Origin of the sequence: Paenibacillus sp. (genome assembly GCF_031177825.1) — a bacterium.
Lineage (GTDB): Bacteria > Bacillota > Bacilli > Paenibacillales > YIM-B00363 > Paenibacillus_AE.
The window spans coordinates 284,866-400,208 of sequence record NZ_JAPSKE010000002.1 but is presented as its reverse complement, the minus strand read 5'-3'; the positions used below and the strand labels follow the sequence as shown (position 1 = coordinate 400,208).

Sequence of the window (115,343 nt, the reverse complement as noted above, 5' to 3'; positions counted from 1 at the left end):
AGAGGGCTTGCCTTCGGCTGCCGCGTACCGCAGAACGGCGTCGAGCGCGCCGGCCAGATGCGGAACGAAACGCGTGCGGCGCAGCGTGGCGAGCCCGTCGTCGATGCGTTCGAGGCCGGCCTCGGGCCGTTCGCGATACAGCGCAAGGCCCGAAAGCACCGCGAATCGACCTTCTTCCCGCTGGAACGGGTATTTCCGCATCAATTGCTCGATCCGTTCGATCTCGCGCTCCGCTTCGTCCCAACGCTTGCGAAAGATACACGACTCCAACCGAAGGTTCGCGAGATACGGCACCAAATTTCCATACTCTCCGTCCAGCGCCTCCGGCCACAGCTTCTCGAGCTTCGCCGCCGCGGCGTCCGTCTCGCCCCAGTCCATGAGCATAAAGATGATATTGTACAGCTCCACTTCAGTATGCCAGATGTCCGGCATGACGCGTTGCCGCAGCGCCGCTTCGACATAGGGCCTGCTTTCCCGAGGTTTCATGAGGTGGAACAAGTGCAGCAGGAAGAAGACGCGGTCTCCGAACGGCATGCGGTCTTCGACGAATTCGCGGAACCGCCCTTCCAGGAACGGAACGAACGACCGCAGCGGCGCGTCGAGCTCGAAGCCGAACACGTCGGGGCGAGTCGCCAGCGCCAGCAGCGCGTCTCCGTTCCCGTAGAGCAAGTTCGTATCGAGCAGCTCGCGCATCCGCTCGGCATGGACCGGGTCCGCGAGCAGCGGGTTCGCGCGGCGTTCGGCGGGCGCCGCCTTCGCCTCTAACCGGTATCCGGCGCCGCGGACCGTGCGGATTGCGTACGCATCCCGCCAAGCCGCGAGCTTCCTGCGCAGCCGATAGACGTGATCGTCCACCGTCCGGTCGATCGGCGATTCGAGCGCCCATACCGCGTCGAGCAGCTGCTCCCGCGACAGCGTCTTGCCGACGTGACGATGAAGCGTCTCCAGCAATTGAAATTCTTTCGGCAGCAGTCGTACGGCTTCTCCCAGGCAGGTCGCCGTCCAGGTGCCGCGATCGAGCTCGATCGGGTGCATCGTGATTGTCCTCTCCGTCTCATCCAAGGCATGCGATGTCGATATTATATCAGGCGGAGGGACATGTTCGCATGCTTTTCCGATTCGTGAATACAATGAAGTATTCTGGAACGGAGAGGTGCGCATGGCACAGCAATCATTCATACGCGGAACGTTCGTCTTGTCGGCCGCCGCTTTCGTCAATCGGATTCTCGGATTCGTCAGCGGCATGTTTCTCGCGCGAATTCTGGGGGCGGAAGGGATCGGGCTGCTCATGATGGCGCATCCGCTCGTGCCGCTCGTCATCACGGTCACGGAGCTCGGGCTGCCGGTGGCGATTTCCAAATTCGTCGCGGAGGCGGACGTGAAAGGCGATCGGACGAAAATCAAGCGAATTTTGTTCATATCGGTGCTCGTCACGGGGACGCTCAGCGTCATCTTGACGGGCGTCTCCTTGCTCGGCGCGGAGTGGATCGCGTCGCTCCTGCTGACCGATCAGCGAGCCTACTACGCGATGCTCGCGATCACGCCGATCGCGCCGATCGTCGCCGTCTCCGCCGTGCTGAAGGGGTATTTCCGCGGGAAACAGCGGATGACCACGATCGCCTTCTCCGACATCTTGGACAACACGGTGCAGCTTGCCTGCGTCTTGGCGCTCGTCCATATTTTGATGCCGTACGGCATCGCTTACGCGGCGGCCGGCGCGATGCTGGCTTCGGTCGCGGGCGAAGCGACGCAGCTGCTCTTCCTGTCCGCGAGCTACAAGGCGTTCCGGGAGAAGGGAGTCGTCAGGGAATCGTTCGCGGATCGTCTCCGGCACGGCAAGAGCACGCTGCGCGAGCTGCTGCAGATGGGGCTGCCGACGACCGGTCACGGCGTCATTCATTCCATCTACGGCGCGTTCCAGCCGATGCTCATCACCAAGAGCCTTGCGCTCGCCGGCATCGGCACCGCGCTCGCGACCCAGCAGTTCGGGATGCTGGCGGGGTATGCGTTCCCGCTGCTGTTCTTGCCGAGCTTCGTGACGCATTCGCTGTCGACGGCGCTCATCCCGGCGATCAGCGAGGCGAACGCGAACAAGAACGGACTGCTCATGCACGAGAGGATGGATCAGGCGATGCGGCTCGCTCTCTTGATCGGAGCGCCGAGCACGGTCATCTTGTTCGAGTGGGCGACGCCGCTCACCACGTTGATTTACAACTCTCCGGAAGCGGGGCCGCTGTTGAAAATTCTTGCGCCGATGTTCTTCCTGCATTATTTCGACGCGCCGCTGCACGCGATCTTGCTCGGTCTCGGCAAGGCGAACGCGTCTATGTGGAATTACATCGTGGCCACGGCGTTCAAGGCGCTGGCGTTGTTCGTGCTCGGCAGCGAGTTCGGCATCGTCGGCATCGCGTACGGTCTCGGCATCGGCATGATTATTTTGACGGGGTTGAACTTCATGTCGATTTCGAGCGTGATCGGATTTTACATGGACATTCGCAAATACGTGAAGGTCGGCATCTGCATGGTGCTGATGGGGATTACCGGCCAGCTGCTGTATGCGAGCTTGATCGAGTCGGGTTTTACGATGCTATGGGCGATGGTCGGCTCGATGGCTGCGGCGCTCGCCGTTTACTTCGGTGCGCTGGCGCTCAGCGACACCATCGGACCCCGGCAAATTCGCAACTTGGCGCTGACGATCGGCGCGCGGATGCGGTAACGTTCATGAAACGGACGAAGAAAAGGCATCCTAACTGTAAATTTACAGTATAGGATGCCTTTGCGTTGCAGGAATTGGCGATTACGCGCCGCGCGACGGGAGCTGCGCGCGCCGCTGCACGAGACGCAGCCGGATCGCGAAGCCGACCGCCGCGAAGGTGAGGCCGGCGGTGATGCCGATCCAAAAGCCGTACGGGCCGAGCGCTGTCCAAGACAAGGCGTAGCCGGCCGGAATGCCGATGATCCAATAGGCGATCAAGGCGGTGACGAACGGCACGGTGACGTCCTTGTACCCGCGGAGCGCTCCTTGCAGCGACGCTTGGGACGCGTCGGACAGCTGGAAGAAAATCGCGTAGATGAGGAAATGCTTAGTCATCGCGGCGACTTCGGGCGCTTCCGTAAACCAGGAGGCAATGAAGCCCCGGTTGAAATACACGACGACCGCCATGGCGGCGACGACGCTGACGGCGGCGGCTACGCCGATGATGCTGTACTGCCTCGCGTCGGCGGTCCGGCCGGCGCCGATCTCGTAGCCGACCATGATGGTGAGCGCCATTGAGATGCTGAGCGGCATCATGAACAAGAGGGCCGAGAAGCTGATCGCCGCCTGATGCGAAGCGATCGTCACCGTATCGAACGACGTGCCCATGAGCAGGGTCACGACCGAGAAGATGCTCGCCTCGAAGAAGATGGACAATCCGATCGGAACGCCGATCGCAAGCAGTTCCTTGAAGGCGCGCAGGGAAGGCTTCGGCCAGCGGCGGAACAATCCTTGCGCCCGAGGCGCTTCCAAGCGGAAGCATAGCGCGCCGCTGATCAGGAAGATGAGCCAATACGTCGCGGCGGTGGCATAGCCGGCGCCGACGCCGCCCATCGCGGGAAAGCCGAGCTTGCCGAAGATGAGCACGTAATTCAGTACGATATTGCACGGCACGGCGAACAGCACGATCGCCATCGTGATGCGCGTATACCCTTGCGCGTCGAAGTAATTCCGGATGACGCCCGACAGGAACAACGGCAGTATGCCGTAGGACAAGGCGACCAAATACCGCTTCGCGATGTCGTGCACGTCGGCGTCGAGCTTCATGATCGATAGGATCGGGTCGAGGGCGAGCGCGCCGGCGACGTAGACGAACGCGGCGATGATGGCCGACATGTAGAACGCCTGCGTCACCGACGGCGCGATGCGCTCGATTCGGCCTGCGCCGACGAGCTGGGAGACGGTCGGGGTGACCGCGATCAGCACGCCCGTTAGAGCGACGTACGCGGGCATCCAAAGGCTCGAGCCGATGGCGACGCCCGCCAGGTCGGCGGTGCCGGCGCGGCCGGACATGATCGTATCGAATAAGGTCATAGCGTTGTAGCCGACCTGCGTGACGAGGATCGGCCACATGATCGTTAGGAATAAGCGCAGTTTGTCTTTGGCGGATTTCGCGTGATACATGAGATTCCGTTCCCTTCGATTGATATGGACAGGCGAATCCTGCGGACGTACCGCTTTCCCGCCGGACCTGACCGAACGCGAAGGACCGGCAGTCGCGGAAGCGCCTGCCGGTCTTCGTGTTCGAACCTATATCATACAACAGGTTTACTTCAATTTCCATGCCATGTCGCTGAGGCGCAGCTCAGCGTCCTCATGTTTGGAAAAAGTTATTAATGAAGCGCCGCGTTGCGGATCGCCTTCAGCCGCTTCATGACGTCGTTCGCGCCGCGGCCGAAATAGTCGTGCAAGGCGTTGTATTCTTGGTACAGCTTCTCGTAGACGGCGACGTTCTCCGGGATCGGCTGGAACGTCTCCTCGCGCACGCGGGCCATTCTCTTCGCGGCGTCGACGATATTGTCGTAGCCGCCGTTCGCGGCGCCCGCCGCCACGGCGCCGAACATCGCAGCGCCGAGCGCCGGCGTTTGCTTCGAATCCGCGATTTTGATTTCGCGGTTCGTCACGTCGGCGTAGATTTGCATCAACAGCCGGTTTTTCTGCGGCAGACCCCCGCACGCGTACAGTTCGTCGACCGGGACGCCGTTCGAATGGAATGCCTCGACGATCTTCCGCGTACCGAACGCGGTCGCTTCGAGCAAAGCGCGATACATCTCTTCGGGCTTCGTCGAGAGCGTCATGCCGAGGAACAGGCCGCTCAGTTCGGTATCGACGAGCACCGATCGGTTGCCGTTCCACCAGTCGAGGGCGACGAGGCCCGTCTCGCCGGGCTTGTATGCGGAAGCCTTCCGCTCGAGATAGGCGTGAATGTTTTCGCCTTCCGCCTTCGCGGCTTCGTACGCATATGCCGGAACGCTACTGTCGACGAACCAGGCGAAGATGTCGCCGACGGCGGATTGTCCGGCCTCGTAACCCAGGTAGCCCGGAATGATGCCGTCTTCGACGACGCCGCACATGCCTTCGACCTCGCGTTCTTCGGTGCCGAGCAGCATATGGCAGATCGACGTGCCCATCGCCATGACGAGCTTGCCCGGCGCGACGACGCCGACGCCCGGAACGGCCGCGTGCGCGTCCACGTTGCCGACGGCGACGGCGATGCCGGCCGGAAGGCCCATCGCCGCGGCCATGCTTTCCGTCAGCTCGCCGGCCTTCGTGCCGAGCGGCACGACGTCGCCGCGCAGCTTCGTCTCGGCGATGGATTCGAGGCGGGGATCGAGCGCTTTGAAAAATTCCTTGCTCGGGTATCCTTCCTTCTTATGCCAGATCGCCTTGTAGCCGGCCGTGCAGCTATTGCGCGCGAAGCTGCCGGTCATTTGGTTGACGACCCAGTCGGCGGCTTCCATGAATCGGTCGGCGCGGTCGTAAATGTCCGGCGCCTCGTCGAGAATTTGCCAAGCTTTCGCGATCATCCATTCGGACGAAATTTTGCCGCCGTAGCGCGGCAGGAACGCTTCGCCTCGCTGCGCGGCGATCGCGTTGATTTTGTTGGCTTCGTCCTGCGCGGCGTGATGCTTCCATAGCTTGACCCAGCTGTGTGGATCCGCTTTCAACTCCGGCTTGAAGCAGAGCGGCTCGCCGGAAGCGTCCACCGGCAGCATCGTGCATGCCGTGAAGTCGATGCCGAGGCCGATGACGTCGGTAGGGTCGACGCCGGAAGCCTGCACGACGGCCGGCACCGAGCGCTTCAACACATCAAGGTAGTCGTTCGGATGCTGCAGCGCCCATTCGCGGCCGAGGCGGACGCCGGATTCCGGCAGCGCCTCGTCGATGACGCCGTACGGGTATGGCGTCACGTGGTCGGCGATCTCCGCGCCGTCGCTCAAGTCGACCAATACGGCACGCCCGGATTCGGTGCCGTAGTCGACGCCGATCGCATACTTTTTGGAACTCATCTGTGGTTAACCCCTTTCGGCGGTGGATTGTCCATAATAGGCGTTCGCCCCGTGTTTCCGAAGGAAATGCTTATCGAGCAGCGCTTGATCCATCGGCTGCGCCGCCGGGTTGAGGGCGTACGTGTGAAGCGCCATCTTCGCGCATTCCTCCAGCACGACCGCATTGTGAACCGCGTCGTGCGGATCGTTGAACGGCGCCTGGTTGTAGACGAGCACGCCGGGAATATGCATCGGGTCGGTGTCGCGGAACGTCTCGACGATGACGTTGCCCGTCTCGCGTTCGTATCCGTTCCGAATTTCCGCTTCGGTCATCGGGCGGGTGCAAGGGATCGCGCCGTACTAATAGTCGGCATGCGTCGTGCTGAGCGGCGGTAAGCGACCTTCGGCCTGCGCCCAACTCGTCGCCCAAGGCGCGTGCGGATGCACGATGCCCCCGATGCGAGTGAACGCTTGGTACAACACGAGGTGAGTGACACGACTGGCGACACTCCTTCCGGTACATTCGCATAAGGTTTGCTACAGCTTGCCACCTGTACGTACAATGTGACTATAAATTGTTTACCGACGACCGTTCGATGAGCACCGGTTCGTACAATTTGCCAGCATCCACTGCGATCGGGCCACCGCCTTCGCCCCTCTTGGCGATCATGCGCAGCAGCGCGTTCGCCGCGTCGGACCCGAGCTGCGCCTTCGGATGCGCGATCGTCGTCAGTTTCACCTCGGTGGCCGTCGCGAGCGGCGAATCGTCGAAGCCGACGATCGAGACGTCGTCCGGTACGCGCAGCCCGGCTTGCCGAATCGTCTCGAGCAGCGCGATCGCAAGCTCGTCGTTATAGCAGACGAACGCCTGCTCGAGAGCACGAGGCGGAAGCCGTTGCCGCGCAGCGTCGACTCGATCCCTCGCACGATGTGAGGGAAGATGTAGTCCGAGATATACGTCGTGACGACGCCGACCGTCGGCACGTCGTCCTCTCCCGCGGGGGGCAATCGGTCGGCGACGAACGTGCCCTTGCCCTGCACCCGGTAGATGCGGCCTTCGCGCTCGAGCTCGCCTACCGTCTGCCGAATCGTCTGCCGGCTGACCCCGAATCGCTCGGCGAGTTCATGCTCCGACGGGAGCCGTTCGCCGGGGGCGAACGCTCCGGCTTCGAGCCCCTGCAGAAGCTCCCGCTTGACTTGGACGTACTTCGGGACGTTCTTGTCGTTCATGCGTCAATCCACTCTTTTGGCGTAATGTAGTAGTTGGCACCAGTATAGCATTGTTTTGAGTTGTATGTACAACAATGTCGAGGCGAGAGCTGTTCCGGTTATGTCCGCGCTCGCCGAAGCCGCGATGAGCCGGAATGATAGGAGGAAGCGAAAAGGGTCAAACGTAATGAATACTGGGACTTTAACCGTGCTTCGGAAGGCCCCTTCGGTTCGACGGCGCCGTCCCGCGGGCTTCCTCGATCGATCGTCATCGACGGCCGCGTCCTGGAAGACAAACTGCAAGAGTTCTTGAAGGATCGGGAATGGCTCGAGCGGGAGCTCCGGAAGGCGGGCGTTGCGAGCGCCCGCGACGTCAGTTTCATGCAAACCGATGAACGAGGGAACGTCTATATCGATGTCCGGAACGATGTGCTACAGTAGGGGAAACGGGTAGAAACCAAGACGGGATGGCACAATGGTTTATTTATACGCATTCGCATATCATGAGGACGAACGGGACTTGTTCGAGATGGAGCGAAGGGCTTTATTCGGCGCAGGCGACGGCGTCCCGGCGGGGATGGCGGCTTTCCGATCCGAGCGGGAAATCGATCCGCGCCGCAGTCCGTTTCTGAAAAGTCGACTCGATGTTCGATTCGAGGGGGACTCGCCGGTCGAGCTGGCGGAGCGGATTCGGGAGGCAGGGGTGGCCGCTCCGTCGTTCAAAGTCGTGTACGGAAAGACGGGGGAGTCGGAGCTGTCTTACGAAGACCGGCGCGCCGTCGAACGAATCGTCGGCGCCGCCGTGCGCGGGACGGCCGACATGCGGACGCCGGCCGAGAAGTTCGGCGTCGCGGCTTACGGAGGGCGCTGGGCGTTCGGCCCGCTGAGGGAAAGCGGAGACGCGTGGCAGAAACATGCCCGGAAGCCGAGGCAGTACTCGACGGCGCTCGGCGCCCGTCTCGCGCGGGCGGTCGCGAATATCGCAGTGCCGGAACCTTCCGGCATCCGCGCGATCGACCCGTGCTGCGGCATCGGTACGGTGCTGCTCGAGGCGTTGTCCATGGGCGTCGACATCGTCGGTTCGGACGTCAATCCGCTGGCGGTGCTGGGCGCTCGGGAAAACGTATCGCACTACGGCTATCCGGACGTCGTCCGAGTCGCGGACGCGAGGGACGTTGCCGGCGCGTACGATGTCGCCATCGTCGACCTCCCGTACAATCTGTGCTCCGTGCTGCCGGAGCGGGAGCTCGACGAGCTGCTCGCCGCGGTTCGCCGCATGGCGATCCGGGCGGTGCTCATCGCAACGACGCCGATCGACGACGCCGTAAGCCGCGCGGGCTTTGCCGTTCGCGACCGGTGCGAGGCGCGTAAGGGATCGTTCCGACGGGAGGTTGTTGCTGTCGAGAGGGACGCAACGGTGACGAAGTTTTGAAATTTCTTTAATCCCCATCGAAACAGTAGGAATTATTTTCGATCCGTTGTATACTGTTGCTTGAGCGTTTCTTCCTGCGCTATAATTTTTTCCAATCCCATTCCTCACGACAAAGGAGTACATAATGGACAAGAAACTTATTTTCGGTCACAAGAACCCGGACACGGACACGATTTGCTCGGCGATCGCTTATGCGGACCTGAAGACGCAGCTCGGCGAGAACGTCGAAGCCGTTCGCCTCGGCGCCGTCAGCGGCGAAACGCAATTCGCGCTCGACAAGTTCGGCTTCGACGCGCCGCGCCTCGTCGAAACCGTCGCGAACGAAGTCAAAGGCGTTATCCTCGTCGATCATAACGAGCGACAGCAGAGCGTTTCGGACATCGAGCAGGTGCAAGTGCTCGAGGTCATCGACCATCACCGCATCGCCAACTTCGAGACGAGCGGACCGTTGTACTACCGCGCGGAGCCGGTCGGCTGCACGGCGACGATCCTCTTGAAGCTGTACAAGGAGAACGGCAAGTCGGTACCGAAGAACGTCGCAGGCCTCATGCTGTCCGCCATCGTCTCCGATTCGCTGCTGTTCAAGTCGCCGACGTGCACGGCGCAAGACGTGGCCGCGGCGAAGGAGCTCGCGGAGATCGCCGGCGTGGACGCCGAGTCCTACGGCCTCGACATGCTGAAGGCGGGCGCGGACCTGTCCGACAAGACGATCGCGCAGCTCATCTCGCTCGATTCCAAGGAGTTCACGATGGGCGGCTCCAAGGTCGAGATCGCGCAAGTGAACGCGGTCGACGTGAACGACGTGCTCTCGCGTCAAGCGGAAGTCGAAGCGGCGCTGTCGCAAATCATTACCGACAAGGGCTTGGATCTGTTCTTGTTCGTCGTGACGGACATTCTCAACAACGACTCCGTCGGCCTCGCGCTCGGCAAGAAGGCGAACGCGGTGGAGAAGGCGTACAACGTAACGTTGTCGAACAATACAGCCGTGCTGAAGGGCGTCGTGTCCCGCAAGTCGCAAATCGTGCCGGTGCTCACGGATACGTTCAACCAGATGTAATCTCGAAATCCATGGAAAAAGGGCAGAGGGTCGATTCATCGACCTTCTGCCCTTTTTTCATTTTGCCCGGCCATTGTCACAAATACTTGTAATTCTCGCCAAAAGGGACGAAAGCGTACAATACCTGCAAAAAGCAGTACATCTGGCGTAGGGGGCGGGTCCGCATATCGCCGTTCGAACCCGCCTTCGTCACCGCCAGAGCGGCACAGTCTCCGGCAGCGGCAGCAGCTCGGACACGCGGACGAACGCCGCTTCGTCCCGCAGCCGGTCTATCGCGCTTCGCAGGGCGGAGGCCGTAATGCGCCCCGGCGGCCCGACATGGCCGATCGCGATCGTATCGGATTGCTCGTCGACCAACCGAAGCAGCTTGCGCAGCTGCTTATGGACATGCGACGCCGTATAGATGTCGTCCAGGAACAGATCGTTCGCGACGAGCGGCACCCCGACGTCGTTCGCCGTCGTCTCTGCCTTGCTCTTGCCCGTCGTACGGCTGTCGAGGAAGTACAACCCCCGCTCCCGGCACACCTCCATGACGAGCCGCATGACGCGCGGGTCGGCCGTCGCTTTGGAGCCCATATGATTGTTCATGCCCCGGGCATGCGGCACGTCGTCGATCGCGGCGGCGACGCGGTTCTTGATTTCCCGGTCGGACAAGTCGGTCGTAATCGCGCCGGGACCGAGCCAGCTCCGCTTGCCTCGCACCGGCTCCATCGGCAGATGCACGATGACCTCGTGCCCGCGGCGGTGCGCTTCCTCCGCGTCGCGCTTCGTCGTCGGAAGGAACGGCATGACGGCGACCGTAATCGGCGCCGGGAGCGCGAACATCTCCTCGGTGCCGTCCATAGCGTTGCCGAAGTCGTCGATGACGATCGCGACGCGGCGCGGCTCCGCGCGCTCGGGAGCGGGCGCCGCGCCGGCGTCGGCCGTGAAGGAGAACGCGATCAGTACGGTCAAGAGCATTGAAAGCGCCGGACGTCGAAGCATAGAACCCACGTCCTTCCATATAGAATAGGGGTAACCTTTACCTTCCCACGCGAAGAGCCGCTTTATGCGAGAGGATTTCGCGCCGGAGGGAGGGATATTCTGGAATACGTCGAATTGGGACTAACAACCAATCCCGTGATCCCGAAAGGAGCCGTTATGAACGATCGTTCGAGCATGTCCGCCCGCATCTGGAAATACCGGTTGCATTATGTCATCGTGCTGCCGGCGCTGCTGCTGCTGTTTCTCTTCAAGGGGATCCCGTTTCTGATCGGGATATACCTCCCGTTCGTAGACTTTAACGTATTCAAGGGGATATTCGGCAGTCCGTGGACGGGGATGGGCAACTTCCGGACGCTGTTTCAGCTTCCGGAATTTCGCCAAGTATTGACGAATACAATCGCGCTCAATCTCGGCTACGTCGTCGTTTCGGGCGCGGCGGGCTTGCTCGCGGCGCTCGCGATGGCCGCGATACGTTGGGAACGGCTGCGGACCGTCTTCTCGACGTTGTTCTTGCTGCCCTATTTCGTCCCGTCCGTCGCGTTCGCATACGCGTTCGCGGTTATGATGTCGCCCGACCGGTCGCCTCTGTTCGCTTGGGACGCATTCTTCCTCGGCGATGCCGGACGGTTTCGTCTCGCGGCGATCGCCGCGGAGACGTTGAAGACCGTCGGCATTCCCGCGCTGATCGCGCTGACGGCGATCGCATCCAGGCACGAGGCCGCGTCCGGCGCCGGCTTCCCGCGGGGAGGGTACTTGCGCGACACCGTGATCCCGGCGGCGAGAGCCGTCTTCGCCTTCGCGCTGCTGCGGATGACGATGCCGCTGACGTCCGACTTCGATCTGATGAACTCGCTGGTCAACCCTTTGGTGTTTCAAACCGGGGACACCCTAGCCACGTTCGGCTTTCGCGTCGGCTTCGTTCAGGCGCAGTACAGCTTGGCTTCCGCCGCATGGCTGTTCCAATTCGCCATGCAGCTGCTCTTCGCATGCGCGGCGTACGCGCTTCTTCGAGGCGCCTTCGCGAACGACCTGTTCGGCCGCTTCGAGCGCCCTCGGATTCGGGCGGGGAGCGCGGCAGCCAACGGGATCGGCCTCGCCGCTTCGCTCGCGTTCGGGATCGCGGCCCTGCTCCCGCTCTACGTCTTGTTCGTCGTGCCGCTGACGACTCGAAGCGAGGCCGCGGTATCGGCGCGGGACCTCCTGTCCGTTCCGAACGCGCTCGCCTACGGTCTCTTGTTCTTGGCCGCGACCGTCGTTCATATGCTGATGACCGTCACGCTCGCCTTTCCCCTGACCGCGAAGCGGCTCCCGGGACGGCAGCTGTATAAGCTTCTTCTGATCTTCGTCGCGCTCATCGGTTCCGGCACGATCCACGAATATTTGTTTTTCCGCAATCTCGGTCTCGTCGACACCCGATTCGCGGCGCCGCTCGCGGGCATCGTCTCCGTCGTCCCGGCGTTCGTGCTCAAGAGCGTCTTCAACGCGAAATACGGGCGGCTGAAGGAGCAAGCGGAGGAGGAGGGCAAGGGGGAGCTTCATGCGTTCGCGACCCTATTCCTTCCGAACGTCTGGAAGCCGTGGATCGCGCTCGGCGTATTGCAGCTCGTCGCGCTCGCAAGCGCCTATCAGCCGTCCTTGCTGTATGTGGCGAATCCGGGAGCATTCCCGCCCGTCGTGCAATTCATGAACCTGTCGATGGGAATGTCGCCGGAACAGGTACCGCCGGGCGATCCGCTTCTGCTGGCCCTGGGCGCGATCATTAGCCTGCCGGGCGTCGCGCTGCTGCTGTTGTTCCGGCCGTGGCTCACCTCGGAGGTGCTCGTCAGCCAGGTCCGCAGAGGGTAGGCAGGGGAGAGCCGTCATGATAAGATGTGGAAAAAAGGTTACCGATAACTCTTCGCAGGAGGTTCGTATGGTGAGAATCGATTCGCATCAACATTTCTGGGTGTACGATTCGGAAGAATTCGGCTGGACGGGCGGGCCGGACAGCCCGATCAGCAAGAGCTTCGCGCCGGAGCAGCTCTCGCCGCTGCTCGCGGCGAACGGCTTCGGAGGCGCGGTGGCGGTGCAGGCTAGATCGTCGCTCGCCGAGAACGACTACTTGCTCGATCTCGCGGACGCGCATGATTTCATTCGAGCCGTCGTCGGTTGGGTCGACTTGACGTCGCCCGACGTCTCTGAGCAGCTGGCGAAGTACGCCCGGCATCCGAAGTTCAAGGGCGTACGCCATATCGCGCAGGCGGAGCCGGACGACGCGTTCTTGGCGAGGGAAGATGTCGCGGGGGGCGTCGCCGCGTTGGGCGAATTCGGCCTTACCTACGATATTCTCGTCTATCACCGGCAGCTGCCGGCCGCGATCGAGCTCGTGCGCCGCTTCCCGGAGCAGAAGTTCGTGCTCGATCATATCGCCAAGCCGGACATCCGAGGCGGACGTCTTGAGCCGTGGAAGAAGCGGATCGAAGAAATCGCTTCGTTCGATAACGTGATGTGCAAGGTGTCGGGGATGGTGACGGAAGCGGACGTCGCCGCGTGGAAGGACTCCGATTTCGCGCCGTACCTCGAGACGGTGTTCGAAGCGTTCGGTCCGAATCGGCTCATGTACGGCTCGGATTGGCCGGTTTGTCTGCTCGGCGCCGACTACGCCGGCGCGCTCGGCATCGTGGAACGCGCGGTGCAAGGGTGGAGCGAAGCGGATCGAGAGCGGTTGTTCGGCGGCAACTGCGCGGCGTTCTACGGAATCGAGTAGGGGAAGGGGCTCCTCGTGATGAAGCAGAACAAATACGACGATCCCGACTTTTTCGCGAAGTATAGTCGGATGCCTCGTTCCGTCGAAGGGTTGGGCGCCGCCGGAGAGTGGACCGCCTTCCGCGCGCTGCTCCCGGAGCTTCGCGGCAAGCGGGTGCTGGATCTCGGCTGCGGCTTCGGCTGGCATTGCCGGTACGCTCGCGAGCGAGGGGCGCGTTCGGTCGTAGGGATCGACCTCTCGGCCAAGATGCTGGAGCGCGCCCGAGCGGCGACCAATGACCCCGGAATCGAATATCGGCGCAGCGCCATCGAGGACGCCGACTTCGCCGAAGGGGAATTCGACGTCGCGCTCAGCTCGCTGGCGCTCCATTACGTCGATCGGTTCGATCTCGCATGCCGGAACGTGCACCGCTGGCTCGCCCCCGGCGGGAGCTTCGTCCTGTCGGTCGAACACCCGATCTACACGGCGCGCGCGGCGCAGGATTGGCACTACGGAGCGAACGGGGAGAAGCTGCATTGGCCGGTCGACGACTACCATCGCGAGGGACCCCGAACGGCGAGGTTTCTGGACGACGACGTCGTCAAGTACCACCGAACCGTCGCTACCTACCTGAATGCGGTGCTGGCGGCCGGCTTCGGAATCGACGATGTGTCGGAGCTGACCCCGACTTCCGAGATGCTGGAGGCAAATCCCGCATGGCAGGAGGAGATGCGCCGACCGATGTTCCTCTTGATCGGCTGCTCCAAGCTTCCGAAATAACGAGTCGTCAGACGACACCCGGAGGAGCGGCCGACGACTGCCGGACGACGAGCTCGGACGGCAATACGATCTTACGGGGCGCGGCGCCGGCCGCGCCCTGAATGCGTTCGATGAGCAGCTGCATGCCGAGCGAGCCGAATTCGTAGGCGGGCTGTCGGGCGACGGTGAGGAACGGATCCAGCGCGATCGATTCGCCGAAGTCGTCGAAGCAGACGACCGACAAGTCGTCCGGCACGCGCACGTCGCGTACGCGCAAGGCCCGGATGACCGCGAGCGCGAGAAAGTTGTTCGCGGCGAAGACGGCGGTCGGCGGCGCTTCTGCCGACAAGAGGTCGTCGACGAACGCCATGCCTTCCACGGCCGTATACCCGACGTCGTGCACGAGCGCAGGGTCGAACGGAATGTCGGCCAGCTTCAGCGCCTCGAGGTATCCGGCGTAGCGAAGCCGCGCGGTGGAGACGTCCTGTCGCCCGCCCACCATGGCGATTCGCGTATGACCGAGGTCGAGCAGATGCTCCACCAGACGGCGGGCGCCTTCCCGGCTGTCCCCGAGCACATGGTCGGCTTCGATACCGGGCACCTCCCGATCGAGGATGACGAACGGCACGTTACGCCGCTGCAGCATTCGCAGATGCTCCGCCGAGCCGTCGCCCGCCGGAGCGAACAGCACCCCGTCGGCGCGCGTAGACAGTACCATGTCCACGTAATCGCGCTCCTTCGCATAGTCCTCGTCGCTGTTGCCGAACAGCAGCTTATACCCGTTGCGCATGGCCGTATCCTCGGCGCCGCGCGCCAGCGTCGTATAGAACGGGTTCGTGATATCCGTAATGAGCAGCGACAGCATCTTCGTCTCTTGCTTGACGAGGCTGCGCGCCATCGAATTCGGGACGTAGTTCAGCTCCTCCATCACCTGTTTGACGCGGGCGCGCGTCGACTCGCTGATCCGTCCCGTGTTATTGATAACTCTCGAGACGGTCATCGCAGAGACGTTGGCCAGCTTTGCAATATCGTAGATCGTAACGATGAGGGCTCACCCTTTTCCATATATGGCTTGGCTTTATTGTAATGGAATAATTGGATTGACAGCAAGGTGAAACCTTGGTAGTTTAGGGTTATCGGTAACATATTTTTTCGAAAACGAGGCGATTTGACGGATGGCTGGACAAGTGCAAGCCGGAGCGGACGCGATTCGCATGCACGCGGACGATCATGTAGCGACCGCGCTCAGGGATTTGAAGGCGGGCGAGACGATTTCGTTCACGTTCGCGGGAGAACGCTTTCAAGTAGCGATGTCGGAGGATGTGGCGTTCGGGCATAAGGTCGCGATCGTCGACATTCCGGAAGGGGCGCATGTGAAGAAATACGGAGAGACGATCGGCCGCGCGACGACGGACATCGCCGCGGGGCGGCACGTGCACGTGCACAACATCGAAGGCATTCGCGGCCGCGGCGACCAAGCGGGGAAGGGAGCAAGCGCATGACAACCAGCACTGCTACGATCATGGGTTACGAGCGAGCGAACGGCGATATCGGCATCCGCAATCATCTGTTGATCATTCCGACCGTCATCTGCTCGAACCAGGTATGCAGCCGCATCGCGCAGCTCGTGCCGGACGCGGTGGCGATTCCGCATCAGCACGGCTGCAGCCAGATCGGCTCCGATAAAGACCGGACGTTCGACGTACTCGCCGGCACCGGCAAAAATCCGAACGTCGGCGCCGTCCTCATCATCAGCCTCGGCTGCGAGGTCGTCGATCCGGTCGCGCTCGCGGAAGAAATCAAGAAGACGGGCAAGCCGGTCGAGTGGTTCGACATTCAATCCGCCGGCGGCTCGGTGAAGGCGATCCAGCATGGCGCCGACATCGCGCGGAGGCTCAAAGCGCAGCTCGACGCGGAGAAGAAGGTGCCGGTGCCGCTCTCGAAGCTGAAGGTCGGCGTGAAGTGCGGCGGCTCCGACGCGACGAGCGGCCTCGCCTCGAACCCGGCGCTCGGCGGCGCGGCGGACGCGCTCATCGCGCACGGCGGCGGCATCGTCATCGGCGAGACGACGGAGATCATCGGCGCGGAGCATGTGCTCGCCGAGCGCTGCGAGACGCCGGAGACGAAGGAGAAGCTGTACGAGATCGTGGACCGGTTCGAAAAGGAAGTCGAGCGCATGGGCGCCGACATGCGCGGCGGCAACCCGAGTCCCGGCAACATCGCGGGCGGGCTGTCGACGATCGAGGAGAAGTCGCTCGGCTGCATCAGCAAGTGCGGCACGGCGCCGATCCGCGGCGTCATCGAATACGCCGAAGACATTCCGGAAGGCGGCCTGTACTTCATGGATTCGCCGGGCAACGACATCGAATGCGTCTCCGGCATGGCGGCGGGCGGCGCGCACATCGTCTGCTTTACGACGGGGCGCGGCACGCCGACGGGCTCCGCGGTCGTGCCGGTCATTAAGATCACCGGCAACCGCCGCATGTTCGAGCGGATGAGCGACAACATGGACGTCGACGTCAGCGGCATGCTGACGGGCGAGATGAGTCTCGAGGAAGCCGGCGACGCGATCTGGAAGGAAATCGTCGAGGTGGCGGGCGGGAAGCTGACGAAAGCGGAAATTCTCGGCCACCAAGAGTTCAGCATCAACCGCATCGGACCTAGCTTGTAAGAAAAAAATTCGATCGAAGCACATACAAAGATGAGCGACCGCGGATTCGCGGAAGTTTTTCGGGAGGAACATACTCATGACAACGAAGAGATTGCAAGACCGCGTAGCGCTCGTCACGGGCGGCAGCCGCGGCATCGGAGAAGCGATCGTGTACCGGCTCGCCGAGGAGGGCGCTCACGTCGCGGTCAATTTCGCGTCGCCGTCCTCGAAGCCGCTCACGGAAGAAGTCGTCCGCAAAGTCGAGGCGATGGGCCGCAAGGCGATCGCCGTTCAAGCGGACGTCGGCAGCAAGGCGCAGGTCGCCGCCATGTTCGAGCAGGTGGAGCGCGCGCTCGGCGACGTCGAAATTTTGGTCAACAACGCCGGCATCGCGCCGTTCGAATCGTTCCTGAAAGTTACGGAAGAAACGTGGGACCGCACGTATAATACGAATGTGAAGTCGATCTTCTTAGCCTCCCAGCTCGCGGCCGGGAAGATGATCGCGAAGGGCTACGGCAAAATCGTCAACGTCCTGTCGACGGCGAGCCTCGTCGTTACGAGCCCGGTCATCCCGCACTACCAGTCGTCGAAGGCGGCGGCGCACATGCTGACGAAGGGGATGGCGATCGAGCTCGGCAAATACGGCATCAACGTGAACGCGGTCGGCCCGAGCACGGTCGATACGGACATGTGCACGGATTACTTGGCCGATCCGGCCATCCGTCAGAAGGAAATCGAGGCGAATCCGATGAAGCGTCTCGGCACCGCGCGGCAGATCGGCGACGCCGTCGTGTTCCTCGCTTCGGAAGAAGCGATGCAAGTGAACGGTCACCTGCTGATGGTGGACGGCGGCCTTACCGTGAAGGCGGCGCAGCCGGACGACCATCTCGATCGCTAAGGAGGCCTGACCGATGGCGGCATCGCGCTGGGAATACATCCGTGCGAACGCGTTCGAGGAGCTCGCGGCGCTCGGCGAAGAAGGCTGGGAGCTCGTGAGCGTCGCGGCGAACGGGAACGGCGGAGAGACGTTTTACTTGAAGCGGCCTTGCCCTTCGATTCGGGAGGAGCTGACGAGGTCGCAGCGCGAGCAAGCGCTGCGTACGTCCGGAAGCGGCCATGCGAAGGGGGAGGCGCCATGAAGCGGGGCGGCATTTTGCACCCGACGTTGAACCGGATTTTGTCGGAGACGGGACACACCGATTTACTGACGATCTGCGATCGCGGCTTCCCGGTGCCTCCCGGGCCGGAGCGGCTCGACCTTGCGCTCGTGGACGACCTGCCGACCGTCATGGACGTGCTCGCCGCCGTCAGCGGCGAGTTCGTCATCGACTGCATCATCGTCACCGAGGAGATGGCGGCGGCGAGCCCGGAGCGATACGCTCAACTGCGTTCGACGTACCCGGAGCTCGCGTTCCGGGTCGTGCCGCACGAGCGGTTCAAGGCGATCTGCCCCGAGTCGCGGGCGGTCGTCCGCACCGGGGACGCGACGCCGTACGCCAACATTATCATCGTCTCCGGATAAACCTACGAGGGAGTGTAAATATGAGACTTGCGGACAAAGTTACTCTGATTACGGGCTCCGGCTCCGGCATCGGCAAATCGAGCGCGCTGCTGTTCGCTCGCGAAGGCGCGACGGTCGTCGTGAACGATTTGAACGCGGAGCAAGGACAGGCGACGGTCGACGAAATCGTATCCAGCGGCGGGAAGGCGGCGTTCTATCAAGCGGACGTCACGAATCCGGAGCAGGTCAAAACGATGATCGATCGTATCGTCGAAGACTTCGGCCGCATCGACGTATTGTTCAACAACGCGGGCATCAGCGGCGTCGGCCGCTTGCACGAAGTCGAGCCGGAGGCGTGGGACCGCGTCATGACGGTCAACATCCGCGGCGTATTCCTGCCGTCGAAGTACGTACTGCCGCACATGATGGAACGGATGAGCGGCTCGATCATCAACATGTCGTCCTGCATCGCGGAGATCGGTCTCGCGAAGCGCGCATCCTATTCCGCGACCAAAGGCGCGGTGTTGGCATTGACGAAGTCGATGCAGGTGGATTATGCTCCTTACAATATCCGCGTGAACGCGCTGCTGCCGGGAACGATCCTGACTCCGTTCGTAGAGGACTACCTGCGCAAGTCGTACGACGATCAGGAAGCGGCGTACGCCTCGCTGAAGACTAGACAGCTGAGCGGCGACTTGGGCCGTCCCGAGGACGTGGCGCAAGCCGCGCTGTTCCTCGCTTCGGACGAGTCGAAGTTCATGATGGGTTCGCCGCTGTATATCGACGGCGGCGTCGTGTTCGGAAAAAACGCATAGGAGAGGCTGGGGAGCATGAAGCTGCTAACGTTTGTTGAAAATGGGGAATTCCGTCTAGGCGTCGTAACGCCGGCGGGCGTCGTCGACGTCGCCGCGGCCGCGGCGCTGCTGCCGAACGTCGGCGACGCGCCGACGGGCGTGCATGCGGTCATCGAAGGCGGGAACGACGCGGTAGGCGCGCTAGCGAAGCTGGTCGAAGCGGCGACGGCGGACGCGTCCGTCGCTTCTCGCGTCACGCGCGTCGAGGACGAGCTGACGTTGGGACCGTGCGTCACGCATCCGAACAAGATCATCTGCGTGGGTCTCAACTACCGCAAGCATGCGGAAGAGACGAACGCGCCGATCCCGAAATATCCGATCTTGTTCAACAAGTTCAACAACACGCTTACCGGCAAGGGTCATGACGTGCCGCTGCCGCGCGTCTCGAACGAAGTCGACTACGAGGCGGAGCTCGTCATCGTCATCGGCAAGGAAGCGAAATACGTCGACAAGGCGGAGGCGCTCGACTACGTCTTCGGGTATTGCAACGTGAACGACTTGTCCGCCCGCGACCTGCAGATGCGCACGGCGCAGTGGCTGCTCGGCAAGTCGTGCGACAAGTTTTCGCCGCTCGGCCCGTATCTCGTGACGGCCGACGAAGTGGGCGATCCGAACGCGCTCGACATTCGCTGCATCGTGAACGGCGAAGTGCGCCAGAGCTCGAATACGTCGGACATGATTTTCCATTGCGACGAAATCGTCAGCTACATCTCGCAGCATATGACGCTCGTCCCGGGCGACATTATCTTGACGGGTACGCCGGAAGGCGTCGTGCTCGGCTTGCCGCCGGAGCAGCGCGTCTACCTGCAGCCGGGAGACGTCGTTACGATCGAGATCGAGAAGCTCGGTTCCCTCACGAACCGTATGGTCGCCGAATAATTCGGAACGCGGAACAAGCCCTTCGGATCGCCGAAGGGCTTGTTCTCGTCGGATAGGGCGTCTTCAACCGGTCCGGATCCGAATCGGCATCGTTCGATGATATCTCCTTAGTTGCTTATGTCTCTTCTCTATACGATACTGACGCCGATGCGCGCGCCGCGGTTGCAGACGGTGCGCTGCCAATGTTTTCCGCATCTTCGATGGCATAGGCGTCCGCCGCGACCTGCCGCAGGAACGGAGACAGCGGGCCGGCCGCGTACAATCGCAGCCGGTGCATCGCCCGGGTGCAGGCGGTATAAAACAGTTTGCGCTCCCGTTCTTGGCCGTATGCCCGCTCGGAAGCGTCCGCGATAAGCACGGCGTCGAATTCTACGCCCTTCGCCAAGTAGGAGGGGACGACGCACGGACCCTTCGGGAAGCGGGACGTCTCCCTCGTAACGAGCGCGAGCTCGCCGACGAACGGCTGCAGCCGTTCGAACGCGGCGGCGCTGTCCGCGGCGGTCTTCGCGACGACGGCGATCGATCCGTAGCCTTCCTCTTGAAGGCGGCGAATGTCTCTCGCGACGGCGACGTAGACGGCGTCTTGATCGTCCGCGCGGACGAGGACGGGGCGCTCGCCGGGCCGGTCGAACGGCACGATGTCGGGGCCGCCGTCCGCGAGCAGCCGCTTGGCGAAGCCGACGATCTCCCGCGTCGACCGGTAACAGCGCGCGAACGGCACGAAGGCGGTGTCCGCTTCGCCGTACAGCCGCAGCATGGCGTCGTTCTCGTGAAGCGCGGCGGCGAACGGGAAGATGGCCTGCCGGAAGTCGCCGACGATCGTCATGCGCGCGACCGGGAACAGCCGTTTAATATATTCCAGCTGGAGCGGGGAGTAATCCTGCGCTTCGTCGATGAGGACATGTCTTACGTCGCGCCGCTCGCGGCCCCCTTCCAACGCGTCGAGCAGGTGGAGGTACAGCGCCGCGTCGTCGTATGGCATCCGCTTCGCCTCGAGCGCTTCGGCGGTTCGCTCCGTCGCGGCCGCCCAGACGAGATCGTCGCCGGAACGCCTTGAACGAAGGAAAGCGACGTACAATTCCGGCACGTCTACGAAGCGAAGCCGTTTGACGCGGCGGCGCAGCGTCTCGAACCGTTCCTTCACGATCAATTCGCGAAGGATGCTCTCTTCGAGCGTGTTTTCGTTGAAGACGGCGTCTCGGCTTCTTTGCCGCTTCCGCACTTCCTTGTACGCCCGCCGCAGCAGGTCCGCATCGACCGTCTCCAGCTCCGAGCTCACCCAATCCGCATCGCGCTCGGCGACTTCGCGCTCGGAAAGCTTGCGAAGCAGCAGCTTCTTCGCGGCGAACAGCCGATCGGGAAGCTTCAGGCGTTCGTCCGTCGACGCGAAGACGGACTTGACGACGCTGCGGGAGACGAGCGTCTTGCCGTTCAGACGAAGGCCGCGGAACGGAATCGTCTCCGCCCCGAGCCGCTTGACGAAGTCGTCGAGCTCGGCGAGCAGCGAGGGATCCGACTTCGCGCGCACGGTTCGTTCGATTCGCTCCGCCGCTTCCTCGTCCGTCTCGCCGAGCAGCGTCTCCAGCGCGTCGAACGGATGCTCGACCTCGAATTCGCGGCCGAATCGATATTCTAAATACGCAAGGAACGTCGTCTGGCCGATCGGCTCCTCGCCGAGCTCCGGCAGGACGGTGTCGACGTAGCTCATGAACATCGGATTCGGAGAGAAGAGCAGCATCTGCTCGGACTTCAGCGTGTCGCGATGTTTATACAAGAGATAGGCGACCCGCTGCAGCGCGGCGGACGTCTTGCCGCTGCCGGCCGGCCCGTGCACGACGAGCAGCCGCTTGTCGTCGTTGCGGATGGCGGCGTTCTGCTCCTTCTGGATCGTCGAGACGATCGTCTTCATGCGCGCGTCGGAGTTCGTCGCGAGCATGCGGCCGAGAAGCGCGTCTCCGATCGTGACGCCGCTGTCGAACGCGCCGACCCAGTTCCCCCGCTCCGTCAGGAACTGGAGCTTGCGCGTCATCTCGCCGCGAACGAGCCCTTCGGGCGATTCGTAGCTCGCTTCGCCGGGCTGGTAATCGTAGTAGAGCGACGCGATCGGCGCCCGCCAGTCGGTGACGAACAGCGTCTCGCCGTCGTCGCCGAGCAGGGTGGAGGAGCCGATGTAGACGGAGTGTTCCGCGGCGGGCGAACCGCCTTCTTCGCGGAAGGCGACGAAGCCGAAGTAAGGCGTTTCGCGCAGCCGCTTCAGACCGGCGATTTGACGAACGAGCGCGCGGTGGGCGCGTTCGCGTTCGCCCACCAGTCTCGCCTGCTGGGTGACGTTGGCGGCCGTCTCCAGCGCTTCGTCGTACGAGCCGAAGTTCAAGGTGACGTCGTCCCAGAACTGCTTGCGCAGATCGACGACGCGATCGCGCTCTTCGACGATGAGGGGCTCGAGCCGTTCGAGCCGCTCGACGATGAGGCGCCGCACGTCCTCGAATCGGCTTCGTTCCGCTGCCCAGGGGTCGGATGGATGCAAAAAAACCACTCCTTGAAGAGGATGTTGACATTCGTGCGAGTAACTGATACAATATAATTGAGAAGATTATAAGTATCGGCTGATGTCGCACGACATGCATTTCTATAGTGTACATTATGAAACCCTTACGTTCAAGATGAGGTCGCCTTATTGGCGACTTTTTTGTTGTTCCTATTCCGCGTTTCGCGCCCCGCGCATCGAACGAACCGCCGCAGACTCGCCATGCACCTGACGCTTCGCATCTCCCATGCCGTTCGATCTCTCGCATTTCGCGGCACCCGTCGTTACCTTGCCGATTGCCCGTCGAGCCTGAACCTCCGCGAACGGATTAGCGGGAAACGTTCCATGGAATTCAAGGGGGATATCACGCAGACCCAAGACAATCGCCCAAATTTCTGTAAGCGGTAACATTTTTGTTGAAGGATGTTTTCTTTACGTCTAGAATAGGTATATATATATTGTCAGAATATCACTAAAATTCAGACACCTTGTCCGAGGTTATGTACCATTTTTCACAAACGAAAGGATGATCGCTCGTTGCTGCACATCGTCGTATGCGTAAAGCAAGTGCCCGACAGCCGCGAAATCCGCATCGATCCGAAGGACAATACGCTGATCCGCCAAGGCGTGCCCAGCATCGTCAACTTCTACGACCTGCACGGTCTCGAAGAGGCGCTGCGCATCAAAGACGAGCTCGGCGCGCGCGTCACGGTCGTGACGATGGGGCCGCCTCCGGCGGAGAAGGGGCTTAAGGAATGCATCTCGCTCGGCGCCGACGAAGCGGTGCTCGTCACCGACCGCGGCTTCGCCGGCGCGGATACGCTGGCGACGTCGTACGTCGTCGCGAAGACGATCCGCAAGGTCGAGGAAACTTGGGGGCCGGTCGACCTTATCTTCTGCGGCAAGCAGACGCTCGACGGCGACACGGGACAGGTCGGACCGGGCGTCGCCTGCCGGCTCGACACCGAGCAGCTGACGTACGTCTCCAAGGTCGTCGAGGTCGACGAACCGTCCCGTACGATTACGGTTCACCGCCATCTCGAAGACGGGGTCGAAGTCGTGCAAACCCGGATGCCGGCGCTCGTCACCGCGCTCAAGGAGCTCAATAAGGTGCGCCGCGCGACGCTGCCGGGCATGCTCCGAGCCGCCCGGTATAAGCCAGTCGTCTGGACGACGGCGGACTTCCCCGACATCGAGCGGTCGAAGATCGGACTGAAGGGATCGCCGACGATCGTCTCCAAGACGTGGGTGCCGGAAGCGCGCAAGGCGAATACGACGATGCTTCCGGCGGATACGCCGCAGCAAGCGGCGGAAGCGCTGGCCGACAAGCTGTGGGCGAGCGGGCTGCCCGAGCGGCTCGGCTGGATGTAACGGAGAAGGAGGGACGATCACGAATGAGCGAGAGGGATAAGGATACCGCCATGCCCGATTGGTCGGCCTATCGAGGCGTCTTGATTTTCGTCGAGCAGCGCGGCGGGCGGGCGAAGAGCGTCTCCTGGCAGCTGCTCGGCGAAGGGAAGAAGCTGGCCGACAAGCTGGAGGTGCCGCTGAAAGCCGTCGTCATCGGGCACGGCGTCGAGCGGCTGGCGCAGGAAGCGGTCTGCTACGGGGCGGACACCGTCTACCTATGCGACGCTCCGGAGCTGAAGGAGTACCGGACGCGTCCGTACAGCCGGGTGATGCTTCGCCTCATCGAAGACGCGAAGCCCGAGATCGTCCTGTTCGGCGCGACGGCGACGGGGCGCGACCTTGCGGGCGCGATCGCGACGCATCTGCCGACGGGGCTGACCGCGGACACGACGGAGCTGGACGTGGAGCCGCATCCGTCGCGGCTGCTGCTGGCGAGCCGGCCGGCGTTTTCCGAGAAGATGATGGCAACGATTCTATGCAAGCAGTACCGGCCTCAGATGGCGACGGCGCGGGCCGGCGTGTTCCAGGCGCTGCCGCGCGACGCGTCGAGGCAAGGCGAGATCGTGCGGATCGAATGCCCGCTGAAGGAGGAGGACATCGCGACGCAGGTGCTGGATTTCCTCGAGGAAACCGGCGGCGTCAACCTCGAGGAGGCGGAAATCATCGTAGCGGGAGGCAGAGGGCTCGGCGGGCCCGAAGCGTTCCGCATGCTGGAAGCGCTTGCGGACGCGCTGGGCGGCGTCGTCGGCGCCTCCCGGGCGGCGGTCGACGCCGGGTGGATCAAACACGAGCACCAGGTCGGCCAGACCGGGCAGACGGTGCGCCCGAAGCTATATTTCGCGATCGGCATCTCCGGCGCGGTGCAGCATACGGTCGGCATGTCGAACGCCGAGACGATCGTCGCGATCAATCGGGACGAGAACGCGCCGATCTTCCGCATCGCGCATTACGGCATCGTCGGCGACTTGTTCAAGATCGTGCCGGCGATTACGGAGCGAATTAAGGCGCGGCGAGGCGTCGGCGGCATCGCCCGGGCGAAGGCGTCGGAGACGGCGTAGACGGCGTAGGATCATTTTCCGAGGGGGAAGGGGTTGGGCGTATGGCGGAAAAGTTCGACGCGGTCGTCGTCGGCGCGGGACCGGCGGGCGCGGCGGCGGCCATGACGATGGCGCGGGCCGGATTGTCCGTGGTGCTGATCGAGCGGGGCGAGTTCCCCGGCGCGAAAAACTTGTTCGGAGGCGTGCTGTATCGCAAGCAGATCGAAGAGCTCGTGCCGGAGTTTTGGACGGAGCGGAACGCGCCGATCGAACGGCATATCGTGGAGCAGCGCATCTGGCTCATGGGCAAGGACTCGATGGTGACGCTCGGTCACCGGAACGAGGCGTATAAGGCGCCTTACAACTGCTTCACGGGCCTTCGGGTCAAGTTCGACCAATGGTTCGCGAACAAAGCGGTCGAGGCGGGCGCCATCCCCGTGTACGAGACGGTCGTCACCGACGTCATCCGGGAAGGCGACAAGGTCGTCGGCGTGCGGACCGATCGGGAGGACGGCGACCTGTACGCGAACGTCGTCGTCATCGCCGACGGCGTCAATTCGCTGCTCGGCAAGGCGATGGGCATTCATCGGGAATGGGAGCCCGATCAAGTGTCGCTGGCGGTGAAAGAAGTCATCGCGTTGCCGCGGGAGAAAATCGAGGACCGGTTCAACCTCGAAGGCGACGAAGGCGTCACGATCGAGTTCATGGGCGAGACGTCGCTCGGGATGGCCGGCATGGGATTCCTCTACACGAACAAGGAGACGATCTCGCTCGGCGTCGGCGTCATGGTGAACCACCTGCGCGACAAGAAGGTGAAGCCGTACGCCGTGCTCGACGCGGTGAAGCAGCATCCGATGATAAGGAAGCTCATCCAAGGCGGCGAAACGAAGGAATATTCCGGACATCTCATTCCCGAGGGCGGGTATCATTCGATTCCGCCGCTGTCCGGCGCCGGCTGGGTCGTCTGCGGCGATGCGGCGCAGCTCGTCAATTTCGTGCACCGCGAGGGCACCAATCTGGCGATGACGTCGGGGCGGCTGGCGGGAGAAGCGATCGTACGGGCGCGAGCGGTCGAAAATTATTCCGCACCCTCGCTCTCGTCCTACGACCGTAACATTCGCGAGTCGTTCGTGGCGAAGGACCTTAAGAAATACAAAGGCATGCATCAGCTGCTGAAGGACGAAGATCCGGAGCTGTTATTCGAGAAGCTGCCGCGCGCAGTGAACGAGGCGGCGTACCAGATGTTCCTCGTGGACGGGGAGACGAAGGCGGCGAAGCAGCGGAAGGCGGTCGAGATCATCAAGAAGGCGGCCGGCGGCCCGGTGAACCTGATGAAACTCGGCTATAAGGGATGGAGGGCGATGAATGGATGAACGGAAACAGCGCGGTAACGGATCGGCTGTTCACGATTCGCTACAAGTGCGACGACCAGTCGCACTTGATCATTAAGGAGCGGGATACGTGTCTGAAGTGCACGACGAAGGATTGCAATTATTTCTGCCCGTCGGACGTGTACGAATGGGACGGGAAGCAGAAGATTACGACCGTCGCCTATGAAAATTGCATCGAATGCGGCACCTGCCGCATCGCCTGCCCGTCGCACAACATCCATTGGGTGTATCCGAAAGGAGGGCACGGCATCACGTACAAGTACGGTTGAGCTTCGAGCGGGCCGAGGGGAAGCGGCTTACGTCCGGTATTCCCTCGGCGACATGCCGGTCCAACGGCGAAACTGCTTGCTGAACGTCGCGGGGTCGGCGTAGCCGAGCTTCGCCGCGATCGCCTCGACGGAGAGGAACGGGTCGAGCAGCAGCAGCTTCGCTTCGCGGAGCGTGACGGCGGAACGATACGCGCGCGGCGACATGCCGTACGCTTCCCGAAAGACGCGCGCGCAGTGCGACGGGCTGTAGCCGAGCGAGCGGGCGATTCGCAAGATCGCGTCGTCCTCCGCTTCGCCGTCCGCGCCTTCGGCGACCGATCGTTCGATCCGACTTGCGATCGCTTCCGCGAGACGCGCGGCGGCCCCGGCAGGCTTGCCCTCGTTTCGCCGCTCAGGCTCCGGCTCCTCGGCGAGGGCGGCGAGCAGCGCATAGACGGCGGACAGCGTCCGCATGCGGAGCGCGGCGGATTCCGCGTCGGCCTCGGCGGTGGCGAGCTCGATCAGGCGGGAGATCGCCGGACCGATCCGCCGCTCGACCTCGGAGCCTTGCGGATACAGCCCGCGATCGAGCGCATGCAGGCTTCGCCGCAGCGACGGGTCGTCCGCTTGGAAATGAAGGCAGAAATAAGCCATCGCGTCCCCGTCGTCCGCCGTCGCCGCATGGCGTTCGCCGGGACGGACGATCGCGATGTCCCCGGCGCGCTGCTCGTGCGTCTTCGACTCGATCGAGAACCGCTGTAGGCCTTCGGTCACGACGTTCAGCTCGAACATGGCGTGGGCATGCGGCGGGTAAGACCACGGCGCGTCGACGCGCCGCAGGTGCGCGGCGAACAGTTGGAACGTCGTTCGAACGTCCGGCAGGACGTGAACTTCCTTCGTGCCGTGCAGGCGCATGCGCCCATCTAGGTCCTCCATAGCGTCCCCACTCTCCTTCCGGCTTCCATTATACACGATTCGACGAACCTCGCAGGAGTGACGCATTCGGCAAAATGGTGACGGATTTCGGCGGTTTCCTCAAAAAAAAGGCCTTATTCCTAACGGAATGAGGCTTTCATTCTATCCAATCATTGGCATTTAATGGTATAATGAGGCAAAATTCGACGTCGAGAGGCTTTGAGGACCGATGATTGGGTTTAAGGGACTATGAACAATCTCACATCCATCCTGCTGAATGTCATGCTTACCGCTTTTCCGTTTCTCGTCATTCAGACGTTCTCGCAGCGCTTGCCGTTCCACCGCACCGGTCCCCTCGCGATCGGTTTTTTCATGGGCGTTCCGCTCGTCGGCTGCATGTTTTTCCCCTACACGTACGGTCACGGTCTCACTTACGACCTGAAATTCATTCCGCTCATCGCCGGAACGTTATATGGAGGCTGGCCGGTCGGTCTCGGGCTGTCGCTCGTCTCCGCGGCAGCCGGGTACTATATCGCCGAAGCATACTGGCTCGAAGAGCTGGCTGTCGCTACGCTTACCGCGTCGCTCGTCGCCGCGGCGCGGGCCAAGTTCTTCGCGGCGTCCTGGCTGAAGAAGATTCTGTGGGCGAGCGTCTTCTCCGTCGCGACGGTGGCGATGACGCTCGCCGGCGTCGCGATGTTGGGCGAGACGCTGCCGATCGACGCGGCGCTGCTCTTCGCCGCCGTACAAACCGGGCTGCTGTTGATGACGCTTGCGCTCGGCGAGCATATCCGCGAGACGGATTCGGTCCGCACCGAGATCGCGCGGATGGAGAAGCTGACGGTCAGCGGAAGCCTCGCGGTACTGATCGCGCATGAGCTCCGCAACCCGCTGACGACGGTCAACGGCTTCCTGCAGCTGATCAAACGGCAGCATCCGTCCGAGCAGATTCTCTACTACGTTAATACGGCGATGCAAGAATTGAGCGAAGCGGAGAAGATCATTCATACCTACTTAACGATCACGACGCTGAAGGAGGCGGAGAAGAAACACGTCTCGCTCTCGGCGGGCATCGACGGCGCGCTCCGCGACATCTGGCCCGTCATCGAAGCCAAGAAGATCGACCTCGTGAACGCGGTATCGGACGATATTACGCTGTATTGCAACGAAGAGCAGCTAAGATTATGCCTTATGCATCTGCTGCGCAACGGCGCCAACGCGCTGCACCGCGGAGGTCGGCTGACCGTCTCCTCGTATTGGAAGGGCAAGGAACTCGCGATCGTCGTGTCGGACAACGGCGTCGGCATGACGGAGGAGCAGCTGGAGCAGCTCGGCATGCCGAAGTATAACACGCGCAGCAGCGGGACGGGGACGGGGCTGATGTATTGTTTTCATTTCGTCCATTCGCTGCAAGGCCGGCTCCGCATTCAGAGCCAGCCCGGACGAGGAACGACCGTCACCGTGACGGTTCCGGCGCTTCGGACGACGTAGTCGGAGCGCCGTCTTCGGCATGCAAATACGGATATAAACAGATCAGTCCGGCGAGATACAGAACGACGAGCGCGTACACCGGCAGCAGATGCAGGAAGTCGGTATATCCGATCGCCGCATGAATGCCGAGACCCGCGGCGAAGCCCGGAATTCCGGCGAGAAGCAGCATGCGCCAAATCCACCTTTCCCCTTGCTGCAGGCCCCACAGCGCCGTCATCAGCACGGCCAGCGCGTCCGCGAAGAGCGCGCCGCCGAATCCGGCGCGGTCGTGCGCGATCACCGGCACGAGGCGCGGATTCGCCGCGTCCAGATGAGCGGCGTGCGAGCCCAGGTAGGCGAGATCCGAAGGCACGAACACCTGCGTCACGCCGACGCCCGCGATCGCGAGGCCGCCGACGGCGAGCCCGACGCCGACGCAGACGAAGGCGAGCTGGCCGTACAAGGCCAATCGCCATCTTGCGTCGTTCGCGTCGTTCGGTTTTCGCCGCGACGGTTCGTCCTTCGAATCCCGCATGGCGAAGAGGAACATCGGAAGCAGCGCGGCGGAGACGGCCGCATGCAGCGGGTCGAAATACCCGTACCCCAGGTAAAGGAAAAATCCGGAAAACCCGGCGGCGCCGGACGTCATCGCCGCCATTCGGGCCCAATGGAGCCTGCGGCGCATCCCGTACCCGGCCAGGCCGGCGTACATGATCCCGATCGACATCATCGTGCCCGCGAGCGTCATCCGATCATGCGACATGAACGGGAGCAGATGTTCGTTCCATTGATGGATCGTCTCGCGGTCGACGCCGAGGAAGCGGATGTCGTAGGGGAGCAAGACGGACGTCGCCGCCAACGCCGCAGCGATCGCGCCGCCGACGAGCATCCCGATGCCGAGCAGCAGCATCCAGCCCCATTGCCGCCAAAACGAAGGGGGCTTCGGGGCGGGAGCGTCCCGAAGCGTCTCGTAGAGCAGCGCTTCGTTCGCCCGCTTCGGGAGGCCCGGCCCGGCGAAGACGAGGCCGGCGTTCAGCTCGATCAGGTCGGCGCCGGCCCGGCGCAGGTCGACGGCGTCCTTCGGCTCGACGACGCCGCCGGCGGCGACAAGGACGAACGGCCGCGGGAGTCGGGCGCGCAGCGACGCGACCGTCCGGCGGGCCGCGTCGCGGACGGCGGCGCCGGAGCGCCAGCCGCTTCGCGAGTCGCCCGCGGCGGCGCCGACGACGACGCCGTCCCAGCGCTCGCGCGCCAAGGCGGCCGTCGCCTCGAGCGCTCGCTCCGCCTCGTCGGGCGCGACGTACAGCAGCAGCGGCTTCTCCGGCGCGGCCGCGCGGACCGCTTCGCCGATCCGCCGGAGCGCGGCGCTTCGTAGCGGCTCCGCCCACCGCTCGTCATCCGCGTCGACGACGAACGCCGCCGCGTACGGCGCGAGCCGGGCCGCCAGACGGCCGTACTGGGCGGCCGCCTCTTCCGGCGGCGCCCCGACGTCGTGACGCAGCCGCAGGAAGAGCGGCTTCTCGAATTTGCCGCGCCCGCGGTCGCGGCGGATCGTTCGCTCGAACCGCTCGACGCCGTCGTTCGCGAACCGGTCGGCGACGTGGAGCGATTGCGCGTCCGTCTCGCGTCGAATCGGGGACGGCGCCGTCCCTCGCTCCGAGATCGGTCCGATCTCGAGGTAGCCGAAGCCGAATTGCGACAGGGCGACCCGCGCTTCTCCATGGGGGTCGACTTCGCCGCCGAGCCCGACGGGACAGTCGAAGCGGAGCCCCAACAGATCGACGCTCATCGCTTCCGGCGTCTCCAGATGTCCGAGCGTACGGATGAGGAACGGCCCTCCGGGCAGACGCCCGACGGCGCCGATCGCGGAAAGCGTAAGCTTTCGCGCCCGCTCCGGCGGAAGCGCGAACAGCAGCGGCTTGAATAAAGGATGATAGGACCAGTCCGGCATGGGAGAACCTCCTTCCGGAAGATGTGTGTTCCATTGTAACATAGGGCGGAATGGTCTATACTACTCCACATATTCTAGCAGGAACGAAAGGAACGCCAGGTGCTATGATCCCTTTTTCCCATGCATGGCCGTATGAGACGCTCGGGGAGGACGTGTACGTCTCGGAATGTCCGTTCTGCGGGACGAGCAATGTGATTCTGCCGATGCGCAAGAAGGAACTGAAGGAGATTCGCGAGGGCAAGAAGAAGCTGCTCGTCTTCCCGTGCTGCAAGGGCAGCGTCTATATCGTCGATACCGACGCCGATTATTTGTTAGCCAATCGCCGGCTGCGCAAATAGCCGGCGTTTTTTCTTTTCCCCCGGGCATTCGCCTAATTCCAAGCGGAAAACTCAACTTTATATCAAAATGGTCGAATGATGTCTGGATAAGCAAAAATTATGACTTTAATTTAAAAGCATTTAAGAAAATGAGCAAAAGTTTATGCCAAAATAGAAAAAACTACGGTATAATGAACGTAACAAGCATCATTCGGAAAGGGGGGGATCGCCGTGCTGCGAACCGGGCTGGAGAGCGGTATCGAATTGAACCGCCGCACATGGCTGGAACGCTTCAGAATGCTGCCGTCGATTTTCCTCTGCTTCCTCAAGATCGGTCCGGTCACGTTCGGAGGCGGCTTCGCGATGATTCCCTTGATCGAGAAGGAAGTCGTCGAACGCCGGAAGTGGCTCGCTTCCGAGGACGTCGCCGACGTCTTCGCGGTAGCGCAATCGGTTCCCGGGGCGGTGGCGATCAATTCGGCCACGTTCATCGGTTATCGATTGGCCGGAACGGCCGGCGCCGTCGCCGCGATGGCGGGCGTGCTGCTGCCGACGTTCCTCATCGTGCTCTTGCTGTCCGCTTTCTTCTTGCAGCTGCACGACCATCCGAAGGTGGAAGCGGCGCTGTCCGGCATTCGGGCCGGGGTCGTCGCCTTAATCTGTTATGCGGGATTCAAAATCGCCAAGACGGCCGTCGTCGACAAGACGACGCTCGGCGTCGCGATCGCGACGATGCTGGCGCTGTTCGCGGGGCTGCACCCGTTGTTCGTCATCGTCGGCGGCTTCGTTCTCGGCGTCGGCCTCGTCGCCTGGCGCGCGCGTCTCGGGTTGAAGACGGAAGCGAAGCCGAAGTCGGAATCGGAGGATTGGGGCTACATGATGGGAGATGGCATCTAGATGGATTCGGCGACGGTGTTGTGGGAGCTGTTTGCAACGTTTCTGATGATCGGAGCCGTGTCGTTCGGCGGCGGATACTCGATGATCCCCGTCATCGAACGGGAGGTCGTGCACCGGCACGAATGGATGACCTTGCCGGCGTTCACGGACGCCATCGCGGTCGCCGGCATGTCGCCGGGGCCGATCGCCACGAATTCCGCGATCTTCGTCGGCTTCCGGATCGCCGGCGTTCCCGGCGCGACCGTCGCTACGCTCGGAACGATCCTCCCGTCCTTGATCTTCATCTTGATCGCGGCGTCTTTCTTCTATAGAGTGAAGAGAAGCAAGGTGGTAAAGAACGGCTTTTACGGGCTGCGACCGATCGTCGCGGCGCTGATCTTCTATGCCGCGATCACGTTCGCGGTCGGCAACGGCCTCGTTCCGACGAACCTCGAAGCGTTCGGCTGGGAGACGGTCGTCTTATTCGCGATTTTCGCGGGTTCGCTTCTCGCGCTGTTCAAGTTCAAGACGCATCCGATCGTCGTCATCCTGCTGTGCGGTCTCGTCGGAGCGGCCGTATTCAGTTAATCCAGAGGGGGGAGATCGCAGTGGCTTTTAAAAAAATCGAATCCGTGCCCTCCTGCTGCGCGCCGATGCGCGAAGGGGCGGCGCCGGGCGCGGAGCCGAAGACGGACCTCGGCGCCGGGAACGGCGCAGGAGACCAAGCTCGGGACGGGGGCAAGGGCGGTATGATTCGCCTCCCCGGCGGCGCGTTCCTGATGGGAACCGACGACGAAGAGGGCTTTCCCGCCGACGGGGAAGGACCGATTCGGGAAGTGACGGTCGGCCCGTTCCTCATCGATCCGTACGCGGTGACGAACGACCGATTCGCCGCCTTCGTCGACGAAACCGGCTACAAGACGGAGGCCGAACGGTTCGGCTGGTCGTTCGTCTTTCATTCGCTCGTGCCGGAGGAGGTGGCCAAGTCGGTCACGCAGGTGCCGCGGCAGACGCCGTGGTGGTATACGGTGCATGGCGCGTATTGGGCGCAGCCGGAGGGCCCCGGCACCTCCGTCGAAGGCCGCGGCGACCATCCGGTCGTACATATAAGTTGGAACGACGCGGAGGCGTTCTGCCGATGGGCCGGCAAGCGGCTCCCGACGGAAGCGGAGTGGGAATACGCGGCGCGCGGCGGACTCGTCGGCAAGCGGTACCCGTGGGGGGACTTGCTGAAGCCGGAGGGCAAGCATATGTGCAACATTTTCCAAGGCAAATTCCCCGATAAAAACAACGCCTCCGACGGCTATGCCGGCACGTGCCCGGTCGACGCGTTCGAGCCGAACGGCTTCGGTCTGTACAACGTCTCGGGCAACGTCTGGGAATGGTGCGCGGACTGGTTCCATCCGACGCATCATCGGGAAGCGAATCCGCTGCATCCGAAAGGTCCGCCGGACGGGACGAGCCGGGTCATGCGCGGGGGTTCGTACTTGTGCCATAAATCGTACTGCAATCGGTATCGCGTCGCGGCCCGCAGCTCCAATACGCCCGACAGCTCGACCGGCAACGCCGGGTTCCGCTGCGCCGCGGATGCATAACATTACGCAACGACCGAACCGCCCGCAAGGCGGTTTTTCTTATGGACTTCGAGAAGGCTCGCATGGTTCGCCCCTTCTTGTTACATGCTAGCCAATAGCAGATGTTAACAAAAGGGGATATGCATCATGGGCGGCACACGAACGACGAATGGCGATTTCAAACCGAAGTACGCGTACGACGAGTGGTCGGTCGTCGAAGACGGATGGGACGAAGCGACGAACCTCGTGGACGAGACGATCTTCAGCCTCGGCAACGGGTATCTCGGCATGCGGGGCAATCTCGAGGAAGGGTTCCGCGGAGCGGAAGGGCGTTCGACGCGCGGAACGTACATTAATGCATTTTACGAAACCGAGCCGATCCGATACCCGGAGGACGCGTACGGCTACGCGCGGGTCGGTCAGACGATGCTGAACGTCGCCGACGCGAGGGGCATCGAGCTGTACGTCGACGGCGAACGCGTCGATCTGTTCGCCTGCAAGCTGCTCGACTACAAGCGGACCCTCGATTTTCGCAGAGGGACGCTCGTGCGGACGATGCGGCTCGAGCTGTCGAACGGGAACCAGGTGGACGTCCGCATCGAACGGCTGGTCAGCTTGACCCGCAAGCATGTCGCCGCCATTCGGTACGAGGTGACGACGGTCGACTTTCACGGACTGATCGGTCTCGTCTCGACGATCGACGGCGCGGTGCGCAATCAGGTGTCCAAGGGCGACCCGCGGCTCGGTTCGGCGCTGACGGAGCCGGCCTTAACGACGATCGACCGCGCGGCGGTCGGGACGCTCGCGTTCCTTCACCAACGGACGAAGCGTTCGGGATTTACGGTCATGTGCGCGGCGGAGCATCAGCTCCAGGCGGAGGAGGCCGCCGCGATCCAAGCCGAGACGTCGGCGGACGGCGCTGCGATCCGCTTCTCCTTCGCTTCGCCTCTGGGGGTGCCCGCGACGCTGACGAAGACGATCGCGTACCATACGTCCAAGGAAGACCCCGGGACGCTGGACGAGCGTAAGTTGCGTCTAAAGGCGGAGCAGACGGTCCAGCGGGCGAAGACGGACGGCTTCGACGCGCTGCTCGAAGAGCAGCGGGCGTTCCTCGAGCGGTTCTGGGAGCGGACGGACGTTACGATCGAAGGCGATCCGGCGCTGCAGCAAGGCGTTCGCTTCAACGCGTTCCAGCTGCTCCAATCGGTCGGACGGGACGGGGAGACGAACATAAGCGCGAAAGGGCTGACGGGGGAAGGGTACGAGGGGCATTACTTCTGGGATACCGAGACGTACATTTTGCCGTTCTTCCTCTATACGAACCCGGACATCGCGAAGCAGCTGCTGACGTACCGGTACGGCATCTTGGACAAGGCGCGCGAGCGGGCGCGAACGATGTCGCAGAAGGGCGCCTTGTTCGCTTGGCGGACGATCGGCGGCGAAGAGACGTCGGCGTATTTCCCGGCGGGCACGGCGCAGGTTCATATCAATGCGGATATCGCGTACGCGCTGAAGAAATATATGGCGGCAACGGAAGACGACGAGTTTTTGATCGACAAGGGGGCCGAGCTCCTCTTCGAAACGGCGCGCCTCTGGGCGGACCTGGGGGACTATATTCCGCATAAGGGGTTCTGCATCAACGGCGTCACCGGTCCCGACGAGTATACGGCGCTCGTAAACAATAACGCGTTCACGAACGTGATGGCGAAGGACCATCTGGAGTATGCGGCGGCGACGGCGCGTCGTCTGCGGAGCGAGCGGACGGACGCGTACCGGGACATCGCGAGCCGAATCGCGCTGGACGACGCGGAGGTCGACGCTTGGCAGCGCGCCGCGGAACGGATGTACGTCCCATACGATGCGGGGCTCGGCGTGACGCTGCAGGACGACGCGTTCCTCGATCGGGCGGAGTGGGATTTCGCGAACGCCCCGGCGGACAAATATCCGCTGCTGCTTCACTATCATCCGCTCGTCATTTACCGGCATCGGGTGCTGAAGCAGGCCGACGTCGTCTTGGCGTCGTTCCTGCAGAGCGACCGGTTTTCGCTGGCGCAGAAGCGCCGCGATTACGAGTTTTACGAGCGGCTCACGACGCACGATTCGTCGTTGTCGCCGTGTATCTACAGCATCGTCGCGGCCGAAATCGGGAAAATCGACAGAGCGTACGATTACTTCCTCCGTACGGCGCGCATGGACCTGGACGATCGAAACGGGAACGCGAAGGACGGCCTGCACACCGCGGCGATGGCCGGGACGTGGCTGTCGCTCGCGAACGGGTTCGGCGGCATGCGGGAGCAGGACGGTAAGCTCCGCTTCCGCCCGTCGATCCCGGCGCGCTGGACGGCGTACGCATTCGTCGTCGCGTTCCGCGGGCGGCGGCTGCGCGTTCGCGTTACGCCGGACGACGCGACGTATTCGCTCCTCGAGGGCGACGACCTGACGATCGAGCACGAAGGCCGGGAGCTGCGGCTCGCGTCCGGGCGTCCGGCGGTCGTCTCCATGCGGCGCAAGCTCGAAGCGGTCATCTTCGATCTCGACGGCGTCATCGTCGATACAGCTTCGTTCCATTACGAGTGCTGGAAGCGGATCGCCGACGAGCAGGGCGTTCCGCTCGATCCGTCCGTGAACGAACGGGTGAAGGGCGTCGACCGGCGGACGTCGCTCGACATTGTGTTGGAGCGCGCGAGCCGGCCTTATTCGGAGGAGGAGAAGGCGGCGCTCGCGAACCGAAAGAACGAGCTCTACGTCGAACGGATCGAGCAGCTGACGCCGGAGGCGCTGCTGCCGGGGATCGAGGCGTTCCTCCGCGACGTCAAATCGCGGGGCCTCAAGACGGCGATCGCGTCCGCGAGCCGGAACGCGCGGCTCGTCGTCGAAAGGCTGGGCGTCGGCGCGTACTTCGACGCGATCGTCGACGCCGGGTCGGTGGCGAAGGGCAAGCCCGATCCGGAAATTTTCTTCGCGGCGGCCGAGGCGCTGGGCGTGCCGTACCGAAACTGCGCGGCCATCGAAGACGCGGAAGCGGGCATCGCGGCGATCCGGGCGGCGGGCATGTTCGCCGTAGGCGTAGGGACGGAGGCGCGCATGCGCGGAGCCGACTGGCTGCTCCCCGTCACGGAGATGCTTGCGCTCGACGAGCTGTCGGACCGGTTTTCCGGCAGTCCGCCGGCGCCGAAGCGGGACGACGAGCCGAAACCGGAGCCAGTCGGCGCACAATAATCGGCTATCGACGGTGGAAACCCTTTCCGGTAAGATAAGAACTAAACATTGATTTTACCGGGGGGAACGTACGAATGTTGTTGCGGCACGGGCAGACGTTGGTTATGATCGGAGATTCCATTACGGATTGCGAGCGGGCGCGTCCGCGCGGGGAAGGGCTGTTCGCCGCCATCGGCAAGGGGTATGTCGCGCTCGTCTCCGCGCTGCTGAACGAACGGTATCCCGAGCGGGCGATACGAGTCGTCAATATGGGAACGAGCGGCAACACGGTGCGCGACTTGAAGGCGCGCTGGGAGACGGACGTCGTCGAGCTGAAGCCGGACTGGGTGTCGATCATGATCGGCATTAACGACGTATGGCGCCAATACGACACGCCGACGATCGTCGAGGGGCATGTGCTCATCGAAGAATACGAAGCTACGCTCGACGCATTGATCGAGCGGACGAAGCCGCTGGTGGAAGGACTTGTGTTGATGACCCCGTACTACATCGAACCGAACCGGGACGACGCGATGCGCGCCGACATGGATCGGTTCGGCGCGGTCGTGAAGCGGCTCGCCGAGAAGCATGGCGCGAAATTCGTCGACACGCAGGCGGCGATCGACCGGCTGCTCGAGCACATCTATCCCGCGACTCTCGCCTGGGACCGGGTGCATCCGAACATGACGGGACACGCGGCGCTCGCGCGCGCGTTCTTGAACGCGGTCGAATTCGAGTGGAACTGACGTTGCGCAAGGCCGACGGGGGGGAATCCGTCGGCCTTTTTCACCTTACCTTTCGCATATTTCTGACGCAAGAAGGGGGATGGGCGCGATGTTGGACCATGTGTTTCGCGAATTGCTGTTGAACGTCTTTATCGTGTTGCTCCCGCTGCTGCTCTATCAGTATGCTTACCGCTGGACGAGCTCCGGCTGGCGGCACGGCGCGGCCGTCTTCCTTCTATACGTACTTCCCTTGCTGTTTACCATGACGTACCCGGTCTATATTTTCGGTTCGGCGATCGATTTCCGCTCCGTACCGTTCGTTACCGGCTCCCTTTACGGCGGGCCGATCGCGACGATCTGCCTCCTCGCCGCTTTGCTCGTTTACCGGGACGTTCTGGGCGGGATTACCATGTTGCATTACGTAATCGCCCTCGCTCCGGCGGTCGCGCTCCTCTTCGCCGCGCACCGGCGGTTCGAACGATTCGGGTTTTGGGAGCGGGTCTGGACGGCCGTCGGCATCTGTTTCGTGCTGCGAATCGGGTCCGTCTTCATCTATTTTGGATTGCAGGGCGATTTCGCAAACGCTTACAATAACATGCTCTCGCCTCAATTCCCGCTGATCGTCGCGCAATGCGCGCTAATCGGGTTGAACGTCTACCTCATCGAAGCGATTCGCAAGCACCAACGGATGAAGAGAGACATCTTGGACGCCGAGAAAATGAAACTCGTCAGCGAGCTCGCCGCCTCCGTCGCTCACGAAGTGCGCAATCCGCTGACCGCCGTGCGTGGGTTCATCCAGCTGCTCGGCGACTCGGCGCTAGGCGACGAGAAGCGCGCCTCGTATTCGGCCATCTGCTTGGAAGAGCTCGATCGCGCGCAGCTCATCATCTCGAACTACCTCGCCCTCAGCAAGCCCGAGGCGGAGGAGAAGGAACGGCTGTCCGTGAAGGAAGAGTGCCACTACATCGCTAACATATTGAATTCCTATGCGAATTATCAGAACGTGACGATCGTGAATCGCGTCGACGGCGACGGAGCGGTATACGGCAACCGTTCGAAATTTCGCCAAGCGATGATCAATCTCGGGAAGAACGCGATCGAATCGACGCCGAGCGGAGGGGCCGTAGAATTTTGGTCGCTCGAGAAGGATCAGGGGGTAGAGCTGTACGTCATCGATACGGGGAGCGGGATGACCCCGGAACAGATCGCCCGCTTGGGTACGCCGTATTACTCGACGAAGGAGAAGGGAACGGGGCTCGGCACGCTCGTTACGTTCAACATCGTTCGCCAAATGGGCGGAACGATCGAGGTGAGGAGCCGCATCGGCGAAGGAACGACGTGCAAGGTGACGCTCCCGTATTTCGAAGAAGGGAATAATCGGAAGAAATCGTAGCCGAAACCCGATGGATTTCGTGTACAATGGATGTTACAACCAGAATCTGCGTGAGAGGGGCATTCGAACAAGGGGGCGGAACGGACGTATGGAGAGAGAGCTTGCGTTGGAATTGGTGCGGGTGACGGAATTGGCCGCATTGGCCTCGGCGCCTTGGATGGGACGCGGCGACAAGGACGGGGCCGACGGGGCGGCCACGGAGGCGATGCGCGCGATGTTCGACTCGGTCTCCATTAAGGGGACGGTCGTCATCGGCGAAGGCGAGATGGACGAGGCTCCGATGCTGTACATCGGCGAATCGGTCGGCAACTTGGACGGACCGGAAGTCGACGTGGCGGTCGATCCGCTGGAAGGGACGGAGATCGTCGCCAAGGGGCTGAACAACGCCTTGTCCGTCATCGCGGTCGCGAACAAGGGACAGCTGCTTCATGCCCCGGACATGTACATGGAGAAGCTCGCGGTCGGTCCGAAGCTGAAGGGGAAGCTCAGCATCGAACGGCCGCTCGAGGAGACGCTTCGCGTCGCCGCGAAGGAGCTCGGCAAGTCGATCTCGGATTTGACGGTCATGATTCTCGATCGATCGCGGCACGATACGCAAATCAAGACGCTGCGCCGCGTAGGCGTGCGGATCAAATTTTTGTCCGACGGAGACGTGGCCGGCGCGATCGCGCCCGCCTTCGAAGACGCGGGCATCGACCTGTACGTCGGCTCGGGCGGGGCGCCGGAGGGCGTGCTCGCGGCGGCCGCGCTTCGCTGCCTCGACGGCGAGCTCCAAGGCCGTCTGATGCCGGCGAACGCCGAGGAATTCCAACGCTGCATTCGGATGGGCATCACGGATCCTTATAAGGTGCTGACGATGGACGATATGGTCGGCACGGAGGACGTCATCTTCGCCGCGACCGGCGTTACCCCGGGCGAAATTTTGGGCGGCGTCCGGTATTTCGCCGACCAGCGCGCGGAGACGCAATCCGTCGTGATGCGGGCGCGGACGCGAACGATCCGGTACGTGCGATCGCTTCATTATTTGCCGAATAAGCCGATTCTCGAGAAGCTCAAAGGGAGATAACTTATGTACCTATATGTCGGCAGTTACGAGCAAGCCTCGAAGCCGGGCATTCACCGGTATCGGTACGACGTCGAGAGCGGGGCGTTAACGTACGAAGCCGGATTCGCCGGCTTGGAAAACCCGTCCTTCTTGACGGCGAACCGCGCGGGCACCGCGCTGTACGCCGTCGGCGAGACGTCGGAAGGCGCGGTCGTCGCGTTCGGAATCGGTTCGGAGGGGGAGCTGCGACCGCTCGGTCGACGCGAGACGGGCGGGGCGCACCCGTGCCACCTGACGCTGTCGGCGGACGAGACGCGGCTGTTCGTCTCCAATTATTCCGGCGGGAGCGTCGCCGCCTTCCCCGTGCTGGCGGACGGTTCGCTCGGAGCGCGTTCGAGATTGACCGCGCACGAAGGCAACGGACCGCGAGCGGATCGGCAGGAGGCGCCGCATCCGCACTCGGTCAACCTGTCGCCCGACGGGCGGCATCTGCTCGTGCCGGACCTCGGCATCGATCGGGTGGCGGCTTACGCGATCGAAGGGGACCGCTTCGAACGGGTCGCGTCGATCGCCTTGGCGAACGGCGACGGACCGCGGCATATGGCGTTCCATCCGACGCTTCCGGTCGTTTACGTCGTGAACGAGCTTTCTTGCACCGTCGCTGCGTTCCGAACGGCGGACGGCGACCCGGCCGCATACACGGCGCTGGGGACGGTCTCGACGCTGCCGGCTGGGTTCGACGGGGACAACGCGTGCGCCCACATTCATGTATCGCCGGACGGCCGTTTCGTCTACGCCTCGAACCGCGGGCACGACAGTTTAGCCGTTTATAAAGTGCAAGACGAGGGGCGTCTCGAGCCGGTCGGCTTCGCGCCGACGAACAGCAAGACGCCCCGTCATTTCGCGATCGCGCCGGACGGCCGATTCGTGTTGGTCGCGGCGCAGGATTCCGACGCCATCCGCGTCTTCGCCGCGGACGCGGCGACCGGGCGGCTGGAGGAAGCGCATCGGTACGATTCGATTCGCCGCCCGGTGTGCCTGACGTTCGTCCGTTGACGGGTTCGTTCGTTATACGCGGGACGGACGCGGATTCGTCGGCTCGCCGCGCTCCTGATCGGCGAGCAGCCCGAGCAGCAGCTCTTGTTTGATCAAAGCGTATTCGGGGGGCGCGTACAAATTGCGGCGCTCTCCCGGATCGTTCTTTAGATCGTATAGTTCGCCGAACGGTTCGCCGGTATAGAGGGCGAGCTTCCATTCCGGCGTCACCCAACACTTGAACCGGATACGATCCGGTTCTTCTTTGTATTCGATGCGCACGCCGGTCCGCTTCGGCGGTCCCTCCCCGCGGAGCATCGGAAGCAAGCTGACGCCTTCGCGCCGAATCGAATCGGCGATGCCGGCCGCGTCCGCCAACGTCGGCAGCACGTCGACGAGCGATGCGCACGGCTCTGCCGGAGCTTGGGGCTCGAATCCGTCAGGATACCTCATTAGAAGCGGGATTTTCGTCACGCCTTCGTACACCAGCGGACCCTTCTGCCCGATGCCGTGATCGCCGAGCATCTCGCCGTGATCCGACGTGAACACGACGAACGTATTCCGGGCGAGCCCGAAGGCGTCGAGCGCATCCAGGAGGCGGCCGACTTGTCGGTCGATCAGCTGGACCATCGAATAATAATAAGCCCTCGTCTGCTTCGCGAATTCCTCTCTTTCGAAATAAGGCTCCCAAGCGTATTTGCCGTTGCCCGCCATCTCGAACGTACCGTTGAAGCGGCTCTCGACAAGCGTGCCGTTCCGGAACAGCGGAACGTGCTCCGCCTCGTCCGCCTCCCGATCGGCGCGCGCCGCGGGCGGGGGCACGACCTCCGGATCGACCCGTTCGAGAAAGTCGGACGGTAAGACGTGGGGATGGTGAGGGTCTTGAAACCCTAGATTCAAGAAGAAGGGGCGATCGTCCCCGTCCTCGCGCCGTTCCATCCATCGGATCGCCCGTTCGGCGACCCAGGCCCCATGGTGGTAGCGCTCCGGCAGCGCGGAATCGCCTGTGCCGTTATAGTCTCCCTGCCCCTTAAATAGAAACTCGACGCGGATATCGGCGGGGTCGAGGCCTTGCGCTTCCAACCATGCGCCGTAATGGCCCGAGGTCGCGGCCCAGGGACCGTGGCCTCGGGAAAGCTCGGCGGTATCGAAGCCGGCGAAGTCGCGGCACGGCTCGCGCGAGCGTTCGGGTCCGAGCGTCTCCGGACTCGGCGACTCCCAAGGGTACCAATGCGCTTTCCCGACGTGATGCGTCCGGTAGCCGTTCCGGCGAAGCAGCGAGCTAAGGAAGAGGGATGGATCGGAGACGGCGGTGCCGATATTGTAGGAGCCATGGCGGGACAGGTGCAATCCGGTCATCATGGATACGCGCGACGGCGTACATACGGTGTTGGGACAATACGCCCGGCGGAACGTTACGCCTTCGTTCGCGAGACGGTCCAAATTCGGCGTGCGCAAGAAGGCGCTTCCGTTGGCGGCGATACTATCGTGGCGCTGCTGGTCGGTGGAAATGAGAATAAGATTCGGCCTCGAGGACATAGTATACGTAACCTCCGGTTCAGGGAATTGTGTGGAATTATGGCGCCATTATAGCATGAATGGAAGATTCCCACAGGTAAATGTCACAGAATATAGGAAAACCACATAAAACAACGCTAAATATTGTTGAAAGCGCTAAATTCCTTATTGACAATGCAACATGATGTGTTGATAATAAGGGATGTAGCCAAGAAACAACATTGAAACCGCTTCAAAGTGTTGCCTTGTGTGTGGTCTTGGGGAGTTTCTAATACTTAGGGGGAGTGCCACAGTATGAAGAAGGTAAAGAAATCAATGTTCCTGCTTCTGGCGTCGGTCGTCAGTTTGTCGGCATTGCTGGCCGCTTGTTCCGGAGGCAACAACGCAGAAGAACCTGCCGAGGCGCCGGCTACGGGGTCCGAGACGCCGGCGGAGCAGCCGGCCGTCGACAAGCCGAAAGAGAAGGTCGAACTCGAATTTTGGACGCACTGGGGTTCCACGACGCGCCGCCCGATTATCGAGAAGATCGTATCCGACTTTAACGGTTCGCAAGATTGGATTACCGTAAAGCACGTCTTCCTGCCGTACGGCGAAGGTTGGACGAAGGCGCTCGCGCAAATCGCAGCCGGCAACCCGCCGGACGTCATCATTCACGAAATCGCGAAGGTCGCGCAGCGCGCCGACAAAAACCAAGTGGAAAACTTGTCTCCGTTCCTCGCGAAGGACGATATCAGCGGACGTTTCCACGAGAACCTCTTCGAAGCGATGAAGCACAACGGCGACGTATACGCCCTTCCGTTCAACACGGATACGCGCTTCTTGTTCTACAACAAGAAGATGTTCGCCGAAGCGGGTCTCGACCCGGAGAAGCCGCCGACAACGTGGGCGGAGATGGAAGAGTACGCGAAGAAGCTCGACAAGATCGGCGCGGACGGCAAGATCGAACGCCTTGGCTACCACCCGTTGCTTGCAGGCGGTTTCGAATTGTTCATGTTGAACGCAGGCAAAGGCGAGGCGTGGGTCGGCGTAGACGGCAAAGTCAACGTAGACACTCCGGAACATGTCGACGCTTTGAAATGGGTAATGTCCTGGGATGAGCGCCTCGGCAAGGAAAATGTCGAAACGTTCAAAGCGACGTTCGGATCGAAGACGAGCGAACCGCTCATCGCCGGCAAGCTCGCTATGAAAGCTGACGTAGGTACATTCTGGACGCAAATCCGCGACTTCGCGGCGAACCGCGACGACTTCGGCGTTGCTCCCCTTCCGGAATATAAAGAAGGCGCAGGTCATTGGAGCGTCGGCGGCGGCTTCTCGATCGAAATTCCGAAAGGCGCGAAAAATCCTGAAGCAAGCTGGGAGTTCCTGAAGTTCATGACGGATTACGACGCTCAGAAATATTGGGCGCAATTCAACTTCGACAACGTTGCGAACAAGGAAGTCGCAGGCGATGCGGACTTGATGGCCGATCCGATTTATGCGTTCTCCGTAGAAAACCTTGCCGTAACGAAAATGACGCCGGCTCCGGTTTCCGCGCCGGACTTCGCGACGCTGCTCAATCCGGAAATCGAAGCGGCCATCCAGGGCCAGCAATCGCCGGAAGACGCGCTTGCGAAAGCGCAAAAAGCGATCGAAGATCTCGTCGCGCAAAACCAGTAATTCGAAGGGCTTGAACGAAGGGTGGAGAGGTTCTCGAACCGCTCCGCCCTTTATTTCTTAAAGAAGGAGGGGTAGGGCGTGGAAACGGGTGCTATGCAACCAAAGCCGAAAAACAAAAGAAAACGGCTGTCATTGGATAGACGAGAGGCTGCACAAGGTTACATGTTTGTGGCCCCATGGATTATCGGGTTTCTTTGCTTTACCGGAGGACCGTTGTTATTTTCCCTCTATGCGAGCTTTACCAATTACGACATAACCTCTCGAATGGACTGGGTCGGGTTCCGGAACTATCAAATCATGTTCGATCGGGACCCGCTCTTTTGGATATCGCTTAAAAACACTTTGTATTATGTAGCCATCATGGTGCCGCTCACAACGATCGGCTCCTTGCTCGTTGCGGTGCTGCTGAACGTCAAAGTGCCGGGCATGCGGGTTTTCCGCACGATCTATTACTTGCCGGCCGTTCTGTCCGGGATCGGCGTCTACATGCTGTGGATGATGCTGCTCGAGCCGCAAAGCGGACTCGTGAACACCGTGCTCGGCTTCGTCGGTATCGACGGCCCGAACTGGCTGACAGACCCGGCGTGGACGAAGAATTCCTTGATTCTTATGAGGCTGTGGGCGGTCGGCGGCGGCATGCTCTTGTACTTGGCGGCGCTGCAAGGCGTGTCCGAGCAGTTGTACGAAGCGGCGGAGCTCGACGGCGCGGGCCACTTGCGCAAATTCTGGCACATTACGGTGCCGATGGTGACGCCGGTCATCTTCTTCGACCTTGTAACCAGCTTGATCGGCGGCTTCCAAGTGTTCCAGGAAGGTTATATTATGTCCGCCGACCCGTCGAGTCCGGGTTCGCCGATGAACTCGCTGTTGTTCTTTAATCTGCACATGTTCAACAAAGCGTTCAAGGTGTTCGACATGGGCTATGCGATGGCCATGGCATGGTTCTTGTTCCTGATCGCGATCGCCGTCACGATCTTCAATATGATCGCGTCTAAATATTGGGTGCATTACGAGGGAGGGGACAACCGATGAGCCGAACGACATCGAGCGGACCGTCCTACTTCGAAGGCCGACGCAACCGCGAGCGACTTCGGAAGACGTTGATCTTCATTTTGCTTATCGTCGGCAGCGCCTCGTTCTTAATGCCGCTCTGGTGGATGCTGCAGACGTCGCTCAAGTCGCTGGAAGAAATTATTCAGTACCCGCCGACTTGGTGGCCTGAGAAATTCGTCTGGAGCAACTATACGGAAACGTGGGCGGCGGGCAATTTCACGAGGTTTACTTGGAACACATCGATCATCGCGTTCTTCGTCGTCATCGGGCAAGTACTGTCGAACTCGTTCATCGCCTACGGCTTCGCGAAGATCAAGTTTCCGGGTCGCGGCGCGTTGTTTTTGATCATCCTCGGCACGATGACGATTCCGGGCTTCGTAACGTTGATACCGACCTATTTGTTGTTTTCGAAGATCGGCTGGGTCGGCTCGTACTTGCCGCTGATCGTTCCTTCGTTCTTCGGCGGCGCGTTCCAAATTTTCTTGTTCCGCCAATATTTTATGACGATTCCGAACGATCTGATCGAAGCGGCGAAAATCGACGGCGCGAACCACTTTTACGTGTGGGCGAGACTCATGATTCCGTTGTCGAAGCCGGTCATGGCGACGATCGCGATCATGGCGTTCAACGGCGCATGGAACGACTTCCTCGGACCGCTCATCTATGTCGCGAGCGAGGATATGTACACGCTGCAGATCGGCTTGCAGTCGTTCAAGGTGAGCTCGGGCGTCAATCAGTGGCATTATTTGATGGCCGGCTCGGTCTTGGTCTTACTGCCGGTGCTGATCCTGTTCTTCTTCTTCCAACGATATTTCATCGAAGGGATGAACATTTCCGCAGGGACGAAAGGGTAATGGCGATATGACGAAAAAGAAACTGGCGATCATTCATACGACGCCCGTCACGGTCGAATCGCTCAAGGCGCTCGTCCTGGATGAGATCGGTCCCGATTGCGAAGTGATCAATCTGCTGGACGATTCGATTCTTCCGGAGCTGGCGAAGAACGGGGCGGACGTCGGAGCGGTCGAAGCGCGATGGGTGACGTACGCGAAAATCGCGGAGTCGCTCGGCGCCGACGTCGTGCTCGGCGCCTGCTCGTCGGTCGGCGAGCTGGCGAAGGCGGCCTCTCGCGAGGTCCGCGTTCCGGTGCTGCGCATCGACGAGGCGATGGCCGAAGAGGCCGTCCGGCGCGGGCGCGACATCGGCGTCGCGGCGACGCTCGAGACGACGCTCGGACCGACGACGCGGCTGCTCGAAGAGAAAGCGCGGGAAGCCGGTTCCGATGCGACGTTCCACAAGATGCTTGCGGCGGAAGCCTACAAGCTGCTGATGGCCGGCGACCGGGTCGGCCACGACCGCGTGCTCGGCGAAGCGCTGCTCGAGCTGCAAGGTCGGTGCGACGTCGTCGTGCTGGCGCAGGCGTCGATGGCCCGCGTCGTCGATACGCTGCCGGAGGCCGTCCGCGGCAAGTTCCTGTCCAGTCCCACGCTCGGCGTCCGGCTCGCGAAACAACTGCTAAATAAATAATAATAATCGGACGAAACCATCAGATAGAGGGAGAGATAACGGCCATGACTACCAGAGAACGGCCTAGCAACGTATATACTTTGAAACAGGCGCTTGAGGTCGCGGAGAAACACGGATATGCGATCGGATCGTTTTCCCCGCGGTATACCGCGATGATTACGCCGGTGCTGCGGGCCGCGCAGAAGATGAACTCGCCCGCGATCGTGCAAATCTCGAGCAAGGAGCTCGAGCGCTACGGCATTACGCCGAAGCAATTCGCCGACGAGTTTTACGCGCGCGTCGCTTCCGAAGGCATTACGGTACCGCTCGTGCTGCACCTCGATCATACGAAGGTGATGAGCATTATCGAGCAGGCGGTCGAGGCGGGCTTCACGTCCGTCATGATCGACGCGTCGGAGAGCCCATTGCAAGAAAATATCGAGAGATCGAAGGAAGCCGCCGATTACGCGCACGCGCGCGGCGTCTCCGTGGAAGCGGAGCTCGGCATGATCGGCACGACGGACTTCGTGGAGACGGATAAGGACGAAGAATTGTACACGGATCCGAAGGAGGCTCAAGTTTTTGTACAAGGAACGGGCGTAGACGCCTTGGCGGTCTCCTGCGGAACGGCGCACGGCGTCTATATGGTGAAGCAGCCGAAGATCGATTACGAACGGCTTCAAGCGATTCGCAAGCTGACGCCGGTTCACCTCGTGCTGCACGGCGGCTCCGGCGTCCCGGCGGAAATGATGGCCGCGGCGATCTCGCTTCCGGGCGGAGGCGTCAGCAAGGTCAACATCGCGACGGATCTCGAGCTGTCGCTGCTCGGAGCGCTCGGCCGCACGGAGCGGATGACGAACGACGAGTGCGCGGCGCTCGACGCCGAGTCGCTGGAGCGCGGTCGCGCGGCGGTGGAAGCGACCGTGGCCGACAAGATCGCCAACTTCCTCGGCAGCGCGGGGAAGGCGGATCGGTTCGCGCTCCGATGAGCGGCGCGGCGGCCGCGCCCGTTCGCGGCGTCATCGAGGGATTTTACGGCGTATATTACACGTTTCAAGAGCGGGACGATATGATTCGATATATCGGCTCGCTCGGATTCAACCAATATGTGTACGGGCCGAAGAACGACCGCCAGCATCGCATGCGCTGGCGGGAGCCGTACCCGGAGGACGTCATGGAGTCGTTCTCCCGGACGGTCAAGGTCGCCGAAGAAGCCGGCGTATCGTTCGTCTATTCGATCGGCTCCGGCGTCACGATGAGCTACGCGTCGGAGGAAGATTTCCGACTCGCGCTCGAGAAGTTCGAAGCGTTCTACCGAATCGGCGTGAGAGACTTCAGCATCCTGCTGGACGATATCGCTTCGGAATTCAAGCACCCCGCCGACGGGGAGCGGTACGGTTCCTTCGCGGAAGCGCACGCCGACGTTTGCAACCGTTTGTTCGCGGCGCTGCAAGCCCGCGCCCCGGCTTGCACGCTGAGCATGTGTCCGACGGATTATCACGGCGCGGCCCCGTTTTCGGCGTATTTGCACGAGCTCGGGGAGCGCATGCGCCCGGAGGTAGCGATCTATTACACGGGCGAGGACATCTGCGCGAAAGAAATTCGCCGGAGCGACGCGGAAGCGTTCGGGACGGCGGCGCGGCGAAAGCCCGTGATTTGGGATAATTACCCGGTGAACGACCTCGCGATGCGGCCCGAACTGCATGTAGGGCCGATCCGGGGACGCGAAGCGGGGCTGCTCGAAGCCGTCGACGGTTATGTCGTTAACTTGATGGCGGAAGCGGAGGCGTCGAAGATCGCGCTCGCGACGTTCGCCGATTACTTCCGCGACCCTGTCGGGTACGATCCGGAACGTTCATGGACGGCCGCGGTCGAGCGCGTGGCGGGGGAGAAGAGCGCGGCCGCGTTCCGGCTGTTCGCCGAGCAATCGCTAGAGTCTTGCCTCGGCGAGCCGAATTCCGTTCGACTGAACGAGCTGACGCAGGCCGTCCTCGGCTCGTTCCGTTCCGGTACGCCGGGAGCGGCAGGCAGCGAAGAAGTGCGACGACTGGAAGAACTCCTGACCGCATTCGACGAAGGCTGTTACCATTTGAAAAATCGGATGAGCAACGTCGCGCTTCGAAACAATTCGCTGCTCTGGATCGAAACGCTGGAGCATTGGCTCTGGATGGCGAGACGGGCGCTGCTCGTCCTCGCGGCGATCGAGCGCGGCGAAGGCTTCGAGGGGCCGCTGCGCATGATGAAGGAGTCGCTCGAAGAGATCGACCGGGCGCCGAAGCGCATGACGGACGGCTCGCTGCGCGCCCTTGCGGCGTTCGCGCTCGAACGGGCGGAAGCGGCCGGAACCGGGAAGGAGTCTTCGCGATGAAAGAGCGGTTATGGAAGATCGGAGAGCCGGACGGCTCCTCCGATCAACTGCTAGATAACTATAAAGATCCGTGTAAGCTCGGCGACATCGTATGGGATGCGGACGTCGGGCGAAGCGCGGACGGCGGCGAACGATGGCCGATGTTTCAACCGAGCGAGGCGGACCCGGATTCCGGGTATCGCCTGCATCCGTATACGATTCGTTTCACGATTCGTCGGAACCCGGCGCCGGCGTATTTGCTGCGTCTGCATGTGCTGACGATCGCGCCGAGACTCGGCTATTTAGACCTTGGGGTGAACGGGACGTTCGGCGAAGTGCGGCTTCGAGCCGCGCCGTCGACATCCGGCGACATCGCGCTGCATTCCGGACTCCATACGACGATCTATGCGGACGGCGTCGCCGACGTCGTCATTCCGGGGCGCTTGCTTCGCGAAGGAGGCAACGAGCTGAAGCTGATCGGAAGGGATGCGGGAGAAATCGTCGTCGTCGACCGAGTCGAGGCGGTCAAGCGACTCGACCGAATGGCCAACGCCGCGGGCGTGCTGTACAAGTGCATCGAGCTGTTCGAGGCGGACGAAGCGGACGCGCCCGCGGAGCCGATTCGCCGCGCGGAAGCGGTATCGACGGTCGTCTACCGACAAGACGCGAACGACGAGCTTCGAAACGAGTGTTTCTTATATGTAGAGTTAGGTACGAACGTTCCCGCCGCGGAGCTGACGCTGACGCTCGAAGCGGACGGCGGCTTCTCGCAGACGTTGCCCGTCCGTCTCGACGCCCGCCCCTTCGGTCATCTGGCGTTCCCGTTCGCCATTCCCGACGAAGAAGGGGAAGTCCGTTATTCGTTATCCGGCGACGTCGGCGGCGTTCCGGTGTCCGCAGGCGGTTCGTTCCGTCGGCGACGGAAATGGACGGTGTACGTCACGCCGCACGCCCATACGGACATCGGTTACACGCATCGCCAATGGGAGGTCGCGGAACGGCTGTGCCGCAATCTCGATACGGCGCTGGATTGGCTCGAGTCGGAGGAAGGCGCGGCTGCGGCCTCGTTCGCTTATCACCTCGACGCGGGTTGGACGCTGGAGACGTACTTGCAGACGCGTTCCGAAGCGCGCATCGCACAGCTGTTCCGCGCGATGAAAGCCGGCAAAATCAGCGTCGCCGGCAACTACGTCGATCTGCTTACGCAATATGCGGGACTCGAAGACTTGATTCGCAACGGGGAGTTCTTGTCGGATACGCTGAAGCCGCATGGGCTGAAGCCCGAATTCGTCGCGTTCGTCGACGTCGCTTCGCTTACGGGCTCGCTGCCGGCGCTGTTGGAAGAGAGCGGCATTCCGTACGTCGTCCACGCGGATAATCAGGACCGCGGTCCGTTCCGTCTGAACGGCCAATTGCACAAGGTTTCTCCGTTTTACTGGGAAGGGACGAACGGCGGCAAAGTGTTGTGCTGGCTGGCGAAGATGTACTGCGAGCTGCGCAAGGTGTGCGGCAGCCCGCCGACGGCGTATGCGGCCGCCCGCGGATTGGACATGTGGCTGCAAGAATACGAGCGCGACGATTACGCGCCCGACGTCGTCATGTTGTACGGGCAAGAGGCGGATAATACGGACCTCGATCCGCAGCCGAACGATTTCGTCCGCCGTTGGAACGAGACGTATGCCTATCCCCGGCTCGTCCCGAGCGACGTGCTCTCCTTCTTCCGCGAGGTGGAAGCGAGATTCGGCGACCGGCTCGTCACCGTGCGCGGCGACGGCGGCGCTTATTGGGAGGACGGCGTCGGCTCTTCGATGCGCGAGACGATCGCCGTGCGCGGCGCGCAGGCGTCGCTGCCCGCAGCCGAGCGTCTCGAGACGCTCGCCGTGCTGCATAACGACGGATGGTCTTATCCGCAGGGGCAGTTCGACGCCGCCTGGCGGGACGTCCTGTTATACGACGAGCATACGTGGGGCGCATTCCTGACGGGTCCGGAGCCCGAAGCGCTGCTGGCGCACGACCAGTGGGAGACGAAGCGGCTGATGGCCGACAACGCCGAGCAGTGGGGCAAGCGGCTGCTGCACGTCGCGGCGACGCGCCATTCGCTCTGCTGGAACAACGACGGCCGCGAAGTGGTCGTTTACAATCCGCACAGCTTCCCTGTCGGCGGTCCGGTCGCGGTCGAGATCGCGCCGGGGGAAGCGGCGTTCGAACCCGACACGGGGGCGATCGTGCCGCTGCGGCCGATCCGGACGCTGCCTACCCAAGCGGTGGTGGAGCTGTGGCTCGATCCGGTGCCGGGCTTCGGCTATCGTAGACTCGTCTTGAAGCCGTCGAACGAAGGGACGGCCGCCGCGAGCGGACCGGCCGTATCGCTCGGCGCGAAGCAGCGAACGCCGATCAAACTCGCGAACGAATGGTACGAAGCGACGTTCGATCCGGAGCGAGGCTGCTTAACGTCTTGGATCGACCGCGAGCTCGGCAAGGAGCTGCTGCCGAAGGCGGGCGCTTCGACGTACGGCTTCGGACAGTTCGTCTACGCTGAAGGCGGGGAAGGCACGCGCCTCATGGGCAACCAATCCGACTTGGCCGAAGGCCGCATGATTCCGAGGACCGAATTCAAGCTGGAGGAAGCGACGTTAACGGCGTCCGCCGTCGGCCGCACGCTGCGGCTTGCGGGCCAGGTGCCTTACGGCGAGCTGACGATCGAGTGGACGTTGTATGACAAGGCGAAGCGGCTGGACGTGAAGTATACGTATCGAAAAGCCGAGCGCCGGGAGAAGGAAGCGGTCTACATCGCGTTCCCGACGGCGCTCGAAGACGCCGCGGTCCGGTCCGATTCGCAGCTCGGCTGGGTCCTGTGGGATCGCGATCAGCTGCCGGGCGGCTGCAAGGAGTGGCTGCCGCTGCAGACGGGCATTCTGGTGGAACGTCCGGAAGCGGCGGTGTTCATCGCGTCGCCCGACGTGCCGCTGTTCACGGTCGGCGATATGGTGCAAGGCCGGTGGCCGAAGGAGAAGTCGCTGCGCAGCGGCACCGTATTCTCGTACGTGCTGAATAACTATTGGCATACGAATTACAAAGCTTCGCAGGGCGGGGAGCTTCGGTTCGCCTACACGTTCGTCAGCGGCGGCGCCATTCGCCCGGAGGAGGCGTACCGCGTCGGCTGGTCGGCGCGCAGACCGCTCTACGGGCAGCGCATGAGCTTCCAAGACTTCCGGGAGACGAAAGAGCCGTACCTCGCGGCGGGCGGCGGCGCGTTGGCCGCGTTCGATGCGGACGGACTCGCCGTGACGACGATCAAGCGGGCGCGGGACGGCGACGGGTACATCGTCCGCGTACAAAACATAAGCGGCGCGGAGGAGACGGGGACGCTGTCGTTCCCGAACAAGCGGATCGCGCGCGCCCGACGGACCGATCTTCTCGAGCGAAACATCGAAGCGCTCTCGCCCGGCGAAGACGGATCGCTGCGGATCGGGGCGGCCGCCTACGGACTTACGACCGTGCGCATCGCCTTCGCAGAGGAGGGAGGAACGCAAACATGAGTCACGCGGTAAAGCTGACAGGCAATCTATACGTCGTCGCCGGCGATAAGCTGACGCACGGCTGGGACGCCAGCGCCTATCTCGTGCTCGGCGACGAGCCGGCCTTGATCGACTGCGGCAGCACGGCTGGCTACCCTGCGCTGAAGCGCAACCTAGAAGGGCTCGGGTTGTCGCCGCGAGACATCAAGCGCGTATATGCGACGCACGGCCACTGGGACCACATCTCGGGATACGCCTTACTGAAAGAGGACAACCCCGACGTCGAGCTGCATCTTCACGAAGCGGCTCGCGCCTCGGTCGAGGCCGGCGATTCGGAGCTGACGGCGGCGTTCCTGTACGATCTGCCTTTTCCGAAGATGGCCGTGGACGGCCTGCTGGAGGACGGGGCGACGACGATCGGCGGCAACGAGACGAAGCTCATCCATACGCCGGGCCATACGCCGGCATGCGTCTCGTTCCTGCTGCAAGTCGGGGATAACCGCGTCCTGATCGCCGGGGATACGATGTGGGGCGGATTTCATCCGCGCATCGGATCCGACCTGAACGCCTGGCATCGCTCGCTGGCGAAGCTGGCGGCGGAGGAGTTCGAGTATATGTCGTTCGGCCATCTGCCGCCGACGCTCGTCGTCGACGCGAAGACGAAGGTCGTCGAAGCGCAGAAGCAGCTCGGGGTGTATTTTAACCCGTGGTTCAAGCCTTTCCATACGAAATTCATGTACTAAAAGAGAGCGGGGAGAAACCTTACTTATGGCAACCAAAAATATGAAAGACTACAAGTTCTGGATGATCGGCAACGCCCACCTCGACCCGGTGTGGCTGTGGCAATGGCAAGAAGGCTTCCAAGAAGCGAAGGCGACGGCGCGGTCCGCGCTCGACCGGATGAAGGAATACGACGACTTCGTCTTCACGAACTCGTCGGCGGCGATGTACGAATGGATCGAACGGAACGATCCGGGCATGTTCGAAGAAATCAAGCAGCGCGTCGCCGAAGGACGCTGGCACATCGTCGGCGGCTGGTGGATCCAACCGGATTGCAACATCCCGAGCGGCGAATCGTTCGTTCGTCAAGGCTTGTACGGGCAGCGTTACTTCATGGAGAAGCTGGGCGTGACGGCGAAGGTCGGCTACAACGTCGACTCGTTCGGCCACTTCGGCATGATGCCGCAAATTCTGAAGAAGCAAGGCATGGACTATTACATCATGATGCGCCCGATGCCGAACGAGAAGGGGCTGCCGAACCGTCTGTTCTATTGGGAATCCGACGACGGCTCGCAGGTGCTCACGTACCGTCTGCCGTTCGAATATTGCTCTTGGGGCAAGGATCTCGAGAAGCACATCCGCCGCTGCATGACGGAGCTGAAGGATCCGTTCAACGAGCTGGCGGTGTTCTACGGCGTAGGCAACCACGGCGGCGGTCCGACGAAGGAAAACATCGACAGCTTGAAGCGGATGAACGCCGATCCGGAGTTCCCGACGATCGTACTCGCGAACCCGACGGAATATTTCGAAGAGATGGAGCGCCGCGGCCTCCCGATTCCGGTCGTGCACGACGATCTGCAGCATCACGCCAGCGGCTGTTACGCGGCGCATTCGGGTATCAAGCAGTGGAACCGCCAAGCGGAAAACAAGCTGATGGCCGCCGAGACGTGGTCGGCGATCGCGAAGGCGACGACGGGCCAGCCGTACCCGGCCGACTATCATCGCGCGTGGAAGAACGTGCTGTTCAACCAGTTCCACGACATCCTCGCGGGCACGTCGATCGAGCCGGCGTACGAGGACGCGCGCAACGCGCACGGCGAAGCGATGTCGATCGCCGAGCGCGGGCTGAACTACGCGATCCAATCGCTCTCTTGGAACATCGACATCGAGCAGGAAGAAGGCATGAAGCCGCTCGTCGTGTTCAACCCGCATTCGTGGGGCGGCCCGATGAACATCGAACACGAAGTCGGCGGCATGAAAGAGACGTCCGTCCTGTACGACGACGCCGGCAAGCAAATTCCGTTCCAGCTCGTTCAATCGCAGGCGACGGCGGGCGGCCGATTCCGCATCTCGTTCATCGCCGATCTGCCGCCGATGGGCTACCGCGTGTTCAAGGTGTACCCGCAGCCGCGCAGCGCGACCGAGCCGAAGCTCGTCGCGCCGACGATCAAGGCGTCGGATACGTCGCTCGAGAACGACCGCATTCGCGTCGACTTCGACCCGAAGACGGGGCATATGACGAGCTTGTTCGACAAGAAGGTGAACAGCGAGCTGCTGCGTAAGCCCGGACGCCCGGTCGTCATGGAAGATAAATCCGATACGTGGAGCCATAACGTGTTCCACTTCCAAAACGAGATCGGCGACTTCCAGGCGCGCTCCGTCCGCCGCGTCGAGCACGGCCCGATCAAGTCGGTCGTTCGCGTAACGAGCGAGTACGGCAACTCGAAGCTCGTGCAGGACTTCGCGATGTACAAGGATCTCGACTACATCGACGTCAAGGTGACGGTCGACTGGCGCGAAGAGTTCAAGATGCTGAAGCTCGTCTACCCGATCAATCTGCACTTCACGAAGCAAACGTACGAAATTCCTTACGGCTTCAAGGAGCGCGAGCATAACGGCGAAGAGGAGCCGGGCCAAAACTGGGTCGACTTCAGCGGCATCCTGCCGAACGGCGGCACGGCGTACGGCGTGACCCTCATGAACGACGCCAAGTACAGCTACAGCATCATGAACAAGGAACTCGCGATCACCGTGCTGCGCAGCCCGATCTACGCGCATCACGATCCGCTCGTACCGGATCCGAACGGTCACTACACGTTCATCGACCAAGGCATCCAGACGTTTAACTACCGGATTTACGCGCATGAAGGCAGCTGGGAGACGGCGGGCGTCGTGCAGAAGGCATGGGAGCTGAACCGGAAGCCGACGACGATCATCGAGACGTATCACCAAGGCAAGCTGCCGCAGCGCAATTCGTTCCTGAGCGTCGACGACGACAACGTCATCGTCAGCGTGTTGAAGAAGCATGAAGACAGCGACGACTTGATCGTCCGCGCGTACGAGACGACCAAGTGCGCGACGAAGACCGCGATCCGCTTGCCGCATCTGGATCGCGTCATCGAAGCGTCCTTCGGGCCGTGCGAGATCAAGACGTTCCGCGTGCCGAGCGACGCGTCGAAGCCGGTCGTCGAGGTCGATCTGATCGAGTGGTAAATCGATAAGACGCAACGCATTTTCCAAGCTGTACACGGGGGGATCTCCATGTTCGTCGCGCAACGGCGCCATAAAATCAAGGAGCTACTGATTCAAGAACGCAGCGTCAAGGTTGCGGATCTCGTCAAGACGTTCTCCGTGTCGGAGGAGACGATTCGTCGCGACTTGAGCCAACTGGAGAGCGAGGGCATTCTCCGCAAGGACTACGGGGGCGCGATCCTCGTCGAGGATTTGCAGGACTCGCTCTCGTCCGTCCCTCCGGTGCAGCACCGCGTGCACTACTTCACGGAGGAAAAGGAAGCCATCGCCGAAGCCGCGGCGTCGCTCGTCGGTTCGGGCGACATCGTCGTGATGGACGCGGGCTCCACGACGCTCTGCCTCGCGAAGCATCTCGGCGGCATCGACGGCTTGACCGTGCTGACGAACGGCATGAACGTGGCGGAACAATGCAGCCAGAACGAGAACGCTCATGTGTTCGTCATCGGCGGCAAGCTCATCCGCAAGTCGATGAGTCTCGTCGGCTCGCAAGCCGAGTGGGAGCTGCGCAAGTACAACGCGGACATCGCCTTCCTCGGCGCGTCGGGCGTCTCGACGAACCGCGGCTTCGGCAGCTTCGATCTGTACGAAGCGGAGATGAAGAAGGCGATGGTCGCGGCCGGCCGGAAGGTGGTCATTCTCGCGGACCATAGCAAATTCGAGAAGCAGGCTCTCATTTCGTTCGCGTCGTTCAAGGACGTAGACGCGTTAATTACGAGCGATCTGGTCGATCCGCATTTGCTTCGATCGATCGAGCAGGCGGGGGTCCGCGTGATCGTCTGCTCGGTTCGGGGCGCGCTGCTTCGCGAAGAAGCATAAGCGGAATCGTTTTCCACATCTATGGGGGTGTCTTCGATCCGAACGCATATTTCGTTATCCGACCTCGATTGGCAGGTTCGCGGCTACTGGCCGTGGGTGCCGATCAAAGACCGCAGCATGGAAACCGGGCAGGAGCTGATCGGGGTGACCGATTGGATGCCGGCCCGCGTGCCGGGCGGCGTCCATGTCGACTTGTTCCGAGCCGGCTGGATCGAGGATCCGTACTACGAGACGAACAGCTTGAAATGCGAGTGGATCGAAAATCGATGGTGGGTCTATAAGACGTCCTTCTCTCGTCCGTCCGGGGATTTCTCCCGGGCGGAACTCGTGTTTTTGGGCATCGATTACGAAGCGATGATTTATTTGAACGGCACGCTGCTCGGCGAACACGGGCATATGTACGAGCCCGCGGTTTTCGACGTCACGTCGATGGTTCGCGGGGCCGCTCCGGGGGAAGCGTTCGAGCTGCGCGTCGTCATGAAGGGCGCGCCCGACGAGATGGGGCAGATCGGCAAGACGTCGATGACGCGTACGCAGAAGAGCCGGTTCAATTACAAGTGGGACTTCTCGACGCGCCTCGTCAATATCGGGTTGTGGGACGGCGTCGAGCTGCGCCTGCACGACGAAGCGTCGCTGAGGGACCCCGCCGTCGCCACCGACGCGGACGTCGTCGCGAACGTAGGCACCGTGCGGTTGTACGGTCGGGTGGAGCGGTTCGGATCCGAACCGGGCCCGGGATCGGGATTGACGCTCCGGCTCGCGTGTCTGGACCCGGACGGGGGCGTCGCGGCGGAGCGCGAGCTGCGGCTTTCCGCCGACATCTCCGAATACGATTGCGCGTTGACGGTGGCGGATCCGCGGCTTTGGTGGCCGAACGGATACGGGGAACAGCCGTTGTATACGGTCGCGGCGCGGTTGATGGCGGGGGACCGGCAGCTTGACGAATGGACGTTCCGCGTCGGCATCCGCTCGTTGGCGTACCGCCGGAACGAGGATTCGCCGGCGGACGCATTGCCTTACACGTTCGTGGTGAACGGGCGACCGATCTACGTTCGCGGCGTAAACTTGACGCCGCTCGACCACGTATACGGCGACGTCACGGAAGCGTCCTACGCTTGGCAGGTGTACCTCATGAAGCAAGCCAACGTCAACATGGCGCGGATTTGGGGGGGCGGCATTATCGAGAAGCCGGTCTTCTACGAGCTGTGCGATCGGAACGGGATTCTCGTGTGGCAAGAGTTCATCCAGTCGAGCTCCGGCATCGATAACGTTCCTTCGAAGCTTCCGGCGTTTTTGGATTTGCTGCGCCGGACGGCGGTCTCCGCGCTGCTCGGCCGCCGCAGCCACGTCTCGCTCGCGGCGTGGAGCGGCGGCAACGAGCTCATGAGCGCGCCGAACACGCCGTCGACCGTCGACGACGACGAGAACTTGGCGATGCTTCAACGGTTGGTCTCGGCATACGATCCGCAGCGCTTGTTCCTTCCGACGTCGGCGTCCGGCCCGGTGGAATTCGTTACGACGGAGAAAGGCGTCTCGCACGACGTCCACGGCGGCTGGCAATACCAAGCAAGGCAACCCATATCACTACGAGCTGTACGGCGAATCGGATCATTTGTTTCACAGCGAATTCGGCATGGACGGCGTCGCTTCGGTGCAGACGCTGCGGAAAATTTTGCATCCGAACAACCATGTGGCGACCCCGATGCGCGAACACGTCGTCTGGCGCCACCATGGCGAGTGGTGGGGCACGTACGACCGCGACATGAAGCTGTTCGGTCCGCTGCCGGACATGGAACGCTTCGCCCGGGTCAGCCAAATCGTGCAGGCCGAGGGGCTGCGCTTCATCGTCGAAGCGAACCGGCGCCGGCAGTTCCGACAGAGCGGCTGCATCGTCTGGCAGCTGAACGAGCCATGGCCGAACAGCTCGTGCACGAACCTCGTCGAATATTACGGCGCTCCGAAGATGGCATATTACGCGACGCGATCGGCCTATGCGCCGGTGCACGCGTCGCTGCTTTACCGCCGGATCGACGCCGCCGTCGGCCGCGAATTCCGCGCGGACGTGTTCCTGCACTCCAACGGGGTCGAAGCGGCGGAGCGGCGGGTGCGCGCTACGGTGTACGGGGAGGACGGCCGGGTCGCGTACGCGTTCGACTTCGCCGGAGCTTGCGCCGCCGATCGGACGACGCCGCTCGGGGAGCTACGTTTCCCGGTGGAGGCAACGCTTGGCGGCATGTTCTTCGTCGCGCTCGAGACGGACGAAGGCGGCGAGTTTCGGTCGGACGGCGGCGCGAACTTGTATTTGTTCGGCACGAGCGCCGAGACTCCGTACGCTCCGGTCTTGCGGAACGTCGACGGGCGGCTGGCGGTTTCGGCGATCGACGAATGGGCCGCGGGCGAGCCGTTCGAAGGGTTAGCGTTTTGGACGCGTACGTTCGAGGTGCGGAACGACGGCGCCTCCCCGGCGCTGTTCGTGCATCCGGTCGAGACGACGAACGCCTATTGGATGGAGGCGGACCGCGCCTATCTGACCCTGATGCCGGGCGGTTCGGCGCGGGTGACGGTCCACTGCACGGTCAAGCGCGGCGGCGGCTTCGCGGTCGTCGACCAGCCGGCGCCGGGCGCCGACGTGCCGATGCCGGAGATCGACGTTGAGTTTCTGCACAGTTCATAAGTGCGTAGAGGAGGCGTGCTTTCATGAAACGATATAACGTCTTTAAAATGAGGGGGAACTGACGTGGGGACGAAATTGTCGCTGAACGGCAGCGACTGGGAGTTTAAAGACTTCGTGGGCGAGGACTGGATTTGGCGCAATTCGGAGAAGCCGGACACGAAGGACGTCCGCTGGTGGCGGCGGGGCACGGTGCCGGGCACGGTGCTGCACGATCTGCTCGCCCTCGGCGAAGTGCCGGACCCGTATTACGAGCGCAATTCGCTGCTCGTCGAATGGGTGCCGCAGCGGACGTGGGCGTACCGCAAGCGGTTCGCCGTTCCGGCGTCGTTCCGCGGGCAACGACTGCGATTATGCTTCGACGGCATCGATTACGAAGCGCAAATTTTCCTTAACGGCAAGCGTCTCGGCGAACACCGGGGGATGTTCGTGCCGGCGGAATTCGACGTGACCGAACACATCCGGTTCGACGGCGACAACCACGTCGCGGTCGTCATCGAACGGGCGCCCGACGAGCAGCCGCAAGTAAGCAAGACGCGATACGTGCGCACGCATAAGAGCCGAATGACGTATTGGTGGGATTTCTGCCCTCGCCTCATTCATCTGGGCATCTGGGACCGCGTCTATCTCGAAGCGGCCGGGGACGTCCGCGTCGAGGACGCGTTCGTTCGCCCGGCGCTGACGGACGACTTCGCGGCAGCGGACGTCGCCGTGACGACGACGCTGCAATCGGCGACGGCGGCGACCGTCGAGACGGACATCGTGCTGTCGCTCGCAGGCCGCGAAGTCGCGAGGGCGTCGTCGACGCGCGCGGTCGAACCGGGGCGGTCGACGTTCGCGGAGACGCTGCGCATCGAGCGGCCGGAGCTGTGGTGGCCGAACGGAGCCGGAGCGCAACCGTTGTACGACGCGAAGGTGACGGTGTCGGCGCGCGGACAGGACGGGACGATGACGACGTCGGACGAGCGGACGACGACGTTCGGCATTCGGCGTATCGAATGGGCGCGCAACGAGACGCCGGACGAGACGGCGCTGCCGTACACGCTCGTCGTGAACGGACGCCGCTTATATATGAAAGGCTGGAACTGGGTGCCGATCGACGCGATGTACGGCGTGGAGCGGCCCGAGAAGCTGGAGCGGCTGCTCCGGCTCGCGCAGCGAGCGAACTGCAACTTGCTCCGCGTCTGGGGCGGGGGCCTTATCGAAAAGGAAGCGTTCTACGAAGCCTGCGATCGGCTCGGCTTGCTCGTCTGGCAGGAATTCATCCAATCGAGCTCCGGCATCGCGAACAAGCCGTCCGAGGACGCGGAATTCGTCGAGATGATGGTGCGGGAGGCCGAACGGTTCATCCCGCGCAAGCGCAACCACCCCTCCCTCGCCATCTGGTGCGGAGGCAACGAGCTGCAGCATGACGACGGCCGCCCCTTGGACGATTGCGAACCCGTGCTGGCGGCGCTGAAGGATGCCGTACGCCGTCTCGATCCGGACCGGCTGTGGCTGGCGACGTCGCCGACCGGCCGGCTGTTCAACAACACGCTCGAAAATATCGTAAAAGACCCGACCGGTCTCCACGACGTTCACGGTCCATGGGAGCACCAAGGGCTCGCGGAGCAATACCAGCTGTATAATCGCGGCACGTCGCTGCTTCACAGCGAATTCGGCGTCGAAGGGATGACGAACGCGAAGGCGCTGTTCAAGACGATCGCGCCGGAGCATCGCCTGCCCGCGACGCGCGACAATCCGATTTACTTCCATCGCGGCTCCTGGTGGAACAACGAACCGCTCGTGCAGCGCTCGTTCGGCGGAGGCATCGACGACGTCGAGACGCTCATTCGCGCCAGCCAGCTGCTGCAGGCGGAGGGGCTGCGGTATGCGGTGGAGTCGAACCTGCGCCGTCAATACCAAAGCAGCGGCACGCTGCCGTGGCAGTTCAACGAGCCGTTCCCGAACGCGTTCTGCACGTCCGCGCTCGATTACTATGCCGAGCCGAAGTCCGCGTATTACGCGGTCGCGCGCGCGTATCGGTCGCTGTCCGTAACGGCCGCGTTCGAGGCGCAAGCGTGGGCGGGAAGGGATTCGTTCGAGGCCGAGATTTGGGCGGCGAACGATAAGACGACTTCTCTCGAAAAGGTTTCGCTCACCGCATCGCTCGTCGATGGCTACGGCAACGCGCAGGCGTCGACGACGACCGCCGTCTCGATCGGCGCGAACGGTTCGACGCGGCTCGCTTCATTCGTTTCGTCATTGACGTCGCTTCGAAGCGATTGGTTTTTCCTCGACCTGACGCTGTCGGACGCGGAGGGCCGCAGGCTCGCCGAGAACCGGTACGTCTTCAGCGCGACGGCCGATCTAGCGCCGCTGCTCGCGGCGCCGCCGGCATCGCTGCGGGCGGAGACGGCCGCGGCGGCGGAAGACGCGGACGCGATCGCGGTGCGCGTAACCAACGCGGGCGACGTCGCGGCGATTCGGATGCGGCTCGAGGACGATCGGGAACTAGAGAAGAGGGGGGATGTCTTTTTCGAAGACAACGATTTCGATCTGTTGCCCGGCGAGAGCCGCACGGTGAACGTCTCGTTCTCGGGCGTGCCGAAGCCGGAGCGGCGCATCCTCCTGCGCGGGTGGAATACGGAGCCGATCCGCCTGGGATAACGGGACGTGCGTATGTCGTTCGCGGTCGCGCTCGGCGGGTAGGCGGAGCTGTTCAACGTGCAGAACGTGCGTTCTGGTTGTCGGTATGGTATGATAGGGGAAACGATTCGTTGTTGGAGGAAGTTCCGATGAAGCCGAAAAAAACATCCGACCTCATTGCCGAGACTCCAGTAACCTATGAAACGTATACAAGCCTGCCGGAAGACGGGCATCGATATGAAGTTGCGAACGGACGCTTGGAGCTAATGAGCCCCGCGCCGTCGCCTACGCATCAGTCGCTCAGTAATAATCTTGTTTTCCTTCTGAATTCCGGAGCCGGTTCGATCCGAAAGACTTGATTGCGTCTCGTTCACGATGAACGACTTGACGCGCGATCTCCCGCCGGAATGATTGGAACTATGGAAGGCCGCTCTCGACAGGCGCAACGCGCTTAATGGAGAGCGGCCTTTTTACCTCGGGAGAAGAGTGCCGATGTTAGCGGAACGTTCCGCTTCTAGTCACAGATGTAAGCGTAAAGCGCTGACGCAGCCGTAGAAAGTTCTGTCTACCCCCTGCCGCACCGGCGCTTCCTACAGCGACGCCTCCCCCGCTTTGACGCCGGCGAGGAACCGAGAGATCGCAAGGGAGGCGGCGCCGAGCGCGGCGGAATCGAGCCCGAGCGACGCGAACTCGATGCGGGAGCGGTCGCGGTGGTGGCGGAGCGAGTGGCGTTCGACCGCTTCCCGCAGCGGACGCTCGATCCAAGGCCGCGCCAATGCGAGCCGGTTGCCGATGATCGTCATCTCCGGGTTGAACGCATTGACGATCGTCGCGACGCCGATGCCGAGGTAGCGCCCGATCTCCTCCAGGATGCGGATCGCTTCCGCGTCGCCCGCCTCCGCGAGACGAAGAGCGCCTTCGAGCTCCGCAAGTTCGGGCGAGACGCTCGGGCGCGCCGTTAAGGCGATCTCGGAGGCGTACATCTCCCAGCAGCCCTCGCTGCCGCAGCCGCACGGGAGCCCTCGATCCGCCTGGATCGTCATGTGCCCGAGCTCGCCGGAGAAGCCGGAAGCGCCGCGGTACAGCTTGTGGTCGACGATGAGCCCGGTGCCGATGCCGACTCCGGCGCTGACGTAGATTAAGTCGCCGATGTCCTTCCCAATCCCGAACTGCTTCTCGCCGACGGCGCCGACGTTCGCTTCGTTGTCGATCACGACCGGCATCGAGACGCGCGTCTCGAGCATCTGCGCCAGCGGAGCGTCGCTCCAGCCGAAGTTCGGGGCCGTGAGCACGACGCCGGCGTCGTCGACGATGCCCGGCACGCCGAGCCCGACGCCCACGACGCCGTACGGCGACGCGGGCGCGCCGTCCGCGAGCGAGCGGATCGTCCGCGCCGCGACGTCGGCGACCGCCGCCGGGTCCGACACGCGCAGCCGATGCCGTTCCTTCGCGACGATGGCCCCGGACAAGTCCGTCAGGACGGCCGAAACGGAGTTGACGCCCAGGTCGACCCCGACCGCATACCCCGCGCCGGCGTTATATAACAGCATGACGGGCTTCCGTCCGCCGCTCGATTCGCCGAGACCGGTCTCGAGCACGAGACGTTCCTCCAGCCATTCGGCCACGAGGGAGGAGACGGACGCCTTGTTCAGACCGATCTTCGCCGAGATATCCGCGCGGGAGATGGGCGCATGCTCTCGAATCGTGTCGAGCACGAGCGATTTATTCATTCGTTTGATCAGCGTCTGGTCGCCGGTTAACTTCATGGCGCTTCGTTCGCTCCTATCGGCAGCAAGATTTCACTTATCATAGCACAATTTATGAAAATGATGAAACTTAGTTTGTTGTATCGACAAACGAAGTTGCTCATGGTAGACTGAAATCAGTTGGTCATACTAACGAAGAACTAAATCTTGGGAGGGCTTACAGGGATGAGCGTTTTCAAAGAAATCGGCAACATCCGTTACGAAGGCAAGGATTCGAAGAACCCGCTGGCCTTTAAACATTATAATCCGGACGAAATCGTTCTCGGCAAGCGGATGGAAGAGTATCTTCGATTCGCCTGCGCTTACTGGCATACATTCACCGGCGAAGGCTCCGATCCGTTCGGCGTCGGCACCGCGATCCGCCCTTGGAAGGGCTCCGGCCTTGACCTCGCGAAGGCGCGCGTCGAAGCGTCCTTCGAATTTTACGAGAAGCTCGGTATTCCGTTCTTCTGCTTCCACGACCGCGACATCGCGCCGGAAGGCGCCACGCTGCGCGAGACGAACAAGAATCTCGACGTCATCGTCGGCATGATGAAGGACTACATGAAGACGAGCAAGGTGAAGCTGCTGTGGAATACGGCGAATATGTTCACCAACCCTCGCTTCGTCCACGGCGCGGCGACGACGAGCAACGCGGAAGTGTTCGCGTACGCGGCGGCGCAAGTGAAGAAGGGTCTCGAGACGGGCCTCGAGCTCGGCTCGGAAAATTACGTCTTCTGGGGCGGCCGCGAAGGCTACGAGTCGCTGCTGAACACGAACATGAAGCTTGAGCTCGATAACCTGGCGCGCTTCTTCCATATGGCGATCGCGTACGCGGACGAAATCGGCTACAAGGGCCAATTCCTCATCGAGCCGAAGCCGAAGGAGCCGTCCAAGCATCAGTACGACTTCGATGCGGCGACGACGATCTCGTTCCTGAAGACGTACGGTCTGGAAGACCGCTTCAAACTGAACATCGAAGCGAACCATGCGACGCTGGCGGGCCATACGTTCGAGCACGAGCTGCACGTCTCCCGCATCAACGGCATGCTCGGTTCGATCGACGCCAACCAAGGCGACACGCTGCTCGGATGGGACACCGACGAATTCCCGACGGACCTGTATTCGGTTACGCTCGCAATGTACGAAATCGTGCAAAACGGCGGCATCGGCTCCGGCGGCGTCAACTTCGACGCGAAGGTGCGCCGTCAATCGTTCGAGGCGGACGACTTGTTCTTCGCGCATATCGCGGGCATGGACACGTTCGCGCGCGGTCTGAAAGTCGCGGCGAAACTCGTCGAAGACAAGGTGCTGGAGAACGTGCTGGAAGATCGATACGAATCGTTCCGTTCCGGCATCGGCCTCGATATCGTCAGCGGCAAGGCGGACTTCAAGTCGCTGGAAGCGTACATCATCGACAAGGGCGAGATTACGAACAAGTCCGGCCGTCTCGAGCAAATTCGCGCGACGCTGAACGATTACATTTTCTAAATCCATATTGAAAATGCAACCAAGGAGGGCTTCCGACAGGCGGCCCTCCTTCTTTAGGGAGGAGATTCAAGGATGAAGTACGTTATCGGCATCGACCTCGGCACGAGCGCCGTCAAGGCGCTGCTCGTAGGCCAAGACGGAACGATCAAAGCGGAGGCGTCGCGGGAATACCCGCTCCTTCAGGAGCGGTCAGGCCATAGCGAACAACGGCCGGAGGACTGGGTGCGCGGCACGATTCAGGCGATCCAAGACGTCGTCCGCTCCTCGGGGGCGCCTGCGGAGTCGATCGAGGGCATCAGCTTCTCGGGCCAGATGCACGGCTTGGTGCTGCTCGACGCGGCGCGCCGCCCGGTGCGCAATGCGATTCTGTGGAACGATACGCGCACGACGAAGCAATGCCGCGAGATCGAAGCGGCGCTCGGCGCCGAACTGCTCGACATTACGCGCAACCCGGCGCTGGAAGGCTTCACGCTGCCGAAGCTGCTTTGGGTGAAGGAGAACGAACCTGAGTTGTATGCGCTCGGGGAAGTGTTCGTGCTGCCGAAAGATTATGTACGGTACCGTCTGACGGGCGACATCGCCATGGACTTGTCGGATGCGGCCGGGACGCTTCTGCTCGACGTACGCGCGAAAGCGTGGAGCGACGAGGTCGCGCGGCGCGTCGGCGTGGACCGCTCGCTGTGCCCGCCGCTCGTCGAGTCCGGCGCGCTCGTCGGCACGCTGCTGCCGGAGATCGCCGCCGAGGCGGGGCTCCTGCCTGCGACGAAGGTGTTCGCGGGCGGCGCGGACAATGCGTGCGGCGCGACGGGCGCCGGGATCCTTAGCGAAGACGCGGCGATGTGCAGCATCGGCACGTCCGGCGTCATTCTCGCGTACGAAAACGATAAGAACCGCGACTTCGCCGGCAAGGTGCATTTCTTTAATCACGCCGCGCCGGACGCGTATTACGCCATGGGCGTCACGTTGTCGGCCGGCCACAGCCTCGGTTGGTTCCGCGATACGTTCGCGGCGGGCGTCCCCTTCGGAGAGTTATTGAAGGGCGTCGGCGACGTGCCGGTCGGCTCGAAGGGGCTGCTTTACACGCCGTATCTCGTAGGCGAGCGGACGCCGCACGCGGATGCCGTCATTCGCGGCAGCTTCGTCGGCATGGACGCGTCACATACGCGAACCGACTTCGCGCGGGCCGTCATGGAAGGCATTACGTTCTCGCTGAACGAATCGATCGAGCTGTTCCGCGCCGCGGGCAAATCGGTCGGCCGCATCGTCTCGATCGGCGGCGGCGCGAAAAATCCGGATTGGCTGCAGATTCAAGCCGATGTGTTCCGAGCCGAGGTCGTCGCGATGAAGAACGAACAGGGACCGGGCATGGGCGCGGCGATGTTGGCTGCGGTCGGCTGCGGCTGGTTCGGGTCGCTCGCCGATTGCGCGGAGACGTTCCTCGAATACGGCGCGGCATACGAGCCGAAAGCCGCCAACGTCGAGACCTATGCCGAGCTGTTCCAGGTTTATAAGGACGTATACGCACAGACGCGCGAGCTGAACGAACGGCTGGCGCCGTTCCGGGTGTAAATACGAACGGATAACAAAAAGCCGACGAATCGTCGGCTTTTTTCGCGTGCTCCGTTGTTTAGAGAATCGTGTTCTGGGCCGCGGATTGCGCTTGCTGCACCGCCTGCTGCGCTTGCTGCACCGCTTGCTGCGCTTGCTGGGCTTCCTGCTGCAACTGTTGTTGGGTCTGTTGGAACTGCTGCATCGCTTGCTGAGTTGCGGGCTGCGCCTGCTGCGAAGCGGATTGCGCTTGCTGCATTGTTTGCTGCGAAGCGGCTTGCGCTTGCTGCATCGCTTGCTGCGAAGCGGCCTGCGCTTGTTGCATCGCTTGCTGCAGCATCTGCTGTTCTTGCGCGGTCATTTGGGCGCCGAATTGCGTGCTCGCTTGTTGCAGCTGTTGCTGCGCTTGCTGCAGTTGTTGCTGCGCCTGCTGAATTTGCTGCGGATTCATGGACGCTTGCGCCTGCGTTAACGCTTGCTGCGCTTGCTGCGCGGTTTGGATCGCTTGCTGTACGGTTTGCTGGGCTTGTGCCATCGGTGTCGTCAACCTCTCGTCTCCGGATTTGTTGGATAGAAGAACCATCCGAACTTAACATGCGGCAATTCGGCTCGAATTATTACAGCCCAAGTCCGTGGACGGAGAGGAAACGCCCGACGCGCGTCGAAATGATTGGATTCGCACCGCATTTCAAATATTGGAGTGACTTCAATGAAGATTCGACTGAAACCGTTCGACTTGGACGAGACGGAAGCGCTCGTCTCCTTCTTGACCGGCCAGCCTTGGCCGTACCACGGCAATCCGAATCCGTCCGAAGAGAGCATTCGGGACGGCGTCGCGAACGGAAGATACACGGGAGAGGACACGCTGACGTTATGGATCGTCGAGGGGGACGAGAAGCTCGGATTGATCCGCTTGTTCGACCTCGGCGATCTGACGCCCGTATTCGATATCCGCATCGACGCCGCCCGCCGCGGGCAAGGCGTCGGAACGGCGGCGGTCCGCCTGCTGGCGGATTACGTATTCACGGAATTCCCGGACAAAATTCGGTTCGAGGGCCATACCCGGAACGATAATTACGCGATGCGCAAGACGTTCGCCAAGGCGGGCTTCGCGAAGGAAGCATACCACCGGAAGGCGTGGCCGACGAACGGAACGTTGTACGACTCGGTCGGCTATTCGCTCCTTCGCGAGGACTGGGCGGAGGGCAAGGTCAGCCCGATCGACTGGAACGATTTCCCTTATTAAGCTCGTCGCTTACCGCCACCTTGAACCACACATGGCGGTAATCGATCATGCCGAGCGCGTTGTGCTCCACGCCGCCGATCTTCGGGTCGAAGTATGCGTCGAAGGCGGAATGGAAGAGGAACACCATCGCGTGCGACGAGCGGATCGCCTCCGACAGTTCGTCGACGCAGCGCCAGCGGCCTGCGGGGGTCGGCTCGAGGAACATGCGGCGCATGAGATCCGCGGCCGTCTCGCGATGCGCGTCGTCGAGCAGATGCATGCCGACGGCGCTCGCGGGGGAGAAGACGAAGTCGACGAACGTCGCTTCGCCCTCTTCCATGACGACGCTGTAGTATACGATGTGGCCGGGCTGACGATCGACATTCGACTGGAAGTCGCAAAAACGGGAAATCCGAGGCTCAAGCGCGATGCCGTACCGAGCGGCGGATTCGCAGATGAGCTGCGTTTCCTTCGCTCGATTCGAGCTGGAATCGATCAAGAGCGTACTCCCGTCATAGCCGGATCGCTCCAGCAGCGATCGAATCCGCTCGGGATCGGGAGACGGCGTCGCGCGCTCCGCCCCTTCGACGAATCCGCTTGCGGGTCTGAGCCGATCGTCGCCGAGCGCCGCGATCATGGCCTCGCGATCGATCAGCTCGTCGAGCGCCTGACGGAACAGCGGATGATGCTGCGGTCCGGGGCGGCGAAGGTTGAACGTGAGCATGCGGCAGCTTCGGGCCGAAGACGTTCGGAGCTTGGCGTACTTCTCCGAATCGTCTCGGAACGCGAGTCCGCAAGCTCCCTTCTGGACGAGGTCGAGCCGGATCGGCAAGGAGGGCAGCTCGTTGACTTCGCTGATGAAGTGCATCTCCACGCGATCGAGATGCGGGCGTCCCAAGAAGTAGTGAGGGAACGCGTCCAGCACGCAAAGCCGATCCGTCCGTCGCGCGATCTGGAACGGGCCGGTCCCGACCGGCTCGTCGAAGAACGCGTCCCCTCGCAGCTCGAGCAAATCCTTCGGCAGAATCGAACCGCCGTCGAAACCGAGGATGCGCGGAAACCAGACGCAAGGCTCGCGAAGTTCGAATTCCACGACATGCGAGTGAAGCGCGGCTACGCTTCGGAGCAAGCCGTAGTTCGGATGCAGCCGCAACCGTTCGAACGTATAGACGACGTCGTCCGCGGTAAGCTCCCGCTTATGATGGAACAACACCCCTTTGCGTAAATACACCGTCCACTTCCGCCCCTCGGCGTCCGATTCCCAATGATGCGCCAGCCTCGGAACGACGTCTTCCCGTTCGGGATCGTACTTGACAAGCGTGTCGAAAATTTGCCGGCACAGATGACCTTCCCCCACGAAGTATATGCGGGCGGGATCGAGCGAGCCGATCTGGTCGTACACCGGAACCCGAAGCGCATCGAGCGCGCGCTCGGGTCGGTTTTCCCGCGTAAAGCCGAAAAATTCGTTCAGCCAAGACGAAAACCGCTCCGCGCCCTCGGCCAGGCGCCCTCGTTCCTGAACGAGCCGGATGGCGCCTCGTACGTCCCCCTGCTCCGCGAGCCGCCGGGCGACCTCCTCGACGATCCGCTCCCGATCCGCGAGCAGCTCGATCTCCGACTTGCGTCCCCGGCCTCGGCCCGGGTGCCAGGCGATCCACGAGATCTCTTCCATCTTGCGTAGGATGAACTTCGCGTTCCGTTCCGTGCATTGGAACACATGGGCGAGCCGCTCCAACGTTACGGGCGTTCGATCGCCGGCCTTCGCGACGTCCAACGCATCGGACAAATTCATGTAATGCGTCTCGAGCTGCATGCTCCGCTCCCCCTCCCTGCGTACTTGCTATCGAAAAGGTGAAAAGGAAAAAGTCTCAATTTCACTTTTCTTCTCCTTTTGAAAGTTTACAATGAAGATAGGAGAACGTTCAAGGGGGAATTCGCATGCATCATCCTTTTTTCGAAGAATGGAAGGCGCAGGAGGAAGCGAGAAGATTGGAAGAAGTCGGGAGAAGCGCTTGGAAGTCCGCCGCCGCGGAACCGCCGCTTGCGGAGCCGTCGTTCGCGGAGCGCTGCGGTGACCGCGTGTGGCGGCTGCGTCTTTCCTTCGTATCGCTTCAAGTATGCGTCTCGTTCCGCAGGAGCGGACAGCTCGACCGGTAATCGGGGATTTCCCCGGTCTTCCGACGGTTTCCCTTTCGCCGAAAACGCGATACACTAACCTGTAACGGCAAGGGAGAAGAGAGAGAGGGCATTCCGGTGGAGTTCGAGGCGTTGTTGGCCGATTTCGGCTATGCGGCATTATTTTTGGCTTTTTGCTTAGGGATCGTCGGGCTTCCGATTCCGAACGAGGTCGTCGTCATGTCGGGCGGCGCGTTGTCCTCGGAAGGTTTGCTGCTTCCGGTTCCGGCGTTCCTGATGGCGTTCGGCGGGATCAGCTGCGGACTGACCGTCGGCTTCGTCATCGGCCGATACGTCGGCTTGCCGATCTTGAAGCGGTTCGGAGCAAGGGGACCCAAATTCGAAAAAAATATCGAGCGGGCGCAGCAGCTCGTCGGCAAATACGGGAGCGCCGCGCTGTTATTCACGTATTTCATTCCGTTCCTTCGCAATCTGATGCCGTACGTCGTCGGCGCCAATGCGATGAAATACCGGACTTTCGCGTTGTACGCATACACCGGCGCGTTTTTATGGACGGCGGTCTTTTTTCTCGTCGGTTACTTTACCGGATCCAACGTTGCATGGGAAGCATGGGAATGATAAAGAAAGAACGATGGAGGAGAGCGTTCGGCCCCGCGGCTGAACGTTCTTTTTTTGACGCATAATACGGGTGTCTCGTCACAAGGAAGGAGGGATACCGATGGGCAGAGGCAATAACAAGCAGTCCGTGGACAACAACGAGTCCCAGATGCCGCAAGTGCCGAAGTACGACGTGCGCGACCGCGGCACCGCTTCGGAAACCGAGTTCGCGCAGGAGCTCGGAGACCGTTACGAGGTCGAGCGGAAGCAGGGCTTCCCGGCGACGGGCGTTCGAAGAAAGAACAAGTAACGCGCCGCTCCGCGTGCCGGGGCGCCGGATCTTACGCCGGCCGAGCTCGGGAGCGACGGATTGCGTCGCAAGCGATAGGAACGATGATCGGAAACGCGTCTCGCCGGACTTTCGGCGGACGCGTGTTTTCGTTCGGGAAGGAGGGCTATTTCCATGCTCGGCTTGATTTGCTATGATGCTGCTATCGACGAATATCGGGACGGTGCATAATGAAAAGAAAATGGTTGTCGGCATTGCTGATCGGCGCCGGCGTTCTCATTCTCGCTTATCCGAAGCTTTCCGAATGGTATTTCGACCGGCAGCAGGAAGCGTTGGTCGCACAATGGCAGGACGCGTTCGAGGCGATCGACAGCGTGGAACCAACGGAATCGGCGCCAGCCGATGTCGTTCCGGCCGGCACGGCATCTCCGGTTGCGGCGAGCGTGGACGCCGGCGAAACCGCTGATGCGGAGGCGGCTCGGCTGGACGAAAATATGGCGGGGATGCTATATATCGACAAGATCGACCTGGAGCTCCCCATTCTGCGCGGCGCGACGCAGAAAAACTTGAAGAAGGGCGCCGCCTCCATTGAAGGCGCCGGGGAGGCCGGTCAGGTCGGCAATTTCGCGGTCGCCGGGCATCGTAATCTAACGTACGGGCGCAATTTCAACCGTCTGGACGAGTTAGAGGAAGGCGACACGATCGAGGTCGACAACGGGGACGAAAGATATCAATACGTCGTGACCGAGAAGCTGTACGTGGAACCGCATGAAGTATGGGTGCTGGATTCGAAGGGAGACGAGAAAGAAATTACGTTGGTGACATGCCACCCCGTGAAAATAGCGTCGCATCGATTGATCGTCAAAGGCAAGATCGTGGAAGCGTAACGGAGACACGCAACTTTGGAACGAATTTTATCGTTCGAAACTCATAATGCCTATTCCTCGACCGGAGGAATAGGTATTTTTTTCATACTTTTTTCCTAAGAAAGGAAGTTTTTCGTCCCGTGTTCGACAGAACGGTTCCAGATTTGTAAAGAATCTGTACAGATTTGGCAAGTAAAATATGTATCGCCATCGGTGCGGGCAACGAGAATCAGCTCTAACAAGGAAAGCAGCTAAGGAGGGGAACGACAAAATAAAGGACGAAACACATCTAAAACCAGGCGGAGACATGGAGAGCAATCGGTTTGGAGGGAGAAATGTTTTTGACACGGAGATTGAAATCTACTAGCGCGTTTGCGCTGACCATCATGTTCGTCCTTCAAACCTTCCTCGGAGCGGGTCTCGCGCAGCCGGCGATGGCTGCGGGTACGGAGATCGCGGAAAACATCCTAGAAAACCTGCGAGTCACGATCACGGACAAGCACCAGTCCGTTACCGTATCCGTTTACGAGGGCGGGCAAGAGGCGCTGGCGAACATCGATTGGGAGCAAGACACCAAGGTTCGATTGGACTATGATTGGAAGCTGCAGGACGGTCATGGTTACACCGCGGACGATACGTTCAGCTTCTATTTGCCGGAACAGTTCAAGCTGTTCTCCGGCGACATCAATACCACGCTGCGCGACGAAGAAGAGGAGTTAGTCGCCTATTTCACCGTCGATGCAGTTACGAACCTAGCCGTCTTTCGGTTTACTGATTACATCCAGAAACATAACGGCGTCCAAGGAAGTCTCTGGTTCGAAGCGGGGATGGACCTGACCGATTTCGGAAACGACACGACGCAGGACATCGTGTTCGAGGTGAAAGGGCAGCAATTCTTGAGCTTCCAACTCCAATTCAAGCCGAACGTCGCCAGCGGCATCGAGAAGAACGGCGCCGCCAAGCCGGGCCCGTACAACGCGAAGACGATCGACTGGACCGTGGACGTCAACAAGGTGACGGACGCGGTATACGGCGCGCTCGTAACGGACGCTCTTCCGGACGGACTCGAGCTCGTGCCCGGATCGATCAAGGTGTCGGAGCTGGACGTCAAGTTGAACGGCGACGTCGCGATCGTGGCGGATGTCGATCCTTCCGAATACACGATCGGTACAACGGCCGAAGGCGACGATTTTACCGTAGCGCTCGGCAATATCGAGAAGGCGTACCGAGTCGCGTATTCGACGACGGTCGTCGATATGGCGAAGACATCGTTCGCGAACACGGCGACGTTCTCCCACGACGGCAACCCGGGCGGCGTCGACGACGACTGGACGGTAACCGTTCAGCGGGGAAGCCACCTGGCGAAGAAGTCGAGCGCCTATGACAGAGCTACGCAGCGGATCACCTGGGAAATCGAGTATAACTACGACGAGGCCACGGTGGCGGATCCGAAGTTGACCGACTTGTTCACCTCGTCTCAGGAGCTTGTGCCGGGAACGCTGCAGGTGCTGCCCGTGACGCTTAGCGGCAGCGGTACGGCAACGACCGGCGCGGCGTTGACCCTAGGATCGGATTATACCGTAGATCCGATCGCTGACGGGGCAATCGAAGCGGGGTTGCACGGGTTTACGATCGACTTTGCGAGCCCAAGCATCCAGACGGCCTACAAGATCGTATATCAGACCCGTTCGATCGATCCGGTCAAGAAGGCGATTACGGTTTCGAACAAAGTGTCCGAGCGGACGGACGGCGGATGGATCGGTCCCGTACATCGGGCGATTCAGCCGCTGGTCATCGAGAATAAGTGCGGTCCGTTCGATTACGCGGCGCAGACGGTCGGTTGGGAGATTACGGTACATAGCGGCGTCAACGAGATGCCGGCGGGGGTCGTTCTGTCCAGCGACATCGGAGCGAACTTGCAGTACTTGCCGGGAACGCTAGCGATCCGCGACGAGAACAATAACCCGGTCGATCTTTCCGTTGTCGACGTCGTGTATACCGGCGCACTCGACGAAAACTTCTCTATTACGTTCAATCAGCCGAGCCCGGAAAAGTATATCGTCAGCTACAAGACGAAATACGTCGACTTGGCCGGCGGCAGTATCACGAACTTCACGAACCTGGCGAGCGTTGCATGGACCGGACACGAGGATTTCACGAACAAGAGCGAGTCGCGGACTTGTACGCCTAGAGAGGAAATACAAAACAACGGGTTCAAAAAAGGCCAATATAACGCCAAAACTAAAGAAATAACATGGGACATCGGCGTCAACTACAACAGCGTGTCGGTCGCCGACGCGATTGTTTCGGATGAACTGCAGTCCGGGCAGAAGCTGGTCGTCGGTTCCATCAAAGTTTATCCGATGACGATCAACGTCAACGGAACGTACGCCGCGGACGAAAGCAGCTCGGTCGCGTTTACGAATCACTCTACTGCCGACAAAGTCGAGATCGGCTTAGGGAATATTACGACGCCATATTACATTACTTTCAAAACGACCTACGACGGAGCGTTAATCAACGACGACTCGGTTAACAACACGGCTCATCTGTTCAACGGCGCGACGAAGGTCAGCAAAGACTTGAATGCGACCGTTGAAGTGAAGCACGGCGGCGAATACGTGTCCAAGTCGGGCGTTCAAGACGGCTCCAAGATGAAGTGGACGGTGTACATCAATCGTGGGCTGTCCTATATCGAGAATGCGCGCATCGTCGACGCGCCGAGCGGCAATCAAGCGCTGATCGAGGACAGCTTTAAGCTGTACGACACGGCAGTCGCGGAGAACGGTACGGTGACGAAGAACGATCTTGTACCCGATACGAACTACGATTTCGAAATCAGGACCGACAGTGTCGCAGGCACGCAGCAATTCGAGCTTGCCTTCCCGACTCCGATCGAGGAAGCGTACATTCTAGAGTATGAGACCTTGATCGATGCGGAGCACGGCGAACAGGTCGGCAATTCCGTTACGCTCGAAGGATCCAACGGCGTCGTGCCGAAGACGGATGTCGAAACGGAAGTCGTATCCTTCTCCTCCGGCGGCGGATCGGGCAGCGGCGTTACGCGGAAGCTGACCGTCGAGAAGGTAGATGCGGACAACGAAGCCTTGAAGCTTTCCGGCGCGACGTTCAAGCTTGAGCGATTTAAGAACGGCGCATGGGAAGTCCGCGGCACCCAAACGACGACGGCCGGCGGTACGGCGGTGTTCGAAAAGCTGCTTTCCGGTACGTACCGGCTGACGGAGACCGGAGCGCCTTCCGGTTATGTGCTGAATCACGTTCCTCTCGAGTTTACGGTACTTACCACGGACGGCGACGTTCAGCAGAAAGTGGTAAACAGCAAGGTCCCGGTTCCGGCCGACCGAAAAATTACGGTAGAGAAGGTGGACGCGGACGACGCCGGCGTAAAGCTGGAGGGCGCAAGCTTCAAGCTGGAGCGGCTCGTTGCGGGCGTTTGGACCGAGCAAGAGACGGGGACGACGGATGTGAACGGCGAGCTCGTCTTCGATCAATTGGCTACGGGAGATTACCGAATAACGGAAACCGCCGCCCCGGCAGGATACGCGCTGAACGCGACGCCGGTCAACGTGACCGTGGCAGGCGTAGACCGCGAAATCCAGGTCGACAACGAGAAAGTCGTCGTCCCTCCGCCGGTGTACGATCTTAAAGTAGTGAAGGTCGACGCGGCCGACGCGGCCGAGAAGCTTGCAGGCGCGACCTTCAAGCTGGAGCGTCTCGCGGGCGGCATCTGGACCGAAATGGAAACGGGAACGACGGATGCGAACGGGGAGCTCGTCTTCGATCAGCTTCCGGCAGGCGACTACCGGATCGTGGAAACCGCCGCGCCGACGGGATACGTCCTGAACGCGACGCCGGTCGACGCGACGCTGACGAGCGCGAATCGGAACATCGTCGTGGAGAACGAGAAAGTCGTCGTCCCTCCGCCGACATACGACATTACAGTCGTGAAGGTGGACGCGGCCGACGCGGCCAAGAAGCTTGCAGGCGCGAGCTTCAAGCTGGAGCGTCTCGCGGGCGCCGTCTGGACCGAACTGGAGACGGGAACGACGGACGCGAACGGGGAGCTCGTCTTCGATCAGCTTCCGGCAGGCGACTACCGGATCGTGGAAACCGCCGCGCCGACGGGATACGTCCTGAACGCGACGCCGGTCGTCGCGACGCTGACGAGCGCGAATCGGGAGATCGTCGTGGAGAACGAGAAGACCCCTCCAGGCCCTGGACCAGGACCAGGACCAGGACCAGGACCAGGACCAGGTCCTGGACCGACTGACCCGGATCCAACGGATCCGGAGCCGACAGATCCTCCGGAACCTACGGATCCTCCGGAGCCGACAGATCCTCCGGAGCCGACAGATCCTCCGGAACCTACGGTCCCGGACCCGACAGACACGGATCCGACAGAACCTTCGGAACCGACAGAGCCTGCAACGCCGGAAACGCCTGAAACGCCGGAAGAAGAGGCGCAGTCGTCGGAGGAGCAACCGGGCGTGATTCGCTCCGAAACGACGGAAAATACGACGGTCGAAGGGCGCGTCGAAGTGCCTGTAGGCGGGACGGCGGCGATGTGCCGAAATCCGTCGAACGGTTCGGCTACCGTCTCCGAAGACGGCGTATGGAAATACACGCCGAATCCGGGGTATGTCGGCGCGGACCAATTCTGCATCGCTGTAACGGATGCCGAAGGCAATGTGACGGAATATCGATTGGCCGTCGACGTCAAGGGCGTTACGGTCGCCAATGGCCAACTCCCGGCTCAAGAGGGACGGGAAGGCGCCGTACTTCCGAAAACCGGGGAAACCTACCCGATCGCGGCGACCGTAGCCGGCGTGATCCTTATTGTACTGGGGTTGGCGGTGGGAATCCGACGGAGAACGAGCGTTTCGGATCGCTGATCCAGCTTTCCTTTCATTTGCAGGGCTGTTTCCTCGCCGATTTCCGGCGAGGGGCAGCCCTTTTCGTTTGTTCCGGAAGCCGTTTCGACGATGAAGTCAACCACAGTTAAATGATGACCCGTACTCCCCACCCGGAGTTAACCCGATCGTCGCGTTCGTATGGTAAGGTTAATAGCAGAACGGACGAAAAGGAGTAACGAACATGAAGCTATCCGTGTTTACGGTCGCGACGCCGGATCTAACGCCGGCCGAGCTCATCCCGATCGCCAAGGAAGCCGGTCTGGACGGTCTGGAATGGCGGTATACGTCTACGGCTCCGGAGCGGAGGAACGAAGCCCCGTCCTTCTGGGGCAACAACTTATGTACGATCGACCCGGCGACGACGACGGACGAGGAGCTCGACGCCCTCGCGGAAGCGGTTCGCGGCCATGGTTTGACGACGGCGGCGCTGACGCCGTATTTAACCGCCGGCGACGTCGAAGGGACCGAGCGGGCGATGCGCCATGCGGCGCGGCTCGGGGCGAAGGCGATCCGCGTCGGCGTACCGCGGTACGACCGCACGGCCGATTATAACGACTTGTTTTCGAAAGCGGTTGCGTACCTGGAGTCGGTCGAGGCGCTGTCGAAGAAGTACGGCGTGAAGGGACTCGTCGAGACGCACCACCAGACGATCACGGCAAGCGCTTCGCTTGCGCATCGTCTCGTCGGCCGGTTTTCTCCAGAGCACGTCGGCGTGCTGTACGACCCCGGCAACTTGATCCACGAGGGCTACGAGAACTTCCGCATGGGACTGGAGCTGCTCGGGCCGCACCTCGCTCACGTGCACGTGAAGAACGCGGGCTGGTTCCCGGGGGAGACCGCCGGTGCGCCGTGGACATGCCGATGGGTCGCGATGGACCGGGGCATCGTCGATTGGAAGCAGGTGCTCGCCGATTTGAAGTCCGTCGGGTACGACGGTTGGTTCGGCGTCGAGGATTTCAGCGGCACGCACGACACGAAGACGATGCTCGCGACGTATGCGGTTTGGTTTCGCTCCTTGGCGGAGCAAGCGTAAGGATACCATTTTCGAACGGGGAGAGATCAAGCATATGAACCAAGTCAGAATCGGCATCGTCGGCATGGGCAACATGGGGTGGGGGCACGCGAAGTACCTTACGGAAGGCAAAGTGAAGGGCGCCGTATTGACGGCGGTCAGCGACTTGTTCGAATCGAAGCGACAGCAGGCGAAGGAGACGTTCGGCGAAGGACTAGCGACGTTCGAATCCGCGGAGGAGATGTTCGCCTCCGGCCTCGTGGACGCGGTGCTCGTCGCGACGCCGCACTACGATCACCCGGAATGCGCGATTCTCGCGTTCCGTCACGGGCTGCATGTCCTCATCGAGAAGCCGGCAGGCGTCTATACGAAGCAAGTGCGTCTCATGAACGAAGCGGCGGCGGCGAGCGGGAAAGTGTTTTCCATCATGTACAACCAACGCACGAACCCGATCTATATGAAGCTGCGCGATCTGATCGCCTCCGGCGAGCTGGGGGAAGTCCGGCGGACGAACTGGATCATCACGAACTGGTACCGTTCGCAAAGCTACTACAACTCGGGCGGCTGGCGCGCGACGTGGGCGGGCGAGGGCGGCGGCGTCTTGATCAACCAAGACCCGCATCAGCTCGATCTATGGCAGTGGACGATCGGCATGATGCCGACCCGCGTCCGCGCGTTCTGCCATTTCGGCAAGTACCGCGACATCGAGGTCGAGGACGACGTAACCGCCTATGTCGAGTACGCGAACGGCGCCACCGGCGTGTTCGTAACGACGACCGGCGAAGCGCCGGGCACGAACCGGTTCGAGGTGACGGGCGACCGCGGCAAGATCGTCATCGAAGACGGCAAGCTGACGTTCTGGCGTCTGCGCGTGTCCGAGCCGGAGTTCAATGCGACGTACACGGGCGGCTTCGGGCAGCCGGAATGTTGGAAATGCGACGTTCCGATCGTGGGGACGAGTCCGGAACATATGGGCATTACGCAAAACTTCGTCGACGCGATTCTGAACGGCGCGCCGCTTATCGCCCCAGGGGAAGAAGGCATCAAGGGACTCACATTGTCGAACGCGATGCATCTGTCTACCTGGACCGACAACTGGGTCGATCTTCCGATCGACGAAGAGCTGTATTATGAGCTGCTACAGGAGCGTATTCGCGCTTCGACGTTCAAGAAGCCGGAGGCTTCGGGCGACAAGGTGCTGAGCGTCGGCGGCACGTTCAATTCATAAGGGCGGGGGATATTGGAAAATGGTGCAAAAAAACGACGGCATGAACTATGCCCCGCAAGGGAAACCGAAGCCGGTCGTGGAGAAGGGCGAATTCGTCTTCGCCGCGACGGCGCTCGAGCACGGTCACATCTACGGCCAATGCAACGGCTTGGTCGAGGCGGGCGGCACGCTGAAGTGGGTGTACGACCCCGACCCGAAGAAGGTCGAAGCGTTCGTGGCGAAATACCCGGGCGTACGGGTCGCTAGTTCGTTGGATGAAATTTTGCAGGACGCCGACGTCCGTCTCGTGGCGGGGGCGGCGATCCCTTCCGAACGATGCGCGCTCGGCCTTACGGTCATGGAGCACGGCAAAGATTACTTTACGGATAAGACGCCGTTCACTTCGCTCGAGCAGGTGGAGGCGGCTCGGGAAGCCGCGACCGCTACCAGCCAGAAGTATATGGTGTATTACAGCGAACGGCTGCACGTCGAGAGCGCGGTGTTCGCGGGGCAGCTGATCGCGGACGGCGCGATCGGGCGCGTCGTGCAGGTGATCGGCACGGGGCCGCATCGATTGAATGCGCCGTCGCGGCCGGACTGGTTTTTCAAGAAAGCGCAGTACGGCGGCATTCTGTGCGACATCGGCAGCCATCAGATCGAACAGTTCTTGTTTTATGCGGGCTGCTCCGACGCGCGGGTCGCGTCGAGCAAGGTCGCGAACTATCATAACAAAGATTATCCGGAGTTGGAGGACTTCGGCGATGCGACGCTTATCGGCGACAACGGCGCGACCAACTACTTCCGCGTCGACTGGCTGACGCCGAACGGACTCGGGACGTGGGGCGACGGCCGGACGATCATCCTCGGCACGGAAGGCTATATCGAGCTTCGGAAGTACATCGATATTGCGCGGGAGAAATCGGGAGATCATCTATACTTGGTCAACGGCGAAGGGGAGAAGCACTTGTCGCTCGGCGGCCAGGTCGGGTATCCGTTCTTCGGCGAATTGATCTTGGATTGCCTGAACCGAACGGAGAAGGCGATGACGCAAGCGCACGCGTTCAAGGCCGGCGAATTGTGCGTCCGTGCGCAGCTGCAAGCCGAGCGGGTAGAATAAGCGAGGCGGATCTTGTACAATGGGGGAAAGCCTGATTCGGGAAGGATCCCTGGACATGAGACCCGTAGAGCTCGGACATCGGAAAGATCACCCGTTGAAGATGACGTTCCATTCGCATCCTCACTATGAAATCTTCTTCTTTCACAGCGGACGATGCAATTACGTCATCGGGCCGAACGTCTACTCGCTGTTGCCCGGCGACTTGATCTTGATGCACGGCATGACGCTGCACACGCCGAACCCGGATACGCGAGTGCCGTATGTGCGGAGCATGATTCATTTTCAGCCGGAGTTTCTGCACGAGTTTATGAATCGGAAATATATCGCTCCGCTGCTGAGGCCGTTCGAGGAGCTGCGCAATTATCGGATGCAGACCGGGGCGCGGAAGGACGAGGTCGAGCGGCTGCTCGCGGATATGGCGGCGCTGCAGGACTCGCCGGAGGAGCGCGCCTACGAGCGGTTCCTACTGCGTTTTATCGACTTGCTGTACGTCGTGGGCGAGCTTTGCCGTTCGCCCATGGCGGCGGACGCCGTCGACGGCGCGCGACCGGAGCGGGAGCATCATGTGCAGCGCGTGATCGACTTCATCGAATCGCATTACGCGGAGGACGTCTCGATGGAGGACGTGGAGCGAGAGCTGCATGTCAGCCGGCATTATCTCGCCAGGGTGTTCAAGGCGTGGACCGGCTGGACCGTGTTCCAGTTTCTGTATCAGCGTCGGATCAATCAAGCGAAGACGTTGTTCTTCATCGACGGCGAGCTGTCCGTTTCCGAAGTGAGCGAGCGCGTCGGTTTCAAGCACTTATCGCACTTCAGCCGCGTCTTTAAGCAGTGGGAGGGTTGCGCGCCCGAGCAATACAAGCGGTCGCTCGCCGCCTCGCCCCGTACGTGGCGGAGTTGAGCGGGCAGCGCCGAGCGTGGTAGAAAATCATCATCGTTAGTGCCTTTTACGCGCAAAGCATGCGCCGTCGGCCTCTTGGCCTGCGGCGCTTTTTTTGTTGCGCTTTGTATCCGGAGGGGAGAGGGGCATTGATGTTCGAGGACCGATTCGAATCGTGGTTTCGGGATCATCTTGAAACAAGCACGGGAGAACGTCGCCGACGTTTGAAAGAAAACTACGGGGATGCGGAAAAGTAACGGCGACGATTCGCGGACGAACGCAGAAGGGACGCGAGTTTGCAGGGTGTGGGTTGGCGCATCGCCCGGTTTGCGTTTGACGACATCAACGAGAAGCCTTGGGTTTGCCGTCGGCTGTTAGAGATGATCATGAGTGGACCGGCGAAGGGGAGGGAGGGGGATTCAGAAAGCTTCAGCAAGTACAGAATCGTTAGGCATGCGATGGTGTTGGGAGGGACCATTAGCGTGAGGGAGGCCCGGGGGCTCCTTGGACTCAGCGATAAGCCAACGCTTGCCCTGGGCCGGTGGAGTCGGAGGTTTCCGACTCCTGTTACGCGCCGCCGTAGATCGTCTGCCGCACGGAAGCGTCGACCTCGTCGGGGCGGCCGTCGAAGACGACGCGGCCTTCGCGTAAGCCGACGATCCGATTGCAGTACGCGAGGGCGAGCTCGACGTCGTGCAGGTTGACGACGGTGACGCGGCGGGCGTCCTCCCCGTGAATGCGCGCGAGGAGCTCGAGGATGCCGCGCGAGGTGACCGGGTCGAGGCTCGACACCGGCTCGTCCGCGAGCAGGACCGTCGGGCGCTGCACGAGCGCGCGCGCGATCGCGACGCGCTGCCGCTGGCCGCCGCTGAGCTGCTCGACGCGGCGCGGACCGAAGCCGCCGAGCTCGACCGCTTCCAGCGCGGCCGCCGCCGCGGCGCGTTCTCGCGCGCTAAAAAAACCGAGCGCATTGCGCCATGCCGGACGCTGCCCGATCGCGCCGAGCAGCACGTTCGTCAGCGCGCTCGTGCGAGGGACGAGCCCGAATTGCTGGAACACCATGCCGATGCCCGCGCGGCAATCGCGCAGCGCCCGCGGACCGAGCCGCGTCACGTCCCGGCCGTCGATCTCGACCGAACCCGACGATGGCTTGACCAGCGCGTTGATGCAGCGGATGAGCGTCGACTTGCCCGCGCCGCTGCGACCGAGCACGCCCGTCATCTCGCCGGGGCGGAAGTCGATCGTCACGCCGCGTAGCGCAGGCAAGGCGCCGCCCGAGGCATAATCTACGGTTACCCGCCGGAGTCGAACGGTCATGAACAACGCCGCCTTTCTTATATCATTTTTCTTCGCGCCCAAGCGCTGAGCGCGTCGGCGAGGAGGACGAGCGCCATAATGACGATTACGTCGACCGTCACTTGGGCGTACTTGAAAATTTTAAAATGCATGAACAATTGCTGTCCGATGCCGCCGGCGCCGATGAACCCCAAGATAAGGGATGTGCGGATCGCGACCTCGAACCGATAAAAGTATTGCGAGACGACGTTCGGCGCGATCTGCGGCAAGATGCCGTACAGCGCCTCCATGCCGCGCGACGCGCCCGCCGCGCGGAGGGCCTCCTGCGGCGCGGGATCGGCCGCTTCGACCAATTCGGAAACGAGCTTCCCGAGCACGCCGACGTTATGAAGCAGGATGGCGAGGACGGCCGGGAACGGACCGAGCCCGACCGCGACGACGAAGAGCAAGCCGAAGACGATCTCCGGGACGGAACGCAGAAAGCTGAGGAACGCGCGTACGGCGCCCCTCAGCCATGGTGTCGCGACGTTGCCGGCCGCAAGAAAGCTGAGCGGCAGGGCGATGAGCAAGGCGAAGAAGGTGGACAGGAAGGCGATCATGAGCGTATCGATCGACAGCCGCACCGCGTCGCCGAGTACGCTCCAGTCGGGAGGCAGCCAGTCGTTGCGCAGGAAGACGACGATATTCGCCGCCGCGGCGAACTTCGTGACGTCCAACTCGAGCCCGATCCAACTCAAGGCGAGCAGGACCGCTAACGCCGTTCCTAAAGCGACCGTACTTTTCTTGAGCCAAAGCATACTTGCGTAGCCTCCGTTATTCGAGGCGGCCCTCTTGTTCCGCGACGACGCGGATGGACTCGTAATCCTCGTTGCTGGTCGGCGCGAAGCCGGAGATGCCGAAGCCGGACAAGATCGACTCGTCGGAAATAGAGACGAACGTATCCTGCAGCTTCTTAATCAGTTCGGCGTCCGTGCCTTTCTTGACGGCCCATGGATATTGATACAGTTCATCGGATCGCCAAATCACCTTGAACTGATTCCCGTCGATCGTGCCTTGTTCGACGAGGTTGTCGTAGATCGCGCTGTCGATCGCGCCGGCGTCCACATCCTTATTCTGCACCGCGATCGCCGTAATATCGTGCGACCCCGTATAGCGAACTTCCTTCAGCTTCGATTCCGTCTCCGAAACGAGCACGCCCCGCGCCTTCAATTCGACGCCCGGCACAAGCGAGCCGGAGGTGCTGCTCGGGTCTCCGAAAGCGAACGAGACGGCGCCCGGGTCGGCGAACAATTCGTCGAGCGAATTCCAAGGGTTGTCCTTGTGCGTAATAATGTAAGAATAATAGAGCGGCTTCCCCTTCACCAATTGGACGACGATCGCTTCCGCGCCGCTCTTGTGATGCGCGACGACGTAAGTCAGCGGACCGAAGAACGCCATATCGACATGGCCGAAGTTCATCGCTTCGACGACGCCGTTATAATCCGGATAATCCGAAATCTCGACTTCGCGGTCAAGCGCGTCGGACAGAATCGTCTGCAGCTTCTTCATCGCTTCGCCGAGCTGCCCTTCGGTTTGTACGGGAATGACGGCGATGTTGAACGGCTCGTCCGCCTTGGCGCCCGATCCCGCGCAGCCGGCCAGGGCGGTCAGCGCCAGTACAATGGATAATAAAGACAGTAATGCGGTTTTGGAAAATGTCATCCTCTTCTTCTCTCCGTCTCTCGTAGGTTTCCTGAAATTCACGACCCTAATGAAAAATATTCAACGATTACTGTAACAAACGCCCTTCGCATTTGTAAAGACGCGAAGGGCGCTTTTTCGTTACCTATAGATTTCGGCAGCGTTGTCGAGGAACAACCGAATCATCGGATCCGACGCGCGAGTCGCTTCGAAGGCGGCATAAAAGCTTCGGTCGGTCGGCAGCTCGGCGATCGTCCGCAACGCGCGCGGCAGCGACAGCGCCCAACGGGAGACGACCGTGGCGCCGACGCCGGCTTCGGCGAGCGCCATCGCCGATTCCGTCGAGGACGATACCGCGGCCGTCTTCAAACTAGCCGCGGACAGGCCGATCCCCGCGAGCGCCCGATCGAGCGCCTGCCGCGTGCCGGAGCCTTCCTCCCGCAGGACGAAGGGCAACGCGGTCCAATCCGGACGGGCGCCGGCGGAGTCCCCCGTCTGAGGTTCGAGGACGGCATCCGCAGCCGCGACGACGACGAGCATGTCCGGAACGACCGGGACGAATTGCAGGACGGGGGAGGGGCGGCGAACGCCGACGAACGCGACGTCGATGTGCCGCTGCTCGAGCCGCGACAATACGGCGTCCGAGCCTTCTTCGACGACCGACAGCTCGACATGCGGATACCGCTCGATAAGCCGCTTCGCGATGGCCGGGAGCAAGTAGGAAGCGGGTACCGTCGAGGCGCCGATGCGGAGCTTTCCCGAGGGGACGCCGGCGCGCGAACGGCATTCGGCCGCGAGCGCATCCCACTCGGCCAGCATCGCCTTCCCGCGCTCGTAGACGAGCCTCCCGGCCGCGGTCGGCTCGACGCCCCCGGTACGGTGGAACAACGGGAGCCCGAGCTCGTCCTCCAGCGCTTTGACTTGCTTGCTCAGCGCGGACGGGGTTAGCCCGAGGGCGCCGGCCGCTTCCGTAAAGCTGCGGCGATCGACGATGTTCACGAACGATTGCAATCTTTTCAGCTGCATGGCGAAAAGCGTCACTTCCTTTTTACGCACGAGGATCTTAAGTGTAGTATACACGTCTGAAAGCCGACATGCGTTGGAATCTAATCTTTTTGTAAATCTACTTAAATAAGTAGAAAAATGTGGTAGAATCTGGACGTTGGTCAAAAAACGCGAATGGATCCGAGAGGGGAAGCGAGCATGCGCAAGAATACATGGAAGCAAGGCGTGTTGGCGGCGACAGTGGCATTCAACGTAATGGCGGTGCCGGTATGGGCGTCGGCGGCGGAGGAAACCGGGCCGGTCGTCAAGCTGCGAGTGTTGGAAACGACGGATTTGCACACGAATATGGTCAACTACGATTATTTCGCGGACAAGCCGACGGACGAATACGGCTTCGCTAAGACCGCGACGCTCATCAAGCAAGCTCGCGCGGAAGCGAAAAACAGCTTGCTGTTCGATAACGGCGATCTCATTCAAGGCAACCCGCTCGGCGATTACGTCGCCAAGGTGGATCCGCTGCAGCAAGGCGAGACTCATCCGGTCTATAAAGCTATGAATCTATTCGGATACGACGCGGGCAACATCGGAAACCACGAATTCAACTTCGGCTTAGATTTCCTGGCTACGTCGCTCGCAGGCGCGGATTTCCCATATGTGAACGCGAACGTATACGTCGATGACGGCGACGCGGACGAATCGAACGACCGTCATTATTTCGAGCATCCGTACCTTATTCTCGACCGCGAAGTCGTCGACGAAGCGGGGAACAAGCATACGATCAAGGTCGGCGTCATCGGCTTCGTTCCTCCGCAAATCATGGCATGGGACAAGGCCCATCTGGAGGGGAAGGTCGTCGCGAAGGACATCATTAAGACGGCGGAAGCGCTCGTACCCAAGATGAAGGAAGAAGGCGCGGACATCGTCGTGGCGATCCCGCACTCCGGCTTCGAAACCGTCCCGCAAACCGACAATATGGAAAACGCGACATACTACCTGAGCGAAGTGCCGGGCATCGACGTCATCCTGTTCGGACATGCGCACAAGAACTTCCCGGATCCGTCCTTCGCGAATACGCCGGGCATCGATTTGGAAAAGGGTACCATCAACGGCGTGGCCGCCGCGATGCCGGGATTCTGGGGCAACCATCTCGGCGTCGTGGACCTTGTGCTCACCCAAGTCGACGGCGAATGGACGGTGTCGGATTCGAAGGTCGAGCTGAGGGAAATTTACGACGCGACGGCGAAGACAGCGCTCGTCGAAGCCGATCCGGCCGTGGTGGAAGCGGTGGAAGCCGAGCATCACGCGACGATCGAATACGTTCGAGGTCCGGTCGGCGAGACGTCGGCTCCGATCACCAGCTTCTTCGCGCTGCTGCAGGACGACCCTTCGATTCAGATCGTAACGGATGCGCAGACCGCTTATATCGAGAAGGCGCTGCAAGGCACGGACTACGAAGGTCTGCCGATTTTATCCGCGGGCGCTCCGTTCAAGGCGGGCGGCCGTCAAGGTCCGAACTATTATACGAACATCCCCGCGGGACCGCTCGCGATTAAGAACGTGGCGGACCTGTACCTGTACTCGAACACGGTGCACGCGGTATGGCTGACGGGCGCGGAAGTGAAGGAGTGGCTCGAGTGGACGGCGGGACAATTTCTGACGATCGATCCGGCTTCCGCGGAGGCGCAGCCGCTCGTGGATCCTGCGTTCCCGACGTACAACTTCGACGTCATCGACGGCGTCACGTACGAGCTCGACGTGACGCAGCCGCCTCGCTACGACGCGAGCGGCAAGGAGCTCGCGAATCCGGATTCGCATCGCGTCGTCAACCTGCAATATAACGGCAAACCGATCGATCCGGAGCAGAAGTTCGTCGTCGCGACGAACAACTACCGCGCTTCGTCCTCGCTTCGCGCCAATCCGGACGGCCAACGCATTATCGTGAAGGCGCCGGACGAGAACCGCCAAGCGGTCATCGACTACATCCGCGACAACGGAACGATCAACCCGTCGGCGGACGGCAACTGGAAGCTGGCGAACACGTTCGGTTCGGCGAAGGTGACGTTCACGACGTCCCCGGCCGCGGCCGCGTTCGCGAAGTCGATGGATACGCTGCAATACCTTGGCGAGACGGCCGACGGCTATGCGGAATACCGCGTCGTCTTGAGCGGCAAGTCGGCGCAAGCGGCTGAGCCTACGCCAGCGCCTGCTCCAACGCCGGACGCAGAGCAATCTTACGTCGTGAAACCGGGGGACAACCTTACGAAAATCGCGAAAACGTACGGCGTCGCTTGGCAGCAAATCGCGAATCGCAACCAACTGAAAAATCCGAATCTGATTTATCCGAAACAAGTGCTCGTCATTCCGACCAAGTAAGACGATTCGGCCTGATTCGACCCGGGGGGAAACCCTCGGGTTTTCTTTTTCATTTTCGAGGGAGGAGAACGCATGAAAATGGACGCGACAGCAAAAAATACCAACGGTGAACCATAACGGGGGGAGCGCCATGGCGATGCGCAGGGATCGGCGGACGTTCCGCCGGAAAATCGCGGAAATCAGCATGTTCGGAACGACGCATATGCATTTCCGCAACCCGTGGGTCGTCGCTTGGTGGTCGGCGGCGTTCCCGGGAACGGGACATCTGTTGCTGCAAAAATACATGCGGGGATTTCTGCTCTTCATCTGGGAGATGTTCGTCAACACGAAGTCTCAGCTGAACATGGCGATGGTATATTCGTTTAACGGACAGATCGAGCAGGCCAAGGCGGTGCTCGATCTGAGGTGGATGGCGCTGTACGCGCCGGTGTATTTGTTTACGATCTACGACAGCTACCGGACATGCGTGGACATGAACAAGTTCACGATGCTCGCCAGGCACGAGAACGCGCCGATCCGCAGCTTCTGTCTCGGGCCGTTCGAGATCAATTATTTGGATAAGCGGAAGCCTTGGATCGCCTTCGCATGGTCGCTGCTCGGGCCGGGCATGGGGTATTTTTACGCGCATCGGATCGTGAACGCGTTGTTCGCCACGGTCACTTGGATCGTGTTCGTCTATTACTCGAAGCTGTACATCGTGTTTTATTATTCGCTCCTCGGACAGATCGATATAGCGCTTGCCGAGATCGATTGGGAGTGGTTTATGTTTATCCCGTCGATCTATTGTTTTACGGCGTACGACGCTTATGTCAGTACCGTAGAATCCAACAAGCTGTTCGACCTGGAATTGAAGCAGCACTTCCGGAACGTGTACGGCTCGAAAGAAGCGCTCCCGAGCTTGAAGACGAAGGAAAGTTGAGGAGAGTCGAATTGCACGTCATCGCATCCTTCCATTACTCCACGTATATCGAGATCGCGTTGGCCGAACTGGAGCAGCAGGGCATCGATCGCAAGCGCTTGATCGCCGTACCGTTGGAGACGCGTCCTAGCGGCCGCACGCTAGTCGATACGATGTATCGTTCGGACGGAGAATCGCTGATCGACGCCGGAATGGCGCTCGGCGCCGCCGTCTCCGTCGTCACGGCCTCTCTTGGCATGACGCTCGCCTGGGGGCCTGTGTATTGGGGGCTGATCGGCGCAGCGGGAGGCTTTACCGTCGGCTTTCTCATCGACTGGTCGCTGACTCGCAGGCGAAGGCGCAGGTCCGCTCGGAAGAAAGGCGGCGAAGTCGTCTTGGTCGTCGATTGCGAGCCGCATCAAGCGGACCGAGTGGCCGACACCTTGTGGCGGCATCAGGCGCTTGGCGTCGCGGTAGTGTCTTGAAGACGCCGGAATCGTACGTACGAAACTTTGAACTCGACGTTGTAGGAGGAATTGGTTTGAACCGTAAAATGCGTCCCGTATTGGCCGTCGTCGTCCCATGTTACAACGAAGAAGCCGTGTTGCCGGAGACGATCCGCCGGATACGGCAGCAGCTCGACCGGCTGAGCGGGCAAGGAAGCATCGCGCCGGACAGCTATATGTTGTTCGTCGACGACGGGAGCGCCGACAGCACGTGGCCGATCATCGCCGCTTATCACGAGCGGGACGCCGCGGTGCGCGGCCTGAAGCTGGCGTGCAACGTGGGTCATCAACACGCGCTCTTGTCCGGTTTGATGCACGCGAAGGACGACGCCGATTGCGTCATCTCGATCGACGCGGATTTGCAGGACGACGTGGAGGCGTTCGGCGATTTCGTGGAAGCGTATCGCCAAGGCAGCGACATCGTCTATGGGGTGCGCGCGGCGCGGAAGGAAGACACCCCGTTCAAACGATGGACCGCGGTCCTGTTTTACCGGTTGATGCGTCGGATGGGCACGCCCGTCATTCACAACCACGCCGATTATCGGCTGATGAGCGCGAAGGCGCTGGAGCAGCTTGCCTGCTATCGGGAGTCGAATCTGTTCCTGCGGGGACTCATTCCGCAGCTCGGACTGCCTTCCTCGGTCGTGACGTACGACCGGCACGCGCGTTTCGCGGGCGAGTCGAAGTATCCGCTGCGCAAGATGATTTCGTTCGCTTGGAACGGCATCACGTCGCTGAGCGTCGCGCCGATCCGGCTCGTCATGGCGGCCGGTCTGACGGTGTTCGCGGCGGGCATGCTGGCCGGGGCGTATGCGCTTTACTCGCACGGCCGAGGCGCCGCCGTGCCCGGCTGGACGTCCATGATGCTGACGGCTTGGCTGCTCGGCGGCATCCAACTGATCAGCCTCGGCATCGTCGGGGAATATGTGGGGAAGGTGTATAAGGAGACGAAGCGGCGGCCGCCGTATTTCATCGAAGCGACGGCCGGCGCTTCCCGAGGCGAGCTCCATCGGCAGCGAGCGGGCGCGCCGGCGGTTCACGCGGAGGAGCGCGCCTCCGCCGAAGCGCTGCAGTAAGCTTCGAAAAAACAATAGAACCCTCGCCTCCGTTGGGCTACAATGGAAGCAGACGACTTGGGACGGCGAGGTGGAACGCATGTTTTACGCGATACGAATCGACAAGAAGGTAGTATGGGGCCTATTCGGCGTTTATACTGCCTTTTTGCTTTATATGATGCTTCTCGGATTCGGACGAACGCTGCCCGGCGGGCAAGCTCTCGAGTATCGATGGAATCTCGTTCCGTTCGATACGATTCATCGGTACGTGTTTCACTCGAATGCGTTCAACACCGGGACGTGGGCGATCAACTTGTTCGGCAACGTCGGCGTCTTCATTCCGTACGGGCTGCTTCTGCCCGCGCTGCTGAAGCGTTGCCGGTCGCTGCTCGGCATGCTTGCCGCGTTCTTGTCCGGTCTGTTCGTGGCCGAGCTGCTCCAGCTTGTTTTTCGGGTCGGAAGCTTCGATGTGGACGACTTCATCTTGAATAGCTTGGGGGCTTGCTGCGGGTATGCCGCATATGCGTTATGGCGCCGGCGCAGCCGATCGGGGGGAGCTCCGTGAATCGAACGACGCGCCCCGTCGTCGTCGCGTTCGGCGAGCAAGCGATGATCGTCTCGTTCGGGGAAACGTTCGATCCGGGGACGCATCGACAAGTCGTTCGGCTGTCGCGAGAGCTCGAGACGGCGCCGTTCCCGGGGTTTATCGAGGTAGTGCCCGCGTATGCGTCGGTGTGCGTTTATTTCGATGCGCTCTCGATGATCGATCAAGGGTTCGCCGGGGACGGTTCGACGCCGCACGAGGCCGTTCGCCGATGGCTGGAGGAACGGATCGACCGGTTGCAGCCGGACGCCGCGGAGAGAGACGGGAAGACGGTGCGTATCCCCGTCTGTTATTGCGAGCGGTGCGGCCCGGATTTGCCGGCGGTGGCGTCAGGGAGCGGGCTCGCCGCGGAGGCGGCCGCCTCGTTGCACGCCGGAGCGCGACATACCGTGTCCATGATCGGATTTCTGCCGGGGTTCCCGTACCTGAGCGGGCTCCCGGAGCCCCTCTTCGCGCCGCGGCTCGATACGCCTCGCGCGGTCGTGCCGCGGGGCAGCGTCGCGGTGGCGGGGCGGCAGACCGGCATTTATCCCGCGGCGAGCCCGGGAGGCTGGCGCTTAATCGGCCGGACGGCTGCGCTTCTGTTCGACGCGGAACGGGCCGCGCCTAGCCTGCTGGAAATCGGCGACACAGTGACGTTCGAGCCGATCGCTCACGAGGAGCTGGAGCGGGGCATGCGAGAGAGGGGGTGGCACTCGTGACGCTGCTCGTGCGAAAGCCCGGGTTGTGGACGACCGTGCAGGACGGCGGGAGGCGCGGGTGGCAGCGCTACGGCGTTCCCGTCGGCGGACCGATGGACGCCGCGTCCTTCGCCGCCGCCAATGCGTTGGTCGGCAACGGAGACGATGCGGCGGTTATGGAGCTGACGTTCGCAGGCGGGATCTACGAGGCGGCCGCCGACTTGACGATCGCCGTGTGCGGCGCGGACTTGTCGCCGACCGTCGACGGCGAACCGCTTCCGATGTGGCGTCCCGTCGACGTGCCGGCAGGCTCCGAGCTGCGCTTCGGATCGGCGCGAGTCGGGCGATACGCCTACCTTGCGGTCGCGGGCGGCTTCCGGACGGCCGTGGCGCTCGGCAGCCGCTCGACCGTGCCGCGGGACGCGCTTCCGGGCGCCTCCGGCCGACCGTTGGCCGACGGCGACGCGCTGCCGACGGCGCCCGTCGCGGCGGGCCGCCGTCCGCGCGGCCCCTATGAAGCGGCAAGCTGGTTTCTCGGCGAGCCGTGGCGCTTCTCCGCGCCGGCCGTCGCGGGCGAGCGCGTCGTCCGCGCGATGCCCGGCGCGGAATGGGAACGCTTCGACGCGGTGACGCGCCGGGCGATCGAGGCCGGCGAATGGACCTGCGTCGTTCGCGCCGAGTCGGATCGGATGGGCTATCGGCTACGGCCGGTCCGTCCGCCGCAGCTTGCGGGCGGGGCGAGCTTGCTGTCGTCGGCGGTGACGTTCGGTACGGTGCAGGTGCCGCCCGACGGCCAACCGATCGCGTTAATGGCCGACCGGCAGACGACGGGCGGGTATCCGAGAATGCTGCAGATCGCGGCGGCCGACGCAGGATGTCTTGCGCAGGCGAGGCCCGGCGACGTCGTCCGGTTCCGGCTGATCGCTCCGGAGGAGGCAAGCGCCGTATGGATCGAACGAATGCATCGGCTTCGTTGGCTGCGGTACCGCGTGCGTTGGGCGGAACGCGAGAGGAACAGGTAGAAAGGGAGAGAGACACATGATCGTCGAAATCGATCTGAACTGCGATACGGGCGAAAGCTATGGCGCGTACCGCCTCGGCGACGACGACGCCTTGCTTCGGCGCGTGAGCTCGGCGAACGTCGCCTGCGGCTTCCATGCCGGAGACGCGACGGTTATGCGCCGCACGGTGCGAACGTGCTTGACGCACGGCGTGCGGATCGGCGCCCATCCGGGTCTGCCGGACTTGCAGGGCTTCGGCCGGCGCGCCATGGCGCTGTCTCCCGACGACGTGTACGATATTGCGCTGTACCAGATCGGCGCGCTGCAAGCGATCGCGGCAGCGGAGGGCGGACGCGTCGAACACGTCAAGCCCCACGGGGCGCTGTACCATATGGCCGAAACGGACGACTCGGTCGCGGAGGCGCTCGCCCGCGCCGCCGCGCGGACGGGCGGGCTGACGCTCGTCGGGCTGTCGGGCGGCCGGCTGGTCGCCGCGGGACGCGCCGCCTCGGTACCCGTGTGGGAAGAGGCGTTCGCCGACCGCGCATACCGGAGCGATGGCGCCTTGCTGCCGCGCTCCATGCCGGGCGCCGTCCTCGATACCCCGTCCGCCGCGGCGGAACAGGCGCTGCGGCTCGCAAGAGACGGGGAGGCGATCGCGAGCGACGGGCAGGTCGTATCCCTCAAAGTCGATACGATCTGCATTCACGGCGACGGTCCTCATGCGGCGGAAACCGCGGATGCGATCCGCGCCGCCTTGGCGGCTGCAGGCATACGAATCGGGAGGGGAACGCATGGAACGACTTGAGCGGGAAGAAAAGCTCCGCCGGGCGAAGCAAGTCGCGACGGCCGCGGCCGAAGCCGCGGGCCGGTACGCGAAGGAACGGTTCTTGACGACATACGACGTTACGGAGAAGGACGAGCACGGCGATCTCGTCACGGATGTGGATGTCGAGGCGGAGCGTCTCATTCTCGAGACGATCCGCGCCTCGTTCCCGCACGACGCGATCCGCAGCGAGGAGACCGGCTGGAGCGGCGTCGAAGGCGACTGGCTCTGGCTCGTGGATCCGCTCGACGGGACGAACAACTTCGCGATCGGCCTACCCGCCTTCGGGGTTGCGATTACGCTCCTGTATCGGAAGGAGCCCGTCGTCGGCGTCGTGTACGAGTCGGTCACCGAACGGATGTACGCCGCCGTCGCGGGGCAGGGGGCAACCTGCAACGGAGTGCCGCTCGACGCGTCGGGCGCCGGGACGGTGAAGCCGCTTCGGAATCGGACGGTCGGCTGGATCCAAGGACACCGAGTCCAGAAGGAACCGGGAGCGATGCGGCTGAAATCGCTGCTGGACGAATCGTGCAAGCGCGCGCTGCGATTATGGGCCCCCGCGCTGCTGTGGACGATGTTGGCCCGCGGGCAGCTCGACGGCATCGTATTGTACGATTCCGAGGGAGACGATCTATACGCGGGCGTCTTGATCGCGAAAGAAGCGGGGGCGGCCGTTCTCCGCTTCGACGGTACGCCGTTCGACGGAATGGACGAGTCTCCTTATCTCGTCGCCGGGCGCGGGGATGTTCCGGAGCAGCTGCTACGACTCGCGAAAGACGCCTCTTCCGCATAAAACTGCTCTTCCGGCAGAACGCTAATCGTACCGCGGGTCGCAAGGCGACGCGGCAACGAAGGCGAACGAAGGAGGGGGAGCCACGATGTCGGATACGTCCGAATTCGTACGGAAGGTTCACGAGACGCAAGCGAAGGACGAGAAGAACAGAAAGCTGCAAGGCGCGAATCATCCGGATGAAAAACTGCCGAACCATCAGCATCGCAAAGGCAGAGGAGACTAATCGCAACGAACGCGAGCCCCGCTCGACCCTCGAAGCCGCCGACCCGAACGGGAGGCGCCGAGCGTCCTGCGGGGCTCTTCCGCATGCGTCGGGGGGAAGGTCAGCCGGCCGCGCTGCGATTCGCCTCGATGAGCTTGTTCTTAATGAATTGGATCTTCTTCTTAGCGAAAAAATCGAGCGGCGCGCCCGACAACTCCTTCGGCCGAATTGTAGCGTTCGTAGCGTTGTCGAAAATGGTGACCGTGCCGTTCGGATAAAACCGGAACGTGTAATCGTAACCTCGCTCGATGAATCGATAATTCTGCAGCTTTGTTGTCATGGGATACACCGCCTTATGGGAACGTTTGTTTGTATTGAGTATAGCAAACATTCGTTCGGTTGTGAAGGGATAATTTCCATTATTTCGACGGTTGTTCGCGGGGAAGGAATTTTTCCGGGACGGCCCGAATACATAAATGAGAATTTATACAAAAGGCGGCGGTAAAACACATGTTCGGTAAGAAGTTCTTGCATGCGGCGTGGGATTGGGGCAAGACGGGGGTCGTCGCGGTCGTCGCCGCGATTTTGATAAATTCCTATGTCCTACAGGCGTTCCAGGTCAAGGGAGAGTCGATGCTGCCGACGCTGCACAATGCCGATTCGACGTTCGCGTTGAAAATTCAGTCCGCTTACGATTACGGAGACATCGTCATTATCGACAGCCGGATCGGCGAACCTCGTTCTTGGCTCGACCCGGTGCTGGAGCATCCGCTGATCGCCCGGCTGCGCGGGGATGAGGCGGAGTACCTGTGGGTGAAGCGCATCGTCGGCAAGCCCGGAGACAAGCTGGAGTTTCGGGACGGGCAAGTCATCCGCAACGGGACGCCTGTGGACGAGCCGTACGTACTGGAACCGATGCAAGCCGCGCCCGAGCCCGTCGTCGTTCCGGAAGGGAAGCTGTTCGTCATGGGCGACAACCGCAACAACAGCACGGACAGCCGCATCATCGGAAGCATCCCGCGCGAGAACGTGATCGGCAAGGTCATTTTTACATACTAGGATTTTACACACTAGAATCGAGAGAGGCTGCGACATGAACGACAGGCATCCTGAGAGTACGCTTTCGAACCGCTGGCTGGTCGAACGTTCCATCGCCGGACTCGGGGACGCGCTGCGCCGAGGCGAAACGACGAGCGAACGGCTCGTTCTTCTTTACATCGAACGGATTCGGGAGCTGGATCGGGAAGGCATGAGCATCAACTCGGTCCTCGAGTTGAATCCCGACGCGGCGCGCATCGCGAGGGAGAGGGACCGGGAGCGCGCGGAAGGAACGGTTCGCGGACCGCTGCACGGCATTCCGATTCTGCTGAAGGACAACATCGACACGGCCGACCGGATGCATACGAGCGCGGGGTCGGTCGCCTTGGCCGAGTCGTTCGCGGACGAGGACGCCTTCGTCGCCGCCAAGCTGCGGCAAGCGGGGGCGGTTCCGCTCGGGAAGACGAACATGACGGAGTGGGCCAACTTCATGGCGGAAAATATGCCTTCCGGTTACAGTTCCAGAGGCGGACAAGTATTAAATCCTTATCATCCGGGCGTCGCGTTCGTCGGCGGCTCGAGCTCGGGCTCCGGCGCAGCGGTCGCGGCGAGCTTCGCCGCCGCGGCGATCGGAACCGAGACGTCGGGCTCGATCATCTCTCCGGCGAGTCAGCATAACGCCGTCGGCATCAAGCCGACGATCGGGCTCGTCTCGCGCACCGGCATCATTCCGATCGCGCACAGCCAAGACACGGCGGGGCCGATCGCGCGCACGGTGGCCGACGCGGCGGCGGTGCTTACGGCGATCGCCGGCGCCGATCCCGCCGATGCGGCGACGTCCGCCCTCGAGGGTCGGCCGCCGCTCGACTATACCGCTTACCTCGACGCCGATGGGCTTCGCGGCGCGCGAATCGGCGTCCCGCGGGCCTACTATAAGGAGCTTCCCGAGGAGACGGCCGTCCGCATGGAGGAAGGGATCGCCGCTCTTCGCGCGGCGGGCGCGGTCGTCGTCGATCCCGTTTCGATCCCGTCGGAAGGCGACGAGTGGGACTACGTCGTCCTGAAATACGAGTTCAAACCGGATTTGAACGCCTATTTGTCCCGACTCGGTCCGCACGTCCCCGTCCATTCGTTGGAGGAGCTGATCGCCTACAACGAGAGGCATGCCGATCGGGCGCTCAAATACGGGCAGTCCGTCTTGATCGAGTCGCAGGCGACGTCCGGTACGTTGCTGGATCCCGAATACGTCGAAGCGCGGCGCGCCGATTTGGAACGTTCTCGAACGCAAGGCATCGACTTCGTTCTGGCCGAACATCGCCTCGACGCGCTCGTCTTCCCGAACAATTGGGGCTGCGGCATCGCATGCAAGGCGGGCTATCCCCTCGTCACCGTGCCCGCGGGGTTCGCCGGCCGCGATCCGGTCGGTCTTACGTTCACGGCGGGCGCCTTCTCCGAGCCCGACTTGATCCGCTTCGCGTACGCGTTCGAACAAGCGACGAAGCATCGCCGCGCGCCCGACGGGTTCGCCGGCGAGTAGGACGGGCCGTTATGCATTCGAGGAACGGTTTTGTTATGATAGGAACGAACGAGTACAAGGAGGTTCACAACCATGTCGAAACTTAGAGTCGCCGTCATCGGATGCGGTTCGATCGCCATTCATCGCCACGTCCCCGAATATGCGGCCCGCGAAGACGTCGAGCTCGTCGCCTTCGTCGATCCCGTCGCCGAGCGCGCGCAGAAGCTGTCGACGCAGTACGGCGGCAACGTGTACACGGACCACAATGCGATGCTCGCGGCGGAGAAACCCGACGCGGTCAGCGTCTGCACGCCGAACGCGCTGCACGCGGCGGTTTCGATCGACGCGGCGAACGCGGGCGCGCACGTCCTGTGCGAGAAGCCGATGGCCGTCTCCGCGGAAGAAGCGCGGCAGATGATCGACGCGGCGCGCAAGAACGGCGTGTATTTGATGATCGGACACAACCAACGGTATATGCCGCCTCACGCGAAGGCGAAGGAAATTTTGAAATCCGGCAAGCTCGGCAACGTATTGACGTTCCGCACGTCGTTCGGTCATCCGGGGCCGGAGGGCTGGAGCGTCGAGGGCAAGGGCGGCTGGTTCTTCCAGAAGTCCAAGGCGTACGTCGGCGCGATGGGCGATCTCGGCGTACATAAGGCCGACTTGATCCGGTGGATGTTGGACGACGAGGTGGAGGACGTAGGCGCCTTCGTAGGCACGCTGCACAAGGAAGACACGGACGTCGACGATAACGCGACATGCATTCTGCGCATGAAGAGCGGCGCGATCGGCACGCTCGTCGCATCCTGGACGTACTACCGCGGCGAGGACAACAGCACGGTGCTCTGGTGCGAGAACGGCGTCATGAAGATCGGCACGGACCCGGACGACCAAGTCATCGTCGAGCTGCGCGACGGTTCGGTGGAGAAGCATAAAGTCGGCGGCATCTCAACGAACGAAAAGCAGCTGGCGAGCGGCGTCATCGATGCGTTCGTCGCTTCGATTCTAACGAAGACGCCGCCTTCGATCTCCGGCGAAGAAGGCGCGAAGTCGCTGGCGGTGATCTTGGCCGCGATGGAATCCCAAGCGAAGGGCACGATCGTCAAAGTAACGTAAGCCTCTTTCGCGCAAGCAAGCTCCCCGCTCCGGGTCGTCCGGATCGCGCGGAGCTTTTTCTATTGGTGGGGACGGAGGGGCGTCCTTCGCGGATATCCATCGGAAAAGGCGGCCGCCGCTTTGACGGGAACGTCATTTTCGTGCACAATTAAAGTACTATTCTCAGGAGAGCGGAGGAACCAAGCATGCTGGCGCAAGAGATGATCGATGCGATGTCGAAGCGCGGGCTTCGCGTGACCGACCAGCGCCGCACGTTGGCGCGGCTGTTCGCAGAGGCGCCGGGCTATTTGTCCGCGAAGGACGTATACGAGGAAATGGGCAAGACGTACGGCGGGCTCAGCTTCGATACGGTGTACCGCAATTTGCGAGTGCTGCAGGAGATGGACGTGCTCGAGCAATTCGTCTTCGAGGACGGGGTGAAGTTCAAGGCGCACTGCCGGGAGCACGGGCACCATCATCATGCGATCTGCCTGCATTGCGAGAAGACGTATGCCGTCCCGTTCTGTCCGCTGGACATTCAAGTGGAGCTGCCGCAAGGCTTCAACGTCGTGAAGCATAAGTTCGAGTTGTTCGGTTACTGCGAAGCGTGCGGTCCGCAAGCGGAGGCCGGAGGGGCCGAGCGATGATGCGAAGCATCGTCAAGGCGCCGATCCACGTATATCGCAAGGCGATCTCGCCGCTGCTGCCGCCGATGTGCCGCTATTACCCGAGCTGCTCCGCGTACGCGCTCGAGGCGATCGACGTGCACGGGCCGCTGCGGGGCGGATGGCTGGCGGCCAAGAGAATCGCGCGCTGTCATCCGTTCCATCCCGGGGGAGTCGATCCCGTCCCGCCGAAGCGGGAGAGGTAGGGGCATTCGCCCCTCGACGGAGGCATCCGCGCAAGAGCCGGCACGGCTCGCTTGACTTCCGAAAGCCGGACCACTATAGTGTTGAGTAAATACACACAATCGTTTCCATGATGAGATGAGTACGGAGCGTTCGATTATCGCAGAGAGCCGGGACAGGTGAAAGCCGGCATAATCGGAATCCGGAAGATGGTCTCGGAGAAATGGCCGTCGAGCGGACTCGAATCCACGATTCGTCGCGCAAGGCGGGCACGTCATCCGGCGTTAACGGAGCTTCAGTTCGGCGCATCGTCGAACTCGACAAGCCGAAGCGGCGCGAGCTCTTCGGGAACTTGGGTGGTACCGCGTGAGCGCAATCGGCTCTCGTCCCTTGATCGGGACGGGGGCTTTTTATTATGCATATGGAGGAATCGAAAACATGAGCGAACCACGGAAAACCTTCTACATCACGACCCCGATCTATTATCCGAGCGACAAGCTGCATATCGGCCACGCATACTGCACCGTCGCGGCCGACGTCATGGCGCGGTACAAGCGACTGCGCGGCTACGACGTGCGCTTCCTGACCGGCACCGACGAGCACGGGCAGAAGATCGAACGCAAGGCGAAGGAGAAAGGCGTTACGCCGCAGCAATACGTCGACGTCATCGTCGCCGGCATTCAAGATTTGTGGACGAAGCTGCAAATTACGCACGACGATTTCATTCGCACGACCGAGGAGCGGCATAAGCGGTCGGTCGAACGCATTTTCCAACAATTGCTGGATCAAGACGACATCTACCTCGGCACGTACGAGGGTTGGTATTGCACGCCGGACGAGGCGTTCTTCACGGAGCGGCAGCTCGTGGATGGCAAATGTCCGGACTGCGGCCGCGAGGTCGAGAAGGTGCGGGAGGAATGCTATTTCTTCCGGATGAGCAAGTATGCGGATCGGCTGCTGCAATTTTACGAACAAAACCCCGGCTTCATCGAACCGGAGTCGCGCAAAAACGAGATGATCAACAACTTCATCAAGCCCGGCCTCGAGGACTTGGCGGTGTCGCGGACGACGTTCGATTGGGGCGTGAAGGTGCCGTCCGATCCGAAGCATGTCGTCTACGTCTGGATCGACGCGCTGTCGAATTATATTACCGCGTTAGGCTACGGCTCGGGCGACGGTACGTTGTACCGGAACTACTGGCCGGCGGACGTGCACTTGGTCGGCAAGGAGATCGTCCGCTTCCACACGATCTATTGGCCGATCATGTTGATGGCGCTCGGGGAGCCGCTGCCGAAGAAGGTGTTCGCGCACGGCTGGTTCGTGACGAAAGAAGGCAAAATGTCGAAGTCGAAGGGCAACGTCATCGATCCCGTCGTTCTCATCGATAAGTACGGTCTGGATGCGCTGCGCTACTTCTTGATGAGAGAGGTGCCGTTCGGTACGGACGGAACGTTCACGCCGGAAGGCTTCATCGAGCGGATCAACTACGATTTGGCGAACGACCTCGGCAATTTGCTGAACCGGACGATCGTGATGATCGACAAATATTTCAACGGAAAGATCCCGGCTTACGCGCCTAACGCGACGGAGTTCGACGCTTCGCTCGTCGAGACGGCGACCGAGACGGTCCGCAAGGTCGAGGAAGCGATGGACGCGATGCAGTTCTCCGTGGCGCTGACCGCGATCTGGCAGCTGATCTCGCGCACGAACAAGTATATCGACGAGACGCAGCCGTGGAGCCTCGTCAAGGAAGAAGGCAAGCGCGAGCAGCTCGGCTCCGTAATGTACCATCTGGCGGAAAGCCTGCGCATCGTCTCGGTGCTCATTCGGCCGTTCATGGTCGCGACGCCGGCGGCGATGCAGGCGCAGCTCGGCCTTGCGGAGACGGACTTCGATTGGGAGAGCGCCGCGACGTTCGGGAAGCTGCCGAGCGGCACGAAGGTGAACAAAGCGGAGCCGATGTTTCCGCGTCTGGACGCGGAAGCGGAAGTCGCGTACCTCGCGTCCAAAATCAGCGGCGGCTCCGCGGCCCCGGCGCCCGCGGAAGCGCCGCAGCCGAAGGCGGAGACGCCGAAGGGCGAATCGCCGCTCGGCGAACAACCGGAGGGCGTCGCGCTCATCGGCATCGACGAGTTCGCCAAGGTCGAGCTGCGAGTCGCGCAGATCGTCGCCGCCGAGCCGGTGCCGAAGGCCGATAAGCTCCTGAAGCTTCAGCTCGATCTCGGAACGGAGCGTCGTCAGGTCGTCTCGGGCATCGCGATGTATTACAAGCCCGAAGCGCTCGTCGGCAAGAAGATTATTTGCGTGACGAACTTGAAGCCGGTCAAGCTGCGCGGCGAGCTGTCGCAGGGCATGATTCTTGCGGCGTCGGCCGGCGATATGCTGACGCTTGCGACGATCGATGGCGAAATTCCGAACGGAGCGAAGGTTAAATAGTAACATTTACGATTAAACCGTTGACATCTTTCCGAGATCGACCTTATAATCTGTTTAGCAAATCGGAACGTTTACGATTAACAATACGCAGAGTTGCGGCGATCTCGGAGGATACTATGAAACGGAAAACATTATGGACGATTAGTTTGGCGGCGGCGCTCGTCGTCGCTTCAGGTTGCTCCTCGCAAAGCGGAGCATCGACGGTGGAAGAGGGGAAGGTGAACGTCGTTACCTCTTTCTTCCCGTTATACGATTTCGCGCGAACGATCGGCGGGGAACGCGTTCACGCGATCAATATGATTCCGGCGGGCGTGGAGCCCCACGATTGGACGCCGAAAAGCCAGGACATGGCCAACATCTCGAAGGCGCAAGTATTCGCTTATCAAGGCGCAGGCTTCGAGGGCTGGACGGACGACGTGCTCGGCGGGATCGATACGGAAGGTCTCGTCATCGTGGAGGCAAGCCGAGGCATATCCTTAATGGAGGCGGCGGAATCGCTCGAAGAAGCCCATGCTCACGATGAGCATGCCGAGGAGGGTCATGAGGAAGGGCACGAGGAGCATGCGGAGGACGAGGCGCAAGACGAGGCGCACGACCACGGCGACTACGATCCTCATACATGGCTAAGTCCGCGCTCCGCCCTGCAGATGGCGAACAATCTGCTCGACGGCTTGCGGCAGGCCGATCCGGAGCATGCGGAAGAATACGAGCGGAATTACGCGGAGCTCGAGGCGCAGCTGGTCGCGTTGGATCAATCGTATCAGGAACGGCTATCGACAGTCTCGAACAAGGAGATGGTCGTCTCCCACCAAGCGTTCGGTTACTTGGCCAGGGATTACGGCCTCGTGCAGATGCCGATCATGGGCATTACCCCCGACGGCGAGCCGACGGCGCAAGATTTGAAAAAAATCAGCGAGTTCGTCAAGGAGCATAACGTGACGTACATTTTCACGGAGGCGCTGGTGTCGGACGAATTGGCGAAGTCGCTCGCGAAGGATCTCGGGGTCGAGACGCTGCCGCTTCATCCGCTGGAAGGCTTGACGGAAGCGGAGCAGAAGGCGGGAGAAACCTACATTTCCCTCATGGAACAAAATTTAGAACAGCTTGCGAAGGCGCTAAAATAAGGAGGGGAAGATCTTATGGCATCGGTCATCGACGTGCGGAATGTAAGCTTCTCTTACGATGACAAGAAGGTCATCGAAGACCTGAGCTTCCAGATGAACGCGCGCGATTTCGTCGGCCTGATCGGCTCCAACGGCGCCGGCAAGACGACGCTCTTGAAGACGTTGGTCGGTCTGCTGAAGCCGACGTCCGGCGAGCTTTTGTTATTCGGCAAGCCGATCCGTCAGTTCGACGAGTGGCATCGAATCGGTTACGTCCCGCAGAAGAACGCGTTGAATCCGCTGTTCCCGGCGACGGTGAGGGAGGTCGTCCTCTCGGGGCTGTACGGCAAGCGGAAGCTGTACCGCCGCGTGACGGCGGCCGACCGCCAGCGCTGCGACGATGCGTTGTACGCGATGCAGATCGCGGATTTGGCGGACCGCCGGATCGGACAGCTGTCCGGCGGCCAGCAGCAGCGGGCGTTCCTCGCCCGGGCGCTCGTCGGCAATCCGGAGCTGCTCATTCTGGACGAGCCGACGGTCGGCATCGACGCGGAGACGCAGCGCGCGTTCTTCTCGATGCTGCGCCACATGCACGCGCATCATAACATCGCGTTCCTGATGGTGTCGCACGATGTGGACATGATGCGGGCGTATCTCGGAGACCGTCCGGTCGTAACGTCCGGAAAGCTGAAATTTTACGTGAAATCGATGGATAACGCGGCATCCTGCCGCGAGACGGACTTGACGCACGCGCTCAAGGATTGGCCGGGAACGGGCGATCCGGTTCCCGCGTACCAATAGGAGGCGGGCCTTTACGCATGTGGGATATTTTTACGTTTCCGTTTTTCCAACGCGCCTTGATCGGAGGCCTCTTGATCGGCGGGATGGCGCCGCTGCTCGGCATGTTTCTCGTGCTGCGGCGGCTGTCCATGATCGGAGATACGATATCGCACGTCTCGATCGCCGGCATCGCGCTCGGTTTTCTGATCAATGTATACCCGGTCGGCGTCGGATTGATCTTCTCGCTGCTCGCCGCGGTCGCGATCGAGCGGCTTCGCAGCGCCTATCGGACGTATGCGGAGCTGTCGATCGCCATCATTATGTCCGGGGGCGTGGCGTTGGCGACGTTCTTGTTCACCCTCGGGCAAGGATTTAACATTAACGTGACGAGCTATTTCTTCGGAAGCATCTACTCGCTCGATACGATCGACGTTTATACGATTCTAGGAGTATCGATCATCGTGCTCGGCGTTATCGCCCTGCATGCGAAGGAATACTTCTTGTTGACGTTCGACGAAGACGCCGCCAGCGTCGGGGGCCTCCCGGTGCGCGCGTTGAATTTGACGCTGACGGTGCTGACGGCGCTCGTCATCTCCGTCGCGATCAAGATCGTCGGCGCGCTGCTCGTCTCCGCCCTGCTTACGATTCCGGTGGCCTGCAGCTTGCTTGTGGGGAAGAGCTTCAAGCATTCGCTCGTTTGGGCGGTCGTCTTTTCCGAGACGGCGGTTTTACTTGGACTCGTGGGGGCCGGCGTGTTCAATTTGGCGCCGGGGGCATCCATTGTGTTACTATTAATTGCGATCTTGATCGGACTTCTGACATTGAAGAAGGGGTTCCGGTTGTAGCGCGGAGGAGGGGTCCGAAATATGGACGTTACGATCTGGGTGGCGTTCGCCGCGGGGCTGGCATCGTTCATCTCGCCTTGCTGCTTGCCTTTATATCCGTCCTATCTTTCGTACATTTCCGGCATTTCGGTAGCGCAACTGAAAACCGACCAGACGAAAGAAGTGCGGCTGCGAACGCTCAGCCACACTTTTTTCTTCATTCTCGGTTTCTCGGTCGTTTATTACGCGTTCGGCGCCGGCGCAGGCTTCGTGGCGGAACTGTTCCGCGACTATCAAGAGCTGATCGCCAAGCTGTCCGCCGTATTGCTCATTCTCGTCGGTTTGTTTCTGCTCGGCATCTTCCAGCCCCAATTCCTGATGCGGGAGATGAAGCTGAGCGTCGGCGGCAAGCCGGCGACGTACGTCGGCTCGTTCCTGATCGGCATCGGCTTCGCGGCCGGCTGGTCGCCTTGCATCGGGCCGATCTTCTCGGCCATTATCGGCCTCGCTACGACGGAGCCTGGGATCTGGTTCCGCTTGACGACCGCTTATACGCTCGGCTTCGCCGTGCCGTTCTTCCTCATGGCGTTCTTCCTCGGCTCCACCAAGTGGATTTTGCGGTATTCGAACGTCATTATGAAAGTCGGCGGCGTACTCCTGATCATCTTCGGCATCCTGCTCTATTCCGGGCAGATGCTGCGCATCACCGTATGGTTTAATGCGATGACGCCGGAATGGCTTAAGTTCTAAGCGGTCGCAGTCGGCAGGCCGCTACGTAAAGTAATCGATCGACGCCTTCGGGAAGTTCGCGAAGATTTGCTCCGTGATCCACTCCCGGAGGGCGGTCGCCTGCTCGTCCGGGTACACGTATTTGCCTTGCCCCCAACGTCCCCACTTATACTTCCGCTTCGCCTCGTCCATCTCCAGCTTCGACTTCGGATACCGCGCCTCGATGACCCGTTTGGCCGTCTTCGTGAAGCGGTGCTGGATCAATTCGAACGTCAACGTCGGCTCCGCCTCCGGCGGCACCTCGGCCTTCAACTTGCGAAGCAACTCCGCATAGCCGTCCTCCCAGCCTTCGTGCCAAATAATCGGCGCGATGATGAACCCGAGCGGGTAGCCGGCGCGGGCGACCTTGCCCGCGGCCTCGATACGGTCGGCAAAGCTGGACGTGCCCGGCTCGAAGTGCCGGATGACGTAATCCGCGTTCACGCTGAACCGAATGCGCGTATGGCCGTTATGCTCGAGTCCGAGCAGCGGTTCGACGTTGTTGAACTTCGTCACGAACCGGAGCCGTCCGTGCTCCTGCTTCGCCATAAATTCGATTAAGCGCGCAAGCGATCCGGAGATGTGCTCGAGCCCGACCGGGTCGGACGTACAAGCCGCCTCGAAGCGGGTAAGCTCGGGTTGGCGTTCTTCGATGTATTTCGCCGCGCGAGCGATAATGTCGTCGATATTGACGTAGATGCGCACGTACGGCTTCGCGCCGAGCGTCGTCTGAAGATAGCAATAATGACAATGCGCCATGCAGCCGGTCGCGATCGGAATCGCATATTCGGCCGACGGCTTCGACTGGTCGAAGTCGAGCGTCTTGCGGACGCCGACGACGAGCGTGCGCTTCGCGATGCGGTACTTCTCGAGCTCGCCCTCGCCGGGCAAATTCGTGATGCGGTTGTGCGAAGTCGTCATATGGATCGACAAGCCTTGATCCTGAGCCCACTTGCGAATGCGCTCGCCCATCGGGTACGTCAGCGCGTCCGGCTCGAAATAGACGAGCTCCGGAATGAACGTCTTCAGATTGGGGGTCGGCTGGACTAGGGTTTCCGTCGCCATCGTCGCGCCTCCTTTTTTCGCTTAGGTTGCCTATGACCGACGAGGAGCAATCGAGGGAAAAAGAGGTCGTTTTCTTGCGTTGGGCGGCTTCGCACGGTATAGTACAAGTACGCAATCCAATTGGAAGGGGAAGCTGGGTGTGCCGACGCCAAGCATGGAAGATTATTTGGAGCGCATCTACCGTCTGATCGACGAGAAGGGTTATGCGCGGGTGGCCGACATTGCCGAAGGCTTGGAAGTGCACCCTTCGTCCGCGACGAAGATGATCCAGAAGCTGGATAAAGACGAGTATTTGGTTTACGAGAAATATCGAGGGTTAATCTTGACGCCGAAGGGCAAGCGAATCGGGAAGAGGCTCGTCGAACGCCATCATCTGCTCGAGCAATTCCTCGAGACGATCGGCGTGAAGGAAGAGAACATTTATAAAGACGTCGAAGGCATCGAACATCATTTAAGCACGGATTCGATCGCTTGCATCGAATCGCTCGTCGAATATTTCCGCCGGGAACCGGAGCGGCTGGAGCAGCTCCGTTCGGTGAAGGAACAAATGGATTTGGAATCGTAAAGCATCCGAAGCGTCCGTATCGGACGCTTTTTTTTGTTGTTGGCATCGGGACGCGCCGCACTCGCATACATACTTGTGATGAACGTTCATGAGGAGGCGGCGGCGGATGCGAGTGAACGGCGTGTTTCAAGGCGGCGGGGTGAAGGGAATCGGATTGGTCGGCGCCGTCTACGCGGCGGAGCGGAGAGGCATCACGTTCCATCAGACGGCGGGGACGTCGGTCGGTGCGATCGTGGCGGCGCTGCTCGCGGCCGGCTACACGGGCGAGGAGATGCGGGATCTCCTCTTGGAGACGCCGTTCGGCAGCTTCGTTCAGAAAAACTGGGTTCATTATATATATGTCGTCGGTCCGGCGATTCGGCTGTTTCTTAAAAAAGGGTTGTATTCGGGCGATCCGCTCGAAGAGTGGATCGAAGACGTGTTGGCTCGCAAAGGGATTCGAACGTTCGCGGATTTGCCTCCGAACGCGCTGCGCGTCGTGGCGTCCGACATATCCCTCGGCAAGATGCTCGTATTGCCCGAAGACATCGCGCAATACGGCGTCGACCCGATGCGGTTTTCCGTCGCCAAGGCGGTGCGCATGAGCTGCAGCCTTCCGTTCTTTTTCGATCCGGTCAAATTTCGCGTCAAGCGGCGCGAGCCGGGGAAGCGGGGGCCGGTGTTCGGGAAGCCGACGTATATCGTGGACGGCGCGATTCTCAGCAATTATCCCCTCTGGATCTTCGACCGGGATATTAAGGAGTGGCCGCTGAAGGTGCCGACGATCGGTTTCCAGCTCGTCGGTTCGAAGGAGCCCGGCCCTCGCGTCATTCGGGGACCGATTACGATGCTGCAAGCGCTGTTTTCCACGATGTCGGCCGCGCACGATCTCCGATATATCGAGAGACATAGTCGATTCCGGACGGTGAAGATCATGTCCGATATGGTGCATACGACGGAGTTTTCGATTCAGGACGATAAGCTGAAGGAGCTGTTCGAATCGGGGGTGAAGGCCGGGGACGAATTTTTTTCCGGATGGACGTTCACCGGCTATTCGAACGAATTGGATCAGTGGATCAAGAAAGTACGGCCGGAGCTTGCAAAGAAAAAAGCCGGGGACCCATCGTCGGGCCCTCCGGCTAAAAAGCGGATTCAATGATATTTCGGCTTGTCGTCGTCGTCCGGTTTATTGCCTTGAATGACGCGGAACTTGGCTCGCTTCGTCGTGCGGCCCTTCCGAACGCCTCCGTCCGACGCGCCCCGCATCGCGGAGCCGTCGCGACGGTTGTTGCGTAGAAATTTCCAGCGTTGGGGCGGGTACTTGTAAAGCAGAAAGACGCCGCCTAACACGACGACCGGGATCATCGCCCCGCCCGGGTTCCGAGCGATCATGCTGAGAATGCCGATGCCGATCAATCCGACGATGACGTAAAACAGCCAGTTCTGCTTACGCGGTCCTCTCATGTCGTCACGCTCCTACGGCTTTGCCCGGTTCCACGAGGCGGACGGCGTTGTTGCGGTCCGCTTCCAGCATGCGCTGGAACGAGAGAATCGCGACTTCGACCTGATCGTCCGTCGGCTGTTTCGTCGTGAGCAGCTGAAGCCACAGACCCGGATATCCCAAGTAACGGAGCAACGGGATGTCGCGCACGCTGTTCGTAAAGCGAAGCACCTCGTACGATACCCCGATGACGACCGGCAGCAGCAGGATGCGGATGCCGAGACGCTCCCAGATGGAATCCCACGTAAAAACAGGCAACGAATATAGTAAGATGCCGACCAGTATGGTCAATATAAGAAAGCTGCTGCCGCAGCGGTAGTGCAGCGTGTTATACTTCTGGACGTTCTCGATCGTCAGCGGGTCCCCGTTCTCGTAGGCGGTAATGACCTTATGCTCCGCGCCGTGGTACTGGAACAACCGCTTGATGAGCGGCGTTTGGGCGATCAAGAGAATGTAGCCGATCAAGAGGACGAGCTTAATGCCGCCTTCGATCAAGTTATGCAAGAAGATGCTTTCGAACCGGTTCTCGAACAGCATGCTCTCGAGCGCGGCCGGGACTAACGTAAAAATCAGCTTGCCCGCCAGGAACGACAGGACGCCGACGACCGCGACGCCGAGGATCATGGTCAAGTTGTCGGACATCGACTTCTTCTCCGGCGCCTTCGGCGCGGCGGCTTCCTCCGTTTCTCCCGCTTCGCCCTCGGCGTACGACTCCGCGGAAAAATTGAGATGCTGCGATCCCTTCGCGCTGGAGTCGAGCAGGGCGACGATCCCCCGCAGGAACGGAATTTTTTTCAGCTTCGTCACCCAAGCTTTCTCGGTTCTGGGGGACTCGAAATATGCGATGGAACGGTCTTTCTTCCGTACGGCGGTGACGTTGACGGTCCGACCGGCGAACATAACGCCCTCGATGACCGCTTGTCCGCCATAGGCGACCGGTGCTTTCACTTCAGACAATTGGCGTTCCTCCTCGCGTCTCGCGATTATGCGTTTCCTTCATTGTACCGGATTCCACCCCCGTTTGCCACCGGAAACCCTCCCCGCTCGTTTATGACCGGCGCCATTGAAGCATACTACTGCGTATCTGCGATCCAAGAAGGAGTGACCGAACAACGATGCCACATCCTAAAGATTCCGACCCGAAAGCGGCCGGCGTCCAGACGATCGTCCGAACGAAGAAGCTTCCCTTCGCCCTTAACCTAGGCTTCTTCGCGGGAGCGATCTGGGGCGGCGTCCGGTGGTTGTTCTACTATTTCGGCTTCACCGACGTCGTTCCGGGCTTTCTGGTGGAACCGTTCTTCCTGCACGATTTTCTGGCCGGAACGGGCGGCTTTCTCGTCGGGTACGCGTCCTTCATCGTCATGTCGATCGTCGCCGCGCTGCTTTATACGTACACCGCTTACAAGCTGAAGGGGCCGTGGCCCGGCGTCGCGTTCGGCGTCGTCTGGTTCGTCGCCGTCTACTTGGTGATCGGTCCGATGGTCGGCATGCTGCTGCCCCTCGGCCGTCTCGATTGGGATTCAATCTGGTTGGACGGCTCGATCTTCGTCTTGTGGGGCGTCTTTATCGGGTATACGGTCAATTACGAATTTACGGACGAGGAGCGCAGGAGTAGCGAAAATCCGGTGGCGCCCACCCACTGAAACCGGCTCCTCCGCCGCACTTTCCATTGGGCTGTTCTCAAACCGGGGAAATCTATGGTAAAATGGCTCTTGGTGCAAAAAGAGAAGGTGGTGCGGCTCTTGAAGACGGTGCTGGTGCTCAACGGACCGAACTTAAATACGCTCGGCTGGCGGGAGAAGAACGTATACGGCACGATGTCTTTGGCCGAAATCGAACGAAACCTGACCGCCCTCGCGGAACGGCTCGGCGTTGAGGTTCGTTGCTTCCAATCGAACCATGAAGGCGCGTTGATCGACGAAATCCATCGGGCGCGGGGGACGGCCGACGGCATCGTCATGAACCCCGGCGCATTCACGCATTACAGCTATGCCATTCGGGACGCGATCGCCGCGGTGGAACTGCCGGCGATCGAAGTGCATCTATCCAACGTATATAAGCGGGAGCCGTTCCGTCACGTCTCCGTGACGGCTCCCGTCATGCTCGGCGTCATCGCCGGTCTCGGTCCGATCGGGTACGAGCTGGCGCTGAAGGCGATCGTTGCACAACTTGACAACGTAAAGGGTGAGTGACATGGCCAATACCGAACATCGGCTGAAGAAGCTCCGCGCCGCCATGGAAGGCGAGGGGCTCGAAGCGCTGCTCGTGACGAATCCGGTCAACCGTCGGTATCTATCCGGCTTTACCGGCTCCGCGGGGTACGTCGTCGTAACCGCGAGCAGCGCGCTGCTGTTCACCGACTTCCGTTACGTGACGCAGGCGAGCGAGCAGGCGTCCGGCTTCGACATCGTCGAGCACGGAACGAGCCCGCTCTCCTCCGTCGGCGACGCGCTTCGCGCGGCGGGCATCGCGCGGCTCGGGTTCGAGCAGCAGCACGTCAGCTACGGCGCGTATATGTCTTACGGAAGGGACCTCGGGGGCATCGAGCTGACGCCGACCGACGGCATGGTCGAGAAGCTGCGACGGATTAAGGACGAAGCGGAGCTCGCCGTCATCCGCAAGGCGGTCGCGATCGCGGACGCGGGCTTCGAGTTTATGCTGAAGACGCTGCGCCCGGGCATGCGCGAGATCGACGCGGCGCTCGAGCTCGAGAGCTTCATGAAGAAACAAGGCGCGAAGGGTCCTTCGTTCGACACGATCATCGCTTCCGGCGAACGTTCCGCGCTGCCGCACGGCGTCGCCGGCGAACGCGTCATCGGGACGAACGAATTCGTCAAGATGGATTTCGGCGCGTTGTACGAAGGGTATTGCTCGGACATGACCCGCACGGTCATGATCGGCACGCCGACGCCGAAGCATCGGGAAATTTACGACATCGTGCTGGAAGCGCAGATGACCGCGCTCGCGGGCATCAAACCCGGCATCACCGGACGCGAAGGCGACGCGCTCGCGCGGAACGTCATCGCCGCGCGCGGGTACGGCGACAACTTCGGTCACGGCACGGGACACGCCGTCGGTATGGACATTCACGAGAGTCCGCGCCTTAGCAAGACGGAGGAAGCGAAGCTCGAGCCCGGTATGGTCGTAACCGTGGAGCCAGGCATCTACTTGCCCGGTTTCGGTGGCGTTCGCATCGAAGATATCGTCGTCGTAACGGAGAACGGCTGCGAGATCCTGACGAAATCGACGAAGGACTTTATTACACTCTAGGAGGACGAACCAGTGATTTCAGTTAACGATTTTAAAACGGGTCTTACCATCGAAGTAGACGGCGATATTTACACCGTCATCGATTTCCAACACGTAAAGCCGGGCAAAGGCGCCGCGTTCGTGCGTTCCAAATTGAAAGGCCTACGTAACGGCAACGTCGTCGAGAAGACGTTCCGCGCGGGCGAGAACGTCTCCCGCGCCGTCATCGACAACCGCGCGATGCAGTATTTGTACAACTCGGGCAGCGAGTATACGTTCATGGACAACGAGACGTACGACCAAATCACGCTCGCGGAGAAGCAGCTCGAGTGGGAGAAGAAGTTCTTGATCGAAAACATGGTCATCAACATCAGCTCGTACCAAGGCGAAATCATCGGCATTCAGCTGCCGAACAGCGTCGAGCTGAAGGTAACGGAGACGGAGCCGGGCATTAAGGGCAACACGGCGCAGGGCGCGACGAAGAACGCGACGCTCGAAACCGGCCTTACGGTTCAGGTGCCGCTCTTCATCAACGAAGGCGACGTGCTGCTCATCGATACGCGGGAAGGCAAGTACATATCGAGAGCGTAATCCCCCTAGACCGCCGCTCGCAGGAGCGGCGGTTTTTTGCTGCGCGCGCTTTTCGATATTTTGTCATGATTGCGCACTGGCCCTATGGTATAATGTTTCAATATGCGTGTTGGAAAGAAAGCTTAAGGGAGTGAGAGTTCTTGGCGTTAGTGGTGATGAAGTTCGGGGGAAGCTCGGTCGGCGACGCGGAGCGCATGAAGCGCGTCGCGAAGCGGGTCGTAGAGAAGAAACGCGAAGGAAACCGCGTCGTCGTCGTCGTATCCGCCATGGGCGACACGACCGACGACTTGATCGATTTATCGAAGCAACTGACCGATCAGCCGTCCGCGCGAGAGATGGACATGCTGCTCACGACCGGCGAACAAGTATCGGTAGCGCTGCTGTCGATGACGATTCATACGCACGGCGAAGGAGCCGTCTCGTATACCGGCTGGCAGGTGGGCATGATGACGGAAGCGGCGCACGGCCGCGCGCGCATCAGCGACATCCGCCCGGACCGCATTCATAAAGCGCTGGACCAGGACAAGATCGTCGTCGTGGCCGGCTTCCAAGGCATGACCGAGGACGGCGAAATCACGACGCTCGGCCGCGGCGGTTCGGACACGACGGCCGTGGCGCTCGCCGCCGCGCTCAAGGCGGACTTGTGCGAAATCTATACGGACGTCGACGGCATCTATTCGACCGACCCGCGCATCGTGAAGGTGGCGCGCAAGCTGAACGAAATTTCGTACGACGAGATGCTGGAGCTCGCGAATCTCGGCGCGGCGGTGCTGCATCCGCGCGCGGTCGAATACGCGAAGCATTATTCGGTGCCGCTCGTCGTACGGTCCAGTTTTACTTACAACGAAGGTACGATCGTGAAGGAGGACGCATCCATGGAGCAAGGCGTAGTCGTCAGCGGCATCGCGTACGACAAGAACGTGGCGAGAATCAGCATTTTGGGCGTGAAGGACGTGCCGGGGCAGCTGGCGAAGGTGTTTACGGCGCTCGGCGATGCCGGCATTAACGTCGATATCATCGTACAGAGCGGCGTTCAGAACGGCAAAGCGGATTTCTCCTTCTCGACGGGATCGAGCGACGCGGAGCAGGCGGTGACGATTCTGCGCGGCATGCAGAACGACGTCGGCTTCGACGACGTGACGAGCGAGACGAATCTCGTGAAGGTATCCATCGTCGGCGCAGGCATGGTGAGCAACCCGGGCGTGGCGGCGAAGATGTTCGACGCGATCTCGAGCCAAGGGGTCAGCATCAAGATGGTCAGCACGTCGGAGATCAAGGTGTCCTGCGTCATCGACGCGGAGAAATTCCAAGACGTCGTGCGCGCCTGTCATACGGCATACGGATTGGATACGACGGAGCAAGCGTTCGTCGGCGGACCGTCCGAGCGACGGTAGTTCTGCAAGAGGCTGTTCGGTTTGAGTGTATCGACTCGAACCCGAACGGCCTTTTTTCGTGTCCGCGCGTAGCTTTGCTCCCTTTCCCCGAAGTCGCCTCTCCTCGACTCCAATAAAATAACCGCCGGGCGTCGATCGCGCCGAGCGGTTCGAAGTTTTCCATCCATCCGGGTCACCACTTGAACTTATCGAACAAGAAGGTGAATACCTTCAGCAGGAACGCCGTAATGCCAGCGGCCATAAGGGGACCGACCGGTATGCCCCGCAAAAACAAAATGCCGAAGATCGATCCGATCACGAGCCCGACGATGAGCTCGGGGTCAAGCTTCAGCAAATCCAAGCCTTTGCCGTTCATATAGGTGGCGATCGCGCCGCCGAGAAGGGCGAGAATGCCGGGCCAGCTCGTAAACACGGCCAAGATGTCCTTCTGCGCGATCCGCTCGCTCGCGAACGGAACGAGGACGCCCATGGTCAAAAACAATAATCCGAACTCGAGACCGCGTCGTTCGATCGTGGGCAAATACCGCTCGAGGGAGACCAGCTTGATGATAAGCAGGACGCAGGCGGCCGTCGTAATGATGTGGGATCGGCCCACCATGCCGATGATGATTAGAACGACCAATAGCAATTCACCGTTCATCGCGAGACTCCTGTCCTATTGGATTCTCTACATTCTATGAACGGCGTCAACGATTCTAGAACACTCCTTGTCTACACTCGAACGGCCGCAGCTCCCCGCCGGCCATGACCGGCGTAAGCCGGTAGACGTCGCGCCGAGCGCAGAAGACGACGTCCTCGCGATATCCTAACGCGACGAGGCGGCCTCCCGTGTCCGAGCTTAAGAGCGCATCGTCCAGCCGATGCTCGAAATGACGGTACGCCCCTTCCATCGCGGCGGCCAAGTCGTCGGTCGCGACCCGGCGGCCGGCCTCTTCCTTGATCCGCTTGGCGATCATGCCCGCGCACAGTCCGTCCTCCAACGCGAACGCGTCCTTCGTGCCCGAGCACAGCAGGACGACGTCCCGGTTCAACCTCAGCGCGGCTTTGGCGCACGCATCGGCGTTCAGGAACGATCCGACGAGGATCGTCGCGGCTTTCGCCGCTTTCTGGATGGCGCGGGTCCCGTTCGTCGTCGTCATGACGACGCGGCGGCCGCCGACGGCTTCCTCCGTAAATTCGTGCGGCGACAGGCCGAGCGCAAAGCCGGGGATCTTCTTGCACAGCCGCTCTCCCGCCAGCACGTCGCCGGGTTCGGCCGACTGGCGGGCCGAGGCCACGGTATCGGCCGGCGCGACGGACTTGGCGCCGCGTTCGAGCGCCGTCACCATCGCGCTCGTCGCTCGAAGCACGTCGATCACGATCGCCGTCTTGCCGGCCAAATCGCGTCCGAACGTCTCGCTAACCGTAGAGATGCAGTCGATACGCAACCGTCTTTCACTCCTTACCGCCGGCTATACTCTCGCTTGCATGCCGAGGTGGAACGTATCCGACCGAAGGCCGCGGCGAAGCGCTTCGAGCGACAGCACGTCTTCCGGCGCGACGTTGCCGATGTTCAGGTTCGGGCCGAGCGCTTGCAGCAGCTCCGCCTGCTGCGACTTGAGCGGCGCTTCCCACATCAACACGGAGCTGTCCGGCACGCAGTGCATGATCGCGTCCAGATCGTCCGTTTTGCAGGCGCCGTTTTCGTCGAAGATGCCTACGCCCTTGCCCGACTCCCTCGCTTCGATCGTGACGAACGTCGCCCCGAGCGCCGTATCGATCTCCACCGTTCGGGCGAGCTCCTCCGTTTCGATCCCCGATCCGAAAATTTTCTTGCCGTACTCCGTCACGACCGTGAAGCCGGCGTCGATCGCCTTCACGATCAGCGCGCTGCGTTGGTCCCGGTTCATCTCGATCGTGCCGTCGGACACTTCGACCGCCGTGAAGCCGAACCCCCGAGCGGTCGCCAGGAACGTGTCGACGAGGTTTTGCGATACGGCGACTTCGAGGAACGTGCCGCCCGGCATAATCAGCAGTCCGGCCTCGCGCGCCGTCTCGATCTTACGCCTTAGCGCCTCCTCGGGGTACAACGCCGAGGTGCCGAATCCGAGCTTCACGACGTCGATATGAGGCGCCGCCACCCGGAGCATATCCTCGAACGCGCGGAGCCCGAGTCCCTTGTCGATCACCATGGTGCGGCCGGTCGTCCGGGGTTTCGCGGTCCTTCGTCCGGTCGGATCGGCGAGGGACGGATGCCAATCCAATCTAGAAGTTTGGTCCATTCGAATAACTCCTCGCTGTTTTAATAGAATTGTTCGTTTCTGAATGCAATATATGCGTGGCGAGATGGGGGTGTGCCCATGATGCTAAACCGAGACGAGCCCGCATATATATGTACAAGTTTGTTCGCGATAGCGGGGGAGGACGCGGTATGGTCGATAAAATCGTTGTCAGTATGGCGCTGCTCAGAGTGTTGTCGGGGTCCATCGAGTTGA

General features: G+C 61.5%; 104 protein-coding genes and 4 pseudogenes (2 of these 108 only partly in view). 82 read left to right on the top strand and 26 right to left on the bottom strand.

Features of this window, described 5'->3' with window-relative positions:
* Positions 1 to 1,035: the 5' portion of a winged helix-turn-helix domain-containing protein gene (locus tag RIN49_RS04015; protein ID WP_309118863.1), read on the bottom strand. The gene continues 102 nt to the left of window position 1, outside the view; 1,035 of the gene's 1,137 nt are visible here — the first part of the coding sequence; its start codon is at positions 1,033 to 1,035; the stop codon falls past the left edge of the window.
* A 124-nt stretch (positions 1,036 to 1,159) separates the two neighbouring features.
* On the opposite strand from RIN49_RS04015, the gene spoVB reads away from it, so the two are divergent.
* Positions 1,160 to 2,716, top strand: a complete 1,557-nt coding sequence (gene spoVB, locus RIN49_RS04010) for a stage V sporulation protein B (RefSeq protein WP_309118862.1) — start codon at positions 1,160 to 1,162, stop codon at positions 2,714 to 2,716.
* Between the two features lie 81 nt (positions 2,717 to 2,797).
* On the opposite strand, the gene RIN49_RS04005 is transcribed toward spoVB, so the two are convergent.
* The 5 genes and pseudogenes from RIN49_RS04005 to RIN49_RS03985 form a co-directional block, all read right to left on the bottom strand.
* The gene (locus tag RIN49_RS04005; protein WP_309118861.1) at positions 2,798 to 4,159 is read right to left on the bottom strand and encodes an MATE family efflux transporter; all 1,362 of its coding nucleotides are present in this window, start codon (positions 4,157 to 4,159) and stop codon (positions 2,798 to 2,800) included.
* 209 nt (positions 4,160 to 4,368) lie between these two features.
* Positions 4,369 to 6,045, bottom strand: coding sequence for a ribulokinase (locus tag RIN49_RS04000; protein ID WP_309118860.1), 1,677 nt, complete (start codon positions 6,043 to 6,045; stop codon positions 4,369 to 4,371).
* A gap of 6 nt (positions 6,046 to 6,051) precedes the next feature.
* A pseudogene (locus RIN49_RS03995) lies at positions 6,052 to 6,516 on the bottom strand (class II aldolase/adducin family protein); the annotation flags it as partial.
* Positions 6,517 to 6,592: 76 nt separating this feature from the next.
* Positions 6,593 to 7,033, bottom strand: coding sequence for a substrate-binding domain-containing protein (locus tag RIN49_RS03990; protein ID WP_309118916.1), 441 nt, complete (start codon positions 7,031 to 7,033; stop codon positions 6,593 to 6,595).
* A 62-nt stretch (positions 7,034 to 7,095) separates the two neighbouring features.
* Positions 7,096 to 7,254 (bottom strand): annotated as a pseudogene (locus tag RIN49_RS03985) (GntR family transcriptional regulator); the annotation flags it as partial.
* A gap of 234 nt (positions 7,255 to 7,488) precedes the next feature.
* On the opposite strand from RIN49_RS03985, the pseudogene RIN49_RS28755 reads away from it, so the two are divergent.
* From RIN49_RS28755 to RIN49_RS03975, 3 genes and pseudogenes are all read left to right on the top strand, one after another.
* A pseudogene (locus tag RIN49_RS28755) lies at positions 7,489 to 7,674 on the top strand (YetF domain-containing protein); the annotation flags it as partial.
* A 34-nt stretch (positions 7,675 to 7,708) separates the two neighbouring features.
* Positions 7,709 to 8,665: a TRM11 family SAM-dependent methyltransferase gene (locus RIN49_RS03980; RefSeq protein ID WP_309118859.1), complete on the top strand. Its 957-nt coding sequence runs from the start codon at positions 7,709 to 7,711 to the stop codon at positions 8,663 to 8,665.
* Between the two features lie 124 nt (positions 8,666 to 8,789).
* On the top strand, positions 8,790 to 9,722 hold the full coding sequence (locus RIN49_RS03975; RefSeq protein ID WP_309118858.1) for a manganese-dependent inorganic pyrophosphatase: 933 nt from the start codon (positions 8,790 to 8,792) through the stop codon (positions 9,720 to 9,722).
* Positions 9,723 to 9,911: 189 nt separating this feature from the next.
* Here the strand turns inward: RIN49_RS03975 and RIN49_RS03970 are convergent, their stop codons facing one another.
* Positions 9,912 to 10,706 (bottom strand): divergent polysaccharide deacetylase family protein, encoded by a 795-nt coding sequence (locus RIN49_RS03970; protein WP_309118857.1) that lies wholly within the window; start codon positions 10,704 to 10,706, stop codon positions 9,912 to 9,914.
* 156 nt (positions 10,707 to 10,862) lie between these two features.
* On the opposite strand from RIN49_RS03970, the gene RIN49_RS03965 reads away from it, so the two are divergent.
* From RIN49_RS03965 to RIN49_RS03955, 3 genes are all read left to right on the top strand, one after another.
* On the top strand, positions 10,863 to 12,551 hold the full coding sequence (locus RIN49_RS03965; protein WP_309118856.1) for a hypothetical protein: 1,689 nt from the start codon (positions 10,863 to 10,865) through the stop codon (positions 12,549 to 12,551).
* Between the two features lie 70 nt (positions 12,552 to 12,621).
* Complete coding sequence (locus tag RIN49_RS03960; RefSeq protein WP_309118855.1) at positions 12,622 to 13,452, top strand: amidohydrolase family protein; 831 nt, start codon at positions 12,622 to 12,624, stop codon at positions 13,450 to 13,452.
* Positions 13,453 to 13,470: 18 nt separating this feature from the next.
* Positions 13,471 to 14,211 (top strand): class I SAM-dependent methyltransferase, encoded by a 741-nt coding sequence (locus RIN49_RS03955; protein WP_309118854.1) that lies wholly within the window; start codon positions 13,471 to 13,473, stop codon positions 14,209 to 14,211.
* Between the two features lie 7 nt (positions 14,212 to 14,218).
* Here the strand turns inward: RIN49_RS03955 and RIN49_RS03950 are convergent, their stop codons facing one another.
* Positions 14,219 to 15,235: a LacI family DNA-binding transcriptional regulator gene (locus tag RIN49_RS03950; RefSeq protein ID WP_309118915.1), complete on the bottom strand. Its 1,017-nt coding sequence runs from the start codon at positions 15,233 to 15,235 to the stop codon at positions 14,219 to 14,221.
* Positions 15,236 to 15,365: 130 nt separating this feature from the next.
* Between RIN49_RS03950 and RIN49_RS03945 the strand changes: the two genes are divergently transcribed.
* From RIN49_RS03945 to RIN49_RS03915, 7 genes are all read left to right on the top strand, one after another.
* Complete coding sequence (locus RIN49_RS03945; protein WP_309118853.1) at positions 15,366 to 15,692, top strand: UxaA family hydrolase; 327 nt, start codon at positions 15,366 to 15,368, stop codon at positions 15,690 to 15,692.
* On the top strand, positions 15,689 to 16,861 hold the full coding sequence (locus tag RIN49_RS03940; protein ID WP_309118852.1) for a UxaA family hydrolase: 1,173 nt from the start codon (positions 15,689 to 15,691) through the stop codon (positions 16,859 to 16,861). The genes RIN49_RS03945 and RIN49_RS03940 overlap by 4 nt, the downstream gene beginning before the upstream one ends.
* A gap of 76 nt (positions 16,862 to 16,937) precedes the next feature.
* On the top strand, positions 16,938 to 17,738 hold the full coding sequence (locus RIN49_RS03935) for an SDR family NAD(P)-dependent oxidoreductase (protein WP_309118851.1): 801 nt from the start codon (positions 16,938 to 16,940) through the stop codon (positions 17,736 to 17,738).
* 13 nt (positions 17,739 to 17,751) lie between these two features.
* A complete protein-coding gene (locus tag RIN49_RS03930; protein WP_309118850.1) occupies positions 17,752 to 17,979 on the top strand; it encodes a hypothetical protein in 228 nt (75 codons plus the stop codon).
* The gene (gene rbsD / locus RIN49_RS03925) at positions 17,976 to 18,362 is read left to right on the top strand and encodes a D-ribose pyranase (RefSeq protein ID WP_309118849.1); all 387 of its coding nucleotides are present in this window, start codon (positions 17,976 to 17,978) and stop codon (positions 18,360 to 18,362) included. Before RIN49_RS03930 ends, rbsD begins: the two co-directional genes overlap by 4 nt.
* Before the next feature lie 20 nt (positions 18,363 to 18,382).
* On the top strand, positions 18,383 to 19,156 hold the full coding sequence (locus tag RIN49_RS03920; protein WP_309118848.1) for an SDR family NAD(P)-dependent oxidoreductase: 774 nt from the start codon (positions 18,383 to 18,385) through the stop codon (positions 19,154 to 19,156).
* 15 nt (positions 19,157 to 19,171) lie between these two features.
* Positions 19,172 to 20,074, top strand: coding sequence for a fumarylacetoacetate hydrolase family protein (locus RIN49_RS03915; RefSeq protein WP_309118847.1), 903 nt, complete (start codon positions 19,172 to 19,174; stop codon positions 20,072 to 20,074).
* Between the two features lie 115 nt (positions 20,075 to 20,189).
* On the opposite strand, the gene helD is transcribed toward RIN49_RS03915, so the two are convergent.
* Complete coding sequence (helD, locus tag RIN49_RS03910; protein WP_309118846.1) at positions 20,190 to 22,601, bottom strand: RNA polymerase recycling motor HelD; 2,412 nt, start codon at positions 22,599 to 22,601, stop codon at positions 20,190 to 20,192.
* A 537-nt stretch (positions 22,602 to 23,138) separates the two neighbouring features.
* Between helD and RIN49_RS03905 the strand changes: the two genes are divergently transcribed.
* Genes RIN49_RS03905 through RIN49_RS03890 form a run of 4 tightly spaced genes read left to right on the top strand, consistent with a single transcriptional unit; the run spans position 23,139 to position 26,708 of the window.
* Positions 23,139 to 23,972, top strand: coding sequence for an electron transfer flavoprotein subunit beta/FixA family protein (locus RIN49_RS03905; RefSeq protein WP_309118845.1), 834 nt, complete (start codon positions 23,139 to 23,141; stop codon positions 23,970 to 23,972).
* 23 nt (positions 23,973 to 23,995) lie between these two features.
* A complete protein-coding gene (locus RIN49_RS03900) occupies positions 23,996 to 25,069 on the top strand; it encodes an electron transfer flavoprotein subunit alpha/FixB family protein (RefSeq protein ID WP_309118844.1) in 1,074 nt (357 codons plus the stop codon).
* Between the two features lie 41 nt (positions 25,070 to 25,110).
* Entirely contained in the window at positions 25,111 to 26,421 is a 1,311-nt protein-coding gene (locus RIN49_RS03895) for an FAD-dependent oxidoreductase (protein WP_309118843.1), read from the top strand.
* Positions 26,418 to 26,708, top strand: coding sequence for a ferredoxin family protein (locus tag RIN49_RS03890; RefSeq protein WP_309118842.1), 291 nt, complete (start codon positions 26,418 to 26,420; stop codon positions 26,706 to 26,708). Before RIN49_RS03895 ends, RIN49_RS03890 begins: the two co-directional genes overlap by 4 nt.
* Before the next feature lie 27 nt (positions 26,709 to 26,735).
* On the opposite strand, the gene RIN49_RS03885 is transcribed toward RIN49_RS03890, so the two are convergent.
* Positions 26,736 to 27,623, bottom strand: coding sequence for an AraC family transcriptional regulator (locus RIN49_RS03885; RefSeq protein ID WP_309118841.1), 888 nt, complete (start codon positions 27,621 to 27,623; stop codon positions 26,736 to 26,738).
* A gap of 228 nt (positions 27,624 to 27,851) precedes the next feature.
* Here RIN49_RS03885 and RIN49_RS03880 point away from each other — a divergent pair, with 228 nt between their 5' ends.
* Positions 27,852 to 29,093, top strand: a complete 1,242-nt coding sequence (locus RIN49_RS03880; RefSeq protein ID WP_309118840.1) for an ATP-binding protein — start codon at positions 27,852 to 27,854, stop codon at positions 29,091 to 29,093.
* On the opposite strand, the gene RIN49_RS03875 is transcribed toward RIN49_RS03880, so the two are convergent.
* Positions 29,059 to 31,023, bottom strand: coding sequence for a dihydroorotate dehydrogenase (locus tag RIN49_RS03875; RefSeq protein ID WP_309118839.1), 1,965 nt, complete (start codon positions 31,021 to 31,023; stop codon positions 29,059 to 29,061). The genes RIN49_RS03880 and RIN49_RS03875 overlap by 35 nt on opposite strands.
* A gap of 104 nt (positions 31,024 to 31,127) precedes the next feature.
* Between RIN49_RS03875 and RIN49_RS03870 the strand changes: the two genes are divergently transcribed.
* The 9 genes from RIN49_RS03870 to RIN49_RS03830 all read left to right on the top strand — a co-directional run bounded on the left by RIN49_RS03870 (position 31,128) and on the right by RIN49_RS03830 (position 41,207).
* Positions 31,128 to 31,361: a hypothetical protein gene (locus tag RIN49_RS03870; protein ID WP_309118838.1), complete on the top strand. Its 234-nt coding sequence runs from the start codon at positions 31,128 to 31,130 to the stop codon at positions 31,359 to 31,361.
* Positions 31,362 to 31,571: 210 nt separating this feature from the next.
* On the top strand, positions 31,572 to 32,237 hold the full coding sequence (locus RIN49_RS03865; protein ID WP_309118837.1) for a chromate transporter: 666 nt from the start codon (positions 31,572 to 31,574) through the stop codon (positions 32,235 to 32,237).
* Positions 32,238 to 32,804 carry a chromate transporter gene (locus RIN49_RS03860; protein ID WP_309118836.1) on the top strand — a complete coding sequence of 189 codons (567 nt, stop codon included), beginning with the start codon at positions 32,238 to 32,240 and terminating at the stop codon, positions 32,802 to 32,804. It abuts the gene before it with no gap.
* 35 nt (positions 32,805 to 32,839) lie between these two features.
* Positions 32,840 to 33,811: a formylglycine-generating enzyme family protein gene (locus tag RIN49_RS03855; protein WP_483874276.1), complete on the top strand. Its 972-nt coding sequence runs from the start codon at positions 32,840 to 32,842 to the stop codon at positions 33,809 to 33,811.
* Between the two features lie 126 nt (positions 33,812 to 33,937).
* Positions 33,938 to 37,009, top strand: a complete 3,072-nt coding sequence (gene pgmB / locus RIN49_RS03850) for a beta-phosphoglucomutase (protein ID WP_309118834.1) — start codon at positions 33,938 to 33,940, stop codon at positions 37,007 to 37,009.
* A 74-nt stretch (positions 37,010 to 37,083) separates the two neighbouring features.
* Entirely contained in the window at positions 37,084 to 37,734 is a 651-nt protein-coding gene (locus RIN49_RS03845) for an SGNH/GDSL hydrolase family protein (RefSeq protein ID WP_309118833.1), read from the top strand.
* 88 nt (positions 37,735 to 37,822) lie between these two features.
* The gene (locus tag RIN49_RS03840) at positions 37,823 to 39,106 is read left to right on the top strand and encodes a HAMP domain-containing sensor histidine kinase (RefSeq protein ID WP_309118832.1); all 1,284 of its coding nucleotides are present in this window, start codon (positions 37,823 to 37,825) and stop codon (positions 39,104 to 39,106) included.
* An 88-nt stretch (positions 39,107 to 39,194) separates the two neighbouring features.
* Entirely contained in the window at positions 39,195 to 40,172 is a 978-nt protein-coding gene (gene glpX / locus RIN49_RS03835; RefSeq protein ID WP_309118831.1) for a class II fructose-bisphosphatase, read from the top strand.
* Positions 40,173 to 40,175: 3 nt separating this feature from the next.
* Positions 40,176 to 41,207 (top strand): lactonase family protein, encoded by a 1,032-nt coding sequence (locus RIN49_RS03830; RefSeq protein WP_309118830.1) that lies wholly within the window; start codon positions 40,176 to 40,178, stop codon positions 41,205 to 41,207.
* A gap of 12 nt (positions 41,208 to 41,219) precedes the next feature.
* Here the strand turns inward: RIN49_RS03830 and RIN49_RS03825 are convergent, their stop codons facing one another.
* Entirely contained in the window at positions 41,220 to 42,725 is a 1,506-nt protein-coding gene (locus RIN49_RS03825) for a sulfatase family protein (RefSeq protein WP_309118829.1), read from the bottom strand.
* A 273-nt stretch (positions 42,726 to 42,998) separates the two neighbouring features.
* On the opposite strand from RIN49_RS03825, the gene RIN49_RS03820 reads away from it, so the two are divergent.
* The 14 genes and pseudogenes from RIN49_RS03820 (at position 42,999) to RIN49_RS03750 (ending at position 62,510) form a co-directional block, all read left to right on the top strand.
* On the top strand, positions 42,999 to 44,360 hold the full coding sequence (locus RIN49_RS03820; protein ID WP_309118828.1) for an ABC transporter substrate-binding protein: 1,362 nt from the start codon (positions 42,999 to 43,001) through the stop codon (positions 44,358 to 44,360).
* 297 nt (positions 44,361 to 44,657) lie between these two features.
* On the top strand, positions 44,658 to 45,392 hold the full coding sequence (locus RIN49_RS03815) for a carbohydrate ABC transporter permease (protein ID WP_309118827.1): 735 nt from the start codon (positions 44,658 to 44,660) through the stop codon (positions 45,390 to 45,392).
* Positions 45,389 to 46,267, top strand: a complete 879-nt coding sequence (locus RIN49_RS03810; protein ID WP_309118826.1) for a carbohydrate ABC transporter permease — start codon at positions 45,389 to 45,391, stop codon at positions 46,265 to 46,267. Before RIN49_RS03815 ends, RIN49_RS03810 begins: the two co-directional genes overlap by 4 nt.
* A gap of 7 nt (positions 46,268 to 46,274) precedes the next feature.
* On the top strand, positions 46,275 to 46,940 hold the full coding sequence (locus RIN49_RS03805) for an aspartate/glutamate racemase family protein (RefSeq protein WP_309118825.1): 666 nt from the start codon (positions 46,275 to 46,277) through the stop codon (positions 46,938 to 46,940).
* 44 nt (positions 46,941 to 46,984) lie between these two features.
* Positions 46,985 to 47,908 carry a class II fructose-bisphosphate aldolase gene (locus RIN49_RS03800; RefSeq protein ID WP_309118824.1) on the top strand — a complete coding sequence of 308 codons (924 nt, stop codon included), beginning with the start codon at positions 46,985 to 46,987 and terminating at the stop codon, positions 47,906 to 47,908.
* Positions 47,905 to 49,287, top strand: a complete 1,383-nt coding sequence (locus RIN49_RS03795; protein WP_309118823.1) for a protein O-GlcNAcase — start codon at positions 47,905 to 47,907, stop codon at positions 49,285 to 49,287. Before RIN49_RS03800 ends, RIN49_RS03795 begins: the two co-directional genes overlap by 4 nt.
* Complete coding sequence (locus RIN49_RS03790; RefSeq protein ID WP_309118822.1) at positions 49,284 to 52,805, top strand: glycoside hydrolase family 38 N-terminal domain-containing protein; 3,522 nt, start codon at positions 49,284 to 49,286, stop codon at positions 52,803 to 52,805. The genes RIN49_RS03795 and RIN49_RS03790 overlap by 4 nt, the downstream gene beginning before the upstream one ends.
* The gene (locus tag RIN49_RS03785; protein ID WP_309118821.1) at positions 52,802 to 53,527 is read left to right on the top strand and encodes an MBL fold metallo-hydrolase; all 726 of its coding nucleotides are present in this window, start codon (positions 52,802 to 52,804) and stop codon (positions 53,525 to 53,527) included. The genes RIN49_RS03790 and RIN49_RS03785 overlap by 4 nt, the downstream gene beginning before the upstream one ends.
* Positions 53,528 to 53,552: 25 nt before the next feature.
* Positions 53,553 to 55,997 carry an alpha-mannosidase gene (locus tag RIN49_RS03780; protein ID WP_309118820.1) on the top strand — a complete coding sequence of 815 codons (2,445 nt, stop codon included), beginning with the start codon at positions 53,553 to 53,555 and terminating at the stop codon, positions 55,995 to 55,997.
* A gap of 48 nt (positions 55,998 to 56,045) precedes the next feature.
* Positions 56,046 to 56,852, top strand: coding sequence for a DeoR/GlpR family DNA-binding transcription regulator (locus tag RIN49_RS03775; protein ID WP_309118819.1), 807 nt, complete (start codon positions 56,046 to 56,048; stop codon positions 56,850 to 56,852).
* A gap of 21 nt (positions 56,853 to 56,873) precedes the next feature.
* Positions 56,874 to 58,268 (top strand): annotated as a pseudogene (locus tag RIN49_RS28750) (glycoside hydrolase family 2 protein); the annotation flags it as partial.
* 196 nt (positions 58,269 to 58,464) lie between these two features.
* Positions 58,465 to 59,526: a hypothetical protein gene (locus tag RIN49_RS03760; RefSeq protein ID WP_309118816.1), complete on the top strand. Its 1,062-nt coding sequence runs from the start codon at positions 58,465 to 58,467 to the stop codon at positions 59,524 to 59,526.
* A 63-nt stretch (positions 59,527 to 59,589) separates the two neighbouring features.
* Positions 59,590 to 62,172, top strand: coding sequence for a glycoside hydrolase family 2 protein (locus tag RIN49_RS03755; RefSeq protein ID WP_309118815.1), 2,583 nt, complete (start codon positions 59,590 to 59,592; stop codon positions 62,170 to 62,172).
* Between the two features lie 128 nt (positions 62,173 to 62,300).
* Positions 62,301 to 62,510 (top strand): Uma2 family endonuclease, encoded by a 210-nt coding sequence (locus RIN49_RS03750; protein ID WP_309118814.1) that lies wholly within the window; start codon positions 62,301 to 62,303, stop codon positions 62,508 to 62,510.
* A gap of 231 nt (positions 62,511 to 62,741) precedes the next feature.
* Here the strand turns inward: RIN49_RS03750 and RIN49_RS03745 are convergent, their stop codons facing one another.
* Entirely contained in the window at positions 62,742 to 63,917 is a 1,176-nt protein-coding gene (locus tag RIN49_RS03745) for an ROK family protein (RefSeq protein WP_309118813.1), read from the bottom strand.
* Between the two features lie 165 nt (positions 63,918 to 64,082).
* Between RIN49_RS03745 and xylA the strand changes: the two genes are divergently transcribed.
* Both xylA and xylB read left to right on the top strand, forming a co-directional pair.
* A complete protein-coding gene (gene xylA, locus RIN49_RS03740; protein ID WP_309118812.1) occupies positions 64,083 to 65,387 on the top strand; it encodes a xylose isomerase in 1,305 nt (434 codons plus the stop codon).
* A 72-nt stretch (positions 65,388 to 65,459) separates the two neighbouring features.
* Positions 65,460 to 66,956, top strand: a complete 1,497-nt coding sequence (xylB, locus tag RIN49_RS03735; protein ID WP_309118811.1) for a xylulokinase — start codon at positions 65,460 to 65,462, stop codon at positions 66,954 to 66,956.
* 58 nt (positions 66,957 to 67,014) lie between these two features.
* Here xylB and RIN49_RS03730 read toward each other — a convergent pair whose 3' ends face one another.
* Positions 67,015 to 67,470 carry a hypothetical protein gene (locus tag RIN49_RS03730; RefSeq protein WP_309118810.1) on the bottom strand — a complete coding sequence of 152 codons (456 nt, stop codon included), beginning with the start codon at positions 67,468 to 67,470 and terminating at the stop codon, positions 67,015 to 67,017.
* A gap of 174 nt (positions 67,471 to 67,644) precedes the next feature.
* Between RIN49_RS03730 and RIN49_RS03725 the strand changes: the two genes are divergently transcribed.
* Entirely contained in the window at positions 67,645 to 68,181 is a 537-nt protein-coding gene (locus RIN49_RS03725) for a GNAT family N-acetyltransferase (protein ID WP_309118809.1), read from the top strand.
* On the opposite strand, the gene RIN49_RS03720 is transcribed toward RIN49_RS03725, so the two are convergent.
* Positions 68,147 to 69,973 (bottom strand): ABC transporter substrate-binding protein, encoded by a 1,827-nt coding sequence (locus RIN49_RS03720; protein ID WP_309118808.1) that lies wholly within the window; start codon positions 69,971 to 69,973, stop codon positions 68,147 to 68,149. The genes RIN49_RS03725 and RIN49_RS03720 overlap by 35 nt on opposite strands.
* A 125-nt stretch (positions 69,974 to 70,098) precedes the next feature.
* Here RIN49_RS03720 and RIN49_RS03715 point away from each other — a divergent pair, with 125 nt between their 5' ends.
* From RIN49_RS03715 to RIN49_RS03675, 9 genes are all read left to right on the top strand, one after another.
* The gene (locus tag RIN49_RS03715) at positions 70,099 to 70,317 is read left to right on the top strand and encodes a hypothetical protein (RefSeq protein ID WP_309118807.1); all 219 of its coding nucleotides are present in this window, start codon (positions 70,099 to 70,101) and stop codon (positions 70,315 to 70,317) included.
* A 96-nt stretch (positions 70,318 to 70,413) separates the two neighbouring features.
* The gene (locus RIN49_RS03710) at positions 70,414 to 70,914 is read left to right on the top strand and encodes a DedA family protein (protein ID WP_309118806.1); all 501 of its coding nucleotides are present in this window, start codon (positions 70,414 to 70,416) and stop codon (positions 70,912 to 70,914) included.
* 100 nt (positions 70,915 to 71,014) lie between these two features.
* Positions 71,015 to 71,203, top strand: coding sequence for a YfhD family protein (locus RIN49_RS03705; RefSeq protein ID WP_309118805.1), 189 nt, complete (start codon positions 71,015 to 71,017; stop codon positions 71,201 to 71,203).
* Positions 71,204 to 71,412: 209 nt separating this feature from the next.
* Positions 71,413 to 72,069: a class D sortase gene (locus tag RIN49_RS03700; protein WP_309118804.1), complete on the top strand. Its 657-nt coding sequence runs from the start codon at positions 71,413 to 71,415 to the stop codon at positions 72,067 to 72,069.
* A 320-nt stretch (positions 72,070 to 72,389) separates the two neighbouring features.
* Positions 72,390 to 76,961 (top strand): collagen binding domain-containing protein, encoded by a 4,572-nt coding sequence (locus tag RIN49_RS03695; RefSeq protein ID WP_309118803.1) that lies wholly within the window; start codon positions 72,390 to 72,392, stop codon positions 76,959 to 76,961.
* Positions 76,962 to 77,163: 202 nt separating this feature from the next.
* The gene (locus RIN49_RS03690) at positions 77,164 to 78,015 is read left to right on the top strand and encodes a sugar phosphate isomerase/epimerase family protein (protein WP_309118802.1); all 852 of its coding nucleotides are present in this window, start codon (positions 77,164 to 77,166) and stop codon (positions 78,013 to 78,015) included.
* Positions 78,016 to 78,049: 34 nt separating this feature from the next.
* Positions 78,050 to 79,222, top strand: coding sequence for a Gfo/Idh/MocA family protein (locus tag RIN49_RS03685; protein ID WP_309118801.1), 1,173 nt, complete (start codon positions 78,050 to 78,052; stop codon positions 79,220 to 79,222).
* 19 nt (positions 79,223 to 79,241) lie between these two features.
* On the top strand, positions 79,242 to 80,318 hold the full coding sequence (locus RIN49_RS03680) for a Gfo/Idh/MocA family protein (RefSeq protein ID WP_375295204.1): 1,077 nt from the start codon (positions 79,242 to 79,244) through the stop codon (positions 80,316 to 80,318).
* A 55-nt stretch (positions 80,319 to 80,373) separates the two neighbouring features.
* Positions 80,374 to 81,219, top strand: a complete 846-nt coding sequence (locus RIN49_RS03675) for an AraC family transcriptional regulator (RefSeq protein WP_309118800.1) — start codon at positions 80,374 to 80,376, stop codon at positions 81,217 to 81,219.
* 546 nt (positions 81,220 to 81,765) lie between these two features.
* Here the strand turns inward: RIN49_RS03675 and phnC are convergent.
* The 4 genes from phnC to RIN49_RS03655 form a co-directional block, all read right to left on the bottom strand.
* On the bottom strand, positions 81,766 to 82,515 hold the full coding sequence (gene phnC, locus RIN49_RS03670) for a phosphonate ABC transporter ATP-binding protein (protein ID WP_309118799.1): 750 nt from the start codon (positions 82,513 to 82,515) through the stop codon (positions 81,766 to 81,768).
* A 17-nt stretch (positions 82,516 to 82,532) separates the two neighbouring features.
* Positions 82,533 to 83,291 carry a phosphonate ABC transporter, permease protein PhnE gene (gene phnE / locus RIN49_RS03665; protein ID WP_309118798.1) on the bottom strand — a complete coding sequence of 253 codons (759 nt, stop codon included), beginning with the start codon at positions 83,289 to 83,291 and terminating at the stop codon, positions 82,533 to 82,535.
* A 16-nt stretch (positions 83,292 to 83,307) separates the two neighbouring features.
* Positions 83,308 to 84,195: a phosphate/phosphite/phosphonate ABC transporter substrate-binding protein gene (phnD, locus tag RIN49_RS03660; RefSeq protein ID WP_309118797.1), complete on the bottom strand. Its 888-nt coding sequence runs from the start codon at positions 84,193 to 84,195 to the stop codon at positions 83,308 to 83,310.
* Between the two features lie 120 nt (positions 84,196 to 84,315).
* On the bottom strand, positions 84,316 to 85,200 hold the full coding sequence (locus RIN49_RS03655) for a LysR substrate-binding domain-containing protein (RefSeq protein WP_309118796.1): 885 nt from the start codon (positions 85,198 to 85,200) through the stop codon (positions 84,316 to 84,318).
* A 177-nt stretch (positions 85,201 to 85,377) separates the two neighbouring features.
* Between RIN49_RS03655 and RIN49_RS03650 the strand changes: the two genes are divergently transcribed.
* From RIN49_RS03650 to RIN49_RS03605, 10 genes are all read left to right on the top strand, one after another.
* Entirely contained in the window at positions 85,378 to 87,552 is a 2,175-nt protein-coding gene (locus RIN49_RS03650) for a bifunctional 2',3'-cyclic-nucleotide 2'-phosphodiesterase/3'-nucleotidase (protein ID WP_309118795.1), read from the top strand.
* Positions 87,553 to 87,682: 130 nt separating this feature from the next.
* Positions 87,683 to 88,471: a hypothetical protein gene (locus tag RIN49_RS03645; protein WP_309118794.1), complete on the top strand. Its 789-nt coding sequence runs from the start codon at positions 87,683 to 87,685 to the stop codon at positions 88,469 to 88,471.
* A gap of 11 nt (positions 88,472 to 88,482) precedes the next feature.
* A complete protein-coding gene (locus RIN49_RS03640; protein ID WP_309118793.1) occupies positions 88,483 to 88,935 on the top strand; it encodes a hypothetical protein in 453 nt (150 codons plus the stop codon).
* Positions 88,936 to 88,991: 56 nt separating this feature from the next.
* Positions 88,992 to 90,032, top strand: a complete 1,041-nt coding sequence (locus tag RIN49_RS03635; RefSeq protein WP_309118792.1) for a glycosyltransferase — start codon at positions 88,992 to 88,994, stop codon at positions 90,030 to 90,032.
* 79 nt (positions 90,033 to 90,111) lie between these two features.
* Positions 90,112 to 90,576, top strand: a complete 465-nt coding sequence (locus tag RIN49_RS03630) for a VanZ family protein (protein ID WP_309118791.1) — start codon at positions 90,112 to 90,114, stop codon at positions 90,574 to 90,576.
* The gene (pxpB, locus tag RIN49_RS03625; RefSeq protein WP_309118790.1) at positions 90,573 to 91,316 is read left to right on the top strand and encodes a 5-oxoprolinase subunit PxpB; all 744 of its coding nucleotides are present in this window, start codon (positions 90,573 to 90,575) and stop codon (positions 91,314 to 91,316) included. The genes RIN49_RS03630 and pxpB overlap by 4 nt, the downstream gene beginning before the upstream one ends.
* Positions 91,313 to 92,317, top strand: a complete 1,005-nt coding sequence (locus RIN49_RS03620) for a 5-oxoprolinase subunit C family protein (RefSeq protein WP_309118789.1) — start codon at positions 91,313 to 91,315, stop codon at positions 92,315 to 92,317. The genes pxpB and RIN49_RS03620 overlap by 4 nt, the downstream gene beginning before the upstream one ends.
* A 19-nt stretch (positions 92,318 to 92,336) precedes the next feature.
* Positions 92,337 to 93,104 (top strand): 5-oxoprolinase subunit PxpA, encoded by a 768-nt coding sequence (locus RIN49_RS03615; RefSeq protein WP_309118913.1) that lies wholly within the window; start codon positions 92,337 to 92,339, stop codon positions 93,102 to 93,104.
* Positions 93,091 to 93,915: an inositol monophosphatase family protein gene (locus RIN49_RS03610; RefSeq protein ID WP_309118788.1), complete on the top strand. Its 825-nt coding sequence runs from the start codon at positions 93,091 to 93,093 to the stop codon at positions 93,913 to 93,915. Before RIN49_RS03615 ends, RIN49_RS03610 begins: the two co-directional genes overlap by 14 nt.
* Positions 93,916 to 94,000: 85 nt before the next feature.
* Positions 94,001 to 94,138: a DUF4023 domain-containing protein gene (locus RIN49_RS03605; protein WP_309118787.1), complete on the top strand. Its 138-nt coding sequence runs from the start codon at positions 94,001 to 94,003 to the stop codon at positions 94,136 to 94,138.
* Between the two features lie 100 nt (positions 94,139 to 94,238).
* Here RIN49_RS03605 and RIN49_RS03600 read toward each other — a convergent pair whose 3' ends face one another.
* On the bottom strand, positions 94,239 to 94,457 hold the full coding sequence (locus tag RIN49_RS03600; protein WP_309118786.1) for a hypothetical protein: 219 nt from the start codon (positions 94,455 to 94,457) through the stop codon (positions 94,239 to 94,241).
* A gap of 170 nt (positions 94,458 to 94,627) precedes the next feature.
* On the opposite strand from RIN49_RS03600, the gene lepB reads away from it, so the two are divergent.
* The 10 genes from lepB (at position 94,628) to RIN49_RS03550 (ending at position 104,507) form a co-directional block, all read left to right on the top strand.
* Entirely contained in the window at positions 94,628 to 95,176 is a 549-nt protein-coding gene (gene lepB, locus RIN49_RS03595) for a signal peptidase I (protein ID WP_309118785.1), read from the top strand.
* A gap of 34 nt (positions 95,177 to 95,210) precedes the next feature.
* Positions 95,211 to 96,692 (top strand): amidase, encoded by a 1,482-nt coding sequence (locus RIN49_RS03590; RefSeq protein ID WP_309118784.1) that lies wholly within the window; start codon positions 95,211 to 95,213, stop codon positions 96,690 to 96,692.
* Positions 96,693 to 96,764: 72 nt separating this feature from the next.
* Positions 96,765 to 97,787, top strand: a complete 1,023-nt coding sequence (locus RIN49_RS03585; RefSeq protein WP_309118783.1) for a Gfo/Idh/MocA family protein — start codon at positions 96,765 to 96,767, stop codon at positions 97,785 to 97,787.
* Between the two features lie 185 nt (positions 97,788 to 97,972).
* A complete protein-coding gene (locus tag RIN49_RS03580) occupies positions 97,973 to 98,413 on the top strand; it encodes a Fur family transcriptional regulator (protein WP_309118782.1) in 441 nt (146 codons plus the stop codon).
* Complete coding sequence (yidD, locus tag RIN49_RS03575) at positions 98,413 to 98,637, top strand: membrane protein insertion efficiency factor YidD (protein ID WP_309118912.1); 225 nt, start codon at positions 98,413 to 98,415, stop codon at positions 98,635 to 98,637. The genes RIN49_RS03580 and yidD overlap by 1 nt, the downstream gene beginning before the upstream one ends.
* A gap of 415 nt (positions 98,638 to 99,052) precedes the next feature.
* Positions 99,053 to 101,050, top strand: coding sequence for a methionine--tRNA ligase (gene metG, locus RIN49_RS03570; RefSeq protein WP_309118781.1), 1,998 nt, complete (start codon positions 99,053 to 99,055; stop codon positions 101,048 to 101,050).
* Between the two features lie 116 nt (positions 101,051 to 101,166).
* The gene (locus RIN49_RS03565; RefSeq protein ID WP_309118780.1) at positions 101,167 to 102,174 is read left to right on the top strand and encodes a metal ABC transporter substrate-binding protein; all 1,008 of its coding nucleotides are present in this window, start codon (positions 101,167 to 101,169) and stop codon (positions 102,172 to 102,174) included.
* A gap of 15 nt (positions 102,175 to 102,189) precedes the next feature.
* Entirely contained in the window at positions 102,190 to 102,954 is a 765-nt protein-coding gene (locus RIN49_RS03560; protein WP_309118779.1) for a metal ABC transporter ATP-binding protein, read from the top strand.
* 17 nt (positions 102,955 to 102,971) lie between these two features.
* Entirely contained in the window at positions 102,972 to 103,778 is an 807-nt protein-coding gene (locus RIN49_RS03555) for a metal ABC transporter permease (protein WP_309118778.1), read from the top strand.
* Positions 103,779 to 103,799: 21 nt separating this feature from the next.
* The gene (locus tag RIN49_RS03550; protein ID WP_309118777.1) at positions 103,800 to 104,507 is read left to right on the top strand and encodes a cytochrome c biogenesis CcdA family protein; all 708 of its coding nucleotides are present in this window, start codon (positions 103,800 to 103,802) and stop codon (positions 104,505 to 104,507) included.
* A 21-nt stretch (positions 104,508 to 104,528) separates the two neighbouring features.
* On the opposite strand, the gene splB is transcribed toward RIN49_RS03550, so the two are convergent.
* Complete coding sequence (gene splB, locus RIN49_RS03545; RefSeq protein ID WP_309118776.1) at positions 104,529 to 105,590, bottom strand: spore photoproduct lyase; 1,062 nt, start codon at positions 105,588 to 105,590, stop codon at positions 104,529 to 104,531.
* A 139-nt stretch (positions 105,591 to 105,729) separates the two neighbouring features.
* Here splB and mntR point away from each other — a divergent pair, with 139 nt between their 5' ends.
* Both mntR and RIN49_RS03535 read left to right on the top strand, forming a co-directional pair.
* Positions 105,730 to 106,155 carry a transcriptional regulator MntR gene (gene mntR, locus RIN49_RS03540; protein ID WP_138193218.1) on the top strand — a complete coding sequence of 142 codons (426 nt, stop codon included), beginning with the start codon at positions 105,730 to 105,732 and terminating at the stop codon, positions 106,153 to 106,155.
* 106 nt (positions 106,156 to 106,261) lie between these two features.
* Positions 106,262 to 107,293 (top strand): patatin-like phospholipase family protein, encoded by a 1,032-nt coding sequence (locus RIN49_RS03535; protein ID WP_309118775.1) that lies wholly within the window; start codon positions 106,262 to 106,264, stop codon positions 107,291 to 107,293.
* Here RIN49_RS03535 and RIN49_RS03530 read toward each other — a convergent pair.
* Together RIN49_RS03530 and RIN49_RS03525 are read right to left on the bottom strand one after the other, a co-directional pair.
* The gene (locus RIN49_RS03530) at positions 107,287 to 107,598 is read right to left on the bottom strand and encodes a hypothetical protein (RefSeq protein WP_309118774.1); all 312 of its coding nucleotides are present in this window, start codon (positions 107,596 to 107,598) and stop codon (positions 107,287 to 107,289) included. The genes RIN49_RS03535 and RIN49_RS03530 overlap by 7 nt on opposite strands.
* A gap of 4 nt (positions 107,599 to 107,602) precedes the next feature.
* Entirely contained in the window at positions 107,603 to 108,592 is a 990-nt protein-coding gene (locus RIN49_RS03525; protein ID WP_309118773.1) for a DUF1385 domain-containing protein, read from the bottom strand.
* 158 nt (positions 108,593 to 108,750) lie between these two features.
* Between RIN49_RS03525 and RIN49_RS03520 the strand changes: the two genes are divergently transcribed.
* The 5 genes from RIN49_RS03520 to RIN49_RS03500 all read left to right on the top strand — a co-directional run bounded on the left by RIN49_RS03520 (position 108,751) and on the right by RIN49_RS03500 (position 112,869).
* Entirely contained in the window at positions 108,751 to 109,278 is a 528-nt protein-coding gene (locus RIN49_RS03520) for a YqhR family membrane protein (protein ID WP_309118772.1), read from the top strand.
* Positions 109,279 to 109,377: 99 nt separating this feature from the next.
* Positions 109,378 to 109,827 carry a type II 3-dehydroquinate dehydratase gene (aroQ, locus tag RIN49_RS03515; protein WP_309118911.1) on the top strand — a complete coding sequence of 150 codons (450 nt, stop codon included), beginning with the start codon at positions 109,378 to 109,380 and terminating at the stop codon, positions 109,825 to 109,827.
* Between the two features lies 1 nt (position 109,828).
* Complete coding sequence (locus tag RIN49_RS03510) at positions 109,829 to 110,905, top strand: M24 family metallopeptidase (protein WP_309118771.1); 1,077 nt, start codon at positions 109,829 to 109,831, stop codon at positions 110,903 to 110,905.
* A 12-nt stretch (positions 110,906 to 110,917) separates the two neighbouring features.
* Positions 110,918 to 111,475 (top strand): elongation factor P, encoded by a 558-nt coding sequence (gene efp / locus RIN49_RS03505; RefSeq protein WP_138193224.1) that lies wholly within the window; start codon positions 110,918 to 110,920, stop codon positions 111,473 to 111,475.
* Between the two features lie 140 nt (positions 111,476 to 111,615).
* Positions 111,616 to 112,869 carry an aspartate kinase gene (locus RIN49_RS03500; RefSeq protein WP_309118770.1) on the top strand — a complete coding sequence of 418 codons (1,254 nt, stop codon included), beginning with the start codon at positions 111,616 to 111,618 and terminating at the stop codon, positions 112,867 to 112,869.
* Positions 112,870 to 113,041: 172 nt separating this feature from the next.
* Here the strand turns inward: RIN49_RS03500 and RIN49_RS03495 are convergent, their stop codons facing one another.
* The 3 genes from RIN49_RS03495 to comA are packed head-to-tail and all read right to left on the bottom strand — an operon-like array spanning position 113,042 to position 115,130.
* On the bottom strand, positions 113,042 to 113,509 hold the full coding sequence (locus tag RIN49_RS03495) for a DUF441 domain-containing protein (protein ID WP_309118769.1): 468 nt from the start codon (positions 113,507 to 113,509) through the stop codon (positions 113,042 to 113,044).
* A gap of 55 nt (positions 113,510 to 113,564) precedes the next feature.
* Positions 113,565 to 114,296: a 2-phosphosulfolactate phosphatase gene (locus RIN49_RS03490; RefSeq protein WP_309118768.1), complete on the bottom strand. Its 732-nt coding sequence runs from the start codon at positions 114,294 to 114,296 to the stop codon at positions 113,565 to 113,567.
* Between the two features lie 24 nt (positions 114,297 to 114,320).
* Positions 114,321 to 115,130, bottom strand: coding sequence for a phosphosulfolactate synthase (comA, locus tag RIN49_RS03485; RefSeq protein WP_309118767.1), 810 nt, complete (start codon positions 115,128 to 115,130; stop codon positions 114,321 to 114,323).
* A gap of 149 nt (positions 115,131 to 115,279) precedes the next feature.
* On the opposite strand from comA, the gene RIN49_RS03480 reads away from it, so the two are divergent.
* A protein-coding gene (locus tag RIN49_RS03480; protein ID WP_138193229.1) for a YqhV family protein crosses the window boundary here: on the top strand, positions 115,280 to 115,343 show its beginning. The gene runs 203 nt beyond the window's last position; only the first 64 of its 267 coding nucleotides appear in the window; the start codon lies at positions 115,280 to 115,282; the stop codon falls past the right edge of the window.

Excerpts from the sequence above, each read along its gene's own strand:
- spoVB (WP_309118862.1), top strand. The coding sequence starts at position 1,160 with ATGGCACAGCAATCATTCATACGCGGAACGTTCGTCTTGTCGGCCGCC.
- RIN49_RS04005 (WP_309118861.1), bottom strand. The coding sequence starts at position 4,159 with ATGTATCACGCGAAATCCGCCAAAGACAAACTGCGCTTATTCCTAACG.
- RIN49_RS04000 (WP_309118860.1), bottom strand. The coding sequence starts at position 6,045 with ATGAGTTCCAAAAAGTATGCGATCGGCGTCGACTACGGCACCGAATCC.
- RIN49_RS03980 (WP_309118859.1), top strand. The coding sequence starts at position 7,709 with ATGGTTTATTTATACGCATTCGCATATCATGAGGACGAACGGGACTTG.
- RIN49_RS03975 (WP_309118858.1), top strand. The coding sequence starts at position 8,790 with ATGGACAAGAAACTTATTTTCGGTCACAAGAACCCGGACACGGACACG.
- RIN49_RS03970 (WP_309118857.1), bottom strand. The coding sequence starts at position 10,706 with ATGCTTCGACGTCCGGCGCTTTCAATGCTCTTGACCGTACTGATCGCG.
- RIN49_RS03965 (WP_309118856.1), top strand. The coding sequence starts at position 10,863 with ATGAACGATCGTTCGAGCATGTCCGCCCGCATCTGGAAATACCGGTTG.
- RIN49_RS03955 (WP_309118854.1), top strand. The coding sequence starts at position 13,471 with ATGAAGCAGAACAAATACGACGATCCCGACTTTTTCGCGAAGTATAGT.
- RIN49_RS03945 (WP_309118853.1), top strand. The coding sequence starts at position 15,366 with ATGGCTGGACAAGTGCAAGCCGGAGCGGACGCGATTCGCATGCACGCG.
- RIN49_RS03940 (WP_309118852.1), top strand. The coding sequence starts at position 15,689 with ATGACAACCAGCACTGCTACGATCATGGGTTACGAGCGAGCGAACGGC.
- RIN49_RS03935 (WP_309118851.1), top strand. The coding sequence starts at position 16,938 with ATGACAACGAAGAGATTGCAAGACCGCGTAGCGCTCGTCACGGGCGGC.
- RIN49_RS03930 (WP_309118850.1), top strand. The coding sequence starts at position 17,752 with ATGGCGGCATCGCGCTGGGAATACATCCGTGCGAACGCGTTCGAGGAG.
- rbsD (WP_309118849.1), top strand. The coding sequence starts at position 17,976 with ATGAAGCGGGGCGGCATTTTGCACCCGACGTTGAACCGGATTTTGTCG.
- RIN49_RS03920 (WP_309118848.1), top strand. The coding sequence starts at position 18,383 with ATGAGACTTGCGGACAAAGTTACTCTGATTACGGGCTCCGGCTCCGGC.
- RIN49_RS03915 (WP_309118847.1), top strand. The coding sequence starts at position 19,172 with ATGAAGCTGCTAACGTTTGTTGAAAATGGGGAATTCCGTCTAGGCGTC.
- RIN49_RS03900 (WP_309118844.1), top strand. The coding sequence starts at position 23,996 with ATGAGCGAGAGGGATAAGGATACCGCCATGCCCGATTGGTCGGCCTAT.
- RIN49_RS03895 (WP_309118843.1), top strand. The coding sequence starts at position 25,111 with ATGGCGGAAAAGTTCGACGCGGTCGTCGTCGGCGCGGGACCGGCGGGC.
- RIN49_RS03890 (WP_309118842.1), top strand. The coding sequence starts at position 26,418 with ATGAACGGAAACAGCGCGGTAACGGATCGGCTGTTCACGATTCGCTAC.
- RIN49_RS03885 (WP_309118841.1), bottom strand. The coding sequence starts at position 27,623 with ATGGAGGACCTAGATGGGCGCATGCGCCTGCACGGCACGAAGGAAGTT.
- RIN49_RS03880 (WP_309118840.1), top strand. The coding sequence starts at position 27,852 with ATGAACAATCTCACATCCATCCTGCTGAATGTCATGCTTACCGCTTTT.
- RIN49_RS03875 (WP_309118839.1), bottom strand. The coding sequence starts at position 31,023 with ATGCCGGACTGGTCCTATCATCCTTTATTCAAGCCGCTGCTGTTCGCG.
- RIN49_RS03870 (WP_309118838.1), top strand. The coding sequence starts at position 31,128 with ATGATCCCTTTTTCCCATGCATGGCCGTATGAGACGCTCGGGGAGGAC.
- RIN49_RS03860 (WP_309118836.1), top strand. The coding sequence starts at position 32,238 with ATGGATTCGGCGACGGTGTTGTGGGAGCTGTTTGCAACGTTTCTGATG.
- pgmB (WP_309118834.1), top strand. The coding sequence starts at position 33,938 with ATGGGCGGCACACGAACGACGAATGGCGATTTCAAACCGAAGTACGCG.
- RIN49_RS03845 (WP_309118833.1), top strand. The coding sequence starts at position 37,084 with ATGTTGTTGCGGCACGGGCAGACGTTGGTTATGATCGGAGATTCCATT.
- RIN49_RS03840 (WP_309118832.1), top strand. The coding sequence starts at position 37,823 with ATGTTGGACCATGTGTTTCGCGAATTGCTGTTGAACGTCTTTATCGTG.
- glpX (WP_309118831.1), top strand. The coding sequence starts at position 39,195 with ATGGAGAGAGAGCTTGCGTTGGAATTGGTGCGGGTGACGGAATTGGCC.
- RIN49_RS03830 (WP_309118830.1), top strand. The coding sequence starts at position 40,176 with ATGTACCTATATGTCGGCAGTTACGAGCAAGCCTCGAAGCCGGGCATT.
- RIN49_RS03825 (WP_309118829.1), bottom strand. The coding sequence starts at position 42,725 with ATGTCCTCGAGGCCGAATCTTATTCTCATTTCCACCGACCAGCAGCGC.
- RIN49_RS03820 (WP_309118828.1), top strand. The coding sequence starts at position 42,999 with ATGAAGAAGGTAAAGAAATCAATGTTCCTGCTTCTGGCGTCGGTCGTC.
- RIN49_RS03815 (WP_309118827.1), top strand. The coding sequence starts at position 44,658 with ATGTTCGATCGGGACCCGCTCTTTTGGATATCGCTTAAAAACACTTTG.
- RIN49_RS03810 (WP_309118826.1), top strand. The coding sequence starts at position 45,389 with ATGAGCCGAACGACATCGAGCGGACCGTCCTACTTCGAAGGCCGACGC.
- RIN49_RS03805 (WP_309118825.1), top strand. The coding sequence starts at position 46,275 with ATGACGAAAAAGAAACTGGCGATCATTCATACGACGCCCGTCACGGTC.
- RIN49_RS03800 (WP_309118824.1), top strand. The coding sequence starts at position 46,985 with ATGACTACCAGAGAACGGCCTAGCAACGTATATACTTTGAAACAGGCG.
- RIN49_RS03795 (WP_309118823.1), top strand. The coding sequence starts at position 47,905 with ATGAGCGGCGCGGCGGCCGCGCCCGTTCGCGGCGTCATCGAGGGATTT.
- RIN49_RS03790 (WP_309118822.1), top strand. The coding sequence starts at position 49,284 with ATGAAAGAGCGGTTATGGAAGATCGGAGAGCCGGACGGCTCCTCCGAT.
- RIN49_RS03785 (WP_309118821.1), top strand. The coding sequence starts at position 52,802 with ATGAGTCACGCGGTAAAGCTGACAGGCAATCTATACGTCGTCGCCGGC.
- RIN49_RS03780 (WP_309118820.1), top strand. The coding sequence starts at position 53,553 with ATGGCAACCAAAAATATGAAAGACTACAAGTTCTGGATGATCGGCAAC.
- RIN49_RS03775 (WP_309118819.1), top strand. The coding sequence starts at position 56,046 with ATGTTCGTCGCGCAACGGCGCCATAAAATCAAGGAGCTACTGATTCAA.
- RIN49_RS03750 (WP_309118814.1), top strand. The coding sequence starts at position 62,301 with ATGAAGCCGAAAAAAACATCCGACCTCATTGCCGAGACTCCAGTAACC.
- RIN49_RS03745 (WP_309118813.1), bottom strand. The coding sequence starts at position 63,917 with ATGAAGTTAACCGGCGACCAGACGCTGATCAAACGAATGAATAAATCG.
- xylA (WP_309118812.1), top strand. The coding sequence starts at position 64,083 with ATGAGCGTTTTCAAAGAAATCGGCAACATCCGTTACGAAGGCAAGGAT.
- xylB (WP_309118811.1), top strand. The coding sequence starts at position 65,460 with ATGAAGTACGTTATCGGCATCGACCTCGGCACGAGCGCCGTCAAGGCG.
- RIN49_RS03730 (WP_309118810.1), bottom strand. The coding sequence starts at position 67,470 with ATGGCACAAGCCCAGCAAACCGTACAGCAAGCGATCCAAACCGCGCAG.
- RIN49_RS03725 (WP_309118809.1), top strand. The coding sequence starts at position 67,645 with ATGAAGATTCGACTGAAACCGTTCGACTTGGACGAGACGGAAGCGCTC.
- RIN49_RS03720 (WP_309118808.1), bottom strand. The coding sequence starts at position 69,973 with ATGCAGCTCGAGACGCATTACATGAATTTGTCCGATGCGTTGGACGTC.
- RIN49_RS03715 (WP_309118807.1), top strand. The coding sequence starts at position 70,099 with ATGCATCATCCTTTTTTCGAAGAATGGAAGGCGCAGGAGGAAGCGAGA.
- RIN49_RS03705 (WP_309118805.1), top strand. The coding sequence starts at position 71,015 with ATGGGCAGAGGCAATAACAAGCAGTCCGTGGACAACAACGAGTCCCAG.
- RIN49_RS03700 (WP_309118804.1), top strand. The coding sequence starts at position 71,413 with ATGAAAAGAAAATGGTTGTCGGCATTGCTGATCGGCGCCGGCGTTCTC.
- RIN49_RS03690 (WP_309118802.1), top strand. The coding sequence starts at position 77,164 with ATGAAGCTATCCGTGTTTACGGTCGCGACGCCGGATCTAACGCCGGCC.
- RIN49_RS03685 (WP_309118801.1), top strand. The coding sequence starts at position 78,050 with ATGAACCAAGTCAGAATCGGCATCGTCGGCATGGGCAACATGGGGTGG.
- RIN49_RS03680 (WP_375295204.1), top strand. The coding sequence starts at position 79,242 with ATGGTGCAAAAAAACGACGGCATGAACTATGCCCCGCAAGGGAAACCG.
- RIN49_RS03675 (WP_309118800.1), top strand. The coding sequence starts at position 80,374 with ATGAGACCCGTAGAGCTCGGACATCGGAAAGATCACCCGTTGAAGATG.
- phnC (WP_309118799.1), bottom strand. The coding sequence starts at position 82,515 with ATGACCGTTCGACTCCGGCGGGTAACCGTAGATTATGCCTCGGGCGGC.
- phnE (WP_309118798.1), bottom strand. The coding sequence starts at position 83,291 with ATGCTTTGGCTCAAGAAAAGTACGGTCGCTTTAGGAACGGCGTTAGCG.
- phnD (WP_309118797.1), bottom strand. The coding sequence starts at position 84,195 with ATGACATTTTCCAAAACCGCATTACTGTCTTTATTATCCATTGTACTG.
- RIN49_RS03655 (WP_309118796.1), bottom strand. The coding sequence starts at position 85,200 with ATGCAGCTGAAAAGATTGCAATCGTTCGTGAACATCGTCGATCGCCGC.
- RIN49_RS03650 (WP_309118795.1), top strand. The coding sequence starts at position 85,378 with ATGCGCAAGAATACATGGAAGCAAGGCGTGTTGGCGGCGACAGTGGCA.
- RIN49_RS03645 (WP_309118794.1), top strand. The coding sequence starts at position 87,683 with ATGGCGATGCGCAGGGATCGGCGGACGTTCCGCCGGAAAATCGCGGAA.
- RIN49_RS03630 (WP_309118791.1), top strand. The coding sequence starts at position 90,112 with ATGTTTTACGCGATACGAATCGACAAGAAGGTAGTATGGGGCCTATTC.
- RIN49_RS03610 (WP_309118788.1), top strand. The coding sequence starts at position 93,091 with ATGGAACGACTTGAGCGGGAAGAAAAGCTCCGCCGGGCGAAGCAAGTC.
- RIN49_RS03605 (WP_309118787.1), top strand. The coding sequence starts at position 94,001 with ATGTCGGATACGTCCGAATTCGTACGGAAGGTTCACGAGACGCAAGCG.
- RIN49_RS03600 (WP_309118786.1), bottom strand. The coding sequence starts at position 94,457 with ATGACAACAAAGCTGCAGAATTATCGATTCATCGAGCGAGGTTACGAT.
- lepB (WP_309118785.1), top strand. The coding sequence starts at position 94,628 with ATGTTCGGTAAGAAGTTCTTGCATGCGGCGTGGGATTGGGGCAAGACG.
- RIN49_RS03590 (WP_309118784.1), top strand. The coding sequence starts at position 95,211 with ATGAACGACAGGCATCCTGAGAGTACGCTTTCGAACCGCTGGCTGGTC.
- RIN49_RS03585 (WP_309118783.1), top strand. The coding sequence starts at position 96,765 with ATGTCGAAACTTAGAGTCGCCGTCATCGGATGCGGTTCGATCGCCATT.
- RIN49_RS03580 (WP_309118782.1), top strand. The coding sequence starts at position 97,973 with ATGCTGGCGCAAGAGATGATCGATGCGATGTCGAAGCGCGGGCTTCGC.
- yidD (WP_309118912.1), top strand. The coding sequence starts at position 98,413 with ATGCGAAGCATCGTCAAGGCGCCGATCCACGTATATCGCAAGGCGATC.
- metG (WP_309118781.1), top strand. The coding sequence starts at position 99,053 with ATGAGCGAACCACGGAAAACCTTCTACATCACGACCCCGATCTATTAT.
- RIN49_RS03565 (WP_309118780.1), top strand. The coding sequence starts at position 101,167 with ATGAAACGGAAAACATTATGGACGATTAGTTTGGCGGCGGCGCTCGTC.
- RIN49_RS03560 (WP_309118779.1), top strand. The coding sequence starts at position 102,190 with ATGGCATCGGTCATCGACGTGCGGAATGTAAGCTTCTCTTACGATGAC.
- RIN49_RS03555 (WP_309118778.1), top strand. The coding sequence starts at position 102,972 with ATGTGGGATATTTTTACGTTTCCGTTTTTCCAACGCGCCTTGATCGGA.
- RIN49_RS03550 (WP_309118777.1), top strand. The coding sequence starts at position 103,800 with ATGGACGTTACGATCTGGGTGGCGTTCGCCGCGGGGCTGGCATCGTTC.
- splB (WP_309118776.1), bottom strand. The coding sequence starts at position 105,590 with ATGGCGACGGAAACCCTAGTCCAGCCGACCCCCAATCTGAAGACGTTC.
- RIN49_RS03535 (WP_309118775.1), top strand. The coding sequence starts at position 106,262 with ATGCGAGTGAACGGCGTGTTTCAAGGCGGCGGGGTGAAGGGAATCGGA.
- RIN49_RS03530 (WP_309118774.1), bottom strand. The coding sequence starts at position 107,598 with ATGAGAGGACCGCGTAAGCAGAACTGGCTGTTTTACGTCATCGTCGGA.
- RIN49_RS03520 (WP_309118772.1), top strand. The coding sequence starts at position 108,751 with ATGCCACATCCTAAAGATTCCGACCCGAAAGCGGCCGGCGTCCAGACG.
- RIN49_RS03510 (WP_309118771.1), top strand. The coding sequence starts at position 109,829 with ATGGCCAATACCGAACATCGGCTGAAGAAGCTCCGCGCCGCCATGGAA.
- RIN49_RS03495 (WP_309118769.1), bottom strand. The coding sequence starts at position 113,509 with ATGAACGGTGAATTGCTATTGGTCGTTCTAATCATCATCGGCATGGTG.
- comA (WP_309118767.1), bottom strand. The coding sequence starts at position 115,130 with ATGGACCAAACTTCTAGATTGGATTGGCATCCGTCCCTCGCCGATCCG.